Origin of the sequence: Microbacterium sp. J1-1 (assembly GCF_024498615.1) — a bacterium.
Classification (GTDB): Bacteria; Actinomycetota; Actinomycetes; order Actinomycetales; family Microbacteriaceae; genus Microbacterium; species Microbacterium aurugineum.
Genome location: NZ_CP089590.1, coordinates 2545479 through 2658117 on the forward strand (window position 1 = coordinate 2545479; position 112639 = coordinate 2658117).

108 protein-coding genes and 2 tRNA genes (1 of these 110 running past the window's edge) are annotated in these 112639 nt (G+C 68.2%); 51 read left to right on the plus strand and 59 right to left on the minus strand.

The features are described from left to right. Window positions 1-21: 21 nt before the first annotated feature. The 6 genes from mmsB to rsmA form a co-directional block, all read right to left on the minus strand. On the minus strand, window positions 22-1392 hold the full coding sequence (gene mmsB / locus LRQ07_RS12230; RefSeq protein ID WP_047519171.1) for a multiple monosaccharide ABC transporter permease: 1371 nt from the start codon (window positions 1390-1392) through the stop codon (window positions 22-24). Further along, on the minus strand, window positions 1389-2909 hold the full coding sequence (gene mmsA, locus LRQ07_RS12235; protein ID WP_269406200.1) for a multiple monosaccharide ABC transporter ATP-binding protein: 1521 nt from the start codon (window positions 2907-2909) through the stop codon (window positions 1389-1391). Before mmsA ends, mmsB begins: the two co-directional genes overlap by 4 nt. A gap of 262 nt (window positions 2910-3171) precedes the next feature. After that, window positions 3172-4185, minus strand: coding sequence for a LacI family DNA-binding transcriptional regulator (locus tag LRQ07_RS12240; protein ID WP_256534767.1), 1014 nt, complete (start codon window positions 4183-4185; stop codon window positions 3172-3174). 118 nt (window positions 4186-4303) lie between these two features. Beyond that, on the minus strand, window positions 4304-5236 hold the full coding sequence (locus LRQ07_RS12245; protein WP_256534768.1) for a 4-(cytidine 5'-diphospho)-2-C-methyl-D-erythritol kinase: 933 nt from the start codon (window positions 5234-5236) through the stop codon (window positions 4304-4306). Between the two features lie 7 nt (window positions 5237-5243). Then, window positions 5244-6311, minus strand: coding sequence for an L-glyceraldehyde 3-phosphate reductase (gene mgrA / locus LRQ07_RS12250; RefSeq protein WP_131491565.1), 1068 nt, complete (start codon window positions 6309-6311; stop codon window positions 5244-5246). After that, the gene (rsmA, locus tag LRQ07_RS12255; RefSeq protein ID WP_131491564.1) at window positions 6308-7201 is read right to left on the minus strand and encodes a 16S rRNA (adenine(1518)-N(6)/adenine(1519)-N(6))-dimethyltransferase RsmA; all 894 of its coding nucleotides are present in this window, start codon (window positions 7199-7201) and stop codon (window positions 6308-6310) included. Before rsmA ends, mgrA begins: the two co-directional genes overlap by 4 nt. Before the next feature lie 73 nt (window positions 7202-7274). Here rsmA and LRQ07_RS12260 point away from each other — a divergent pair, with 73 nt between their 5' ends. Next, a complete protein-coding gene (locus LRQ07_RS12260) occupies window positions 7275-8534 on the plus strand; it encodes an MFS transporter (protein ID WP_256534769.1) in 1260 nt (419 codons plus the stop codon). Between the two features lie 136 nt (window positions 8535-8670). On the opposite strand, the gene LRQ07_RS12265 is transcribed toward LRQ07_RS12260, so the two are convergent. The 4 genes from LRQ07_RS12265 to rsmI all read right to left on the minus strand — a co-directional run bounded on the left by LRQ07_RS12265 (window position 8671) and on the right by rsmI (window position 13644). After that, complete coding sequence (locus tag LRQ07_RS12265) at window positions 8671-9546, minus strand: TatD family hydrolase (RefSeq protein ID WP_232763716.1); 876 nt, start codon at window positions 9544-9546, stop codon at window positions 8671-8673. Between the two features lie 14 nt (window positions 9547-9560). Beyond that, a complete protein-coding gene (gene metG / locus LRQ07_RS12270; protein WP_047519155.1) occupies window positions 9561-11138 on the minus strand; it encodes a methionine--tRNA ligase in 1578 nt (525 codons plus the stop codon). A gap of 64 nt (window positions 11139-11202) precedes the next feature. After that, on the minus strand, window positions 11203-12744 hold the full coding sequence (locus LRQ07_RS12275; protein WP_256534770.1) for a molybdopterin-dependent oxidoreductase: 1542 nt from the start codon (window positions 12742-12744) through the stop codon (window positions 11203-11205). Between the two features lie 69 nt (window positions 12745-12813). After that, window positions 12814-13644 carry a 16S rRNA (cytidine(1402)-2'-O)-methyltransferase gene (rsmI, locus tag LRQ07_RS12280; protein WP_256534771.1) on the minus strand — a complete coding sequence of 277 codons (831 nt, stop codon included), beginning with the start codon at window positions 13642-13644 and terminating at the stop codon, window positions 12814-12816. Between the two features lie 62 nt (window positions 13645-13706). Here rsmI and LRQ07_RS12285 point away from each other — a divergent pair, with 62 nt between their 5' ends. Next, window positions 13707-15260 (plus strand): dolichyl-phosphate-mannose--protein mannosyltransferase, encoded by a 1554-nt coding sequence (locus LRQ07_RS12285; RefSeq protein WP_256534772.1) that lies wholly within the window; start codon window positions 13707-13709, stop codon window positions 15258-15260. A 47-nt stretch (window positions 15261-15307) separates the two neighbouring features. Beyond that, window positions 15308-15526: a hypothetical protein gene (locus tag LRQ07_RS12290; RefSeq protein WP_131491560.1), complete on the plus strand. Its 219-nt coding sequence runs from the start codon at window positions 15308-15310 to the stop codon at window positions 15524-15526. A 3-nt stretch (window positions 15527-15529) separates the two neighbouring features. Here LRQ07_RS12290 and LRQ07_RS12295 read toward each other — a convergent pair whose 3' ends face one another. From LRQ07_RS12295 to LRQ07_RS12310, 4 genes are all read right to left on the minus strand, one after another. Continuing rightward, a complete protein-coding gene (locus tag LRQ07_RS12295; RefSeq protein ID WP_256534773.1) occupies window positions 15530-17332 on the minus strand; it encodes a thioredoxin domain-containing protein in 1803 nt (600 codons plus the stop codon). 33 nt (window positions 17333-17365) lie between these two features. Next, window positions 17366-17935, minus strand: coding sequence for an FMN reductase (gene msuE, locus LRQ07_RS12300; RefSeq protein WP_232763722.1), 570 nt, complete (start codon window positions 17933-17935; stop codon window positions 17366-17368). Window positions 17936-18021: 86 nt separating this feature from the next. Next, window positions 18022-18858, minus strand: coding sequence for an aldo/keto reductase (locus LRQ07_RS12305; protein WP_256534774.1), 837 nt, complete (start codon window positions 18856-18858; stop codon window positions 18022-18024). A 53-nt stretch (window positions 18859-18911) separates the two neighbouring features. Then, a complete protein-coding gene (locus LRQ07_RS12310; protein WP_232763723.1) occupies window positions 18912-19505 on the minus strand; it encodes a TetR/AcrR family transcriptional regulator in 594 nt (197 codons plus the stop codon). Window positions 19506-19627: 122 nt separating this feature from the next. On the opposite strand from LRQ07_RS12310, the gene LRQ07_RS12315 reads away from it, so the two are divergent. Then, window positions 19628-20413 carry an SDR family NAD(P)-dependent oxidoreductase gene (locus tag LRQ07_RS12315; protein ID WP_256534775.1) on the plus strand — a complete coding sequence of 262 codons (786 nt, stop codon included), beginning with the start codon at window positions 19628-19630 and terminating at the stop codon, window positions 20411-20413. A gap of 69 nt (window positions 20414-20482) precedes the next feature. Here the strand turns inward: LRQ07_RS12315 and LRQ07_RS12320 are convergent, their stop codons facing one another. Next, on the minus strand, window positions 20483-21646 hold the full coding sequence (locus tag LRQ07_RS12320; protein ID WP_256534776.1) for a heparan-alpha-glucosaminide N-acetyltransferase domain-containing protein: 1164 nt from the start codon (window positions 21644-21646) through the stop codon (window positions 20483-20485). A 43-nt stretch (window positions 21647-21689) separates the two neighbouring features. On the opposite strand from LRQ07_RS12320, the gene hrpA reads away from it, so the two are divergent. The 4 genes from hrpA (at window position 21690) to LRQ07_RS12340 (ending at window position 28805) form a co-directional block, all read left to right on the plus strand. Next, complete coding sequence (gene hrpA, locus LRQ07_RS12325) at window positions 21690-25607, plus strand: ATP-dependent RNA helicase HrpA (protein ID WP_256534777.1); 3918 nt, start codon at window positions 21690-21692, stop codon at window positions 25605-25607. 210 nt (window positions 25608-25817) lie between these two features. Next, window positions 25818-26762 carry a quinone oxidoreductase family protein gene (locus LRQ07_RS12330; protein ID WP_256534778.1) on the plus strand — a complete coding sequence of 315 codons (945 nt, stop codon included), beginning with the start codon at window positions 25818-25820 and terminating at the stop codon, window positions 26760-26762. A gap of 76 nt (window positions 26763-26838) precedes the next feature. Next, window positions 26839-27825, plus strand: coding sequence for a Gfo/Idh/MocA family protein (locus LRQ07_RS12335; RefSeq protein WP_256534779.1), 987 nt, complete (start codon window positions 26839-26841; stop codon window positions 27823-27825). 2 nt (window positions 27826-27827) lie between these two features. Beyond that, on the plus strand, window positions 27828-28805 hold the full coding sequence (locus tag LRQ07_RS12340) for an NYN domain-containing protein (RefSeq protein WP_131491551.1): 978 nt from the start codon (window positions 27828-27830) through the stop codon (window positions 28803-28805). Between the two features lie 25 nt (window positions 28806-28830). Here the strand turns inward: LRQ07_RS12340 and LRQ07_RS12345 are convergent, their stop codons facing one another. The 7 genes from LRQ07_RS12345 to LRQ07_RS12375 all read right to left on the minus strand — a co-directional run bounded on the left by LRQ07_RS12345 (window position 28831) and on the right by LRQ07_RS12375 (window position 36780). After that, window positions 28831-29838 (minus strand): sugar phosphate isomerase/epimerase family protein, encoded by a 1008-nt coding sequence (locus LRQ07_RS12345; RefSeq protein ID WP_256534780.1) that lies wholly within the window; start codon window positions 29836-29838, stop codon window positions 28831-28833. Window positions 29839-29881: 43 nt separating this feature from the next. Then, window positions 29882-30733 carry a sugar phosphate isomerase/epimerase family protein gene (locus tag LRQ07_RS12350; RefSeq protein WP_256534781.1) on the minus strand — a complete coding sequence of 284 codons (852 nt, stop codon included), beginning with the start codon at window positions 30731-30733 and terminating at the stop codon, window positions 29882-29884. 81 nt (window positions 30734-30814) lie between these two features. Continuing rightward, window positions 30815-32023, minus strand: coding sequence for a substrate-binding domain-containing protein (locus LRQ07_RS12355; protein ID WP_256534782.1), 1209 nt, complete (start codon window positions 32021-32023; stop codon window positions 30815-30817). 2 nt (window positions 32024-32025) lie between these two features. After that, the gene (locus tag LRQ07_RS12360; protein ID WP_256534783.1) at window positions 32026-33063 is read right to left on the minus strand and encodes an ABC transporter permease; all 1038 of its coding nucleotides are present in this window, start codon (window positions 33061-33063) and stop codon (window positions 32026-32028) included. Then, a complete protein-coding gene (locus LRQ07_RS12365; protein WP_256534784.1) occupies window positions 33060-34154 on the minus strand; it encodes an ABC transporter permease in 1095 nt (364 codons plus the stop codon). Before LRQ07_RS12365 ends, LRQ07_RS12360 begins: the two co-directional genes overlap by 4 nt. After that, window positions 34151-35674, minus strand: coding sequence for a sugar ABC transporter ATP-binding protein (locus LRQ07_RS12370; protein WP_256534785.1), 1524 nt, complete (start codon window positions 35672-35674; stop codon window positions 34151-34153). The genes LRQ07_RS12365 and LRQ07_RS12370 overlap by 4 nt, the downstream gene beginning before the upstream one ends. Continuing rightward, window positions 35671-36780, minus strand: a complete 1110-nt coding sequence (locus LRQ07_RS12375; RefSeq protein WP_131491544.1) for a Gfo/Idh/MocA family protein — start codon at window positions 36778-36780, stop codon at window positions 35671-35673. Before LRQ07_RS12375 ends, LRQ07_RS12370 begins: the two co-directional genes overlap by 4 nt. Before the next feature lie 114 nt (window positions 36781-36894). On the opposite strand from LRQ07_RS12375, the gene LRQ07_RS12380 reads away from it, so the two are divergent. Continuing rightward, window positions 36895-38091: an ROK family transcriptional regulator gene (locus tag LRQ07_RS12380; RefSeq protein WP_256534786.1), complete on the plus strand. Its 1197-nt coding sequence runs from the start codon at window positions 36895-36897 to the stop codon at window positions 38089-38091. Between the two features lie 31 nt (window positions 38092-38122). Here LRQ07_RS12380 and LRQ07_RS12385 read toward each other — a convergent pair whose 3' ends face one another. Together LRQ07_RS12385 and LRQ07_RS12390 are read right to left on the minus strand one after the other, a co-directional pair. Next, entirely contained in the window at window positions 38123-39253 is a 1131-nt protein-coding gene (locus LRQ07_RS12385; RefSeq protein ID WP_256534787.1) for a Gfo/Idh/MocA family protein, read from the minus strand. After that, window positions 39253-40059: a sugar phosphate isomerase/epimerase family protein gene (locus tag LRQ07_RS12390; protein WP_232763735.1), complete on the minus strand. Its 807-nt coding sequence runs from the start codon at window positions 40057-40059 to the stop codon at window positions 39253-39255. The genes LRQ07_RS12385 and LRQ07_RS12390 overlap by 1 nt, the downstream gene beginning before the upstream one ends. Window positions 40060-40165: 106 nt before the next feature. Here LRQ07_RS12390 and LRQ07_RS12395 point away from each other — a divergent pair, with 106 nt between their 5' ends. The 5 genes from LRQ07_RS12395 to LRQ07_RS12415 all read left to right on the plus strand — a co-directional run bounded on the left by LRQ07_RS12395 (window position 40166) and on the right by LRQ07_RS12415 (window position 44104). Continuing rightward, window positions 40166-40783 carry a TetR/AcrR family transcriptional regulator gene (locus LRQ07_RS12395; protein WP_232763736.1) on the plus strand — a complete coding sequence of 206 codons (618 nt, stop codon included), beginning with the start codon at window positions 40166-40168 and terminating at the stop codon, window positions 40781-40783. Window positions 40784-40957: 174 nt separating this feature from the next. Further along, entirely contained in the window at window positions 40958-41239 is a 282-nt protein-coding gene (locus LRQ07_RS12400) for a DUF4166 domain-containing protein (RefSeq protein WP_256534788.1), read from the plus strand. 67 nt (window positions 41240-41306) lie between these two features. Then, window positions 41307-42824 carry an IS1634 family transposase gene (locus tag LRQ07_RS12405; protein WP_076689818.1) on the plus strand — a complete coding sequence of 506 codons (1518 nt, stop codon included), beginning with the start codon at window positions 41307-41309 and terminating at the stop codon, window positions 42822-42824. Between the two features lie 33 nt (window positions 42825-42857). After that, entirely contained in the window at window positions 42858-43124 is a 267-nt protein-coding gene (locus tag LRQ07_RS12410; RefSeq protein ID WP_256536439.1) for a DUF4166 domain-containing protein, read from the plus strand. Then, window positions 43121-44104 carry an epimerase gene (locus LRQ07_RS12415; RefSeq protein WP_256534789.1) on the plus strand — a complete coding sequence of 328 codons (984 nt, stop codon included), beginning with the start codon at window positions 43121-43123 and terminating at the stop codon, window positions 44102-44104. Before LRQ07_RS12410 ends, LRQ07_RS12415 begins: the two co-directional genes overlap by 4 nt. Here LRQ07_RS12415 and LRQ07_RS12420 read toward each other — a convergent pair. From LRQ07_RS12420 to LRQ07_RS12430, 3 genes are all read right to left on the minus strand, one after another. Continuing rightward, the gene (locus LRQ07_RS12420; protein ID WP_134351840.1) at window positions 44101-44490 is read right to left on the minus strand and encodes a PLDc N-terminal domain-containing protein; all 390 of its coding nucleotides are present in this window, start codon (window positions 44488-44490) and stop codon (window positions 44101-44103) included. The two genes, LRQ07_RS12415 and LRQ07_RS12420, sit on opposite strands and share 4 nt — an antisense overlap. A gap of 70 nt (window positions 44491-44560) precedes the next feature. After that, window positions 44561-45490, minus strand: coding sequence for an aldo/keto reductase (locus LRQ07_RS12425; protein WP_256534791.1), 930 nt, complete (start codon window positions 45488-45490; stop codon window positions 44561-44563). A gap of 29 nt (window positions 45491-45519) precedes the next feature. Next, on the minus strand, window positions 45520-45750 hold the full coding sequence (locus LRQ07_RS12430) for a helix-turn-helix domain-containing protein (protein ID WP_256534792.1): 231 nt from the start codon (window positions 45748-45750) through the stop codon (window positions 45520-45522). Window positions 45751-45844: 94 nt separating this feature from the next. Between LRQ07_RS12430 and LRQ07_RS12435 the strand changes: the two genes are divergently transcribed. From LRQ07_RS12435 to LRQ07_RS12445, 3 genes are read left to right on the plus strand one after another with little or no spacing between them, the layout of a single operon-like run. Beyond that, window positions 45845-46219 (plus strand): helix-turn-helix domain-containing protein, encoded by a 375-nt coding sequence (locus LRQ07_RS12435; protein ID WP_231554939.1) that lies wholly within the window; start codon window positions 45845-45847, stop codon window positions 46217-46219. A 45-nt stretch (window positions 46220-46264) separates the two neighbouring features. Further along, a complete protein-coding gene (locus tag LRQ07_RS12440) occupies window positions 46265-46660 on the plus strand; it encodes an ImmA/IrrE family metallo-endopeptidase (RefSeq protein ID WP_256534794.1) in 396 nt (131 codons plus the stop codon). A gap of 20 nt (window positions 46661-46680) precedes the next feature. After that, on the plus strand, window positions 46681-47283 hold the full coding sequence (locus LRQ07_RS12445; protein ID WP_232763742.1) for a GNAT family N-acetyltransferase: 603 nt from the start codon (window positions 46681-46683) through the stop codon (window positions 47281-47283). Window positions 47284-47287: 4 nt separating this feature from the next. On the opposite strand, the gene LRQ07_RS12450 is transcribed toward LRQ07_RS12445, so the two are convergent. Continuing rightward, window positions 47288-47491 carry a hypothetical protein gene (locus LRQ07_RS12450; RefSeq protein WP_047519089.1) on the minus strand — a complete coding sequence of 68 codons (204 nt, stop codon included), beginning with the start codon at window positions 47489-47491 and terminating at the stop codon, window positions 47288-47290. A 90-nt stretch (window positions 47492-47581) separates the two neighbouring features. Between LRQ07_RS12450 and LRQ07_RS12455 the strand changes: the two genes are divergently transcribed. Then, the gene (locus LRQ07_RS12455) at window positions 47582-48193 is read left to right on the plus strand and encodes a flavodoxin family protein (protein WP_256534795.1); all 612 of its coding nucleotides are present in this window, start codon (window positions 47582-47584) and stop codon (window positions 48191-48193) included. Here LRQ07_RS12455 and LRQ07_RS12460 read toward each other — a convergent pair. Beyond that, window positions 48165-48701, minus strand: a complete 537-nt coding sequence (locus LRQ07_RS12460; protein WP_256534796.1) for a GNAT family N-acetyltransferase — start codon at window positions 48699-48701, stop codon at window positions 48165-48167. The two genes, LRQ07_RS12455 and LRQ07_RS12460, sit on opposite strands and share 29 nt — an antisense overlap. A gap of 115 nt (window positions 48702-48816) precedes the next feature. Between LRQ07_RS12460 and LRQ07_RS12465 the strand changes: the two genes are divergently transcribed. Both LRQ07_RS12465 and LRQ07_RS12470 read left to right on the plus strand, forming a co-directional pair. Continuing rightward, window positions 48817-49437, plus strand: coding sequence for an RNA polymerase sigma factor (locus LRQ07_RS12465; RefSeq protein WP_165875393.1), 621 nt, complete (start codon window positions 48817-48819; stop codon window positions 49435-49437). Further along, entirely contained in the window at window positions 49424-50542 is a 1119-nt protein-coding gene (locus tag LRQ07_RS12470; RefSeq protein WP_256534797.1) for a hypothetical protein, read from the plus strand. The genes LRQ07_RS12465 and LRQ07_RS12470 overlap by 14 nt, the downstream gene beginning before the upstream one ends. An 85-nt stretch (window positions 50543-50627) precedes the next feature. On the opposite strand, the gene LRQ07_RS12475 is transcribed toward LRQ07_RS12470, so the two are convergent. The 7 genes from LRQ07_RS12475 to LRQ07_RS12505 form a co-directional block, all read right to left on the minus strand. Then, on the minus strand, window positions 50628-51482 hold the full coding sequence (locus LRQ07_RS12475; RefSeq protein ID WP_232763747.1) for a formylglycine-generating enzyme family protein: 855 nt from the start codon (window positions 51480-51482) through the stop codon (window positions 50628-50630). A gap of 80 nt (window positions 51483-51562) precedes the next feature. Then, the gene (locus tag LRQ07_RS12480; protein ID WP_256534798.1) at window positions 51563-53356 is read right to left on the minus strand and encodes a sulfatase; all 1794 of its coding nucleotides are present in this window, start codon (window positions 53354-53356) and stop codon (window positions 51563-51565) included. A gap of 57 nt (window positions 53357-53413) precedes the next feature. Further along, window positions 53414-54160: an MgtC/SapB family protein gene (locus LRQ07_RS12485; RefSeq protein ID WP_232763749.1), complete on the minus strand. Its 747-nt coding sequence runs from the start codon at window positions 54158-54160 to the stop codon at window positions 53414-53416. Window positions 54161-54173: 13 nt separating this feature from the next. Further along, window positions 54174-55028 (minus strand): dipeptide/oligopeptide/nickel ABC transporter ATP-binding protein, encoded by an 855-nt coding sequence (locus LRQ07_RS12490; protein ID WP_256534799.1) that lies wholly within the window; start codon window positions 55026-55028, stop codon window positions 54174-54176. Then, on the minus strand, window positions 55025-56839 hold the full coding sequence (locus tag LRQ07_RS12495) for a dipeptide/oligopeptide/nickel ABC transporter permease/ATP-binding protein (RefSeq protein WP_232763751.1): 1815 nt from the start codon (window positions 56837-56839) through the stop codon (window positions 55025-55027). Before LRQ07_RS12495 ends, LRQ07_RS12490 begins: the two co-directional genes overlap by 4 nt. Further along, window positions 56836-57777: an ABC transporter permease gene (locus tag LRQ07_RS12500; protein ID WP_134351862.1), complete on the minus strand. Its 942-nt coding sequence runs from the start codon at window positions 57775-57777 to the stop codon at window positions 56836-56838. The genes LRQ07_RS12495 and LRQ07_RS12500 overlap by 4 nt, the downstream gene beginning before the upstream one ends. Before the next feature lie 50 nt (window positions 57778-57827). Next, complete coding sequence (locus tag LRQ07_RS12505; protein WP_256534801.1) at window positions 57828-59366, minus strand: ABC transporter substrate-binding protein; 1539 nt, start codon at window positions 59364-59366, stop codon at window positions 57828-57830. A 184-nt stretch (window positions 59367-59550) separates the two neighbouring features. Here LRQ07_RS12505 and LRQ07_RS12510 point away from each other — a divergent pair, with 184 nt between their 5' ends. Then, on the plus strand, window positions 59551-60258 hold the full coding sequence (locus tag LRQ07_RS12510; protein ID WP_256534802.1) for a TetR/AcrR family transcriptional regulator: 708 nt from the start codon (window positions 59551-59553) through the stop codon (window positions 60256-60258). A 92-nt stretch (window positions 60259-60350) separates the two neighbouring features. Here LRQ07_RS12510 and nrdF read toward each other — a convergent pair whose 3' ends face one another. From nrdF to nrdH, 4 genes are read right to left on the minus strand one after another with little or no spacing between them, the layout of a single operon-like run. Further along, entirely contained in the window at window positions 60351-61328 is a 978-nt protein-coding gene (nrdF, locus tag LRQ07_RS12515) for a class 1b ribonucleoside-diphosphate reductase subunit beta (protein WP_017828866.1), read from the minus strand. Between the two features lie 55 nt (window positions 61329-61383). Further along, on the minus strand, window positions 61384-63528 hold the full coding sequence (nrdE, locus tag LRQ07_RS12520) for a class 1b ribonucleoside-diphosphate reductase subunit alpha (RefSeq protein ID WP_047519077.1): 2145 nt from the start codon (window positions 63526-63528) through the stop codon (window positions 61384-61386). Then, window positions 63525-63959 (minus strand): class Ib ribonucleoside-diphosphate reductase assembly flavoprotein NrdI, encoded by a 435-nt coding sequence (nrdI, locus tag LRQ07_RS12525; protein WP_131491526.1) that lies wholly within the window; start codon window positions 63957-63959, stop codon window positions 63525-63527. The genes nrdE and nrdI overlap by 4 nt, the downstream gene beginning before the upstream one ends. 6 nt (window positions 63960-63965) lie before the next feature. After that, entirely contained in the window at window positions 63966-64199 is a 234-nt protein-coding gene (gene nrdH / locus LRQ07_RS12530) for a glutaredoxin-like protein NrdH (RefSeq protein ID WP_047519073.1), read from the minus strand. Window positions 64200-64633: 434 nt separating this feature from the next. Between nrdH and LRQ07_RS12535 the strand changes: the two genes are divergently transcribed. From LRQ07_RS12535 to LRQ07_RS12560, 6 genes are all read left to right on the plus strand, one after another. Continuing rightward, window positions 64634-65797 (plus strand): MFS transporter, encoded by a 1164-nt coding sequence (locus LRQ07_RS12535; protein ID WP_052193221.1) that lies wholly within the window; start codon window positions 64634-64636, stop codon window positions 65795-65797. Continuing rightward, a complete protein-coding gene (locus LRQ07_RS12540) occupies window positions 65794-66714 on the plus strand; it encodes a sugar kinase (RefSeq protein ID WP_256534804.1) in 921 nt (306 codons plus the stop codon). The genes LRQ07_RS12535 and LRQ07_RS12540 overlap by 4 nt, the downstream gene beginning before the upstream one ends. 30 nt (window positions 66715-66744) lie before the next feature. Beyond that, entirely contained in the window at window positions 66745-67503 is a 759-nt protein-coding gene (locus tag LRQ07_RS12545) for an alpha/beta fold hydrolase (protein ID WP_256534806.1), read from the plus strand. Beyond that, complete coding sequence (locus LRQ07_RS12550; RefSeq protein WP_256534808.1) at window positions 67500-68660, plus strand: acyl-CoA dehydrogenase family protein; 1161 nt, start codon at window positions 67500-67502, stop codon at window positions 68658-68660. The genes LRQ07_RS12545 and LRQ07_RS12550 overlap by 4 nt, the downstream gene beginning before the upstream one ends. Before the next feature lie 85 nt (window positions 68661-68745). Then, entirely contained in the window at window positions 68746-69213 is a 468-nt protein-coding gene (locus LRQ07_RS12555) for an Lrp/AsnC family transcriptional regulator (RefSeq protein WP_047519065.1), read from the plus strand. After that, window positions 69210-70604 (plus strand): aspartate aminotransferase family protein, encoded by a 1395-nt coding sequence (locus LRQ07_RS12560; RefSeq protein WP_047519063.1) that lies wholly within the window; start codon window positions 69210-69212, stop codon window positions 70602-70604. Before LRQ07_RS12555 ends, LRQ07_RS12560 begins: the two co-directional genes overlap by 4 nt. Window positions 70605-70820: 216 nt before the next feature. On the opposite strand, the gene LRQ07_RS12565 is transcribed toward LRQ07_RS12560, so the two are convergent. Continuing rightward, window positions 70821-72362, minus strand: a complete 1542-nt coding sequence (locus LRQ07_RS12565) for a PucR family transcriptional regulator (RefSeq protein WP_256534809.1) — start codon at window positions 72360-72362, stop codon at window positions 70821-70823. Window positions 72363-72462: 100 nt separating this feature from the next. Between LRQ07_RS12565 and LRQ07_RS12570 the strand changes: the two genes are divergently transcribed. Both LRQ07_RS12570 and LRQ07_RS12575 read left to right on the plus strand, forming a co-directional pair. Further along, window positions 72463-73947, plus strand: a complete 1485-nt coding sequence (locus LRQ07_RS12570; RefSeq protein WP_256534810.1) for a CoA-acylating methylmalonate-semialdehyde dehydrogenase — start codon at window positions 72463-72465, stop codon at window positions 73945-73947. A 14-nt stretch (window positions 73948-73961) separates the two neighbouring features. Further along, window positions 73962-75350 (plus strand): aspartate aminotransferase family protein, encoded by a 1389-nt coding sequence (locus tag LRQ07_RS12575; RefSeq protein WP_256534811.1) that lies wholly within the window; start codon window positions 73962-73964, stop codon window positions 75348-75350. Window positions 75351-75389: 39 nt separating this feature from the next. Here LRQ07_RS12575 and LRQ07_RS12580 read toward each other — a convergent pair whose 3' ends face one another. Next, complete coding sequence (locus tag LRQ07_RS12580) at window positions 75390-76643, minus strand: MFS transporter (RefSeq protein WP_256534812.1); 1254 nt, start codon at window positions 76641-76643, stop codon at window positions 75390-75392. 303 nt (window positions 76644-76946) lie between these two features. On the opposite strand from LRQ07_RS12580, the gene LRQ07_RS12585 reads away from it, so the two are divergent. After that, window positions 76947-78263, plus strand: a complete 1317-nt coding sequence (locus LRQ07_RS12585) for an alpha/beta hydrolase (RefSeq protein ID WP_232763762.1) — start codon at window positions 76947-76949, stop codon at window positions 78261-78263. A gap of 112 nt (window positions 78264-78375) precedes the next feature. Here the strand turns inward: LRQ07_RS12585 and LRQ07_RS12590 are convergent. The 4 genes from LRQ07_RS12590 to galU form a co-directional block, all read right to left on the minus strand. After that, window positions 78376-78448, minus strand: a tRNA-Ala gene (locus LRQ07_RS12590). A gap of 51 nt (window positions 78449-78499) precedes the next feature. Next, window positions 78500-79348, minus strand: a complete 849-nt coding sequence (locus LRQ07_RS12595) for a hypothetical protein (protein ID WP_232763763.1) — start codon at window positions 79346-79348, stop codon at window positions 78500-78502. A gap of 93 nt (window positions 79349-79441) precedes the next feature. Next, window positions 79442-80053 (minus strand): GNAT family N-acetyltransferase, encoded by a 612-nt coding sequence (locus tag LRQ07_RS12600; protein WP_081997095.1) that lies wholly within the window; start codon window positions 80051-80053, stop codon window positions 79442-79444. A gap of 42 nt (window positions 80054-80095) precedes the next feature. Next, a complete protein-coding gene (galU, locus tag LRQ07_RS12605) occupies window positions 80096-80983 on the minus strand; it encodes a UTP--glucose-1-phosphate uridylyltransferase GalU (protein ID WP_256534813.1) in 888 nt (295 codons plus the stop codon). A 41-nt stretch (window positions 80984-81024) separates the two neighbouring features. Between galU and LRQ07_RS12610 the strand changes: the two genes are divergently transcribed. Genes LRQ07_RS12610 through mscL form a run of 3 tightly spaced genes read left to right on the plus strand, consistent with a single transcriptional unit; the run spans window position 81025 to window position 82356 of the window. After that, a complete protein-coding gene (locus LRQ07_RS12610) occupies window positions 81025-81621 on the plus strand; it encodes a 5-formyltetrahydrofolate cyclo-ligase (protein ID WP_256534814.1) in 597 nt (198 codons plus the stop codon). Window positions 81622-81636: 15 nt separating this feature from the next. Next, a complete protein-coding gene (locus LRQ07_RS12615) occupies window positions 81637-81909 on the plus strand; it encodes an FmdB family zinc ribbon protein (protein ID WP_256534815.1) in 273 nt (90 codons plus the stop codon). A gap of 24 nt (window positions 81910-81933) precedes the next feature. Next, window positions 81934-82356 carry a large conductance mechanosensitive channel protein MscL gene (gene mscL, locus LRQ07_RS12620; RefSeq protein ID WP_256534816.1) on the plus strand — a complete coding sequence of 141 codons (423 nt, stop codon included), beginning with the start codon at window positions 81934-81936 and terminating at the stop codon, window positions 82354-82356. A gap of 89 nt (window positions 82357-82445) precedes the next feature. On the opposite strand, the gene LRQ07_RS12625 is transcribed toward mscL, so the two are convergent. Both LRQ07_RS12625 and LRQ07_RS12630 read right to left on the minus strand, forming a co-directional pair. Continuing rightward, complete coding sequence (locus LRQ07_RS12625; RefSeq protein WP_047524264.1) at window positions 82446-82652, minus strand: hypothetical protein; 207 nt, start codon at window positions 82650-82652, stop codon at window positions 82446-82448. Then, complete coding sequence (locus LRQ07_RS12630) at window positions 82645-86364, minus strand: AAA family ATPase (protein ID WP_413775522.1); 3720 nt, start codon at window positions 86362-86364, stop codon at window positions 82645-82647. The genes LRQ07_RS12625 and LRQ07_RS12630 overlap by 8 nt, the downstream gene beginning before the upstream one ends. 178 nt (window positions 86365-86542) lie before the next feature. Here LRQ07_RS12630 and LRQ07_RS12635 point away from each other — a divergent pair, with 178 nt between their 5' ends. The 3 genes from LRQ07_RS12635 to LRQ07_RS12645 all read left to right on the plus strand — a co-directional run bounded on the left by LRQ07_RS12635 (window position 86543) and on the right by LRQ07_RS12645 (window position 88468). After that, window positions 86543-87055: a methylated-DNA--[protein]-cysteine S-methyltransferase gene (locus LRQ07_RS12635; RefSeq protein ID WP_256534817.1), complete on the plus strand. Its 513-nt coding sequence runs from the start codon at window positions 86543-86545 to the stop codon at window positions 87053-87055. 135 nt (window positions 87056-87190) lie between these two features. Beyond that, window positions 87191-88048, plus strand: coding sequence for a LuxR C-terminal-related transcriptional regulator (locus LRQ07_RS12640; RefSeq protein ID WP_256534818.1), 858 nt, complete (start codon window positions 87191-87193; stop codon window positions 88046-88048). Between the two features lie 75 nt (window positions 88049-88123). Beyond that, window positions 88124-88468 (plus strand): histone-like nucleoid-structuring protein Lsr2, encoded by a 345-nt coding sequence (locus tag LRQ07_RS12645; RefSeq protein ID WP_047522476.1) that lies wholly within the window; start codon window positions 88124-88126, stop codon window positions 88466-88468. Between the two features lie 30 nt (window positions 88469-88498). Here LRQ07_RS12645 and LRQ07_RS12650 read toward each other — a convergent pair whose 3' ends face one another. After that, entirely contained in the window at window positions 88499-89149 is a 651-nt protein-coding gene (locus LRQ07_RS12650; protein WP_232763767.1) for a MarR family winged helix-turn-helix transcriptional regulator, read from the minus strand. A 90-nt stretch (window positions 89150-89239) separates the two neighbouring features. On the opposite strand from LRQ07_RS12650, the gene idi reads away from it, so the two are divergent. Genes idi through LRQ07_RS12690 form a run of 8 tightly spaced genes read left to right on the plus strand, consistent with a single transcriptional unit; the run spans window position 89240 to window position 97138 of the window. Beyond that, a complete protein-coding gene (gene idi / locus LRQ07_RS12655) occupies window positions 89240-89761 on the plus strand; it encodes an isopentenyl-diphosphate Delta-isomerase (RefSeq protein ID WP_256534819.1) in 522 nt (173 codons plus the stop codon). 3 nt (window positions 89762-89764) lie between these two features. Beyond that, a complete protein-coding gene (locus LRQ07_RS12660) occupies window positions 89765-90847 on the plus strand; it encodes a polyprenyl synthetase family protein (RefSeq protein ID WP_256534820.1) in 1083 nt (360 codons plus the stop codon). Then, on the plus strand, window positions 90844-91752 hold the full coding sequence (locus LRQ07_RS12665; protein ID WP_047522490.1) for a phytoene/squalene synthase family protein: 909 nt from the start codon (window positions 90844-90846) through the stop codon (window positions 91750-91752). Before LRQ07_RS12660 ends, LRQ07_RS12665 begins: the two co-directional genes overlap by 4 nt. Further along, window positions 91749-93338 (plus strand): phytoene desaturase family protein, encoded by a 1590-nt coding sequence (crtI, locus tag LRQ07_RS12670; RefSeq protein ID WP_256534821.1) that lies wholly within the window; start codon window positions 91749-91751, stop codon window positions 93336-93338. The genes LRQ07_RS12665 and crtI overlap by 4 nt, the downstream gene beginning before the upstream one ends. Further along, the gene (locus LRQ07_RS12675; protein WP_047522494.1) at window positions 93338-93685 is read left to right on the plus strand and encodes a lycopene cyclase domain-containing protein; all 348 of its coding nucleotides are present in this window, start codon (window positions 93338-93340) and stop codon (window positions 93683-93685) included. Before crtI ends, LRQ07_RS12675 begins: the two co-directional genes overlap by 1 nt. Next, the gene (locus tag LRQ07_RS12680; protein ID WP_153244563.1) at window positions 93682-94023 is read left to right on the plus strand and encodes a lycopene cyclase domain-containing protein; all 342 of its coding nucleotides are present in this window, start codon (window positions 93682-93684) and stop codon (window positions 94021-94023) included. The genes LRQ07_RS12675 and LRQ07_RS12680 overlap by 4 nt, the downstream gene beginning before the upstream one ends. Then, window positions 94020-94913 carry a prenyltransferase gene (locus LRQ07_RS12685; RefSeq protein WP_256534822.1) on the plus strand — a complete coding sequence of 298 codons (894 nt, stop codon included), beginning with the start codon at window positions 94020-94022 and terminating at the stop codon, window positions 94911-94913. Before LRQ07_RS12680 ends, LRQ07_RS12685 begins: the two co-directional genes overlap by 4 nt. Window positions 94914-94951: 38 nt before the next feature. Then, window positions 94952-97138 carry an MMPL family transporter gene (locus tag LRQ07_RS12690; RefSeq protein WP_256534823.1) on the plus strand — a complete coding sequence of 729 codons (2187 nt, stop codon included), beginning with the start codon at window positions 94952-94954 and terminating at the stop codon, window positions 97136-97138. Window positions 97139-97178: 40 nt separating this feature from the next. Here LRQ07_RS12690 and LRQ07_RS12695 read toward each other — a convergent pair. The 4 genes from LRQ07_RS12695 to LRQ07_RS12710 all read right to left on the minus strand — a co-directional run bounded on the left by LRQ07_RS12695 (window position 97179) and on the right by LRQ07_RS12710 (window position 99895). Continuing rightward, window positions 97179-97251: transfer RNA gene (locus tag LRQ07_RS12695), tRNA-Arg, on the minus strand. A 47-nt stretch (window positions 97252-97298) separates the two neighbouring features. Next, window positions 97299-97796, minus strand: coding sequence for an HNH endonuclease (locus LRQ07_RS12700; protein WP_047522501.1), 498 nt, complete (start codon window positions 97794-97796; stop codon window positions 97299-97301). Window positions 97797-98105: 309 nt separating this feature from the next. Further along, the gene (locus tag LRQ07_RS12705) at window positions 98106-98843 is read right to left on the minus strand and encodes a M23 family metallopeptidase (protein ID WP_052193458.1); all 738 of its coding nucleotides are present in this window, start codon (window positions 98841-98843) and stop codon (window positions 98106-98108) included. Window positions 98844-99193: 350 nt separating this feature from the next. Further along, window positions 99194-99895, minus strand: a complete 702-nt coding sequence (locus tag LRQ07_RS12710; RefSeq protein WP_047522511.1) for a metal-dependent transcriptional regulator — start codon at window positions 99893-99895, stop codon at window positions 99194-99196. Window positions 99896-99996: 101 nt separating this feature from the next. Between LRQ07_RS12710 and serC the strand changes: the two genes are divergently transcribed. Next, entirely contained in the window at window positions 99997-101109 is a 1113-nt protein-coding gene (gene serC / locus LRQ07_RS12715) for a phosphoserine transaminase (protein WP_256534824.1), read from the plus strand. Window positions 101110-101119: 10 nt separating this feature from the next. Here serC and LRQ07_RS12720 read toward each other — a convergent pair whose 3' ends face one another. Together LRQ07_RS12720 and LRQ07_RS12725 are read right to left on the minus strand one after the other, a co-directional pair. Continuing rightward, window positions 101120-101761 carry a DUF3027 domain-containing protein gene (locus tag LRQ07_RS12720; RefSeq protein WP_256534825.1) on the minus strand — a complete coding sequence of 214 codons (642 nt, stop codon included), beginning with the start codon at window positions 101759-101761 and terminating at the stop codon, window positions 101120-101122. Further along, window positions 101745-102125, minus strand: a complete 381-nt coding sequence (locus tag LRQ07_RS12725; protein ID WP_047522525.1) for a cold-shock protein — start codon at window positions 102123-102125, stop codon at window positions 101745-101747. The genes LRQ07_RS12720 and LRQ07_RS12725 overlap by 17 nt, the downstream gene beginning before the upstream one ends. Window positions 102126-102243: 118 nt before the next feature. Here LRQ07_RS12725 and LRQ07_RS12730 point away from each other — a divergent pair, with 118 nt between their 5' ends. Genes LRQ07_RS12730 through LRQ07_RS12740 form a run of 3 tightly spaced genes read left to right on the plus strand, consistent with a single transcriptional unit; the run spans window position 102244 to window position 105919 of the window. Beyond that, window positions 102244-102519 (plus strand): hypothetical protein, encoded by a 276-nt coding sequence (locus tag LRQ07_RS12730; protein ID WP_047522527.1) that lies wholly within the window; start codon window positions 102244-102246, stop codon window positions 102517-102519. Window positions 102520-102529: 10 nt separating this feature from the next. After that, on the plus strand, window positions 102530-104242 hold the full coding sequence (locus LRQ07_RS12735; protein WP_256534826.1) for a helicase-associated domain-containing protein: 1713 nt from the start codon (window positions 102530-102532) through the stop codon (window positions 104240-104242). A gap of 36 nt (window positions 104243-104278) precedes the next feature. Beyond that, window positions 104279-105919 carry a DNA repair helicase XPB gene (locus LRQ07_RS12740; protein WP_047522531.1) on the plus strand — a complete coding sequence of 547 codons (1641 nt, stop codon included), beginning with the start codon at window positions 104279-104281 and terminating at the stop codon, window positions 105917-105919. Between the two features lie 35 nt (window positions 105920-105954). Here LRQ07_RS12740 and LRQ07_RS12745 read toward each other — a convergent pair whose 3' ends face one another. Then, the gene (locus LRQ07_RS12745) at window positions 105955-106962 is read right to left on the minus strand and encodes a CPBP family intramembrane glutamic endopeptidase (protein WP_256534827.1); all 1008 of its coding nucleotides are present in this window, start codon (window positions 106960-106962) and stop codon (window positions 105955-105957) included. A 162-nt stretch (window positions 106963-107124) separates the two neighbouring features. Between LRQ07_RS12745 and LRQ07_RS12750 the strand changes: the two genes are divergently transcribed. The 3 genes from LRQ07_RS12750 to LRQ07_RS12760 all read left to right on the plus strand — a co-directional run bounded on the left by LRQ07_RS12750 (window position 107125) and on the right by LRQ07_RS12760 (window position 110042). After that, complete coding sequence (locus tag LRQ07_RS12750; RefSeq protein ID WP_047522533.1) at window positions 107125-107817, plus strand: response regulator transcription factor; 693 nt, start codon at window positions 107125-107127, stop codon at window positions 107815-107817. Between the two features lie 62 nt (window positions 107818-107879). Beyond that, complete coding sequence (locus LRQ07_RS12755; protein WP_256534828.1) at window positions 107880-109586, plus strand: sensor histidine kinase; 1707 nt, start codon at window positions 107880-107882, stop codon at window positions 109584-109586. Window positions 109587-109754: 168 nt separating this feature from the next. Then, window positions 109755-110042: a WXG100 family type VII secretion target gene (locus LRQ07_RS12760; protein WP_131491493.1), complete on the plus strand. Its 288-nt coding sequence runs from the start codon at window positions 109755-109757 to the stop codon at window positions 110040-110042. A gap of 66 nt (window positions 110043-110108) precedes the next feature. Here LRQ07_RS12760 and groL read toward each other — a convergent pair whose 3' ends face one another. The 3 genes from groL to LRQ07_RS12775 all read right to left on the minus strand — a co-directional run. Further along, window positions 110109-111728 carry a chaperonin GroEL gene (groL, locus tag LRQ07_RS12765; RefSeq protein ID WP_047521477.1) on the minus strand — a complete coding sequence of 540 codons (1620 nt, stop codon included), beginning with the start codon at window positions 111726-111728 and terminating at the stop codon, window positions 110109-110111. A 124-nt stretch (window positions 111729-111852) separates the two neighbouring features. After that, window positions 111853-112431: a LytR C-terminal domain-containing protein gene (locus LRQ07_RS12770; RefSeq protein ID WP_256534829.1), complete on the minus strand. Its 579-nt coding sequence runs from the start codon at window positions 112429-112431 to the stop codon at window positions 111853-111855. A 79-nt stretch (window positions 112432-112510) separates the two neighbouring features. Beyond that, window positions 112511-112639 carry the 3' end of a DUF3263 domain-containing protein gene (locus LRQ07_RS12775; RefSeq protein ID WP_047521479.1) on the minus strand. 129 nt of this gene lie beyond the right edge of the window, so the window shows 129 of its 258 coding nt (coding positions 130-258); the start codon falls outside the window, past its right edge; its stop codon occupies window positions 112511-112513.

Genomic DNA, 112639 nt, shown 5'->3' on the forward strand with positions numbered 1-112639 from the left:
CGCCGCGCGAAGCGACCTCTCCTAACCGCGCGTCTCGTCGACGGCGGGGGCTTCGTACTTCTGGCTGGTGGGATAGTTCGTCTTGGTCGGATCGAACGTGTCGGTGGCCGGATCCTGCTTGCGTCCGAATCGACGCGTCAGGAAGCCGATGATCGACGGGCGACCCTGCTGCTTGTTCCACACGTCGACACCGACGGCGAACAGGAGCACCAGACCCTTGATCATCGACACCACGTCGGCGCCGGCGCCGAGCAGGGCGAGGCCGTTGTTCAGGAACGCCATGACGAGACCACCGATGATCGACCCGATCACGGTTCCGATACCGCCCGAGACAGCCGCGCCACCGATGAAGACCGAGGCGATCGCATCCAGCTCCCAGCCGTTGCCGTCCTGCGGACCGGAGGCCGTCGCCCTGGCGACATAGATCATGCCGGCCAGCGACGCGAGCACCGACATGTTCATCATCACGAAGAAGTCGACCCAGCGGTCCTTCACACCCGACAGGCGCGCGGCCTGCCGGTTGCCACCGACCGCGTAGATGTGACGACCGAAGACCGTGTTGTTCGTGATGAACGAGTAGAGGATCACCAGGGCGAGCAGGATGATGCCCGAGATCGGGAAGCTGGTGCCCTCACGCCCGGTGGCGAACAGCCAGCCCGCGATCAGGATCACGGCCGAGATGAGCACGACCTTGGTGACACTCACCCACAGCGGCGCCGTCTCGGCCCCCATCTTGTGCTGCACGCGCCGGGTGCGGATCTCCCAGAACACGATCCATGCGACGCCCAGCAGCGCGAGCAGCATGGTGAACACGTTGAACGGCACGGGGATGAACGGCAGCTCGGGGAGGTAGCCGGCACCGATGACCTTGAAGCCCTGCGGCACGGGAACGGACTGCGAGTCACCGACCCACTGGTTCGCACCGCGGAAGAACAGCATGCCCGCCAGCGTCACGATGAACGCCGGCACCCCGACATAGGCGACCCAGAACCCCTGCCAGGCGCCGACCAGCACGCCGACCCCGAGGCCGAGGAGCACACCGAGCGGCCAGGGGAGGTTCCAGTCGGCCATGGCCTTCGCGACCACGATGCCGGTGAACGCGGCCACCGACCCCACCGAGAGGTCGATGTGGCCCATGATGATGACCATCACCATGCCGATCGCGAGGATCAGGATGTACGAGTACTGGTTGACGACGTTGATCAGGTTGCCCGAGGACAGCGTGAGACCCGTGCCTTTGACGATCCAGGTCAGCACCTGGAAGACGACGAGGATGACGACGAGGCTGCCGAGGATGCCGAACTGGCGGAGGGTCGACTGACCGCCTCCGAACATCTTCGTGATGTCCTTGAAGTGGAAGCCGCGCTTCGTTGCGGTGGTGTCGGTGGTCATGCGGTTGCTTTCTGGGTCGCGGAGGTCATGCTGCGCATGAGGTCCTCAGGTGTCGCCTGATCGGCCGGGATGCAGTCGGTGACCCGACCTTCGAAGACGGTGTAGATGCGGTCGGAGATGCCCAGGAGCTCAGGAAGCTCGCTCGAGATGACGATGACGCCCTTGCCCTGCGCCGCGAGCTCGTTGATGATCGCGTAGATCTCGTACTTCGCACCGACGTCGATACCGCGGGTGGGCTCGTCGAGGATCAGCAGGTCGGGGTCGGTGAACATCCACTTCGCCAGGACGACCTTCTGCTGATTGCCGCCGGAGAGTTTGCCGACGCCCTCTTCGACCGACGGGGTCTTGATGCGAAGGGCCTTGCGATAGTCCTCGGCCACGGCGAACTCGGCGCGCGCATCGACGACGCCGCGCTTGGCGATCTTCGAGAGCTTCGCGGCGACCACCGACCTCTTGATCGTGTCGAGCAGGTTGAGCCCGAGTACCTTGCGGTCCTCGCTCACGTAGGCGAGGCCGTGCTTGATCGCCGACGCCACGTCGGGCAGCACGACTTCCTGGCCGTCCTTGATCAGTGTGCCCGAGAGGAACGTGCCGTAGGAGCGGCCGAACAGGCTCATCGCGAACTCGGTGCGCCCCGCGCCCATGAGTCCCGCGATGCCGACGACCTCGCCGCGCCGGACGGTGATGTTCGACCCCTTCACGACCATGCGCTCCGGGACGGTCGGGTGCTGCACCCACCAGTCCTTGACCTCGAAGAACACCTCGCCGATCTCGGGCGTGCGATCCGGGTAGCGGCTCTCCAACGACCGACCGACCATGCCGCGGATGATCCGGTCCTCGTTGATCTCGCCGCGGGAGATGTCGAGCGTCTCGACCGTGCGACCGTCGCGGATGATCGTGATCTCGTCGGCGATCTGCTCGATCTCGTTGAGCTTGTGGCTGATCATGATCGACGCGATTCCCTTGGCCTTGAGCCCGAGGATCAGGTCGAGCAGGTGCTGCGAGTCGTTCTCGTTCAGAGCGGCGGTCGGCTCGTCGAGGATCAGCAGCTTGACGTCCTTGTTGAGCGCCTTCGCGATCTCGATCAGCTGCTGCTTGCCGACACCGAGCGTCTTGATCTGCGCATCCGGATCCTCATTCAGGCCCACGCGCGCGAGCAGCTCGATCGTGCGCTCTTTCTGAGCCTGCCAGTCGATCCGTCCGCCGCGCTGGATCTCGTTGCCGAGGAAGATGTTCTCGGTGACGGACAGCTCGGGGATCAGCGCGAGTTCCTGGTGGATGATCGCTATGCCGGCCTGCTCGCTGGCGACGATGTCCTTGAACCTCTGCTCCTGGCCGTAGAGCAGGATCTCCCCCTCGTAGGTCCCGTAGGGGTACACCCCGGAGAGGACCTTCATCAGAGTCGACTTCCCCGCGCCGTTCTCGCCGCAGATGGCGTGGATCTCGCCGGCGCGGACGGTGATCGAGACGTCGGCGAGCGCCTTGACGCCCGGGAACTCCTTAGTGATGCTGCGCATCTCCAGGATGGGGCCTGACACGGTAGGCAACGTTGCTGTGGTGCTCACGGATCTTCCTTGCGACGTGCGGTCACCTTCGATGTGACCGTTCACATTGAAATACATCGTCCACTCACGACGAAGCGCTGTCAAGTCCGCTCCGGTATTTCGGATACCGACCGTGACCCCACCGCGATCCGCGCGATCCCGCGCCTCCAGGCGAGGCCAGGGATCGAAAGGATTCGATGATCTCGAACGTCGCGCGGAGCGTGGTACGAAACCGTCAGCGAGCGGCGGCGGACTCGCGCGCGCGCAGGACCGTCTGCAAGGGGCCGAAAGCCGGCGCTTCCTCGCCGCGGATCTGCGCGAGGAGGATCCGCACGGCGCGCCGGCCCAGCTCCGGGAAGTCCTGATGAACCGTGCTCAGCGTGGGAGCCACATGCGCGGCGACCGGGATGTCGTCGAACCCGATCACGCTCACGTCGTGCGGCACACGGAGTCCGGCGCCGCGGAAGCCGTGCATGAGCCCGATCGCCATCAGGTCGTTGGCAGCGAACACCGCCGTGAAGTCCCGCCGTCGCGAGAGCTCCTTGCCTGCGAAGTACCCGAAGTCGGCGGTCCAGTCCCCGCGGATCGGCGGGAACGTCGGCAGATCCGCCTCACGCAGCCCGTCGAGGTAGCCGCGCATGCGCGACTCCGCCTCGATCCAGTCCTGCGGGCCCGCGAGGTGCAGGATGTCGCTGTGGCCGAGGGAGATCAGATGCTCCGTGGCCGCCCGGGCCCCCGCCACCTGATCCGCCGACAGGCTCACCCCGTCGGAACCCGACGCGGTCTGCAGCGTGACGAAAGGCATGTCGACCGACATGCCGCGGAGGACATGGAACACGCGCACCTGCGGGGCGAGCACCACGATGCCGTCCACCTGCTCGCGCGCAAGCTGGCGCACCGCATTGCCGATCGCCTCCGGCGTCGTCGCCGGGAGGTTGAGGGTCGAGACCGCGTAGCCTTCCTCGCGTGCCGCATCCTCGATGCCCGCGATCGAGGAGGTCGGCCCGAACTCCCCGATCGTCGCAGACAGGATCCCGAGCACGTTCGACTTGCTGGTCACCAACGCGCGGGCGGCGAGGTTCGGCCGATAGTCGAGCACGGAGATCGCGTCGAGGACCTTGGCCTTCGTCTCGGGGCGGATGCTCGGGTGGTCGTTCAGGACTCGGGATACCGTCTGATGAGACACCCCGGCGAGGCGGGCGACATCGCGGATGCTCGGCTGCCGCGCACGCTCGGCTGCACTGGACATCAGGTGCCTCCTCGCGTGTGCACGGTCACATCGTCACTTCATTATGTCTGCCGGGGCGCGCGGGTGCATCTTTCGAGCACGGTCGCTGCGCAGGACGGTCGTCCGCGGGCACCGCCGGTCAGCCGATGATGCGGGCGCCCGGAACCGGGCCGTGCACGTGCAGGGGATCAAATCCGGACGCCCGCAGAGCGGACTGCACGTCTTGGGCCGTCTCCGGATCGGGGCACAGGAGCGCCACGGTCGGCCCCGAGCCGGACACGATGCCTTGCAATGCTCCGGCGGCGACCCCCTGCGCGATCGTGTCGGCGAGATCGGGACGCTCGGAGAGGGCTGCGGGCTGCAGATCGTTCTCGAGACACGCGGCGAGCTGCCCCGGGTCGCCCGACCGGAGCGCCTGCAGGACCGGGATCGGCACGTCGAGCGACAGCGGCGGATCATCGGCGAGCGCGCCCTCCTCCTCGCGCAGCTGGTCGAGGCGCCCATAGACAACGGGCGTCGACAAGCCCTCCTCACTGGGCACCAGGATCCAGTCGAAGCGTCCGCGGGCGAGTGCCGGGTTCAACTGGTCGCCGCGCCCGGTTCCGACCGCGGTGCCGCCGTGCAGGGCGAACGGCACATCCGCGCCGAGACGGGCGGCGAGGTCGTGCAACCGTGCCTGTGACAACCCCGTTCCCCACAGCGCATCGCAGGCGACCAGGGCGGCAGCGGCATCCGCCGAGCCTCCGCCCATGCCGCCGGCGACCGGCACGCTCTTGCGGATCTCGAGGGCGACGCCGCCTCGATGATCCACGGCGACGGCGAGGAGCTTGGCCGCGCGCATCGCCAAGTTGCGGTCGTCCAGCGGAACCGAGTCGACATCCTCCACCCCGGAGACGGCGACCGAGAACTCGTCAGCGGGCCGCGCGATGACGTCTTCGTAGAGGGACACCGCCTGGAAGACCGTCGCCAGCGCGTGATACCCGTCGTCGTGCCGACCGCCGACCCCGAGGAAGACATTGATCTTGCCCGGTGCGCGTACGTGCACGGAGTCGGTGGACGCGGCGAGGCTCATGAGCGGATCACAGTTCCGAGGACTTCGCCCACAGATTCACGTCGATCGCGCCGGCCAGCTCGTCGATGCGGGCGAGCTCCTCCGTCTGGAAGGCGGGTCCGTTCACCGCCGCGATGTTCTCGTCGAGCTGTTCGGGACGCGAGGCGCCGATCAGGGCGGAAGCCACGACGGGGTTGCGCAGCGTCCACTGCAGCGCGAGCTGGGCGAGGGACTGACCACGCCCCTGCGCGACCTCGTTCAGCGCTCGCAGCGTCTGCACGGCCTCGTCGGTGAGGCGCCCGTCCGGCAGCGAACCGCGCTTCTGCGCACGCTCCGCCGTGCCGTCCCCCAGGTACTTGTCGGTCAACAGCCCCTGTGCCAGCGGCGTGAAGGCGATCGCACCCAGGCCCGACTGCTCGAGGGTGTCGGTCAGGCCGTCTTCCACCCAGCGGTTGAGGATCGAATACGCGGGCTGGTGGATGACCAGCGGCGTGCCGAGGTCCTTCGCGACCGCGACGGCCTCAGCCGTGCGCTCGGCGCTGTAGGACGAAATGCCCACATAGAGCGCCTTGCCCTGACGCACGAGGGTGTCGAGCGCCCCGATCGTCTCGGCGATCGGGGTGACCGGGTCGACCCGGTGCGAGTAGAAGATGTCGACGTAGTCGAGACCCATGCGGGTCAGCGACTGCTCGGCGCTGGCGAGGATGTACTTGCGGCTCGCGAAGTCGCCGTACGGGCCGGGCCACATGTCCCAGCCGGCCTTCGACGAGATGATCAGCTCGTCGCGGTACGGACGGAAGTCCTCCGCGAAGATGCGACCGAAGTTCTTCTCGGCCGAGCCGTAGGGCGGGCCGTAGTTGTTCGCCAGATCGAAGTGCGTGATGCCGCGGTCGAACGCGTGGCGCAGCAGTGCGCGTTGGTTGTCGAGCGGGATGTTGTCGCCGAAGTTCCACCACAGCCCGAGCGAGATCGGGGGCAGATACAGGCCGGACGTGCCGACCTGGCGGTAGGCGAACTGCTGATAGCGGCTCTCGTCCGCGGCATACGGACGGTGCAGCTCGGGGACATCGGGGCGGAAGCGGGGGGAGTCGGTCACGGTGCCAGATTACTGGGTGAGGCGACGTCGTCGTCGAGCACATCGGACGCCGCCGCCTGCTGCGCGATCCGGTGGTAGTCCTCGACGGTGAGATCTTCGCCCCGCGCCGTCGGTGCGACACCGGCGGCGATCAACACTTCGGACGCCGCTGCGGAGCTGCCGAAGATCCCCGACAGAGCCTGGCGGAGCATCTTGCGGCGCTGGTTGAACGCCGCATCGACGATCCGGAACGTGCGGCGACGCTCCTCCTCGGTCCCCCGCTCCCCTTCGGAACGGTCGAAGCCGACGAGCAGGCTGTCGACGTTCGGCACCGGCCAGAACACCTGGCGGGAGACGGTGCCGGAGAGCTTCCACTCGCCGTACCAGGCGGCCTTGACGCTGGGCGACCCGTAGATCTTGGAGCCCGGCTCGGCGGCGAGCCTCTCGGCGACCTCGGCCTGGACCATCACCACGCCGCGTTGCAGGTAGGGGAAGCTCTCGAGGAAGTGCAGCAGCACCGGCACCGACACGTTGTACGGGAGGTTCGCGACCAGCACGGTCGGCTCCCCGGGCAGTTCGGTGATGCGCAGGGCGTCGGCGTCGACGACCGTGAGCCGCTCGGCCTCCACGCCGTGCGCGGCGGCGGTCTCGGCGAGTCGCGCGGCGAGTCGGTGATCGATCTCGACCGCGGTGACCGAAGCCCCGGTCTCCAGGATCGCCAGCGTGAGCGAGCCGAGTCCGGGGCCGACCTCGACCACGCGCTCGCTCGGCTGCACGCGGGCCGCCTGCACGATCTTGCGGACGGTGTTGGCGTCCGTGACGAAGTTCTGGCCGAGTTTCTTCGTCGGAGTGACGTCGAGCTCAGCGGCGAGGCGGCGGATCTCGGTGGCGCCGAGCAGGGTGACGGTCATCCTCCCATTGTCCCCCACTCGCGCGCTGTCACCCCACGCGGCGGATGTCCCCCGCCGTCAGTAGTCTTCTCTGGTGCCATCACTCGGAGAGATCGTCGCCCCACGTCGCATGGGCCGGGATTTCCGCTGGCTGCTCGCATCGTCGTGGACCAGCAACGTCGGTGACGGAGTGGCCCTCGCCGCCGCGCCCCTGCTCATCGCATCGATGACGTCATCGCCCATGCTGGTGGCGACGGGGGCGATCCTGCAGTTCCTCCCGTGGCTGCTCTTCGGCCTGCACGCCGGGGCGATCGCCGACCGCTTCGACCGCCGCCGCCTGGTCATGCTCGCGAACGCCGCACGCGCGGTGGTCCTCGTCGCGCTGTGCGGGTTCCTCGTCACGGGCGCCGCGAACATCTGGATCGTGCTCGCCGTCGCCTTCCTGTACGGCACCGCCGAGGTGTTCGTCGACACGACGGGGAGCACCCTCCTGCCGATGCTCGTGAAGCCCGCCGACCTCGGCATCGGCAATGCCCGCCTGCAGGCCGGCTATCTGGTCGCGAATCAGTTCGCCGGTCCCCCGCTGGGCGCGTTCCTGTTCGCCGCGGGCATGGCCTGGCCGTTCCTGCTCGAAGCGGTGTGCGTGGCACTCGCGGTCGTCCTCATCTCCCGCATGGCGAGAACGCCCGTGCCACCCCGAGCCGCCGGGGCCCACTCGCCCGTGCACACCGACATCGCCGAGGGGCTGCGGTGGCTGTGGCGCAATCCCCCGGTGCGGATGCTCGTGCTGATCATCCTCGTCTTCAACATCACGTGGGCAGCCCCCTGGGGTGTGCTCGTGCTCTACGCGACGGAACACCTGCAGATGGGCGCCGTCGGGTACGGGGCACTCACGACCGCATCGGCGGCGGGCGGGATCCTCGCGACCCTCAGCTTCGGGTGGCTCGAACGGCACGTGTCCTTCGCCACCCTGATGCGCATCGTGCTCTCGCTCGAAGTGCTCATGCATCTGTCGTTCGCGCTGACCACCACCGGCTGGGTCGCGCTGGTCATCATGTTCTTCTTCGGCGCGTACGCGTTCGTGTGGGCGACGATCTCGACCACCGTCCGGCAGCGGCTGGTCCCCGCTGAGCTTCAGGGCCGCGTGGCCTCCGTGAACATGGTCGGAGTCTTCGGCGGCATGATCGTCGGGCAGGCGCTCGGCGGCGTGATCGCCCAGGTCTGGGGCCTGACCGCCCCGTGGTGGTTCGCGTTCGGCGGCGCGGCACTCACACTGCTGCTGGTGTGGAAGCCGATCTCACACATCGTGAGCGCGAAGCCGGTTGCCGATCCCGATCCGATCGACGCCGCCTGATCCTTCCGCCCATCGCCGACCGGGCACCCGCTGCGCACTTGTCGGGAGGATGGGCGCTTGTCGGGAGGAATCGCCCTTTTGCTCCGACATATGAGCAAACTCCCGACACGTGTACTGCTGCATCGGTGGAACAGGTTCAGACGAACGAACCGTAGATCCTGAGCGTGTTCTCGGCGAGCTGGGCGCACAACTCATCCACCTCCACACCGAGCTCGGCCGCCATGAAACGCACCGTGATCGGGACGAGATAGGGCGCGTTCGGCCGGCCCCGCAGTGGCACGGGGGTGAGGAACGGCGCATCCGTCTCGACCAGGAGGCGATCGAGGGGCGTGACCTTCAGCGCGTCGCGCAGGTTCTGGGCGTTCTTGAACGTGACGTTGCCCGCGAACGACAGGTGGTAGCCGGCGTCCGCGCAGATGCGTGCCATCGCGTCATCTCCCGAGAAGCAGTGGAAGACCGTCCGCTCTGGAGCACCGACACGGGCGAGGGTCTCCAGCACCGCGTCGTGCGCATCCCGATCGTGGATCTGCATGGCGATGCCGTGCTTCTTCGCGAGATCGATGTGCGCCTCGAACGACTCGAACTGCGGAGCCCGTCGCTCCGGTTCGGTGCGGAAGAAATCGAGCCCGGTCTCGCCGATCGCGCGGGTGCGTGGATGCGCGGCGAGTTCGTCGATCACCGCGATCGCCTCGTCGAGACGCCCCTCCTCCGCATACGTCGGTGCGTCGTTCGGATGGATCGCGACCGCAGCCAGGACTCGCGGATCGGCGGCCGCGGCCTCGACGGCCCACCGCGAGGACTCGATGTCGCCGGAGGCCTGCACGACACCGGCGATGCCCACCGCCGCCGCCCGATCGAGCTGCTCGGTCAGCGACAGCGGCTCGTCGCCGTCCACGATCTCCAGGTGCGCATGGTTGTCGTACACCGGAACCGTCAGCGGCTCGGGGGCGGCCGGGTACTTCAGATCCTTGCGTCCGTCGCCCGGGCGCTCGCGCACATAGGTGTCCGCCATCTCGTCCGACCGGCTCAGGCCGTGGACTCCACCCGCGGGAACAGCGGTGCGAGGCCGTTGACGCTGGTCCCGGGGCGCAGCACGCCCCAGGCTCCGGCCTCGCGGATCGGCTGGTCCTGCAGACGGCCCAGGGTCTCCGCAGCGCCGAGCGCGATCCAGAGCTTCTCGGTCGACTGCGGCATCACGGGCGACAGCAGCACGGCGAGCGCACGCAGCCCCTCCGCGCAGGTGTAGAGCACCGTGCCCAGACGCGCGCGCTGGTCCTCGTCGCGGGCCAGCGCCCACGGCTCGTTCTCGGTGATGTAGCCGTTGAGGGCGTCGACGATCGTCCAGATCGCGGCGATGGCCTCGTCGATGCGGAACTGCGTGACCGCCGCATCCGCGTTCGCCGCCGCCTCCGCGACGATCTTCTGGATGGCGAGGTCCTTCTCGGTGTACTCGGCCGCCGGCGGCACGATGCCCTCGAAGTACTTCTCGATCATCGCCGTCGTGCGCGAAGCCAGGTTGCCGAAGCCGTTGGCGAGCTCAGCCTGGTAGCGCGCGGACAGGTCTTCCCACGAGAAGGACCCGTCCTGTCCGAAGGCGATCGCGGAGAGGAAGTAGAAGCGGTAGGCGTCGGACCCGAAGACATCGGTGATCTCGGTCGGCGCGATGCCGGTCAGCTTGGACTTCGACATCTTCTCGCCGCCGACCAGCAACCAGCCGTGCGCGAAGACGCCCTGCGGCACCTCGAGACCGGCCGCCATCAGCAGAGCGGGCCAGATGACGGCGTGGAAGCGCAGGATGTCCTTGCCGACCACGTGGTAGGCGGGCCAGCGACGCTCGAAGGTCTCTTCATCGGAGCCGTAGCCGACGGCCGTGGCGTAGTTCAGGAGCGCATCGACCCACACGTAGATGACGTGCGACTCGTCCCACGGGAGCGGGATGCCCCAGTCGAAGGTCGACCGCGAGATCGACAGGTCTTTGAGGCCCTGGCTCACGAACGACACCACCTCGTTGCGCGCCGAGTCGGGGCGCACGAAGTCGGGTCGCGTCTTGTAGAGCTCGAGCAGCCGGTCCTGGAACTCGCTGAGCTTGAAGAAGTAGTTCTTCTCCTGCAGCAGCTCCAGCGGCTTCGAGTGGATGGCGCACACCTTCAGGCCCTCGAAGGGCCCGGTGCCGTCGACGATCTCCGACTCGGGCTTGAACTCCTCGCAGCCCACGCAGTAGAGCGCCTCGTACTCGCCCGCATAGATGTAGCCGCGGTCGTACAGGCGCTGGAAGAACGTCTGCACGTTCGTCTCGTGGCGCTCCTGGGTGGTGCGGATGAAGTCGTCGTTGGCGACGTCGAGCGTCGTCAGCAGCGGGAACCAGCTCTCGCTGACGAGCTTGTCGACCCACTCCTGCGGCGTGACGTTGTTCGCCGCGGCCGCCCGCAGCATCTTCTGGCCGTGCTCGTCGGTGCCCGTGAGCATCCAGGTGTCGTCGCCCGCCTGGCGGTGCCACCGTGCGAGCGTGTCGACGGCCACCGTCGTGTACCCGTGGCCGATGTGGGGCACGTCGGACGGGTAGTAGATGGGTGTGGTGATGTAGAACGATTCGCCTGCGGGCATGGAGCAATTCTAGGTGGGATGCGGGGCGTGGTTACGCCGTGTGGGCGGCGGTCGCATCCCGCGCTCAGGCCACCGAGACGTCGATGCGATGCCAACCCTGTGCGCCGTCGGGGGCGGGAGCCGCAGGATCGGATGTCTGCGTCTCGTCGTCGACGTTGAGCGCCCGGCACTCGATGGTGTGCGTGCCGCTCTCCGCGACCCAGCCGAGGCTCCACTGCACCCACGTGTCGGTGGAGATCGCGGTCGCGAGCTCGGCCGCCCGCCACGGCCCGTCGTCGATACGCACCTCCACTCCCGCGATGCCGACGTGCTGCTGCCAGGCCATCCCCGCGATGACCGCATCCCCCGCGGTGACCTGCTGCCCGCGGCGAGGGACGTCGATGCGCGACTGCAGCTTGATGGGTCCGCGCTCGGACCATCCGCGTGTCGTCCAATAGGCGGTGGCGCGGTCGAACCGCGTCACCTCCAGTTGCGTGACCCACTTCGTGGCGGACACGTAGCCATACAGCCCCGGCACCACCATCCGTACCGGGAAGCCGTGTTCGATCGGCAGGGGCTCGCCGTTCATCCCGATCGCGAGCAGCGCATCGCGGTCGTCGGTGAGGGCCTCGATCGGTGTGGACGCCGTGAACCCGTCGGCCGAGGTCGAGAGCACCATGTCGGCATCGGCATCGACCCCCGCGCGCGCGAGCAGATCCCGCACCGGGAGCCCGAGCCAGCGCGCGTTGCCGATCAGGGATCCGCCGACCTCGTTCGACACGCACGCGAGCGTGACGTCGGACTCCTGCATCGGCAGCGCGAGCAACTCGTCCCAGGTGATCTCCATCTCGCGCTCGACCATCCCGTGGATGCGCAGCGACCAATCGGCCGGGTCCACCCGCGGCACGATGAGCGCGGTGTCGATGCGGTAGAAGTCCGCGTTCGGAGTGACGACAGGGGCGAGGCCGGGGATCCCCAGCTCGGCACCGGCAGGAAACGCCGCTGCTGCGCGTGCCGCCGAGGGCAGCCGCAGCGCGTCGCGGACCGCTTCGATCGATCGGCTCGCGCCGCGCGCGACGTTGCCGACGATGAGCGCGACGGCACCCGCTGCGGCGACACCCGCGGTCCACAGCAGGAATCGTCTCCGGTCCTCGTCGTCGGGTCCGAGCCCTGCGACCGGACGCAGTCGGGCGATCAGGAGGCGCAGGACGACCACTGCGACGAGACCGGCGACCAGCCCGGGCAGCCAGGCGAACGGCCCCGCGCCGGGGCGAACCATCGCCGCGACGACGGCGAGAGCACCGAGCGCCCCCAGGACCACGGCGCCGACACCGGACCGTCGTCGCTCCAGGATTCCCGCGACAGCGGCGACGACCACGAGCACCACGGCGATGCCCACGATCAGGGCCGCCTTGTCACCGGTGCCGAACAGCGCGATGGCGGTGTCCTTCGCCCAGCTCGGAGCGAGGTCGATGAGCCCGCTCCCGATCACGGCGAACGGGCTCGCGCTCGGCTCCACCACCGCGGCGACGAGTTCCGCCAGGCCGACGGCGAGGAACGATGCACTCAACCCCGCTGCGGCGGCGCGGAACGTGTCCTCCCTCGTCGCACGCGTCGGCTTCGTCATGACCTGAGAGTAACGCGGCGGACGTTCCCGGATTCCCCGCAATTCTTACGAACCGCAGTCGTGGCGATCTCAGGCACCGGCCTCGGAGCGGGCGGCGAGGGCGGCCTGGTAGAGGTCGCGGGAGGAGAGACCGGTCAGCGCGGCGACCTCGGAGGACGCGTCCTTCAAGCGGACGCCTTCCGCGACCAGCCTCTGCACCTGCGCCAGAGCATCTGCCGGGGAGGCGTCCCGGCGCGCGGCTCCTTCGACGACGACGACGATCTCGCCTTTCACGCCGTTCTCGGCCCACTCCTGGAGCTCGGCCGCGGTGCCACGGCGGACCTCCTCGTACAACTTCGTGAGCTCACGGCACACCGCGATCCTCCGCTCGTCACCGAACGCAGCGCCCATGTCGGCGAGAGCGCTCGCGAGCCGGGCCGGAGACTCGAAGAAGACCATGGTGCGCGGCTCGGCGGCCAGGGCGCGGAGGGTCGATCCCCGCTCCCCCGGCTTGCGCGGGAGGAACCCCTCGAACGTGAAGCGGTCGGTCGGAAGTCCCGAGATCGCGAGCGCCATCAGCACGGCGCTCGGACCGGGGATCGCGGTGACGGTGACCCCCTGCGCCACGGCCTCGGCCACCAGCCCGTAGCCGGGGTCGCTGACGGTCGGCATTCCTGCGTCGCTCATCACCACGATGTCGGTCTCCGCCGCGAGCGCAGCCAGTTCGGCGGCCTTCTGCTTCTCGTTGTGGTCGTGCAGTGCGATCAGACGAGGACGATTGTCGATCTGCAGTGCCTTGAGCAGACGCTGCGTGGTGCGGGTGTCTTCCGCGACGACGACCTCCGCGTTCTCCAGCACCTCCACGAGGCGTCGCGACGCGTCGCCCAGGTTTCCGATCGGGGTGGCGGCGAGGATGATCACCCGCCCAGCTTAGGCGCGCCGGATGCAGCTCCCCCGGAAGGGGCGTTGTCTAGGCTGGAGCGGTGACCGCGCCCGACCCGCTCCTGCCCGCCCCCGAGGCGCGGCTGACGCACTACGGACGGTTGCGCGACCGGCTGCTGCAGGACCCGGACTGGGGCCGCGCGATCCGGTGGCTCGCGCCGCTGGTGATCACCGCGGTGGCGGCGGTGCTGCGCCTGGTCGGCGTGTCCCACCCGCATGAGCTCGCCTTCGATGAGACCTACTACGTCAAGGACGCCTGGTCCCTGTGGACGCTCGGCTACGAGGGCACCTGGGGTGGCGAGGCGAACGAGGCGTTCGCGACCGGGCAGAACCTCCCGCTCTCGGATGCGGGCTCGTTCATCGTGCATCCCCCGCTCGGCAAGTGGCTCATCGCGCTGGGCATGGCGATCGGCGGGCCCGAGAACAGCGGCGGATGGCGTCTGGCCACCGCGATCCTCGGAGCGGGCTCGGTCCTCCTCGTTTATCTGATCGCGCGGCGTCTGAGCGGATCGGTGGTCGTGGCATCCGTCGCCGGAACGCTCCTGGCGATCGACGGCCTGAGCATCGTGATGAGCCGGATCGCGCTGCTCGACGGCATCCTGACGTTCTTCGTCCTGCTCGGCGTCCTGTTCGTCCTCATCGATCGGCAGCGCACGATCCCGCAGCTCGAGCGACGCGATCCCGAGACGCCCGACCCGTTCTGGGGGCCGGTGCTGTGGCGCCGGCCGTGGCTGATCGCCGCCGGTGCCGCCCTGGGTGCGGCTTCTGCCGTGAAGTGGTCAGGCTTGTACGTCCTCGCCGGTTTCGGCCTCTACGTCGTGGTGACCGACGCGTTGGCGAGACGTCGTGCCGGCGTGGTGCTGTGGCCGACCGCCGCCGCGTTCCGGCAGGGGCCGGTCTCGTTCGTCCTGTTCGTCTTCCCCGCGCTGGCCGTGTACCTGGTCAGCTGGACGGGGTGGCTCCTGACCTCGAGGGGCTACGACCGGCAGAGCGATCCGAACCCGCTGCTCGCGCTGTGGAGGTACCACGAATCGATGCTCGGCTTCCACGTCGGCCTGAGCCGCGGACACCCCTACGCGAGTCCCGCCTGGGAGTGGCCGTTCCTGCTGCGCCCGACGGCGGTCTGGGTGGATTCCGATCCCACCGGTTGCGGCACGGACCACTGCATCGGCGTGATCTCCGCCGTCCCGAATCCGCTCATCTGGTACGGCGGGGTGGCGGCAGCGGTGTACCTGCTCTACCGGCTGGTGCGGAGCTGGATCACCCGACAGCCGATCGCGCCCGCGCTGACCGTCCCCCTGGTCGGCCTGGCGGTGACCTACCTCCCGTGGCTGATGTTCCCCGAGCGCACGATCTTCCAGTTCTACACGGTGGTGATGATGCCGTTCCTCGTGCTCGCGCTCGCCATGACGCTGCGGATCATCGCCGGACGACGCGAAGACCCCTTGTACCGTCGGCAGTCCGGCGAGCGCACGGTGCTGATCTTCCTCGCGTTCGTCGTTCTCGTGTCGGTGTTCTTCCTGCCGCTGTGGACCGGTATGAGCGTGCCGTACCAGTTCTGGCTGCTGCACAACTGGCTGCCCGGCTGGGTGTGAGCACCGCGCTGTCGATCCACCGAATCACCGGGCGCTAGGCTCGCCGCATGGGCAGCCCCTCCGGATTCGAGTTCGCGGTGCGCGGTGACGACGTCGTCATCCGCCATCGCGGCGTCACCGCGACCGTACTGCGCGGCGCACGGGCCCAGGAGTTCCTCGCGCAGGCCGCGAGCGGCGACGCGCAGCTGCTGATGGCGCGCGTGACCGGGAACTACCGCCGCGGCAACGAGCGCACCGCCCGCCGGCATCCGCGCAACCAGAACTGACCGTCACCGCCCGATCGACACCTCGGCCGGGTCGCTCACGGGCAACCGGCACACGAACGCGCGGCAGTCATAGGCGCGTTCCTCCACCGCGTCCTTGCCCTCGAACAGGCTGAATCCGGCATCCGTGAACGCCCGCGCCTGATCGGGCGCGACCACGGCGACGACTTCGGCATCCGCACCCCTGCCGGCGAGGCCGAGCGCACTGTCGCGCGCTCCGGTGACCACGACGAGTTGGCGCGGCGGGATCGCGAGGCCCGCAGCCACCCGCAGCAGGGTGCCGTGGGCGAAGGGCTGCTCCAGCGCCCGCGCGGCCAGCAAGCTCACCGTCGACACGGCAGCGGCGCGATACCGGTCCCCCGCTCCCAGCCACCAGGCGGTCAGTGCGGCGCCGGCCACGGCCGCGGCATCCGAGGGCAGGTCGCCGTCGGTCTGGTCGGGCGAGGTCGCGATCCCTTGGGCCGACAGCAACGGATCCTCCCCCGCTGTGCCCTCCAGTGCGTCGTCGAGGATCCCGCGGGCCGCCACCGCCCAGGTCGCCTCGCCGGTGGCCAGGGCCAGAGAGAACAGACCGTCGGCGAGAAGGCCACGATCCGCCGCGGTCGCAACCGCGGCAGAGGCCCGCCCCTCGAAGGACGCGCGGACGAGAGCGCCGTCGGCATCGCGGTTGACCCGCAGCACCTCGTCGGCGGCGGACGCGGCTGCATCGATCCAGCTCCGCTCTCCGAAGGTCGCCCCGGCCCGGGCGAGCGCACCGATCGCGAGGCCGTTCCACCCGGTGATCACCTTGCCGTCGACAGCGGGCCGCGCAAGGCCCGCACGTTCGGGCAGCGCACGCCGGTAGTATCCGCCCTCGCTGCGAGCGCCCTCGACCCACGACTCCGAATCCTGGGCGGCACCGAACCCGCCGCCGTCTCGCTGCAGGACCCCGGTCAGGAATGACGCGATCCCGCGGACGACGTCCTCCTCCCCCGCGTCGCGCGCGACGTCGAGCAGCTGCGCGTTGTCGGTCAGCATCCGCTCGTAGTGCGGCACCGTCCAGTCGCGCTGGGTGGCGTAGCGGAAGAACCCGCCGTCGGCATCGCGCAGGTCCGATCGGGTCATCGCGGCGAGCGCGCGCTCCGCTGACGCCCCCGCCTCCGGAGCACCCTCCCGCACGAGCGGATGCTGCAGGAATCGCAAGGTGGTGGCGACGGGGAACTTCGGGGCGCCGCCGAAGCCGCCGAACTGCTGATCCTCCCGCTGGGCGATCGACTCCGCAGCCGTCGCGATCGCGACCACGTCCGGGAGTTCGGAGGGCGTGGCCTCCGCCGCACGGGTGAGCGCATCGGTCACGGCATCCGCCGACTCCTCGGCCTGCACCCGCCGCAGCGCCCAGGCCTCCCCGACCGCGGTGAGGACGTCACGGAACGCCGGCATCGGCGGCTGAGCCTCCGGCGGCCAGTAGGTGCCGGCGAAGAAGGTGCGCCCGCGCGGGGTGGCGAAGACCGTGAGCGGCCAACCGAGGTTCTGGGTGAACGCCGAAGCCGCGGCCATGTAGGCACCGTCGACCTGCGGATGCTCCTCGCGATCGACCTTGACCGCGACGAAGCCCTCGTTGATCCGCGCGGCGGTCGCCGGGTCGGCGAACGATTCGCGTGCCATCACGTGACACCAGTGACAGGTCGAGTAGCCGATCGAGATCAACAGCGGCACATCGCGTCGCCTCGCCTCCGCGAGCGCTTCCTCGCCCCACGGATACCAGTCGACGGGGTTGTCGGCATGCGCACGGAGGTACGGGCTGAGGGTGTCGGCGAGCCGGTTGGTCATGCCTTCACGCTACGCCGCGCGACGGTGACGCGCTCAGCCGACCAGCAGCTCCACCGGACGGGAGGCCGCGTAGCCGACCAGAGGCAGGGCACGATCCGCGGCCAGCGCGATGCGGGCGCGCAGCACGTCGGAAGCGATCTCGTAGCCGTCGAAGTCCGTATTGCTCGCGTACACCCCGAGCGGAAGGGTGAGCGCCTGGAAGAACGCGAACAACGGCCGCAGCTGGTGCTCGATGATCAGGGCGTGCTTCTCCCCGCCGCCGGTCGCGGCGAGCAGCACGGGCTTTCCCACGAGGTCGTATTGACCGACGAAGTCGAACAGGTGCTTGAAGAGCCCGGTGAACGAGGCTCGGTAGACGGGGCTGCCCACGATGAGCAGGTCGGCGGATTCGATCGCCTGCAACTGCGCTTCGATCTCCGGCGCCAGCTGGTCACGGTGCAGCGCACCCGCCAGCCCGGGGCCGATCTGCGTCAGCTCGATGAGCTGCGCCTCGACGTCGGCGCGCTCGGCGACGGCGGCCGTGATCGCGCGGACCAGGGCGGTGGTCTTGCTGGGCTCGTGCAGGGATCCCGACACGGCGACGACGCGGAACGGAGCTGTCATGCCTCGACGGTACTCACGACGACGCCCCCTGTCGCGCACGGCGACACGGGGCGTCATCTGGGCCCGAGAGCCCCGGTATCACGGGGTCAGTTGACCTCGTCCGGGTGCGACCCCACGCGGCCTGAGCCGTCGAGCGGGTCGAGGGCGTCGATCGCCGCGACCTCGGCGTCGGTCAGTTCGAAGCCGAACACGTCGAGGTTCTCGCGCAGGCGCTCGGCGCGCACCGACTTCGGGAACACGATGATGCCCTTCTGCAGGTGCCAGCGCAGCACGGCCTGTGCCGGGGTGACACCGTGCGCCGCGGCGGCATCCGCGACCGCGGGCGTCCCGAACAGGTCGTACTTGCCCTGCCCGAGCGGACCCCATGCCTCGATGCGCACGCCGTTGGCGTCGGCCCAGGCGACCACGTCGCGCTGCTGGTAGGCCGGGTGCAGCTCGATCTGGTTCACTGCGGGAACCACGCCCGTCTCCTTCACCGTGCGCTCCAGGTGGGGCACGAGGAAGTTCGAGACGCCGATGCTGCGGGTGAGGCCCGCGTCGCGCAGCTCGACCAGCTTCGCGAACGCGTGCACGTAGTCGTCCTTGGCCGGCGTGGGCCAGTGCACGAGGAACAGATCGACCTTCTCCAGACCGAGCTTCTCGAGACTCTCGCCGATGGCCGCGCGCGGCTCCTCGTCGTGGTGGCGGTCGTTCCAGAGCTTGGTCGTGATGAACAGGTCGTCGCGTGCGATGCCCGAGGAAGCGATGGCGGCGCCCACGCCCTCTTCATTGCCGTAGATCGCCGCGGTGTCGATGTGGCGGTAGCCGATTTCGAGCGCCTCGCTCACCGCACGCTCGGTGTCTGCCGGCGGCACCTTGAAGACGCCGTAGCCTAGTTGCGGGATGGAGTTGCCGTCGTTCAGTTCGAGTGCAGGAATGCTCATCGCCCCAGCCTAGGACCGGTGTGGGACAGTGCGGCCCGGATGAACAAAGGAAGTCAGTCGAGCCCGTGGAGCGACGCGGACATCGCCCGGAACGCCGCGACGGCGCGCGCCGCAGGACGAGGTCCTTCCGGGTCGGCCGCCCACTGCTCCAGCCCCACGCGCACGGCGTCCGTCGCCACCGCGGCCGCCAGCCTCGCGTCCCACTCGGCGACGCCGCGCTCCTGCAGGATCACGCGGAGCCGCCGCTCGGAGTCGTCGTTCACGCGCAGCCACACGTCGCGCAGCGCCGCGTCGTCCTCGAGCCCGCGCAGCACACTGAGCATCGTCTCGAGTTCGAGCCCCTGCCCTTCGCCCTCGATGAGCTGCGACTCGATGACGGCGGGAACCTGTTCCCGCAGCGCCCGTGCGTCGACCTGCGCGAGGGCCTCCTGCCATCGCTGCGCGCCGATCGTGAGGATCGGCGTGATCGCATCTTCCTTGCGGGCGAAGTACCGGTAGAAGGTGCGGACCGAGACGCCGGCGCGAGCGGCGATCTGCTCGGCGGTGACTCCGGCGACGCTCTGCTCGGCGAACAGCCCTGCGGCGGCCGATGCGATGTCGCGTTCGGTCGCGGCCTTGCGACGTTCGGTGAGGGTCGAGGTCTCCACAGTCACAGCGTACGGGAATGCCTCGAACCCTTGACAGGTTGAGACTCTTTGGCACATCGTGCCATCTAGGCATAGTCTGCCCAGAGATCGTCGACAACACGACACCACCAGAAGGGAAGATCATGAACCGCTACGAAGGACGTCGGGCGCTCGTCACCGGCGGAGGATCGGGCATCGGGCAGGCCACGGTGCTGCGCATGCTCCGCGAGGGCGGCAGCGTCGTCGCCGCCGACGTCAGCCCCGCCGGCCTCGAGGACACGGTGGCCAAGGCCGGCCCGCTCGCCGACCACCTCACGACCGTCACGATGAACATCGCCGACGAGGCGTCCGCCGTCGCGGGCGTCGCCGAGGCCGTCACCGCCCTGGGCGGGCTGGACGTCCTGGTGAACGCCGCCGGCATCCTGCGTTCCTCGCACACGCACGAGACGACCCTCGACCAGTTCGAGGAGGTCATCCGTATCAATCTGGTCGGCACTTTCCTGGTGATCCGCGAGGCCATCCCCGCGCTGATCGAGGGGAACGCGTCCGCCGTGGTCAACTTCAGCTCGACCTCGGCCGGTTTCGCGCACCCGTACATGGCCGCCTACGCGGCCAGCAAGGGCGGGGTGCAGTCGCTGACCCACGCCCTCGCTGCCGAGTACGCGAAGAACGGCATCCGCTTCACCGCGGTGCAGCCCGGCTCGATCTCGTCGGGCATGACCGACGGCTCGGGCCGGAGCAACCAGAGCAACGGCCCCGGCCTGCCCGCGGACGCCGACATGAGCCTGTTCATGAAGCTCTCCCCCGCCATCGGCCAGGGCTTCGCCGGACCGGAGTCGGTCGCCGGAGTCGTCGCGATGCTCGCGAGCGAGGACGGCGCCTTCATCACCGGCACCGAAGTGCGCATCGACGGCGGCACCCACTTCTGAGAGACCGCGGGCGGGGCGCGCCGGGCCCGATGACGGCTCGCCCCGCCGGCACTCGGACCGCTGCGGGGCTCAGCGCCGCGGGACCGCCGCCATCGCCGCGGCGCCGCGGCCGACCAGCCGCTCCAGCGGACCCCGCCCGAGGAACATCGACCAGACGGTCGTCGCCAGGAGCAGTCCGACCGCCGTCGCCGCCCAGAACGCGTTGCTCGAGAAGAACGTTCCGGGCCCCCCGATCACGACGATCGACAGGACGTGCGCGCTGTATGCCGTCAGTGGCATGGAGCCGAGCGCGCCCAGCGGGAGTGCCACCCAGCGCAGTGGGCGGCTCAGCAGCAGGCACAGTGCGATGACCGCGAGCGCGAAGCCTCCGGAGCCGAGGATCTCGGCCGTGCCGCCGCTGTGCGGCCCGGCCGCGAACACCGCCGTGAGCACGGCGCCGAGCGGATCCGTCTCGGCGAGCGCCTGCGGATAGTCCCCCCATCCGGTCGGCGCTCCGAGAAGGCTGTCGGAGCCGGTGATGCTGCCGCTGCTGGATCCGACGATGCCGGCGCCCTGTCCGATCGCCCCGAGCCCGTCCCCGACCACGGCCAGACCGACCCCGACGCCGAGCGCGATCACGGCGGTGTGCACCCGCTCCACCCGGAGGCGTCCGAGCGCCATGCCTCCCAGCACCAACGCCAGCCAGACCGTGATCGGATAGGTGCCGTACAGCACGAAGCCGATGCCCGACCCGAAGGGGTGCAGCATCACCGCGTTCAGGAACGCGAGCAGCGCGGGCCCGAGGAGCGCGAGCACGACCGCTCCGGTCAGCAACTGCCAGGGCCGCCAGCGCAGGAACGGGATCACCGCGACGTACAGGAGCCCATAAAGGGTGAGGATGATCGCGATCGGGGTGTTCAGCATCTCCAGCGCCAGGCCGATCACGAAGATCACCGCACCCCGGCCGATGAGATTCAGTCGGATGCCGGGGATCCGCTCGCGCTCAGGCAGCGTGCTGCGCCCGGTCATCAGCGCGATCGAGACTCCGGCGAGCACCGCGAACAGGATCGACGAACGCCCGTTCACCAGAGAGGTCCACGTCGACGGTTCGAACCAGTCGAACGAATCGGTCTCGCCGATGTGCGCTCCGACCATGCCGAGGATGGCCAGGGCCCGGGCGACATCGAGGCCGAGGATGCGCGGAGGTCGCCCGAACTCGCGGAACCACCGGACGGGAGGCAGTGCGTTGATCACCCGTTGATCGTAGGGGGCCGAACCCGTCATACGATGGAGGGCTATGTCCTCCCCTGTGATCTCCTACCCGCCGGAGCTGCCCGTCAGCGCAGCCAGGGCCGAGATCGCCGACGCCATCCGCGACCACCAGGTCGTGATCGTCGCGGGTGCCACCGGATCCGGCAAGACGACCCAGCTACCGAAGATCGCCCTCGAACTCGGGCGGGAGCGCATCGCCCACACGCAGCCACGCCGCCTCGCGGCCCGCACCATCGCAGAGCGTGTCGCCGAAGAGCTCCAGGTCGAGCTCGGCACCCTGGTCGGCTACAAGGTGCGTTTCACCGACAAGGTCTCCGATGCCACCCGCATCGCACTGATGACCGACGGCATCCTCCTCAACGAGATCCACCGCGACCGACTGCTCACGCGCTACGACACGATCATCATCGACGAGGCGCACGAGCGCTCCCTCAACGTCGATTTCCTCCTCGGCTACCTCTCACGCATCCTCCCCGAGCGCCCCGACCTCAAGGTGGTCATCACCTCGGCGACGATCGATCCGGAGAGCTTCGCGAAGCACTTCGCGGTGGCCGACGGCACCCCGGCTCCGATCATCGAGGTGTCCGGGCGCACCTATCCCGTGGAGATCCGCTACCGCGGACCGTCGGAGGACCCCGACGACGACGATCAGGCCGGCGACCCGGAGGACGAGGTGTCGGCGATCGTCTCGGCGCTGCGCGAGCTCGACCGGGAGGCGCCGGGCGACGTGCTCGTGTTCCTGCCCGGCGAAGCCGAGATCCGCGACGCGGCCGACGCCGTTCGCGGCGCCTACGCGAACGACCGCGCCCCCACGGAGGTGCTTCCGCTGTTCGGACGCCTCTCCGCCGCAGATCAGCACCGGGTGTTCGAGCGCAGTCGGGTGCCTGGCGTGCGCCGCCGGGTGATCCTCGCGACCAACGTCGCCGAGACGAGTCTCACCGTTCCCGGCATCAAGTACGTGATCGATACCGGCACCGCCCGGATCTCGCGCTACAGCAACCGATCCAAGGTGCAGCGCCTGCCGATCGAGGCGATCTCGCAGGCCTCGGCGAACCAGCGCTCGGGCCGCGCGGGCCGCACCAGTGACGGCATCGCGATCCGCCTCTACTCGGAGGAGGACTTCGACCGGAGGCCGGAATTCACCGAGCCCGAGATCCTGCGGACGTCACTCGCATCGGTCATCCTGCAGATGCTCTCGCTCGGCTTCGGCGACATCAGCGCCTTCCCGTTCCTGACCCCGCCCGACTCCCGCGGTGTGAAGGCGGCATTCGACCTGCTCACCGAGCTCGGCGCAGTCGAGCCCTCCCGCCGTGACGGCTCCCCGCACCTCACGCGCACGGGGCGTGAGATCTCGCGCATGCCGATCGACCCGCGGTTCGCGCGGATGCTGATCGAGGCGGGACGCACGGGATCGGGCGGCTCGGTCACTCGCGACGTGCTCGCGATCGTCTCAGGAATGACGATCCAGGACGTGCGCGAGCGGCCGGAGGAGCGCCGCGAGGAGGCCGACCGTCAGCACGCACGCTTCGTCGACCCGACGAGCGACTTCCTGACCTTGCTGAACTTGTGGAATCACCTGCGCGAGCAGCAGCGCGAGCTCGGCTCGAGTGCGTTCCGCCGACTCTGCCGCTCCGAGCACCTCAACTACGTGCGGGTGCGGGAGTGGTTCGACGTGCACCGTCAACTCCGCACCCTCGTGAAGACCCCCGACCGCCCGCGCGACGAGACCGGGACGAGCGACCCCGACGCCATCCATCGCGCCCTGCTGTCCGGCCTGCTCTCGCAGATCGGCATCCTGGACGAACGCACGGCACCCGCCGGCAAGTCGCGCTCCCCCGCGAAGGAGCCGAAAGGCCGCCGCATCGCGGAGTATCGGGGCGCCCGCGGCATCCGCTTCTCGGTCTTTCCCGGGTCAGGGCTGCGCAAGAAGAGTCCTCGCGCGGTGATCGCCGCCGAGATCGTCGAGACCTCGCGCACGTTCGCCCGCACGGTCGCCGCGATCGACCCGGCCTGGGCCGAACCCCTGGCGGGCGACCTCGCCAAGCGGCAGGTCACCGAGCCCCACTGGTCGAAGGATGCCGGGGCCGCGGTCGCCTTCGAGAAGGTGACGCTGTTCGGGCTCGAGATCATCCCGCGACGGCGCGTGCAGTTCGCGCGCATCGACCGGGCGGCGTCGCGCGAACTCTTCGTACGGCATGCGCTCGTCGAGGGCGAGTGGGATCCGACGCGCATCGACAAGCGGGTGAGTGCGTTCTGGCGCAGCAACGCCGAACTGCGCAAACGCCTCGAGAAGCTCGAGGAGCGTGAGCGCCGTCGCGACATCCTCGCCGGCGACGAGGCCGTGTTCCGGTTCTACGACGAACGCATCCCCGCCGAGGTGTTCGATGTGCGCTCCTTCGAGAGCTGGTGGCGCGATGCCATGGCTACCACGCCGAAGCTGCTCGTGATGCGCGAGAGCGACCTGATAGACGACGAGGAACGCGCGGATCAGCGCGAGTTCCCGACGCGGTGGACGCAGGGCGACCAGGTGCTCGGTCTCGCGTACCGGTTCGAGCCGGGCGCCGACGACGATGGCGTCAGCGTGGTCGTTCCGTTGCCGCTGCTCGCACAGATCGAGGACCGCGGCTTCGACTGGCAGGTTCCGGGGCTGCGCGCCGAACTCGTGACGGGGCTGCTGCGCGCGCTCCCCAAGACGATCCGGCGCCATGTCGTCCCCGCCGCCGACTGGGCCGAGAAGTTCGGCGCCGAGCTCATCGAGGAAGGCCCGGAGTCGCACGGCGGACTCCCTCCGCGCACGCTCAAGGAAGCGCTCGCCCGACGGATCCAGCCGCTCGCGAACCAGCTTGTGTCCGCGACCGACTTCGACGACGAGCGGGTCCCTCCGCACCTGCGCATGAACTTCCGCGCCGTGGACGAGCGCGGGAGGATCGTCGGCTCCGGCCGCGATCTGCGGGCGCTGCAGACGCGACTCTCCGACCGTGCGCGCAGCAGCGTCGCCCGTTCGATCGCCGCCCCTCCCCGATCCGGGAGCTCCGGTGGAGGTCGCGGACCCGAACGCGTCGCCGCGGCTCCGGTTGAGCAGACCGGACTCACGGGGTGGACCTTCGGAGACCTGCCCGAGGTGCTCGACACCCGGGTCGCCGGCGGTGTCGTGCGCGCCTATCCCGCCATCGTGGACCAGGGCAAGAGCGTGTCGGTGCGGGTCGAGTCGACCCCGGAGGCCGCTGCCGCCTCCACCCGCGACGGCGTGCTGCGCCTGGTACTGCTCGGTGTGCCCTCACCCTCCTCGTATGTGCAGGAGCACCTCACGAGTCAGGAGAAGCTGGCACTCGCCGCCTCGCCGTACCCGTCCGCCGCCGGCCTCATCGAGGACTGCCGGGCGGCCGTCGCCCGCAAGGCGATCGAGCGTGTCGTGCCGGACGGGATCGTGCGCAACGAGGCGGACTTCGCGATGGTGCGCGACGCGGTCTCGGCCACGCTCGTCGATGATCTCTTCGCGTGCGTCTCGCTGGTCGCGCGCATCCTCACCCGATCCCGCGACGTCGAACGCGGCATCAAGTCCCAGAATTCGCTCGCGCTGCTCGGACCGCTCAACGACATCCGCACCCAGCTGAGCGGCCTTCTGCATGCCGGTTTCGTCTCCGCCGCCGGCGTCGACCGTCTCGCACAGTTCCCCCGCTACCTGGAGGGGATGCTCGACCGCCTGAAGACCCTCGCCAGCGAGCCGGGGAAGGACCGCGCCCGCATGACCGAGTACGAGCGCATGGCGAACGCGTTCGAGGACGCCGGCGGCACGATCCCCCTCCGCCGCGACGCGACGCCTTCGCTCGTCGAGGTGCGCTGGCTGCTGGAGGAGTACCGCGTGAGTGTGTTCGCGCAGCGCCTGGGTACCGCGCAGCCGGTGTCGCCGCAGCGCATCATGAAGGCGCTCTCGGGTCGCTGACCCGCGAGCACGGGCGCCTGGCGCGGCCCGGCGCGGGTGTATCGCCCCGTCCTGCGCACGCGATGTGAAGGAGATCTCCTGTTCCGAAGGACCGATTCAGGCAGAGGCTCCGTCGAACCACGTGATCTCCTTCATCTCACGTGGTTCGAAGACCGGGAGGCCGGGAGGCCGGGAGGCGCTCTCCGTGAAGGTCGCGGGTAGCCTGAACTCATGGCTCGCGCGATCGTGTACACCGAAATCGGCTCCCCGGACGTCCTGCACCTGATCGAGATCCCCGACCCGGTCGCTGCCCGCGGTGAGGTCGTCGTGCGGATCGAGGCGGCGGGTGTGAATCCGATCGACGCGAAGCTCCGCGGCGGCAAGCGGCCCTCTGCGCCGATCACCGAGCCACGTCCGGTCGGCTTCGACGGCGCCGGGGTGATCGAGGTGCTCGGCGAAGGCGTCGACGATCTCCGGGTCGGCGACCGGGTGGCGATCCGAGACGGGCACGGCACGTACGCCTCCGCGCTCGCCGTCCCCGCGGAGAACCTCGCCCCTCTTCCGGACGCGGTCACGATGGCCGAGGGCGCCGCGATCGGCATTCCGGCAGGCACCGCCTACCAGGCCCTCCGCTCGCTCGACGTCGGCGCCGGCGACGTGCTTCTCGTGCACGGAGGCTCCGGTGCGGTCGGGCAGGCCGCCGTGCAGTTCGCCGTCGCCTGGGGCGCGACCGTGATCGCGACCGGAAGCCCCGCCCGCCACGACCAGCTGCGCGACCTCGGCGCCCTCCCCGTGGCCTACGGCGACGGGCTGATCGACCGGATCCGCGACACCGCCCCCGCCGCCGTCACGGTGGTGCTCGACTGTGCCGGCACCGACGAGGCGATCGAGACGTCCCTCGCGTTGGTGTCCGACCGCGACCGTATCGCGACGATCGTTCGAGGACCGGATGCCGCGTCGTTCGGCATCCGCGCCTTCTCCGGCGGCTCACCGGTGCCGCTTACCGACCAGGAGCTCGCATGGCGCGCCGAAGCGCTGCCTCAGACGATCGCGCTCCTGGAGACCGGGGACTTCACGGTCGAGCTCGGGCCGCAGTTGCCGCTTGCCGAGGCGGTGCGGGCCCATGAGCTCCTGGAGTCCGGCGCCGCCTCCGGAAAGATCATCCTGGTGCCGTAGGCGGGCCTCTGTCGATCGGGGCGCATGCCCGTGAAGAATGCGGCGTCGCGTCCGCGGCACCCCGTACGCTGAGACCATGACAGGTCTTCGGTGGGGAATCCTCGCGACCGGCGGTATCGCCGGCGCATTCGCGTCCGATCTGCGAACCGCGGGGCTCGACCTCGTGGCCGTCGGATCCCGCTCGCAGGAGTCGGCTGACGCCTTCGCCTCGCGCTTCGACATCCTCCACGCCCACCCCTCGTACGACGCTCTCGTCGCCGACCCCGACGTCGACATCGTCTACGTCTCGACGCCGCACCCGATGCACCACGAGAACGCCCGGCTCGCACTCGAGGCCGGCAAGCACGTGCTGGTCGAGAAGGCGTTCACCCTGAACCGCGCCGAGGCCGAGGATCTGCAGGCGCTCGCGGCCGAGCGGGGACTGCTCGTCATGGAGGCCATGTGGACGCGCTATCTGCCGCACATGGTGCGCATCCGCGAGCTCATCGCCGAGGGCGCCCTGGGCGACATCCGCGCGGTCAGCGCGGATCACACACAGCTGTTGCCCACCGACCCGGCGCACCGGCTCAACGCCCTCGAGCTCGGCGGCGGTGCCCTGCTCGATCTCGGCATCTATCCGATCTCCTTCATCTGGGACATCCTCGGCGCTCCGACCAGCATCCGCGCCGTGGGCAGGCTCATCGACACGGGCGCCGATTCCGAGGTCGCGACCGTGATGACGCATGAGGGCGGCGCGGTCTCCACCAGCCTCTCGTCGTCCCGGGCGGCAGGCCCCAACGTGGCGAGCATCCTCGGCACCGCAGCCCGCATCGACATCGACACGGTCTGGTACAGCCCGACCACGTTCCGCGTGATCCTCCCGGACGGCACCGTGCAGGAAGAGTACGTCTCCTCGGTCACGGGCCGCGGCATGCAGTATCAGGCTCATGCCGCCGAGCGCCTGGTGCGCGACGGGATCCTCGAAGGCGACATCCTGCCGATCGCCGAGAGCGTCGCGATCATGGGCGCGCTCGACGAGATCCGTGCGCAGATCGGCGTCCGCTACCCCCCTGAGGAGGCCTGATCATGGCCGAGACCACCGATGCCCGCGTCGCCGTCTATCTCGACTTCGACAACATCGTCATCTCCTGGTACGACCGCGTGCACGGGCGCAACGCCTATGGCAAGGACCGGCAGCGCATCACCGAGAACCCGAACGATCCGGAGGTCGTCGACCGTCTCGGCCGCGCGATGATCGAGGTCGGGGCGATCATCGACTACGCCGCGTCTTTCGGCACCCTGGTGTTGACGCGCGCATACGCCGACTGGTCGTCGCCGGTGAACGCCGAATACCGCTCTCAGCTCGTGGCACGCGCGGTCGACCTCGTGCAGCTCTTCCCTGCCGCCGCCTACGCCAAGAACGGCGCCGACATCCGGCTCGCCGTCGATGCGGTCGAAGACATGTTCCGGCTGCCCGACCTCACGCACGTCGTGATCGTGGCGGGTGACAGCGACTACGTGCCGCTCGCGCAGCGCTGCAAGCGGCTCGGTCGCTACGTGATCGGGGTCGGGGTGTCGGGCTCGACCGCGAAGTCGCTCGCGGCGGCCTGCGACGAGTTCGAGTCCTACGACTCGCTGCCCGGAGTCGTGCGCCCCGTCAAGACCACTCCCCCGCCTGTCGCGGCGAAGGCAGAAGCCGTGGTCGAGGCCACCGCCGATGCCGCCGACACCGCCGAGGCGAGCACCGATACGGCCAAGGCCAAGACCCCGCGCCGGGCCAAGTCCAAGGCGGCCGCCCCTGCTCCGACGAAGATCGATGAGCAGGGCGAGGCGACGCAACTGCTCGAGCGCGCCCTCCGCCTCGGTCACGACAAGGCGGACGCCGACGAATGGCTGCACAGCTCCGCAGTGAAGACGCATATGCGCCGCATGGACCCGTCGTTCAGCGAGAAGGCGCTCGGCTACCGGTCCTTCTCCGACTTCCTGAAGTCGCGAGACGACATCGCCGAGCTGGAGGAGACCGGACACGAGCGTCTGGTCCGCCTCCGCGAGCCCGCCGTCTGACAGCGCGCGGGCTCCGTCGGGTTCGTCACTGGTTGCGAAACGCCGCGTCGAAAGACGCCGCAGGAGGCGGCCACAGCAGGGAGCGCACGAAGCCGAGCGCTTCGGCCGCTCCGTGCAGACGATCCATTCCGGCGTCCTCCCACTCGATCGAGATCGGACCTCCGTAACCGATGGCGTCGAGGGCGCGGAAGGCGTCCTCCCAGGGCACATCCCCATGCCCGGTGGAGACGAAGTCCCATCCCCGTCGCGGGTCTCCCCACGGGAGATGCGAGCCGAGCACCCCGGCCCGACCGTTGTGCGGTCTCATCCGGGTGTCCTTGCAGTCCACATGGTAGATGCGGTCCGCGAAGTCGACGATGAACCCGACCGGATCGACGTTCTGCCACATCATGTGCGACGGATCCCAGTTGAATCCGAACGCCTCACGGTGATCGATCGCCTCGAGAGCACGCACACTCGACCAGTAGTCGTAGGCGATCTCCCCGGGGTGCACCTCGTGCGCGAACCGCACGCCCTCACCGTCGAAGACGTCGAGGATCGGATTCCACCGTTGCGCGAAATCCTCGAATCCACTCTCGATCACGGATGCCGGCACCGGCGGGAACATCGCCACGTAGGGCCAGATCGATGAGCCGGTGAACCCGACCACCGTATCGACGCCGAGCTTGCGTGCGACGCGGGCCGCGCGCTTCATGTCCTCGGCAGCGCGTTGCCGCACCCCCTCCGCATCGCCGTCGCCCCACACGTGATCGCGCAGGATCGCCTGGTGACGGAAGTCGATCGGCGCATCGCACACCGCCTGTCCGGCGAGATGATTCGAGATCGCGAAGACCTCGAGTCCGTGGCGATCGAGGATCTCCTTGCGCGAGGCCAGGTAGGCGTCGTCCTCGTCGGCTCGGCGCAGATCGAGGTGGTCCCCGGAGGCGGCGACCTCGAGACCGTCGTAGCCCCATCCCGCCGCGAGACGCGCGACCTCCTCGAAGGGCAGATCAGCCCATTGGCCGGTGAACAGGGTGACCGGGTGGCTCGTCATGGATACTCCTTCGTATCGTTGCGGGCGTGTCGCGTTTCGGTGGTCAGGCTCCGAAGGCTCGGAGGGCGGCGATACTGCGGGAAGCGAGTTCGTCCTGGCTCGGGGCGAGTGGGCGCCAGACGGAGGCGGCGACCGCGATCGTGGCGTTCTCGCCGGTGAAGCTCTCCAGTCCGAGCGGACCTCGATAGTCGGCGTCGTCGAGCGCCTGAAGAATGCCCGGCCAGTCGGCGTGGTCGTCACCGACGGCGCCGCGGTCGGTGCCGCAGACCTGCACGTGCGCGATCGCCGACCCCGCAGCGCGGATCGCATCGGCCGGCTGCTTCTCCTCGATGTGGAGATGGTAGGTGTCGAGCGCGAGACCGACACCGGCGCCGAGGAGCGGGCTGAGCGCGTCGAGGCTCTGCTCGACCGTGTTGAGCACACTCGTCTCGTAGCGGTTCAGAGGTTCGACGGCCAGCGTCACTCCCCTGTCGGATGCCTCGTCAGCGACCACCGCGAGGTTCTCGCGCACCTCGGCGACCACCGCGCGGCGCTCATCGGCGTCCATCCGCCAGGCGACTCCGGTCGGCGCGTAGAACGGTCCGGCCACCACGTCGGCGCCGACCGTCGTCGCCGCCGCGATACACGCACGAAGATAGTCCTGAGTGGCCCCGACATCGCCGACGCGGGCGACCAGCGAGCGACCGGGCCCCATTGCGCCGACCACGATCGCACCGAGTCCCCACGCGTCGAGCACATCGCGAGTCCGCTCAGGGTCCCAATCGCCGACGTTCTCGAGCGGCAGCTCCAGAGCGTCATAGCCGAGGTTCGCGGCTTTGCGGGCGAGTGGTCCGAGAGTCGCATCCGTCAGCGGAGACGTCCACACCCAGGTGTTGACGGCGATCGTGCGGGGCATCGTTGTCCTCTTGCTCATGACCGTGCTCTCCCACCCTCCCATTCCGCGGGTGCGGAGCGGAAGGGCGGGAGAGCACATCGGTTACGGGATCTGCCGTTCCTGCCAGACGGTGGGGTAGCCGGGAAGGTTCTCCCCGCCGAACTTGGCGTAGTGGCCGTCGGGCATGCCCTCGTTGGCTTCGAGGTAGTCGTCGAGCTCGGGCGCCGTGATCGGCTTCTGCGGGAGCACCCACTCCTTCGGGACCTCTTCACCGGCGAAGATCTTCTGCGCGGCGAGGAGCGGGGTACGCCACTGGAAGTTCGAGTACACCGGGGCCAAGCCCGTGAGACCCGTGTCCTTCCACTTGCGCAGGAAGCTCATCTCGTCCTCACCCGTCATGACGGGGTAGTCCGCACCGGCATCTTCGAACGCCTCGATGGCCGCGACCGCTCCGTCACCGGCGTCCATCCAGATGCCGTCGACGTCTCCCTTGGCCAGCTCGTCACTGATGATGCTCTTGATCTCAGCCGGGTCCGCGCCCGTGAAGTGGTCCACGGCGTCGATCCCCGCCTCGTCGAACAGCTTCTTCGCTCCAGCCCAGCGGTGCTCGAGCACATCCACGCCCGGGAGGATGCGCAGTGCCACGACCTTGTCGCCCTCTTCGAGGTTGTCGATCAGGAACTCGGCGGTGTCGATACCCCAGGCGAAACCGCCGATCGGGTGGATGAAGGTGACAGGGCAGTCGGTGTTGACGCCGCGGTCGAAGACCACGACGGGCTTGCCCGTCTCACACGCCCGCTCCACGGCCGGGGTCATGGCCGCCGTGCTGTTGGGCGAGATCAGGAACACGTCGCAGTTGCCCTCGGAGATGAAGTAGTCGATGTCGGCGATCTGCGTGTCATCGGAGTCCTGCGCGTCGCGCGTCTCCATCTCGCTGATCGCTCCGTCGGCCTGCAGCGCCTTCAGCTGTTCGTTCATCGTGATCCAGCCGGTCTGGCGCCACGGGTTCGAGATCGACGCGTTGGCGAAGCAGGCCTTCTTGGCCCCCTCGGCGGCGAACTCGGAGGTGTCGACCATCTCTGCGTTGATGTACTGCAGATAGGGTTCGTCGGCGGGACCCTGCGGATCGACGCCGCGCTCCTCGTCCTGCTTGTCGAAGAGCTCCTGATCGAACCACTCCGTCGTCTCCGCTGCCGCATCAGGGTTCTCCGAGTCGGCCGGCGCCACGGACGGGTCGGTCGTGCACCCGGCGAGCGCGATGAGGCCGAAGAGAGCCACCCCTGCGGTGGCGATCTTCATTGATCGTCGCATTGCTAATCTCCTCTGGTTTCTGTGTGGATGGTGCTGGTGGAAAGGGGTTCTGCGGGAGGGACATCGGAAGACTGCGGACTTCGTCGCCGGCGGGCACGGAACGCGACGGCGGAGTAGGCGACGGCGGCGATGATGATGACGCCCTGGACTGCGTCACGGAGCGTGGACGGGACCCCTGCGATGTTGAGCAGCATGAACAGGGCCTCGAGGGCGAAAGCTCCGGCGACCGCACCGACGATCCAGCCGCGACCGCCGCCGAGGACCACTCCGCCGAGCACGACCGCCGTGATCGCCGTGAATTCGTAGCCGCGACCGACCGACGGGTGCACACCTGCGTAGCCGACGAGGAGTACCGCCGACAGCGATGCCGACAGCGACGAGATGATGAAGGCACGCGTCGTCGCCCAGGCCCGACGCGCTCCGGCGTAGTCGACCGCGACCGAGTTGTCGCCGACGGCGATGAGCGTCTTTCCCAGCGGACGCTTCGTGATCCAGATGCCCAGCGCCAACCAGACGATCAGCAGCAGCACCGCCCACGGGATGAAATCGAGGAACGGCACGTCGCGGATCCCGCCACGACCGATCTCCCGGAAGCTGTCGGCAGGATTGCCCGTGGCCGCGCCTCCCGTCCACCACATGACCCCGCCGAGGAGGGCGAGCATCATTCCGAGGGTGACGATGAACGAAGGCACCTTGAGCCGGGTGGTGATCAGTCCGTTGACGAGCCCGACGGCCACAGCGAACACGATCATGAGCAGCAGCACCGGAATCGTGCGGGCGTCGTCCTGCCCGACCAGATTCCCGGCGATGATGACCTGTGCCGTAATGAGCGATCCCTGCGACAGATCGAACTCGCCGGCGATGATCACGAAGTACTGGCCGATCGCGACGATGGCGATCGGTGCGACCCGCTGAAGGAACCGCATGAACTGTCCCGGTTCGGCGAAGCTCGGGTTGAGAATCGTGACCGCCACGAGCAGGATCGCCAACAGCAGGAACACCGCCCCACGGGGGCTGACGAGTGTGCGCAGCGTGTTCATGCGCGCCCTCCTTGCGACGCGGAGCCGGCATCGGGAGTGGTCTCGACGAGCTGCGATGCGGCCGCGGCCATCTCCGCGTCCGCAGCCTTCGCGGCGTCATCACCGCCGGTCCGTGTACCACCGGCGCCGAATCGCGGGCGCCGTCGGATGATCGAACGACGGCTGTACACGGCGACGGCGGCCACGATCACGATGCCGCGGACGACATCCTTGAAGAACGGATTGACCTGCATCACGCTCATCACGTTGTCGACGACGGCCAGGATCGCGACGCCGCCGATCGTGCCCCAGACCGAGCCGCGCCCGCCGAGCAGGAGCGTGCCGCCGAGGACGACCGCCGCGATCGAGAGGAGCGCGTAGCCACCCTGCTGGCCCACCGTGGGGCTGCCGACGCCGAGCCGGCTGGCGAGGAGCAGACCCGCGAGTCCCGCGAAGACCGAGCACAGGACGTGGGCCCAGATGAGCGGCATCCGCGTGCGGACTCCCGAAAGTCGGGCGATCTCGGGGTCGCCGCCGACGGCGAAGAGGTGGGCGCCGGTGCGGGTGCGATTGAGCAGGATCCACACCACCACGGCCAACGCGATCATGATGAGCGTCGAAACCGGGATCGGGCCGAGTCCGGTGGCGCCGATGAGCTGGAAGGCCCACGGGACGTCGCCTGCCGAGCCCTCGAAGTTCGTGTTCAGGATGCCCTGCAGGATGAGACCGACGCCGAGAGTGGCGATGAAGCCGTTCACCTTGAGGACGGTGACGATGAGACCGTTCGCGAGCCCGATGCCGGCGCACACGAGGAGCGTGACGACCACGGCGAGAGGGATGTTCCCCGGGTTGCCGTTCATCGTCGTGGCCGCCAGCAGGCTCGACAGGCTGATCACGTAGGTGATGGAGAGATCGAGCGATGCACCGATCACGACCAGCGTCTGCCCGATGGCCACGAGCCCGAGGACGCTCATCCCGGTCAGGATGTCCCGGATGTTGCCGGGACTGAAGAAGTTTCGCCCCACCGTCGCGACGAGGATCGCCCCGACGATGAGCACGAGCAGGAGAATGGCGAGGACGATGACGGTCGAGTCGACCCGCAGACGCTTCATCGCGTACCCCCGTCCCCTGCGTTGTCGGAATCACTCGCACCCGTCGCCGCCCCGAGGATCTCGTGCTCCGCAGAGCCCGCAGGGAGTTCGGCGACGAGCTCGCCGTCGTGCATCACGAGGATCCGATCGCTCATCCCGATGACCTCCGGCAGTTCGCTCGACACCATCAGCACGGCCTTCCCCTGCGCTGCGAGTTCGCGCATGAGCTGGTACACGGCGTATTTCGCCCCCACATCGATGCCGCGGGTCGGTTCGTCGAAGAGGACGATCTGCGGTTGGGTGAGCAGCCACTTCGCCAGCACGACCTTCTGCTGGTTGCCGCCCGAGAGGAAGCGCACTTCCTGATCGACGCCCCGAGAGCTGACTTCGAGCGAGGTGAGGACGCCGGGCACCTCGCGACGGGACGCCGTCGTCCGGCCCGCGAAGACGCTGCGCACGACCAGAAGGGCGTTGTCGAGGACCGATTGGCCGAGCGCGAGCCCCTGCGCCTTGCGATCCTCGGACACGAGGGCGAGTCCGGCGCGGACCGCAGCCCGCGCACCGGTGATGCGTGCCGGTTTCCCGTCGATCCGCATCGAGCCCCGGGTGAACGCCTGGATGCCGAAGATCCCTTCCACGAGTTCGGTGCGACCGGACCCCTGGAGACCGGCGATGCCGACGATCTCCCCGGCACGCAGCGTGAGCGACACCCCGTCGACGTAGGCGTTGCCGCACCCGTCCAACTCCAGCCGTGGCCGGCTCACGACCGTTCCCTCGAGCGCATCGGGGAAGTACGACTGGATCGACCGCCCAACCATGCGCCGGACGAGTTCATCGGTCGTGAGCGCCGCGGTGTCGTCGGTCGAGACGAGAGCACCGTCCTTGAGGATCGTGATGCGGTCGCAGAGATCGAAGATCTCCTTGAGCCGGTGCGACACATAGATCACGGCGACCCCACGGGAGGTGAGCCGGCGGATGATCGCGTACAACAGCTCGACTTCGCGGTCGCTCAGCGCGGCGGTCGGTTCATCCATCGAGATGACCCGGGCGTCGAAGGAGAGCGCCTTGACGATCTCGACGATCTGCTGTTCGGCGACGGTGAGGGAACCGACACGCGCGGACGGCTCGATGAACGAGACGCCCAGGTCGGTCAGCAGGGCTTCGGTCCGCGTGTGCATCTCCCGCTGGTCGACGAAGCCGCCGCGGCGGGGCTCGCGCCCGAGATAGACGTTCTGCGCGACGGTGCGCTCGGGCAAGAGGGTGAATTCCTGGAAGACCGTCACGATGCCGGCATCCATCGCCTGTCGGGGGTGCGCGTGGTACACCTCTTCTCCGCGATACGAGATCGTCCCCTCATCGGCCGGCTGCACACCCGCGATGATCTTCATGAGGGTCGACTTCCCCGCACCGTTCTCGCCGACGAGACCGTGCACCTCTCCTGGCCGCACATCGAAGTCGATACCGCTGAGCACTTCGACGCCGTAGAACGACTTGCGGATACCCTCCACCCGCAGCACGGGGTCGGTCGTGGTCGCGATCATGCCGTCACCTCCACCCATCGTCCGCCCTGCGCCGCCGAGTCGAGCACCGCTTCCGTCAGCACCGCCGACCGGAATCCGTCAGCGAATGTGGGGAGTCCATCGGGCTGTGCACCGGCGATGGCCGCATAGACGTCGGCGACGAAACCGTTGAAGGCGTCCTGATAGCCCATCGCATGGCCGGCGGGGACCCGCTGGAGTCGCGCCGAGTCGGCGACGGATGACGCGGGGTCGCGCAACAGCGACCGGGATTCCTCACGCATGCCGATCCAGAGCTCCTCGGGTCGTTCCTGCTCGAAGCGGAGGGTCTGCTGCGAGCCGTGGAGTTCGAGGGTGAGGGCGTTCTTGCGGCCCGCCGCCATCTGCGAGATGAGGAGCGTGCCCAGGGCACCGGACTCGGTCTCGACGAGAAGGGCGACGATGTCCTCGGTGTCGACCGTCTGCCCCGATCGCTCGGAGAACACGCGTCGGGTGCGGGCGCTCAGCGTGCGGATCCGCTCGCCAGCCACGAACTCGACGAGATCACACAGGTGCGAGCCGATGTCTGCGAAGGCTCGGGACGCACCCCCGGACTCGGAGCGCACCCGCCAGTCGTCGTCGCTCGGCAGGAGCATCCAGTCTTGAAGATACGAGCAGTCGAGGGTGAGCAGGTCACCGGCGTCACCGCGGGCGATCCGCGCTCTCGCCTCGCGCACCATCGGGTGGTAGCGGTAGATGAAGGGCACAGCGGCCACTCGACCCCGAGCCTGAGCGGTCTCGGCGAGAATCCTGGCGTCCTGCGCGGTCGTGGCGAGCGGCTTCTCGCACACGACGTGCTTCCCGGCGTGGAGTGCTCGGAGCGCGAGGTCGGCATGTGTGGCGTTCGGGGTGCAGATGTGGACGACGTCGATGTCTGTGGCCTCGAGCACGCCGGCCGCATCGCTCTCCGCCCTCTCCGCGCCGAGGGCGTTCGCCGCATCGCGCCCTCCTGCCGCGGATCGGGTGGCGACCGCGCGCAGTTCTCCTCCGGCGTCGCGGGCCGCGGTGCGATGCACGCGGGCCATGAACCCTCCGCCGAGGATCCCGGTTCGGATCGTCCCGAGACCGGTGTCAGTGACATCCGTTGTCATGTCGCCGATTCTGACATAGAGCTTCCAACTTTTGCTACCCCATCGTCAAAAGTCGCAGAATCCAAATCAGAAGCCGATCGCCGAAAGGCCGAAGTGCTGTGGTTTACTGACGCCATGGTTGACGTTCTGAGGCCGGCTCCGGCGATCTCCTCCGGTGCGGGCGAGATCTTCCAGATCCTTCGCGACGGCCATGCCAGAACCAAAGCCGAACTCGCCGCGCTCACCGGACTCGCCCGCTCCACGGTCGCCCTGCGCGTGGATGCGCTCCTCGCTGCCGGGCTCCTGCGTCCCGCCGGCGAGGCGGCATCGACCGGAGGACGCCCGCCCGCCCGAGTCGCCTTCAACCCCCGTGCCGGTCTCGTCCTGGCCGTGGACCTCGGCGCGACGCACGCCACGGTGGCCGTGGCAGATCTGGCCGGGGTCATCCTCGACTCCCGCACGCGCACGATCGACATCGGCGACGGGCCCGAGAGGTTGCTCGACACCATTCTCACCGATGGCGGCGAACTCCTCAGTGCCACGAGCGACGAGGGACTCCCCCTGGTCGGCGTCGGCATCGGGGTGCCCGGACCGGTGGAGCACTCCACCGGTCGACCGACCAATCCGCCGATCATGCCGGGATGGGACCGATTCGACGTTCCGGCCTACGTGCAGCGGACTTTCGACGTGCCGGTGCTGGTCGACAACGATGTGAACATCCTCGCTCTCGGCGAGCAGGCGACGAGCTGGCCACAGGTCGACGATCTGATCTTCGTGAAGGTGTCCACCGGTATCGGTGCCGGCATCATCGCGGGTGGTCAGCTGCAGCGCGGCGCGCAGGGTTCCGCGGGCGACATGGGGCACGTCCAGGTCCCGAGCGGTGCCGGATCGACCCGCGAGCCGGATGACGACCGCGACCTCGAGGCCCTCGCCAGCGGGTCCGCCCTGGCGATCGCCCTCCGTGCGGAAGGACTCGATGCCCACAGCCCCGCGGATGTCGTCGCCCTCGTGCGATCGGGGAACACCTCAGCGATCGAAGCGACGCGTCAGGCCGGCCGTCATGTGGGCGAGGTTCTCGCCACCGTCGTCAACCTCCTGAACCCGTCGATCATCGTGCTGGGTGGCAGCATCGCACGCGCCGGAGAGCATCTCCTCGCCGGCGTCCGAGAGATCGTCTATCGTCGATCGATCCCCCTCGCGACCCAGCATCTGGCGATCGTGCAATCGCAGGCGGGTGATCGCGCGGCTGTGTTGGGCGCCGCGATCATGGTCGCTCGGGAAGTCCTCTCGCCGGCGAGCGTCGACCGCTACGTGGCGGCGAAGGCGCGGTGACTCGCACCGTCGCCGCCACGGGCGGTGCCCGTCAGAGCGTGGCTTCGAACGGATCGAAGTCCGCGGCGAGCGCACCGACCTGACCGGCGGAGCTCTCCACGGAAACGAAGCTGCGCGATGCCGCGGCCTCCTCGATCGACAGGAGCGTGTCCAGCACGTGGTAGCCGAACTCCCCCGTGGCGACGTGCGGGCGACCGGCGGCGATTGAACGCGCCATGTCGAGCAGCCCGAGGCCGCGCCCGGAGAGCACGCCTTCCTGCGCGACGTCGATGACCTCTTGCTGGACCGGCTCCGGGGGGACGAACAGGCGGGTGAGCGGTCGGGTGATCGTGATCGCGCCACCGAACGTATTGGGATCGGGGATCACGATCGTGCCCTCGGTGCCGGTGATCTCGACGATTCCCTGTCGCAGCATCGGCGAATCGGTGCTGTACAGGCTCTGCGCCTGACCGCCCTGCTCGAAGTCCATCAGGACGCTGAGCGTCGAGGGGATCTCGACCGGGAACTCCTGCCCGGCGAGCTCGCCGACCTGAACGCGCCGCGTCGGCGATCCCTGCAGCCCGAGAGCCGCGACCGCAGCCACCGAGCCGAAGACATGCACGAGCGTCGAGACGTAGTACGGCCCCATGTCGAGCAGGGGTCCGCCGCCCTTGGCATAGAGGAACGCCGGATTCGGGTGGAAGATCTCCGGCCCCTGCCACTGGAACGTGGTCTGACCGAACAACGGCCGCCCGATGTCACCGCGCGCGATCGCCCGTTTCGCCGTCTGCACCCCCGGGCCGAGCACGGTGTCCGGAGCCACGCCGACGCGAAGGTCCGCGGCCTGCGCCCTCTCGAGCAGCCGACGGGACTCCTCCCGGCTGACCCCGATCGGCTTCTCGGTCCAGACGTGCTTGCCCGCGGCGATGATCGCCTCGGAGACCTCGACGTGCGACGCGGGGATCGTGAGATTGACCACGATGTCGATGTCGGGGTCGTCGAGCACCACGTCGACCCCACCGAAGCGCGGGACGCCGTACTTCACGGCCTGCGCCTTCGCCCGCTCCTCGAGGAGATCCGCGACCGCGAGGACGCGGACGTCCGGGAACGTGGTGAGGTTCGACAGGTACTGATCGCTGATGTTGCCGGCACCGATGATGCCGACACCCACGGGGCTCGCCATCAGCCGGCGACCTTCTCATCGAGGTAGACCCGGCTGCGCTCGATCGCGTCGAAGAGTTCCCCCTCGTAGTGGTCGAACTCGACGATGGCGAGTTCGAGCGCCGGGGCCGCAGCGATGGCCTCGACCAGCGGCACGGCGCCGTCCCCCGCGGCCACCTGGTCGGCGGGAGGGTACGCACCGGCGAGCGCCGGGTCGAGGGTGCCGTCCTTCGCATGCACCGCGATCACCCGGTCCCCCAGACGCTCGAGCAGCGCGACCGGGTCGACGCCACCGCGCGCGACCCAGTAGAGGTCGACTTCGAGGACCACGCGCTCATCGAGGAGTCCAGCGAGGACCTCGAGCCCGGTGACGCCGTCGAAGACCGCCTCCAGCTCGTGAGCGTGGTTGTGGTACCCGACGCGGACGCCGACACCTGCACCGATCTCGGCGGCCGCGTTCAGCAGCCGGGCGGTCTCCTCGATCTGCTCGACCGACTCCCAGCGCGCGGGCTCGGTGTAGGGATCGATGACCGTGCCCATGCCGAGCACCTTCGCAGCCTCGAAGACCTCGGCGGGAGTCGGGACCGGCACTGTGGTGCCGCTGCCATCCGGATTCACGAACGACTCCGAGGCGAGGAACGCGTGCCCCGACGGCGCGGTCAGGCCCGCGGCCGAGAGCGCCGCGGCGAGGGGCTCGGCACGCCGGACGAAGTCGTACGGCTCGACGGCGGTGAAGCCGCGAGCTGCGACGGCCGCGAGCGAACCGTCGAGGTCGGCCTCCAGCTCGTCCTTGATCGTGAACAGCTGGAGGGAGGTCTGGATCGTCATCGTCGTGCTCCTTCGGTCTTCGGCGACGGAGGGGTCGCAACCCCCTGGCAGGCACGCTATCACCAAATACCTCCACTCGGAAGTTTTGGTTCGCTAGACTCCTCTCATGGCCGCCGATACGCCCGAGCGCTCTGCGCCTCCCCGCCCGCGCGGCGCCTACGCCAAGGGGATCGCTCGACGACAGGAGATTCTCGATCGCGCCATCGAGGTCTTCGCCGAACGCGGCGCCGACCGCACGAGTCTGCGCGCCATAGCCCGTGAAGTCGGGGTCACGCACGCCGCCCTCACGCACTATTTCGGGTCGCTGGAGGAGCTCCTCGTCGCAGTCTACGAAGAGAGCAACGCGCCGGGTCGGCAGGCCGGCTCCCCACCGGAAGACGCGACACCGGTCGAGATGATGATCGAGTCGGCGCGCACCAACCGCGCCATCCCGGGACTCGTGCAGCTGTACTCGACGCTCGTCGCCTCGGCGCTCGAAGAAGGGCACCCCGCTGCTCGCACGTTCGCCACGGGCCGTTTCACGCGGCTCCGTGCACGGCTCGCCGAGACCGTCCGACAGCAGCAGGCGGAAGGGCGGATTCGCGCGGATGTCGACGCGGACGCTGTCGCCGCACTCGTCGTCGCCGCCTCCGACGGCCTGCAGACGCAGTGGTTGCTGGACGAGTCCGCCCCACAGCATGAAGCGCTCGCGCTCCTCGACCGCCTGCTGCGTCCGACAGACTGAACGCCCGGAGCCGTCGGACGGGACCCGCCGACCATCGAGTTAGGCTCGAGGGGTGACGCTCGTGCCGCAGTCCCCGTACGCCCGGGCCCTCGGTGAACGGATCGACGAGCTGCACCCCGCCTGCGCTCCTACTTCGCCGCGATCCCCGACGGCGCGGTCGGCATCGGCGAGGGCGTGTTCCAGCGGGTCGGCACTCCCCGTCGCTGGCTCTGGCCTCTGCTGCGCCCCCTCGAACACCGCGGCGTGGTCGCCTCCGGGTGGGAGCACGACGTGCCTTTCCACATCGAGAACCGCACGGTCGCCTCACGCGCCATCGGGGAACGTACCTTCCGTTTCGCCCGAGGAACGTGGGTGATGCGCGATGCCGTGGCCCTCACGCAGCGCGGGCGCGTGGTCGACGAACTCGGACCTGGATCGTGTCACCGTCGGGTGATTTCGCGGGTTGAGGACTGTTGAGGCTTGATTTTCCGGGGGTGTTGGTGCCTCGTGCGGGGCACTAACGGCGTCGATCTAGACTCGCTCGGTGGGGTGGTTCGTGCGGAAGGTGCGCACCGCGTCGGGTGCGACGGCGGTGCAGATCGCGTCGAAGACCCGTGGTGTGCGGACGATCGTGGAGCACCTCGGCTCCGCGCACGACGATGAGCAGCTCGCGGTGCTGGTCGCGATCGCGCGGGAGCGGATCGCGGAGCTGGCCGGGCATGTCCCGTTCGATCTGGACGGGCTGGGCGCGACGCCGCCGGCCACGACCGCGCCGACGGTGACCGGGTCGAGGTCCAGGTTGTTGTGGGATGTCCTCGAGGACGCCTACGCCCGTCTCGGGTTCGACGCGGTCGGCAACGACACATTCAAGAAGCTGGTCCTGGCCCGCGTCGTCGAGCCGACCAGCAAGGCGGACACGCTGCGGGTGTGGGACGAGCTCGGTGTCCCGGGTGCGCCGTCGCTGTCGACCGTGTGGCGGACCCTCGCCCGCAGCGTTGAGCAGGACTGGCGGTCGAAGATCGCCGCCGCAGCCTACGCGCATGCGACCCGATCTGGCCCGCTCACCGTCGTGCTCTACGACGTCACCACCCTCTACTTCGAGGCGGAGCGTGAAGACAAGCTCCGCAAGGTCGGGATGAGCAAAGAGCGCCGCGTCGACCCGCAGATCCTCGTCGGCCTCCTCGTGGACCAGGGCGGGTTCCCCCTCGAAGTCCACGAGTTCGCGGGCAACAGGGGCGAGACCCTCACCCTGCTGCCCGTCCTCGACCAGTTCCGCGAACGTCACTCCGCGACCGAGGTCGTGGTCGTCGCGGACGCCGGCATGCTGTCCGCAGCGAACCTGAACCGGCTGGAGGACGCCGGGTTCGGGTTCATCGTCGGCTCCCGCACCTCCTCCGCGCCATACGATCTCGCCGAGCACTACGCGACCGTCGGGAACATCGTCACCGATGGGGAGACGGTCGAGACCACCCGAACCATGGGTGCGGGTGTGAACGCGCGGGAGCGGCGAGTGGTGTGGCAGTACTCCCACAAGCGGAAGATCCGCGACAACATCACGTTGAACAAGCAGATCGAACGCGCCGAGCAGATCGCTGCCGGCACCCGCCCGGCGAAGAAGGACCGGTTCGTCACCCTCGGCACCAAGCCCGGCGTGAACTGGGCAAGAGTCGAGAAGGCCCGCGAATACATCGGCCTCAAGGGGTACGTCACCAACCTCAGCACCGCGACGGCTTCCGCTGCAGAGATCGTGGCGGCCTACCATGACCTGTTCCAGGTCGAGGCGACGTTCCGGATGGCGAAGACCGACCTGCGGGCGAGACCGATGTTCGCGTCGACCGCGGACTCGATCCACGCGCACCTCACCGTCGTGTTCTGCGCTCTCGCGATCAGCCGGCACCTCTACAAGACCACCGGCGTGACGGTCCGCCGTATCGTCCGCGCGCTGCGCCCGCTGCGTGACGTCACGATCACCATCGACGGACACGAACTCACCGCGACCACCCCGCCAACGGGGGAAGCCGCCGACATCATCGCCGCACTCCGGCCGGGCGTGGGGCACTAATCTGACACGATCCAGGTCGGAGAACCCGGCCTCATCGCCGCGTGCTTCGACGTCGAGACGAAGGACGGCGCGCTCCGGCTCACCAGCACGGCGGTCGGGGTGCGTCTCGGACGGCTCCGGCTTCGCATCCCGCGCCTGATCTCGCCGACCATCCGCCTGACCGAGCGCTTCGACGACGCCCTCGACCGCCAGCGTGTGAGCCTCACCGTCCACGTTCCCCTGATCGGCCGCGTGTACGAGTACCGGGGCCACTTCCGCTATCGCGTCGAGCCGGCCACCACGAAGGAGCAGACCGCATGAGCACAGACGACGTCAGCACGGGACGGGTCGTCATCGGCGGGTCCACGGGGTTCATGGGGACCTATCTGGCTCCGCGCCTCCGCGCCGCAGGTCGCGAGGTGGTGACGATCTCGCGCTCGGGCGCCGACATCCGGTGGGGTGACCAGGTCGAGATCGATCGCGCGGTCGACGGCGCGACCCTGGTGATCGGCCTCGCCGGCAAGAGCGTCAACTGCCGCTACACGCCCGAGAACCGGGCCGAGATCTTCCGCTCACGACTCGACACCACGGCCTCCTTGAGCACCGCGATCGCGCGGGCCACGACGCCTCCCCCGCTGTGGGTGAACTCCTCGACCGCCACGATCTACCGGCACGCCGAGGACCGCCCGATGACCGAGTCCACGGGCGAGATCGGCACCGGCTTCTCCGTCGAGGTCGCGAAGGCGTGGGAACAGGCGCTGTTCGCCGAAGAGCTCCCGGCCACACGTCGGGTCGCTCTGCGCAGCACGATCGTCCTCGGTCACGGCGGCGTGCTCGAACCGTTGAAGACCCTCACACGCCTCGGCCTCGGCGGTCCGCAGTACGACGGGCGCTGGCCGGTGAGCGCCGCTCGCCGCGCGGCAGGAACGGGACATTTCCCCGGGGCACGCAGAGGTCGTCAGCGCTTCAGCTGGGTGCACATCGAAGACGTCGCCCGCATCATCGACTTCCTCGAGCGGACGCCGGCACTGGAGGGACCGGTCAACGCGGCCGCTCCGCATCCCGTCGACAACGTCGAGTTCATGGCGACCGTGCGCCGCGTGCTGGGCGCTCGGATCGGTCCGCCGATGCCCCGCTGGATGCTGGAGCTCGGCGCCATCGGCATCCGGACCGAGACCGAGCTGGTCCTGAAGAGCCGATGGGTGCTCCCCGAGAAGCTCACCGCCGCCGGGTTCGAGTTCCGTCACCCGCAGCTGGAGGAAGCGATCCGCGAATCGTTCGACCGCCCGCACGCCGCCTAGGAGGTCGAGCCGACGGATCCTGACGGGGCTTCGCCGTCGCGTCGGCGCTTCTCGATCTCTTGCCGAAGACGCCATTCCTCGATCTCACGGTCGAGATCGGCGATCTGCTCCTCCGTGGTCCGCCGATCCACCGGCGGGGCCGGTCGCACATCGGTCTGCGGCGAGGACCTTTCCGCTCGCCGCATCCGCGGGATCGGGATGCCCGAATCGCCGTACTCGCGGCCGATCGCGAACCACAGTGCGCTTCCGATGAGCGGCAGCAGGATGACGATGATGATCCACACCATCTTCGGCAGGTGCTTCACCTGCGAGTTGTCGCGGGTGATGATGTCGATCAGCGCACCGATCATCAGGGCGATGACGAGGAGCGAGAACAGGAACGGCATGAACTCAGGGTAGACGACGCCGGACCGTCTCGCCTCGCCGGCTACCGCCCGGATCCCCTGCCTCGAACGGCTACGGCAGCAGGTGCCCGGCCGCGCGGAACAGTTCGTACCACTCGGGCCGCGTGAGCACGACGTCGGCACCCGCCGCCGCATCCTGCACCCGCTGCGGCGTCGTCGTCCCGAGCACGACCTGCATGCCGGCCGGATGCCGGGCGATCCACGCGGTCGCGATCGCGATCGGTGTCACGCCGTGCGCTGCCGCGAGACGATCGATCACGGCGTTCAGCTGGGGGTACTCGGGGTTGCCGAGGAAGACACCGTGCGAGAATCCGTCTTGGAACGGCGACCACGCCTGGATCGTGATGCCGTTGATCCGGCAGTACTCCACGAGACCTCCGCCGTCGCGGACGACGCTCTGCTCGTGGCCGGCCATGTTCGCCGCCACCGGTTGCGCGAGCAGGGGCGCATGGGTGAGCGACAGCTGCAACTGGTTCGCGACCAGCGGCTGCCGGACTGCCGTGCGGAGAAGGTCGATCTGCCGCGGCGTGTGGTTCGAGACGCCGAACGCCTTCACCTTGCCCGCGGCTTCGAGGTCGTCGAACGCGCGAGCGACCTCGTCGGGTTCGACCAGGATGTCGGGGCGGTGGAGCAGCAGCACATCGAGACGATCGGTGCGCAGCGCCGCCAGAGACCCCTCGACCTGACCCACGATGTGCTCGTAGGAGAAGTCGAACATGCCCTGCGCCGGCACGATGCCGCACTTGGTCTGCAGCACGATCTCGTCGCGCTCGGATGCGCTGAGCTGCAACGCGTCTGCGAAGCGCGCCTCGCAGTGGTGCATGCTCCCGCCGTAGATGTCCGCGTGATCGAAGAAGTCGATGCCCGCGTCTCGCGCCGCCGCGTACAGCGTCCGGACGTGCGCATCGTCTTTGTCGTGGATGCGCATCATGCCGGCGATGACGGCGGGAGCGGTGGTGGATCCGAAAGGCACGGTCTTCATGCGGACCACGCTACTCCGCACGACCGACTTCACCCATCGTCGGCGGCCGACGCCGGCAGAAGCGCCGTCACCGTCACCTCCAGCACCTCGGCGATGGCCGCCAGATCGACCACGGTGAAGTCCACCTTCGCGTCGAGGAGATTCGCCAACCTGCTCGTGCCGATCCCCGAGCGGTGTGCGAGGTCTGCGAAGGCCACGCCGGCGTGCAGACGTGCTCCTTCCACTTCGTATGCCAACAAATGACGCAGATCTGTCCCCATACGCCTACGCTACCGCTCCGCACGGACACTCACCGCCGCCGAGTGAACCAGAATGGCAGCATTCTGGCTTCGGAGCGCTGCTATCGTGAGCCGGGTGAAGACAGCTGCTGAGGAGTTCAACGAAGCCGTGGGCCGCCAGATGCGCGCGGAGATCGCCGCCTCCCGGAGCAGCATCGCCGCGATGGCTCGCGGGATCGGGATCGCACGCAGCGCCCTCGACAACTACGTCACCGGCAAGCGCGCGATCCCCGTTCCGGTGGTCTACTCCGTCTGCGCCACGCTCGGTGTCGATCCGCACGTGCTGCTCGCCCGTGCGGAGGAGCGACTCCGCGCGGACGGCGAACCCACCGCCCGCATCACGCCGCTCCGCCGCACACCCGATGTCACCGGTCCACGCGAAGATAGCCGCGAAGTCGCCTTCGAATCCCGCGTCCGCCACGACGCCGACTCGGACGACCTCTACGACTGATCCGGCCATCAGGGGCCGGCACGGACCGGGACGAGGAGGAGCATCATGCAGCACCTCGTCCGCCTCGCCGAGCAGCGGCGCTTGCGCATCGTCGAACGCCCTGGCCGCACCCGGGGTGGCTTCGACCCCGAGACACGCACGATCCGCCTCGCGCCGGGGATGAGCGGCCGAACGATGCGCAGCGTCCTCGCGCACGAACTCGGCCACGCCTACCTGGGGCACCTTCCCACTTCGGCTCCCGTGCTCCGCGCACAGCAGGAACGTCGCGCCGATGAGTGGGCGGCGCGCCAGCTCATCACCTCGCGCGCCTACGCCGAGGCCGAAGCCGTCCGCGGCCCGCACCTCGCCAGCCTCGCGTTCGAGCTGGGCGTCACGGTCGAGCTGGTCGCCGCGTTCCAGCGCTTGCTGAGCGAGGGCGCCGTCCCGCTCGCGGTCTCCTGACGCGCTGGTTGAATATCCTCATGGCTTTCCTCGTCGCTCCCGCCCCTGTCATCCTCACCGGAGAACTCGTCGAGCTTCGTCCGCTCGCACGCTCGCACGTCGACGGCCTCATCGACGCGGTGCAGGAAGGCGACCTGTGGAAGACGGCGTGGTACACCTCGGTTCCCGCGCCGGATGGGGTCGCCGCCGAGGTCGAACGGCGGATGGGACTCATCGACAAGGGCGAGATGGTGCCCTTCACCGCCTTCGACGCCGCGGGCCGCATCCTCGGGCTCACCTCGTACTACGACATCGTCGCGGATGTCCCGCGGCTGCACATCGGCTACACCTGGAACCGGCCATCCGCGCACGGGACCGGCACGAACGCGGAGTCGAAGCTGCTGTTGCTCCGTCACGCGTTCGAGTCACTCGGGGCGTTCCGTGTCGGGCTCACCACACAGTGGGTGAACTTCCAGTCCCGCGCGGCCATCGAACGACTCGGGGCCAAACAGGACGGCGTGATGCGCGCGATGAGCCGCTATCGCAACGGTGCGTTGCGGGACAGCGTGGAGTACTCGATCATCGAGCCGGAATGGCCCGCCGTCAGGGCGAACCTCGAGGCGAGACTCGCCAAGCGGCGGTGAGGGGTCACTCGGTGGGGTTGCCCGACCAGTTCTTCGACCGGCGGGTAGCCGAACCGCCCTCGCGGAGCATGAACGCCATGGCCAGAGTCACCAGCAGGAGGCCGCCGCAGAACGCGAGCGCCTGGAACGCCGGCAGCCCGAACGAGATGCCCATCAGCAGGATTCCTCCGATGAAGAGGATCATGAAGAAGAGGAAGCTGAGGATCACGGGATCTCCTGTCGTCGGTGCCGTTTACCAGGATAGCCCGGACACGGGAAGCCCCTGTGCACCCGCCGTCGATTCTGGTCTGCTCGGAGCATGAAGACACCACTCTCCGCGCTCGCCGTCTCCTGCACGCTGAAGCCGTCGCCCGCCACCTCCAGTTCCGACCTCCTCGCGACCCAGGTGCTCGACGCCCTCGCCGCGCACGGCGTCACCGGTGACCTCGTCCGCGCGGTCGACCTCACCCTGAGTCCCGGCGTGGAGAAGGACATGGGCGGCGACGACGAGTGGCCGAGCATCCGACGGCGTGTGCTGGACGCCGACATCCTCGTCTTCGTCACCCCCACCTGGATGGGACAGCACTCGAGCATCGCACAGCGCGTGCTCGAGCGGCTCGACGCCGAGCTCGGCGAGACCGATGCCCGCGGCAGGCCGACCCTGTTCGACAAGGTCGCCGTGGCCGGCATCGTGGGGAACGAGGACGGGGCTCACCACATCGCGGCGATCCTGTTCCAGTCCCTGAACGACGTGGGTTACACGATTCCCGCCCAGGGCTCGGTCTACTGGAACGGCGAGGCCATGCACACGACCGACTACAAAGACCTGGAGGAGACTCCGGAAAAGGTCGCGTCGGCGATCAGCACGGCCGCGCGAAACGCCGCCCACCTCGCGAGGGCGCTCAAGGCCCAGGAGTATCCGGCGGGCTGACCTCTGACGTGCTGGTGAGTGGCAGGGCCCACTCGTTCACGGTCAGCTCCGCGCCGCGGAACCGCTCGGTGACGGTCCCCGCCAAGGTGAAGCCGTTGCGTCGGCAGACCCCGTTCGACGCGGCATTCCCGACCTCGGGGAAGGCAGTCAGGAAGCGCCGGCCCGCTCGATGCGCACGAGCGTCGTCGACGACGAGCGCCAAGGCGTTCGACGCCACCCCGCGTCCTTGCGCTTCGGGCAGGACGAACCATCCACTCTCCAGTGCCGGCTCCTTCCGCCACTCCACGTGCCAGTGTCCGATCGATCCGAGCGCCGAGCCCCGGGCATCCTCGATCACGAACATCCGCGCCTCACCGGACTCGACCAGACGCAGATAGCGGGCGTGACGCTCCGTGATCTGGTCTTCGGTCTCCGGGCCGCCCAGATGATCGGTCATCGCCGGGGTGTTCGCGGCGTGCAGCAGATCGAGGTCGTCTTCCGACCAGAGCCGTAGTCGCAGGGGATCCATCCCCGGATGATCGCAGGCGCCTCCGACATCAGCGCCTCGTCCGCGCGCTAGCGTGAGTCGCATAGGCGAGGGGCCACCGATGGAACCGAATCGCGCCGAGTGACGGATATCCAGTGTGACCAACGACAACGACATCATCCGCGAATCGATCCGGGCTGCGGAGAGGTTCTCCGAGATATTCGAACGACATATCGAGGCGGTCTCGGCCTATGTGGCCCGCCGCGTCGGCCCAGCCGCCAGCGACGACATCGTGAGCGAGACCTTCCTCATCGCGTTCCGCAAGCGCAGGCACTTCGATCTGGATCGCACGTCCGCGCTCCCCTGGTTGATGGGCATCGCGACGAAAGTGCTCAGCCAACACCGCCGAGCCCAGGCTCAGCACTGGCGTGTGCTACAGGCGGCCTTCGCCCACAGCGACCCGATCGCTCCGGACGATCACGACCGGTCATCCGCTCAACTCGACGCGGCGGAGGCGATCGAACGCCTCTATCCACGGATTGCCGCGCTATCGACTCGTGACCGCGAAGTCCTTTTCCTGCATGCTTGGGGCGACCTCACCTACGAGCAGATCGCGACCGCGTTGCGCATCCCCGTCGGCACGGTCCGATCGCGATTGAGCCGTATCCGGGCGAAGCTCGCGGCACCCCCACCGTCGCCGGAGGCTGACCACGCGCCTCGTCCCGCGACCACACACATCCGACTCGCTGAGAAAGAGATCATCCATGGACATCCTTGACACGGTGCGCGAGATGAAGCCCACCTACGCCACCTCGTCGCAGGCTCCGCGACGTGCGCTCCACCGGGAGATCGGTCGTACCCGACGTCGCCCCGTCGGACGCGTCGTGGCGGTATCGGTCGGTGGCACTGCGGTGGCCGCCGTTGCCGTCACGGCCTCCCTCTTGATCCCACCAGGGGTCGTCGGCGAGCCGCAAGCCGCCTCCGCTTCGACGTACCTGAACGAGACCGCAGCCTCGATCCGTGACGCCGTCGTCCAGCCGATGCAGGTGACCATCACCACGCATCACCTGGGGATGATCGGCGGCCCGAACGAGAAGTTCCTGCCCTTCGGGAGTTTCCGAACGGGAGCGACCGCCGCTGTCGTCACGGAGGCGAGCGACACGTACGTGAGCAACACGGACCACACGTACTCGCAGACGTCGCACACGGAGCTCCACGCCGCGGCGCAGTACGGCGACGAGTCGGCGGTCGAACGAGCGTGGACTTCCTACTACGGCTCGGAGTATCCGATCGGTGCGGCGCCCGCGACTTCCACCGAAGTCCTCGAATACGAAGCAGCGCTCGAATTCCTCCCCGTTTCCCCGTCTGATTTCCCCGCCGATCCCGCAGCCTTCCTCGCCGCATGGGAGGAAGGACTGGAAGCGAAGTTGGTCGCAGAGAAGGCAGAAGCGGCCAAGATGCCCCAGGACGGCGAGCCCGAGACCAACGGCCTGTACGAGAGCATCGAGGCCGAGTACGCGGTGCCTGCCGCCGAGCACATGCTCAACGCGCTCGGACACTCCGTCGTCATCCTGACCGCGTCAGCGGAGTACCGGGCGACCTTCCTCGAAGCCCTCGCTCTCGCCGGGGGGATCACGGTCGAGGAGGGCTCCTCAGCGAACAAGGTGCTCGGCTACGAGACCGACGACGCCCGGTTCCGCCTGACCGTCAATCCCGACGGCGGAGCGATCGTCAAGATCGAGAAGTTCCTCCTTCGCGCTCTCCCGGAGCTCTGGAACAGGCACACGAAGGACGACCCGCTCGTCGACGTCGGGTCTGCTCCGTTCCTGCCGGCGAACGTGCCGGACTTCTCCGCTTCCTTCACGTCGCTGCCGCTGGGCTGATCACGCGAAAGCCCCCGGCCCGCCGCTCGAAGTGAGCTGCGGGCGGGGGCTTCGTAGTCGACGACCCGGCTTCCTCGCACCGCTCCTACACCGCGACGGTACGGAAGCCGAGGTTGCCAGACGTCGATTCCGGGGCGCTCGCGCTGCGCGCGGACACGCGATAGCGGTTGCAATACGACTCGTGGCAGAGGTGCGAGCCGCCACGCATGACGCGGAACTCGCCCGTCGCAGGGCCGATCGGATCTCGTGAGGACGACCGCGCGTAGTAGTCGGCGGCGAACCAGTCCTGACACCACTCCCAGACGTTGCCCGCGACATCGTGCAGCCCATACCCGTTCGCGGCGAATGAGCCGACCGGCGAGGTCCCGACGAAGCCGTCATCCCCCTCGTCTCTGAGAGGGAATCGGCCCTGCCAGATGTTGCAGCGGTGCTCGCCCGCGGGTGTGAGCTCATCTCCCCAGGCATAACGTGCCCCGGATAGGCCGCCTCGCGCCGCGTACTCCCACTCAGCCTCGGTGGGCAGACGCCGTCCGGCCCACAGGCAGTAGGACACGGCGTCGGAGAACGCGACGTGCGTGACCGGGTGGTCACCTCGGGCGTCCCCCGATCTCGGGCCGGCCGGATGCCGCCAACTCGCGCCGGCGACCTCCGACCACCACGGGGCAGCAGAGGATCGACCGAGGATCGCCTCCCCCGCAGCCACGAAAGCGTGGAACACTGCGGAACCCCCGAGACGCTCCGCGAGCGTGACGTAGCCGGTGGCCTCGACGAAGCGCGCGAACCGATCGACGGTGACGGGTGCGGCATCGATGCGGAAACTACTCACCTGCACCTCGTGCACGGGACGTTCGCCGTCGCCGGGGTATCCCTCGTCGAGCGCATCGCCCATCGCGAATGCCCCTGCCGGAACCTCGCGCTCGTCGACCGGGCCGGGGCGCAAGGCCGATAGCCGCAGCGGCCGGGCGGGGACAGACTCCTGCCCGGAACGCTGCGGCGCACAGCATCCCTGCTCGTGATGCACTATGCCCCCGCGACAGCGATCGGCGACGACAGTGCACCGAGCCGAGCATCCAGCGCGATGAGTGATTCGGCATCGACCTCCACCTTCATCGCCGCCACCTCGAGCAGAGTCATCGCCCCGGCCATGTGTGCCATGTACGGGTTGTCGAGGAAGGGGAGCACGTCGAGGACCGTCGCCTTCACCGCGTCGTCCGCGAACAGCTCGCCGATCGTCGCCGTCGCGACCACGGAGTGCTCGCCCAGGACCGCGACCGTCGGCGCGGCCGCCAGCCCGCGCTGCACCTGCTCCCACTGGGCTTCGACGAGCAGATGCTCGGCCGTCACCTCGCCATGTGCCGGTAGCCCGAGACGTTCGAACTGCTCCGGCGGTGCGTCGCTCGCGCGCATCTGCTCCACGAGCATCGTCGCCATCCGCAGTTCCAGCGCTTCGTCGCGCAGCGGGTGATCCTGCTGCGGATCCTCCTGCAGATCGAACAGCAACGTGCCGTACGACCACGGGCTGCCGAAGGCGAATCCGGGGACTTTGAGCACCGGAGCGCCCTTCGTGAAAGAGAACCCGGGATGCAGTTCCGCCTGCGCGAGCTCCGACGGAGCGAAGCGTCCTCCCATGTGCGTCGGCATGAGCGTGTAGTCGAACAGCGGAGAGTTGGACTCGTCCGCGCAGGCACGCATGTACACGTACCGCCCGTCCGTGACGTTGACGTGTCCGCCCGCGTTCCCGAAGAGCCCGGCACGGCGGACCGGCTCGTCGGAGCGCACCGTCTGCGCGAGAGCGCGTCCCTGCATGTCGGGGGTTGCCGGAATGCCGAAGAACTCCAGCAGCGTCGGACCGAGATCGATCGTCTGCACCAGCGCCGCACGCCGCTCCCCCGCAACCCCCGAGCGCGGATCCCACACGAAGAGCGGGATGTGGATGTTCTCATCGAACCACGGCTGCACGTTCTTCCCCCACCAGTTGTGCTCGCCGAGGAGCAGGCCGTGGTCGGTGCAGACGATGAGCATCGTGTCGTCCCACATATCGTTCTCGTCCATGAAGTCGAGCACGCGTCCGAGCGAGTTGTCGCACATCGTCACCAGTGCCATGTACTCGTTGCGCAGCTGCTCGACCTCGGCGTCGTCCTCGATCACCCGACGATAGGCGGGCCAGTCGAAGTTCGGGCCCTCGTAGCCGGAGTCGTACAGCCGCCGGTACTGCTCGTAGCTGAAGAAGGGTTCGTGGGGGTCGAACGCCTCGATCTGGAGGTACCAGTCGTCGGCGTCGACGTTCGTGCGCAGGAATTCCATGCCGGCGTCGAACGTGAGCGTCTGCGGGTGATCCGCCTCATCCTGCAGATGCGTGCGATTGACCCAGTCCTGTCGCCAGACCTTGTCGCTGCGGTTGACCACGTTGTCGGGGATGTCAGGGTCGGCGACCTGCCCCTTCCAAGCATCGCCTTCCTGTCCGCGGAAGAACTCGAACGTGGAGAAGCGCCCGTGATACGTCGCACCGCCGTCGCCCCAGTAGTGCCGGTTATCGGTGACCAGGTGCGTATAGACCCCCGCGCCACGGAGCATCTCGGGCACGGAGTCATCGAACGGCTCGAGCGGCCCCCAGGAGCGGTGCAGGAAGTTGTAGCGTCCGGTGTGCATTTCGCGGCGGGCGGGTACACACGGCATCGAGCCGGCGTAGCAGTTGTCGAAGGTCGCCGTGCGCTCCGTGAGTCGGGAGAAGTTCGGCGCGACGACCTGATCGGCACCGTAGGGAGGCAGCAGCTTCCGGTTGAGGGTGTCGTACATGACCATGATGGCTTTCATCGTGGCTTCTCCTTGCGTGCATCGTCGCCCGAGAGGCTCGGGCGAGCGGTCGTCGTGTCAGTCATCGGCGTCGTCCTCCGCCCACCAGCGCACCGACATGACCTTGGGGTCGAGGCTGATGCGCTGAACGGCACGTTCGAGCACCCCCGCATCCGCGTTCGAGCTGGCGAGCAGGTCGGCATGGACGACCACGCGCGAGTTCTTGCCGCTCGAGGAGCGGAGTGAGCGGAGGGTGAGCTCCGGGCGGCTGACCGCCTGCAGGACGAGGGCTCGCACCCGTTGCTCGCTCTTGTCGTTCGTCTTCGCCTCGAGCATGTACTCGATCGGCTGCAGCGGACCGTCATCGTCCTCGGCGCTCTCCCCGTCGGGCGAGCGGCGACGGCTGTTGACGAGTCTGCTCACGGGGCGCATGACCGTGTTCGCGCCGATGATGAAGGCGGCGCCCACGATCGCGAGGATGTAGAGACCTGCCCCAGCGAGGGATCCGATCGCCGCGGCGCACCAGAGCGTCGCCGCCGTGTTCAGCCCGCGGATGTTCAACCCCTCGCGAAGGATCACCCCCGCGCCGAGGAACCCGATGCCGGAGACCACCTGGGCGGCGACCCTGGTCGGATCGGCCGTGACTCCGTCGAACCCATAGGCACCGAGCACCACGAACAGCGCCGAACCGCCCGAGACGAGCGCATTCGTGCGGATACCCGCCATCCGCGATCGCCACTGCCGCTCCAGGCCGATCGCCGCGCCGAGCAGGATCGCCGCGGCGATACGCAGCGCCAGATCGAGCGTCTCCATCGTCAGTTGCATGAGCGCGCCTCGGTCATACGGCCTCGATCATGGCCTGTGCCTCGGACTCGAGGATGCGACGCCGCTCAGCGCGACGCTCCTGCTGCTCCGCCGGATGCGGCACCGGTGCCGCCATCAGCAGACGACGGGTGTACGCGTGCTCGGGGTCGGCTGTGACGGTCTCTCCTCGTCCGAACTCCACGATGTCCCCCCGGTACATCACAGCGACGCGGTGGCTGACGTGTCGCACGACGGCCAGGTCGTGCGACACGAACAGCAGGGCGACGCCGGTGCGTTCCTGGATCTCGACGAAGAGGTCGAGCACCCGAGCCTGGGTCGAGAGGTCGAGTGCGGAGACGGGCTCATCGCACACGATCAGCTTGGGCTGCAGTGCCAGAGCACGCGCGATCGCGACACGCTGACGTTGACCGCCGGAGAATTCACGGGGCAGTCGATTGCCGGCATCCTCGGGAAGCCCCACCTGCGTGAGAAGCTCGGTGACGCGTTCTCTCGCGATCTCCCGACCAATGCCTTGCGCCCGCAGCGGCTCGGCGAGGATGTCCTCGATGCGCAGAGCCGGATTCAGCGATCCGTAGGGATCCTGGAACACGACCTGGATGTCGCGGGCCAGCTGTCGGCGCTGGGAGCGGTCCGCGCTGGTGATGTCCGCTCCCTCGAAGCGGATGGCACCTCCGGTGATCGGCGCGAGACCGAGGATCGCTCGGCCGAGTGTCGTCTTGCCCGACCCCGATTCGCCGACGAGACCGACGGTCTCACCGGGACGGACGTCGATCGAGACGCCATGCAGGATCTCGACGGGTTCCCGGCGCCATCCCTTGCGCGGGTAGGCGACACGGAGATCGGAGACTTCCAACAGCGGATCGGTCACAGTGCGACCTCCTTCGGGGTGGGCTCGGAAGCTCCGTCAGCGCCCTCGTAGTCCGGCCGTGCCGGGCCGCCGTCGAGGATCGAACCGAGGAGCATCTTGGTGTACGCGTGCTGAGGATCGTCGAAGATCCGCGCGACGGGCCCTGCCTCGACGACACGTCCGGTCTGCATCACGACGACGCGGTCGCAGAGGTCGGCCACGACGCCGAAGTTGTGCGTGACGAGCATCATGGCCATACCGCGCTCCGATTGGAGGTCGCGCAGGATGTCGAGGATCTCGGCCTGCACCGTGACGTCCAGCGCGGTCGTCGGTTCGTCGGCGATGATCAGATCCGGTTCCCCGGCGATCGCTCCGGCGATGAGCACACGCTGCGCCATGCCGCCGGAGATCTCGTGCGGATAGGCATCGAACACGCGCTTCGGGTCCGAGATGCCCACCCTCGCCAGCAGCGCCAGCGCTCGTTCCTTCGCCTTCGCCTTGCTGAGCTTCGAGACGATCACGAGGGGCTCCATGAGCTGAGCGCCGATCCGATACGCGGGGTCGAGATTGCTCATCGGCTCCTGCGGGATGTAGGCGATGCGCGTGCCCCGGAGACGGGCCGCACCGGCGCGCGGGTCGAGTTCGGTCCCTTCGAAGAGGATGCGTCCACCGGTCACCCGTCCGCCGGTCGGCAGCAAGCCCAGGATCGAGAAGGCCGTCTGCGACTTGCCCGATCCCGACTCCCCCACCACGCCGACGACCTCGCCGGGGCGGACGGAGAAGGAGACCGACTCGACGACGGATTTCACCTCCCCCTCACGCGACGGGTATCCCACCGACAGGTCCTCGACCTGCAAGAGGGCGCCTGCGTCCGCGGAGTCGTCGGTGAGCACGGGCTCGTCGACCGTCTTCACCGCGGTCGTCGAGACGGTCGCGGCGGGCGTCGCCGCGGTCAGGGCCGCATCCGTGCCCTCGAGCGCATCGCGCACCGCGTTGCCGAGGAGCACACAGGCTGCGACGAACAGACCGATCGCGAGGCCGGGCCAGATCAGCATGGTCGGCGACTTGTACATGGCAGCGAAGGCATCCTGCAGCATGCCGCCCCACGTCGGAGTGTTCGGGTCGCCGAGGCCGATGAATTCCAGGCCGGCCTGGATCACGACGGCGATGCCCGCCACGAACGCAGCCTGGATGATGATCGGCGCCCGCACCGCGAAGAGCACGTGCCGTCCGATGATCGCGGCGTCGGAGAGCCCCGAGACGCGGGCGGCATCCACGTAGAGCTCGTTCTTGACGCCCATGACAAGGTTGCGAACCAGACGGTAGAACTGCGGCGCGACCATCACCCCGAGGACGGCCATGGTCACGAGGGTGTTCGGTCCGATCACGGCGAACAGCGCGACGAGGACGATCTTGCTCGGCAGGACCAGCACGAGGTCGGAGACCCATCCCGCCGCGAGATCGAACGTCTTGCCGAAGTATCCCGAGATCAGACCGACGCTCACACCGAGCAGCACGGCGATGATCACCGTGACCGCGGCCCCCGCGAGCGTGAGCTGACCGGCGACGAGGAGACGACTGAACACGTCCCGCCCCGAGGCGTCGGCGCCGAGCAGGTGACCGTCGGTGCCGGGCGGTACGTTCGCGGCCGTGATGTCGACGTAGGCGGGGTCGAAGGGGGCGATCAGGGGCGCGGCCACGCTGATCAGCACGATGAGGACGATCGTGACGAGGGAGGCGGCACCGAGCGGGTTGCGCAGAACCGCACGCATCACGCTGGGCCTGTCGCGACGGCGTGCGGTCACGATTGCCTGGGTTGTGGGAATGGTCATTGCACACGCACCTTCGGGCTCGCCCAGCCGTTGACCAGGTCGATGAGGAGATTGACGACGATCACGACGACGGCCATCGTCATGACCACGGCCATCACGATGGGGATGTCGCCGCGCAGGGTGGCGTTGAGCGCCAGCATGCCGAGGCCGGGGATAGCGAAGACCTTTTCGATCACGACGGAACCGCCGACCATTGCGATGAACTGGAGACTGAGCACCGTCATCGCCGGACCGAGTGAGTTGCGCAGGATGTGGTTGGTGATCACTCGGCGCTCCGGGAGGCCCCGCGAGCGGAGGGTGCGGACGAAGTCCTGCCGAGACACGTCGAGCACCGATCCGCGGATCTGCTGTGCGGCTCCGGCGATTCCTCCGATCGTGATCGCGATCACGGGGAGGGTGATGGAGAGCAGCCATCCGCTGACGCTCTCCTTCGGTTGCACGTAGCCGGTGGCGGGGAACAGCGGGATGCTGATCGCGAGGGTGAGCACGAGGACGAGCGCGACCCAGAAGTTGGGAAGGGCGACGCCTACGACGGACACGACCTGGACCACCTTGTCGACCCAGCCACGGCGGATGGCGGCGACGACGCCGAGGACGACGCTGATGACGGCGACCGCGATGAGCGAGACGACCACGATCGACAGCGTCACGCCGAGACGCGAGACGACGGCGTCTGTGACCGATTCGGCGGTGAACCACGAGCGCCCGAAGTCGCCCCTGATCATGTGCGTGAACCACTCGCCGTACTGCACCAGCAGCGGCTGATCGATGCCGAGCTCCGCGGCCTTGGCGTCGACCTGATCCTGCGTGGCCTCGGGGCCGAGAATGCTCCGGGCGATGTCGGCGCCGCCCGCGTACATCAACGCGAAAGCGACGAAAGAGATCGCGACGACGAGCACGATGCCCGCCAGGAGGCGTCTCATGAGGAATGTCAGCACGTTCGACTCCTTCAGGGTGCGGGGCCGGCCGGAGCCGGCCCCGCACCGGCTCATCCTGCGGGCGCGTAGCTCGACAGGTAGGGGACGTTGCTTCCGAGTTGCATCTGCGTGGTCGTTCCCGCGTCGGTCAGCTGGATCACCGAAGTGAAGAGCCAGATGCCGAACCAGGCGTTCTCCGTGATGTACTCGTTCACGGCCTGGTAGGCGGCGGTCTGCTCCTCCCCGGTCGTGGCCTGAACCTCGGACAGGAGAGCATCCAACTCCGGTGTCGTCGTGTGCAGCGGGTTCCACGCTCCGTCCGGCGAGATCATCTTGAAGATGTCGCGCCAGGGGTGCCCCGAGCTGGATCCGAAGGAGGCGATGGCGTACGTGCCGCCGAGGAGGTCGCTCACGAGGTTCTCGGAGGCCACCTTGTCCCAGGTCACGGTGATGCCGACGTCAGCGAGCTGCTGCGTGATGTAGGGCTGCGTCAGGTCTCCCTTGACCTCGGGCATCGTGATGTCGAACCCATCGGGGTAGCCGGCTTCCGCCAGCAGCTCCTTCGCCTTCTCCGGGTCATACGGATAGGCGCCGTCGAGGTCGCCGACGTAGGCCGGGCTGTCCGGGTTGAAGATCTGCTGGGACTGCGCGCCGTTGCCGCCGTAGATGTTCTTCACGATCGCTTCGCCATCGATCGCGTAGTTGAGCGCCTGGCGCACCCGGACGTCACCGAGGGCGGGCACCTGCGCTCCGTCGCGGTCGAAGATGATGAGGCCGAGCCACGTGACCTGTGCTTCGTTGATCGTGAGCCCCGCCGACTCCGCTTCCTTGAGCACACTGGCGTCGACGTCGGTGGTGTTGACCTGTCCGGACTTGATGGCGTTGAGCCGCGCGGTGATGTCCTCCATCGGCTTGACGACGATCTTGTCGTAGGGGTAAGCGTCCGGGTTCCAGTAGTCGGGATTGCGCACGTAGCTGTACTGGCTGCCGCGGATGGTTCCGTCGGCATCGAGCAGGTAGGGGCCGGAGCCGACCGGAGTCGTCGCGAACGACTCGGTACCGAAAGCCTCCGGTGAAGCCATCGCACCCGCCACCAACGAGAGGTAGTAGGTGAAGGCGGGATCCGGCGCACTGAGGTGGATCTCGACGGTCAGGTCGTCGACGACGACGACCTCATCCACGAGCCCGACCATGTAGACGGCCACACCCGTCCCGGACTGGAGGTGCTCGATGTTGGCCTTCACGACATCGGCGGTGAAGGGTGTGCCGTCGCTGAAGGTGATGCCGTCACGCAGCTGAAGGGTGAGAACCGTATTGTCCTCGTTGTAGGTGAACTCCTCCGCCATGTTCGGCTCGATCTCCCCGGTGGGGGTGTAGCGAAGGAGGGTGTCGTAGACCGGCTGCCAGTACTGCACCTGAAATCCGGTGTCGAGTTGGCCGGTGTCGAACGACGCGACATCCTGGCGGGCCGCGACCGTCAGGGTCTGCCCGCCTCCGCCGGATTCGGATCCGCCTTCCGAACCACCGCCTCCACCGCATCCGGCGAGCACGAGTGCCGCGCTCACCGCGACGGCGACACCGCCCGCGAGTTTCTTCCATGACGATCGCATAGGACCTCCTTGTCGACATGCTGCTGTGTATGGGACGGGTTGTGCGTCCGTCTTGGCGATAAAATTACCGTGCACTTGGTCGGTTTATCAATACCCAATCTCATTAAGTTTTCGACGGACCCCCGTCCCTGCCCGCTCCCCGCGCGCCGCTCGCTAGTCTGAGGGCACCGCGAAAGGACGTTTCATGACAGCCGCTTCGGAACCGAGGGCACCCCGCAAACGCCGGAACCCCAAGGGGGAAGCCCGACGGGAGAACATCCTCGACATCGCGAGTGAGATCTTCTCCGAGGGCGGCTACCACTCCGCATCGATCGCGGACATCGCGGCGAGAGCGGGTATCTCACAAGCCGGGTTGCTGCATCACTTCCCGTCGAAGCCCGAGCTCCTCCTGGCGGTGCTCAATGCACGGGATGCCGACGCTATCCGCCGCTTGCGAGAGGGCGGGCTCACCGGTGTCGCCTATCTCAACAGCTACCTGCACACCCTGAAGGAACACGAGTCCGACCTCGCCCTGGTGCAGCTCAACGCGATGATCTCCGCGGAAGCGCTCGCCGAGACCCACCCCGCGCACGACTACTTCGTCGAGCAGCATCGGCTGAGGCTCGACGAGTTCACCCGCAGCATCGCCGAGACGTTCGACTTCGACGCGATGCCCACGGGAGTCACCGCCGAGACGGTCGCCCGCTGGGCGATAGCCCTCGCAGAGGGAATGCGACTTCAAGTCCTCTACGAGGAGGAAGGGCGCGCGAACCGCTCCGACACCCTGACGCTCTTCTTCGAGACCCTGCGTCCGTATCTGAAGGACCCCCGGCCGATCTCAGCCGATCAGGTCATCGAGGTGGATGGCAGCCGCCGAATGACCGTTGTCCACGTCGAGGACGACGCGGGCTGATCACGCGAAAGCCCCCGGCCCGCCGCTCGAGGGGAGCTGCGGGCCGGGGGCTTCGTGGTGGTCGACGAGGGATGACGCCGCACAACAGGGTCCTAGAAGTCCCAGTCGTCGTCTTCCGTGGCCTCGGCCTTGCCGATGACGTACGACGAGCCCGACCCCGAGAAGAAGTCGTGGTTCTCGTCGGCGTTCGGCGAGAGCGCCGACAGGATCGCCGGGTTCACGTTCGTGACGCTGGAGGGGAACATCGCCTCGTAGCCCAGGTTCATGAGGGCCTTGTTGGCGTTGTAGTGCAGGAACTTCTTCACGTCCTCGGTCAGACCGACGCCGTCGTAGAGGTCCTGCGTGTACTGCACCTCGTTGTCGTAGAGCTCGTACATCAGGGAGAACGTGTAGTCCTTGAGCTCGTCACGACGCTCCTGGGTCTCGTTCTCGAGCCCCTTCTGGAACTTGTAGCCGATGTAGTACCCGTGCACGGCCTCGTCACGGATGATGAGGCGGATCAGGTCGGCCGTGTTCGTCAGCTTCGCCTTCGACGACCAGTAGATCGGCAGGTAGAAGCCCGAATAGAAGAGGAACGACTCCAGCAGGGTGGAGGCCACCTTGCGCTTGAGCGGGTCATCGCCCTGGTAGTAGTCCATGATGATCTGAGCCTTCTTCTGAAGGTTCGGATTCTCGGTCGACCACCGGAACGCCTCGTCGATCTCCTTCGTCGACGCGAGCGTCGAGAAGATCGAGGAGTAGCTCTTCGCGTGCACCGACTCCATGAACGCGATGTTCGTGTACACGGCCTCTTCGTGCGGCGTGATCGCGTCGGGGATCAGCGACACCGCACCCACGGTGCCCTGGATCGTGTCGAGCAGCGTCAGACCGGTGAACACCCGCATGGTGAGCAGCTGCTCGTCGGGGGTGAGCGTGTTCCACGACTGCACGTCGTTCGACAGCGGCACCTTCTCCGGCAGCCAGAAGTTGTTCACCAGACGGTTCCAGACCTCGAGGTCCTTGTCGTCCTGGATGCGGTTCCAGTTGATCGCCTGCACGCTGGAGACCAGCTTGAGTCTTTCAGGGGTCATGTTCTTCGTCGTTTCTCGGGTTTCAGCCGCGTTCTCGGGTCGACAGGTTCTCAGGTCAGAGCATGCACGAGACACACTCGGCCATGTCGGTGCCCTCGAGCGCCAGCTGACGCAGACGGATGTAGTAGATCGTCTTGATGCCCTTGCGCCACGCGTAGATCTGCGCCTTGTTGATGTCGCGCGTGGTGGCGGTGTCCTTGAAGAACAGCGTCAGCGACAGCCCCTGATCGACGTGCTGGGTGGCCGCCGCGTACGTGTCGATGACCTTCTCGTAGCCGATCTCGTATGCATCCTGGTAGTACTCCAGGTTGTCGTTCGTCATGAACGCCGCCGGGTAGTACACGCGACCGAGCTTGCCTTCCTTGCGGATCTCGATCTTCGACGCGATCGGGTGGATCGACGACGTGGAGTTGTTGATGTACGAGATCGAGCCCGTGGGCGGTACCGCCTGCAGGTTCTGGTTGTAGATGCCGTGCTTTTGGATCGACGCCTTCAGCTCGACCCAGTCCTCCTGCGTCGGGATGTGCTTGCCGGCGAAGAGCTCCTTGACCTTCTCGGTCGCGGGCACCCACGCCTGATCGATGTACTTGTCGAAGAACTCCCCCGACGCGTACTTCGAGTCCTCGAACCCGTCGAACGTCGTACCGCGCTCGATCGCGAGGTTGTTCGAGGCACGCAGCGCGTGGAACAGCACCGTGTAGAAGTAGATGTTCGTGAAGTCGATGCCCTCTTCCGAGCCGTAGTGCACGTGCTCGCGAGCGAGGTAGCCGTGCAGGTTCATCTGGCCGAGGCCGATCGCGTGCGAACGGTCGTTGCCGTCCTCGATCGAGCGCACCGAGCCGATGTGGCTCTGGTCGCTGACCGCGGTGAGCGCGCGGATCGCCGTCTCGACGGTCTGGCCGAGGTCGTCGGCATCCATCGACAGCGCGATGTTCATCGAGCCGAGGTTGCAGGAGATGTCCTTGCCGATGTTGTCGTACGACAGGTCATCGTTGTACGTGGTCGGCGTGTTCACCTGCAGGATCTCGCTGCAGAGGTTCGACATGTTGATCCGACCCTTGATCGGGTTGGCCTTGTTCACCGTGTCCTCGAACATGACGTACGGGTAGCCGGACTCGAACTGGATCTCGGCGACGGTCTGGAAGAACTCGCGCGCGTTGATCTTGGTCTTCTTGATGCGCGGGTCGTCGACCATCTCGCGGTACTTCTCGGTGACCGAGATGTCGCCGAAGGGCACGCCGTAGACCTTCTCGACGTCGTACGGCGAGAACAGGTACATGTCTTCGTCGTTCTTCGCGAGTTCGAACGTGATGTCGGGGACGACGACACCCAGCGACAGGGTCTTGATGCGGATCTTCTCGTCGGCGTTCTCACGCTTCGTGTCGAGGAATCGCATGATGTCGGGGTGGTGCGCGTTGAGGTACACCGCTCCCGCACCCTGACGGGCACCGAGCTGGTTGGCGTAGCTGAAGCTGTCTTCGAGCAGCTTCATCACGGGGATGATTCCGGACGACTGGTTCTCGATCTGCTTGATCGGCGCACCCGACTCGCGGATGTTCGACAGCAGCAGTGCCACGCCGCCACCGCGCTTGGACAGCTGCAGCGCAGAGTTGATGCCGCGGGCGATGGACTCCATGTTGTCCTCGATGCGCAGCAGGAAGCAGCTGACGAGCTCACCGCGCTGCGCCTTGCCCGCGTTGAGGAACGTCGGGGTGGCCGGCTGGAAGCGACCGGAGATGATCTCCTCGACGAGGGCGACGGCGAGCTTCTCGTCGCCGTCCGCGAGGCCGAGGGCGGTCATCACGACGCGGTCCTCGAAGCGCTCGAGGTAGCGCTTGCCGTCGAAGGTCTTGAGCGTGTAGCTCGTGTAGTACTTGAACGCACCCAGGAACGTCTCGAAGCGGAACTTCTTGCCGTAGGCGAGGTCGTTGAGCTTCTGGATGAACTCCATCGAGTACTTCTCGATGACGGCACCCTCGTAGTACTCCTTCTCCACGAGGTAGTCCAGGCGCTCCTTGAGCGAGTGGAAGAACACCGTGTTCTGGTTCACGTGCTGCAGGAAGTACTCCCGCGCGGCCCGCTTGTCGGCGTCGAACTGGATCTTCCCGTTCGCGTCGTACAGGTTGAGCATCGCGTTGAGGGCGTGATAGTCGAGTCCCTCGTAGGAGGGGTTCGCCTTGAATGCCACTGTCTCGGTCACTGAAGCTGCCACCGTCGTTCCAATCCGTCGCTCACGCGATCCACATCGTCCTGTGTGCCGAAGATCTCGAGCCGATACAAGTGAGGCACGTGGCACTTGCGGCTGATGATGTCACCGGCGAGGCAGAAGGCATCGCCGAAGTTGGTGTTGCCCGCGGAGATCACACCGCGGAGGTGACGCCGGTTGCGCTCGTCGTTGAGAAACCGGATCACCTGCTTGGGAACGGCGCCCTTCTCGACGCCTCGTCCCGCGCCCCCGCCATAGGTGGGGGTGACCAGCACGAAGGGCTCGTCGATGACGAGGTCTTCTTCGTTCCGGTGGAGGGGGATTCGTCGGGCGGGGAGCCCGAGCTTCTCGACGAACCGCGCGGTGTTACCCGACACGCTCGAGAAGTAGATCAGGAGCGGCGCTGCGGTCGCGACGGCGCTCATGGGAGGTCACGCCAGACGAGAGGCGAGCTCGTCGATCTTGTCGGGACGGAAGCCCGACCAGTGGCCCTCGTCGGTGACGACGACAGGCGCCTGCAGGTAGCCGAGTGCCTTGACCTGCTCGAGGGCCGTCGGGTCCTCGGAGAGGTCGAGAACCTCGTACTCGATGCCCTTGGCATCCAGGGCACGGTAGGTCGCGTTGCACTGAACGCAGGAAGGCTTGGTGTAGACCGTGATCGACATCTTTTCGTAACCCCTCAAATCTCTGGCCTGCTTCTCATCAGGCTGTTTCCCGGTAGACCCCCTGCCGGGACTTCAATACTACATATGGGGACCGACATTGGGGGCGACCACAAGGGGTAGTAGTTACATCCGTGTAGTTATCCACCGTTCTCCACGGCCTCAACACAGGTTCTCCACCGTTTCCTCCACAGGCGAAGGCCCCGTCCTGAGGGGCGCGAACCGCGTGAAATCGCGGCTGGGAAGCCCCTGTGAACGATCCATCCACAGGGGGCACCGTACGCCGGTCCTCGGACATTCGGATTCCTGTGGAATTCGTCGTTCGGCGTGTCGCGGCGTGTCGCCGCACGAGCGCTTCCACGACCGCCTCCGAGGCCCGGTACCGTTGTCTCGTGGCGGGATATCGGGATCTTCTTCGCACGCCTGGTGTGGCGCGCATGATCGCGGCTCAGCTGACCGCGCGCTTCCCCAACGGCATGATGTCGCTGGCGATCCTGCTGCACGTCGAGCAGCAGACCGGGTCGTACGGATCGGCCGGACTCGTCCTCGCGGCGACCAGCGTCGGTCAGGCCGTCGCAGGTCCCGTCACGAGTCGGTGGATGGGCGCCTGGGGGATGCGGCGGGTGCTCACCCTGACGCTCGCCGTGTGCGTCGTCGCGGTGCTCGGCCTCGCGGTCCTTCCCCTCGATGTGCCCGGCTACATGGCCCTCGGGATGGTCGCCGGGCTGTCCACCCCACCGGTCCAGGCCGCGGTCCGCACGATCTACCCGAAGCTCGTCAACTCCTCCCACCTCACTCCGCTGTTCTCCCTCGACGCATCGCTGCAGGAGATCATCTGGGTGCTGGCGCCGGTCGTCATCACGCTCGTGTCCACCCAGGTCGGGACGACGGAGGGCCTTCTGCTCGTCGCGATCGTCCTCGTCGCCGGTGGAGCCTGGTTCATCCTCTCCCCCGAAGTCGGACGCGTGCGCATCCCGCGCAGCCGCCATGCACTGGGCAAGGTCGTCCTCAAGCCGCCGGTTCTGCTGGCGACGGTGATCGGCTTCCTGCTGATCGGCGCCTGTGCCGCCGTGGAGGTGGGCGTGGTGGCCACCTTCGAACACGGAAGCCTGGCGGCCGGACTCATCCTCGCCGTGTTCTCGGCCGGGAGCCTGGCAGGCGGCCTGGCGTTCGGGCACATCCCCATCGGCCCCTGGGCCATGGCGCGCCGTCTGCTGATCGTCACGATCGGACTCGGCCTGACGATGGTCATGCTCAACGTGTTCTGGCTCGGCGGCACCCTGATCCTCGCGGGCATCGGCATCGCCCCCGCCCTCGCCGTCCTCTTCGCCATCACCACCGCGAGTGTGAAGTTCAGCGAGACCGCGGAGGCGTTCGGCTGGGCCGGCACCGGCCAGCTGATCGGCGCGGCCGCCGGTTCCGCCGTCGCCGGCTTCCTCGTCGATGTCAGCGACTGGCGAGGCGCGTACCTCGCCGCCACGATCTTCGCGGCGGTCGGGCTGATCGTCTCCGTCGTCTTCGTCCGTTCCTTCCCTGATCTGCGTCATCGCGACGCGAGCCCGCATCCCGACACCGAACCCTTGGCGGTCACTCCTTCATGAACTCCCCTTCCACTCTGAGCTCCGCCCCCGAGATCGTCTGCGTCGGCGAGTCCATGGTGTTGATCACCCCGACCGACGCCGGTCTCGCCGATGCCGCACAGGCGACGCTCGGTCTCGCCGGCGCGGAGGCGAATGTGTCCGTCGGCGTCGCCGCCAGCGGACACCGCGCCGCCTGGGCCTCGCGACTCGGCGCGGACCCGATGGGCGACCGGATCACCTCGGAGCTCGAACGTCGTGGCGTGGAGCTGTGGATCGAACGCGACGAGGACTCCCCGACCGGAGTCATGTTCAAGGACCCCGGCGTCGAGACGTCGACCGTCTACTACTACCGCCGAGGATCGGCCGCCTCGCTCATGCAACCCGGCTTCCTGGCGCCGTCACGGCTTGAGGGTGTGCGCATCGTGCACACGACCGGGATCACCCCCGCCCTCTCCGCGTCCTGCCGGGAGATGACCGATCGGCTCTTCATCGATGCCCGCACCGCGGGCGCTCTCGTATCCTTCGACGTGAACGACCGCCGTCAGCTGTGGAGCAGGGAAGACGCGGCCGAGACCCTCGCCCGCCTGGCCGACGCCGCCGACATCGCTTTCGTCGGGCGCGACGAGGCGGAGCGCATCTGGGGGACGGTCTCACCTGCCGAGATCCGTGCGTTCCTGCCGAACTGCGGCCTGCTGGTCGTCAAGGACGGCGACGTGGGGGCAACCGCCTTCGAGGGCGAGTCCGAGCCGGTGTTCGTCCCCGCCCCGGTGGTCGAGGTCGTCGAGCCGGTCGGGGCCGGAGACGCCTTCGCCTCCGGCTTCCTGAGTGCGACCCTCGACGGCGACGACCTCGCCACGTGCCTCTCCGCGGGTCACGCCGCAGCCGAGCGCGTTCTGACGATCGCGGCCGACCTGCCACCTCTGGTTCCGCGCGGCTGACCGCGCCCCCTCCGGTCGTAGGCTGGTGCCATGCCCGCACCGCTCACCCTGCCTCGCATCGCCTGGGGCTCCCCCGCGGCCCCTCGGCGGGCCCTCCTGGTCCACGGTCTCGGTTCCTCCGGCGCTCTGATGTGGCGCCTCGGCGATGCTCTCGCCACGGCGGGCTGGCATGCGACGGCCGTCGACCTCCGCGGACACGGCGACGCCCCGCGGTCCCTCGATTACACCGTCGCCGCGTACGGTGCCGATCTCGCGGCGACACAGCCCGATGACGGCGGCCCCTGGGACGCGGTCATCGGTCATTCGCTCGGAGGCGCCGCCAGCACGGTCGCCGCGGCAGCCGCTCCGGAGTGGACGCGGCGCCTGGTCCTGATCGATCCCGCGATCCACGTCGACGGGCGCGATGCCGCCATCGTCAGGAAGAGCCAGGAGCGCGCGTTCGCGGACACACGACTCGAGGTCGTGCAGGAGGAGCATCCGCACTGGCATCCGCAGGATCACGAGCTCAAGATCGACGCGGTACGGCGCGCAAGCGCATGGGCGGTGGAGCAGACCAGCGCCCAGAATCAGCCGTGGGACGTGCGAGCCGACGCCGCGCGCCTCACGGTGCCGACCCATGTGATCGGCGCCGACCCCGCCGTCTACAGCATCTTCGCGGGTGCCCTCGCGAAGGAGGTCCTCGCGGCGAACCCGCTGATCACCCTGTCCGTCGTCGACGGTGCCGGACATTCCCTGCACCGCGACCGCCCGGACGAATCCATCCGGCAGCTTCTGGAGGCACTGGCATGAACGACTTCGATCCCACGACCTTCCTGCCCGACGACCTCCTCGACCGCATCCGCGAACGCGCTCCGATCCACGACCGGGAGAACACCTTCCCCCAACAGGACCTCGAGGAGCTGCGCGACGCGGGCTACCTGTCGATCCTGGTGCCGACGGAACGCGGCGGCGGGGGGCTCGGTCTCGCCGAGGCCGCGATCCTGCAGCAGCGCCTCGCGGGCGCCGCACCGGCGACGGCCCTCGCGATCAACATGCACCTGGTGTGGACAGGCGTCGCGAAGGTCTTCTCCGATCGCGGTGTCCCCGGCCTGGAGTTCGTGCAGGACGGCGCGGTCGCGGGCGAGGTCTTCGCCTTCGGCATCAGCGAGGGAGGCAACGACCTGGTCCTGTTCGGCAGCGACACCGACGCGGTGCCGGACGGCGACGGGGGCTATGCGTTCACCGGAACCAAGATCTTCACCTCCCTCGCTCCGGTGTGGACGCGACTCGGCCTGCACGGACTCGACACCACGAGCGCCGATGCCCCGCAGCTCGTGTTCGCCTTCATCGACCGGACGGATGCGGTGACGACGTCCGACGACTGGGACACGCTGGGCATGCGGGCCACGCAGAGCCGCACCACGCGACTGGACGGCGCCGTGGCGGAGGCCGATCACGTGGTACGCCGCATTCCGCCCGGGCCCAGCCCCGACCCCATCGTGTTCGGCATCTTCTCGGTGTTCGAGATCCTGCTGGCCTCGGTCTACACCGGCATCGCGCACCGTGCCCTCGAGCTCGCGGTCGCGACCGCGCAGAAGCGGCACTCCAAGAAGACCGGCGCGGCATACAGTCAAGATCCCGACATCCGCTGGCGCATCGCCGACATGTCGATCGCCTACGACGCGCTCCCTCCCCAGATCGCCGCACTCGCCCGTGACGTCGACGACCGCGTCGATCACGGGGCGCGCTGGTTCCCCCTGCTGTCCGGCGTCAAGCACCGCGCGATCACGATGGCGAAGCAGGTCGTGGACGAGGCGATGCTGGTCGCGGGCGGCGGCTCCTACTTCTCGGCGAACGAGCTGTCGCGGCTCTACCGAGACGTCCTGGCCGGCGCGTTCCACCCGTCAGACCCGGAATCCGCGCACTCCACTGCGGCGAGCGCGTTGCTGGGACCGATCGAAAGCTGAGCCCGGACAGCCGATTCCGCCGACATTCGCCCTCAATACGGCGGAATCGGTTGCCAGAGGCGCACTCGAGTGCGAAGATCGCACCATGGGTTCGGTGAAGAAGCATCCCCCTCTCGATGCGATCTCCAAGACGATCATCGAGTTGCTCCAAGAAGACGGCCGTCGCTCCTACTCCGACATCGGACGTGTCGTCGGGTTGAGCGAGGCGGCCGTACGTCAGCGGGTGCAGCGGCTCACCGAGTCCGGCGTGATGCAGATCGTCGCCGTGACCGACCCGATGCAGCTCGGCTTCCCGCGCCAGGCCCTGATCGGCATCCGCGTCTCCGGCGACACGCGCCACGTCGCCGAGGCCGTCGCGGCGATCGATGCGGTCGACTACGTGGTCATCACGGTCGGCTCCTTCGACGTGCTCGCCGAGGTCGTCTGCGAAGACGACGACGACCTGCTGGCACTGATCAACGACACCATCCGGCCGATCGACGGAGTCCTCTCCACCGAGACCTTCATCTACGCGAAGCTGCAGAAGCAGCTCTACAACTGGGGGACCAGATGAACACCGCCCGCACCACTCCCTCGGAGTCCGCACTGCAGACGATGGCGAAGGACCATCTGTGGATGCACTTCACCCGCCAGTCGACGATGGCCGAGTCCGGTGTGCCGATCATCGTGAAAGGCGAAGGCCACCGGATCTGGGATGCGAAGGGCAAGGAGTACTTCGACGGGCTCGCCGGCCTGTTCGTCGTGAACGCCGGGCACGGTCGACGTCGGCTGGCCGAGGCGGCTGCCGCACAGGCATCGGAACTGTCGTTCTTCCCGCTGTGGTCGTATGCCCACCCGGCGGCGATCGAGCTGGCCGACCGTCTCGCCGACGAGGCGCCCGGTGACCTCAACCGCGTCTTCTTCTCGACGGGTGGCGGCGAGGCGGTCGAGACCGCGTTCAAGCTGGCCAAGCACTACTGGAAGCTGCAGGGGAAGCCCACCAAGCACAAGGTCATCTCGCGCGCGGTCGCCTACCACGGCACTCCGCAGGGAGCGCTGGCGATCACCGGTATCCCGGCGATGAAGTCGATGTTCGAGCCGGTCACGCCCGGAGGCTTCCGCGTGCCCAACACGAACTTCTACCGCGCGGCCGAGATGGGAGGACCCGCCGACGACCTCGAAGCCTTCGGCCGGTGGGCGGCCGATCGCATCGAGGAGATGATCCTGTTCGAGGGGGCCGACACGGTCGCCGCGGTTTTCCTGGAGCCGGTGCAGAACTCCGGAGGGTGCTTCCCTCCCCCTCCCGGCTACTTCGCCCGGGTGCGCGAGATCTGCGACCGCCACGATGTCCTGCTCGTCTCGGACGAGGTCATCTGCGCGTTCGGTCGCCTCGGCCACACGTTCGCCTGCACGGGGCTCGGTTATGTGCCCGACATGATCACCTGCGCCAAGGGGATGACGAGCGGGTACTCCCCGATCGGCGCGACGATCATCAGCGACCGCATCTACGAGCCGTTCTCGCACGGCGACGTCTCTTTCCCCCACGGTTACACGTTCGGCGGGCACCCTGTCTCGGCTGCGGTCGCGCTCGAGAACCTCGCGATCTTCGACGAGGAGGGACTCAACGCCCACGTGCGCGAGAACTCGCCGCTCTTCCGCGCCGAGCTCGAGAAGCTGCTCGACCTGCCGCTGGTCGGCGACGTCCGTGGGGACGGCTACTTCTTCGGCATCGAACTCGTCAAGGACAAGGGCACGAAGGAGACCTTCGACGATGCCGAGTCCGAGCGTCTGCTGCGCGGCTTCCTCTCCCCCGCACTGTTCGAGGCCGGACTGTACTGCCGCGCCGACGACCGCGGCGACCCCGTCATCCAGCTCGCACCTCCGCTCACGGTGGGCCCCTCGGAGTTCCGTGAGATCGAGCAGATCCTCCGGGACGTGCTGACCCGCGCGCAGTCCGCACTGTAGGCCCCGTCCCGTCGTCGAGACCCCGTCCTGTCGTCGAGACCCCGTCCCGTCGTCGAGACCCCGTCCTGTCGTCGAGACCCCGTCCCGTCGTCGAGACCCCGTCCTGTCGTCGAGACCCCGTCCCGTTGTCGAGACCCCCGGTGGTTCACGCGACCTGGCGGGGGCCTCGACGCGGAGAGGGGGTCTCGGCATCAAAGTGAGAGAGGGACGGCACGTTCAACCGTGCGCAGCGCTCCGCCGCGCGGTGAGGGCGAGGTGCAGCGCCGCGAGGGTCTCCCCGTCGTCGAGGTCGGCACCCAGAAGCTCGGCGATCAGGGTGAGGCGCTGGTAGAAGACGGACCGGGACAGATGGCTCGCTGCCGCCGCTGCTGACCGGTTGCCGGGGTGTGCGACGAGCGCCGCCAGCACATCCACGAGGTCGCCGCGGCGCTCCCGGTCATGCTCGACGAGCGGCGCGAGCATCCGTTCGCTGTGCTCGTGAAGCCGATGATCGTCCCGCAACGAAGCGACGAGCCGTTCGAGGGGGCGATCCTCGACCCTGCGCACACGAGGACCGGCACCCGGATGATCCCCCACCGCAAGGTCTCGGGCGATGCGCAGGGAGGCGAGCAGTCCGAGGACGTCCTCCGCGGACGGACCGACGAACACCGTACGGTCGGGGCCCACGATGCGCGAGATCATGGCATCGGTGAAGGGCACGGATGCCGGCACCGAGAGCAGCGCGACATCGTGGGAGTCCACGCGGGCCGCGACCACCGCGCACCCCACCTGACGCGCCCGATAGGCGAGCTCGCTCGCCGACACCGCCCCGTGCGCGACGATGCCGTGGCAGTGATGCCCGTCGAAAACGAAGCCACCGGCGGCGAGACGGGCGGCGATGTCGGCGGGGCTCGCGAACCGCGCTCCGAGCAGGTCGTCGATGAGTCCGCTCTGCGCCAGGATCGACCACTCGGCGTCGCCCCCGTCGGCGAGGCACCCGAAGGCCAGCGCCGTCGCCCCCTGTTCGAGCACCGTGAGTCGCCCGGCCGGGTGCGCGGGACCCTGCAGCGCTGACAGGGTCCCCCAACGCACCCCTCGCGCCTGCACGGGCACCGACTCCCCGTCATCGGCGAGCCGCGCGAGCACCTCGACGACGGGCACGCGAAGAGGTTCGACGGCGATCACCTCGTGCGCGAGATTCTGCAGCACCACCGGAGACCCCAGTGCCCGCGCGGTCTCCGCGACCACCACGTCGGCCGGAGCGCCCTGGAGGCTGAGCGCCGTGAAGAGTTCGTGCAGGCGCTGACGCTCGGAGAGGGCGTCGGTCTGCGCGGAGATCAGCGCTCGATGCACGGCCTCGGTCACGGCCACGAACTTGACCTCGCTCGTCAGCACGATCAGCGCGAGTCCGGTCTCGGCGCACTCATCGGCCACCGCATCCGGCACTCGGGCATGCGAGACGCCGAGTTCCAGGACGATCCCCGCAATACCCGCGCGACGCAGTCCTCGGACGAACGCCCTCTGCTCCTCCGCCTCCTCCGGCCACCCTGCGCCCGTGCTCAGCAACAGTTCGCCGCCGTCGAGCAGCCGGGCGACACCGGCGCTGTCGGAGACGTGAGCCCAGCGCACTTCGGCGTCGAGTGCGGCCCCACCGACGAGGACTTCCGGCGCCCCGGCCTGCACCACCGGCTCCGCGAGGACCTCTCCGACCGTGAGCAGGGCGGTGGCACGGATCGGACGATCTGTCTGATCCGACGCGAAGTCCTGACGGTCTGACATCGCTATTGCCCCCCAGACTCTGTGAACATTGAGAAACACCAGCGTAGCGAACCTCGGTCAGAGTGTTCGAGATCACTTCTTCACCACTCGGAGGAACACCGTGGACATCGTCCGTCACGTCATCAACGGAGTGGAGACCGCCGAGGCGGCTCGCACCGGCCAGGTCTTCGATCCCGCCACCGGCGAGGTCTCCAAGCACGTCGCCCTCGCCTCGTCCGCCGAGGTCGAATCCGCCATCTCCGCCGCAGCGGCCGCCCTGCCCGCATGGCGCGAGACGAGCCTGATCAAGCGCGCCGACGTCTTCTTCCGTCTGCGGCAGCTCCTCAAGGAGCGCACCCCCGAACTCGCCGCGATCGTCACGTCCGAGCACGGCAAGGTGCTCTCGGATGCCGCGGGCGAGGTGTCGCGCGGTATCGAGAACGTCGAGTTCGCCGCCGGCCTCGTGCACCTCCTCAAGGGCGAGCGCAGTGAGCAGGTGGCCCGCGGCGTCGACGTCCACTCCGTCAAGCAGCCCGTCGGTGTGGTGGCGGCGATCACGCCCTTCAACTTCCCCGTGATGGTGCCGCTGTGGATGATCGCCTCTGCGATCGCCTGCGGCAACACGGTCGTCCTCAAGCCCAGCGAGAAGGATCCCTCCGCCGCCGTGTGGATCGCGAAGCTGTTCGCCGAGGCCGGGCTTCCCGACGGCGTGCTCAACGTCGTCAACGGCGACAAGGAGGCGGTCGACGCACTCCTGGATTCGCCTCGGGTGAACGCCGTCAGCTTCGTGGGGTCGACCCCGATCGCCCGCTCGATCTACCAGCGCGCCTCGGCCGCAGGGAAGCGGGTGCAGGCGCTCGGCGGCGCGAAGAACCACATGGTGGTGATGCCGGATGCCGATATCGACGCCGCCGCCGATGCCGCGGTCTCCGCCGCCTACGGTTCTGCCGGGGAACGCTGCATGGCCGTCTCCGTGCTCGTCGCCGTGGGTGACATCGCCGACGACCTGGTCTCTGCGATCGCCTCGCGCATCGACGGCCTGAAGATCGGCCCCGGTACCGATGCCGCGAGCGAGATGGGTCCCCTCATCACGCGCGAGCACCGCGACAAGGTCGCCTCCTACGTGACGGGAGCCGACGCCGAAGGCGCGACGGTCGTCGTGGACGGCACGCAGAAGTCCTTCGATTCCGAGGGGTTCTTCCTCGGCGTCAGCCTGATCGACCGGGTCGCGCCGGGCATGAAGGTCTACGACGATGAGATCTTCGGGCCGGTGCTGTCCGTGGTGCGCGTGGAGACCTACGCCGAAGCCGTCGAGCTCGTGAACGCGAACGCCTATGGCAACGGGACCGCGATCTTCACCCGCGACGGCGGCACCGCCCGCCAGTACGAGTTCGACATCGAGGTCGGCATGGTCGGCGTGAACGTCCCGATCCCGGTGCCGATCGGTGCCTACTCGTTCGGCGGATGGAAGGACTCGCTGTTCGGCGACTCGCACATCTACGGCCCCGAGTCGGTGCACTTCTACACCCGCTCCAAGGTCGTCACGACCCGCTGGCCGGACCACACCCCGTCGCAGATCGACCTCGGCTTCCCGAGCAACCACTGACTGGAGCGACCACGATGACGAACTTCACCGACCGCCACGGGGCCGCCCACCCGCTCCCCGCCCCCGAGACCGAGGCGCAGGTGCGCGCGGACGACCGCGGCCATGTGTTCCACTCCTGGAGCGCGCAGGCACTGATCGACCCGCTGCCCGTCGCCACGGGTCAGGGCTCGACGTTCTGGGACTACCAGGGGAACGCCTACCTCGACTTCTCGAGCCAGCTGGTGAACCTGAACCTCGGGCACCAGCACCCCAACCTGGTCGCCGCGATCCAGCAGCAGGCGGGGCGCCTCGCGACCATCCAGCCCTCGATGGCGAACGACGTGCGCGGTGAGCTGGCGCGTCTGATCGCGGAGGTCGCACCCGATGGCTTGGAGAAGGTCTTCTTCACCAACGGCGGCGCCGAGGCCAACGAATACGCGGTGCGCATGGCACGGCAGTTCACCGGCCGGCGCAAGGTGCTCTCGATGTATCGCAGCTACCACGGCTCCACGTCGACGGCCATCTCGCTCACGGGCGACCCGCGTCGCTGGGCCAATGACACGGTCGACTCCGGCGCGGTGCGCTTCTTCGGCCCCTATCTGTACCGTTCGCCGTTCCACGCCGAGTCGCCGGAGCAGGAGTCCGAGCGCGCGCTCGCGCACCTCGAGCAGACGATCCAGCTGGAGGGGCCGCAGACGATCGCGGCGATCATCATCGAGACCGTCGTGGGCACGAACGGCGTGCTCGTGCCACCGCCCGGCTACCTGCAGGGCGTGCGCGATCTGTGCGACCGCTACGGGATCGTCTACATCGCCGACGAGGTCATGGTCGGCTTCGGTCGACTCGGCGAGTGGTTCGGCATCGACGCGTTCGACGGACGCCCCGACCTCATCACCTTCGCAAAGGGTGTGAACTCCGGCTACGTGCCGCTGGGCGGGGTCGTGATCTCGGACCGGATCGCGAGCGCCTTCGACACGATGCCGTTCGCCGGCGGGCTGACCTACTCCGGGCACCCGCTCGCGTGCGCGGCCGGGGTCGCGACGTTCGAGGTGTTCCGCCGCGACGGCATCCTGGAGCGCGTGTGCGACCTGGGCGCGCGTGTGGTCGAGCCGACCCTGCGTCGATGGGAGCAGACGCACCCGAGCGTCGGAGAGGTCCGCGGGCGCGGGCTCTTCTGGGCGATCGAGCTCGTGCGCGATCAGGAGACCCGCGAGCCGCTGGTGCCGTTCAACGCGACCGGAGCGGATGCCGCCCCGATGGGTGCTTTCGCCGCGGCCGCCAAGAAGGCCGGCGTCTGGCCGTTCACGCACTTCAACCGGGTGCATGTCGCTCCCCCGCTGGTGATCGACGAAGAGGAGCTGGTGCGCGGTCTGGACGCGATCGACAGCGCGCTGACGGTCGCCGACGAGGTCGCCGCCGGCTGATCCGAGCTCGAGCCCCGCGCGCTCCCGCGGGGCTCGAGCTCAACCGCCCGACGGGTCCGAGTTCGTGGTCGCAGCACCCTGCAGCGAGTGCAGCTTCGCCAACGGCGAGAGGGCTACGTAGAGCAGCTGCGCAGCGAACAGTGCGGTGGCGAGAAGCAGGCATCCTGTCGTGCCCCAGAACACGCTCACCAGCGCGGCCAGTGCCGCGCCGACCGGTCGGGCACCGTAGGTCGCCACGACGAGAAGGGAGGAGACGCGCCCCAGCATGTCGACCGGCGTGATCGCCTGACGGATCGACGTCGTCGTGATCGCCCAGATCACCGGGCCGAATCCGAAGAGGAAATAGCTCAGCATGGCGAGCACGGACGTGGGCGCGACAAGTGTGACCGCCAGGGCGAGCGCGGCTCCGAAACCTCCGAGAGGACCGAGCAGCGCCGCGCCTCCGAGGCTGAGCCGCCTGGTGATCGCGGGCGAGACGGCTGCACCCACGGCCATGCCCACTCCGCTCGCGGCGAGCGCGTACCCCACGTGCATGGGCGTCATGAGAAGGATGTCGACGGCGTAGACGACGAAGATCGCCTGGATGATGAACCAGCCGATGTTGAAGACGAACGAGGTCAGGATGATGGTGCGCAGCACCGGGATCGACCATCCGAATCGGGCGGCCTCGCGCAGGTCACGCAGGATGGGTCGACGAGGTGCGCCGCTCTGCGGTGGGATGTCGAGGCGGAGAAGCAACAGTATGCCCAGCACGCACAGTGTGGTCGCCACGACGAAGGCACTCGATGCGCCGAGCCGCGACGCGAGCAGGCCGGCAGACGCAGGCCCGGCGATGAGCGCCGCGCTCCGGCCGAGCTCCACCCAGCGGTTCGCCTGGATGAGTTGATCCCGATCGACGAGCTGCGGTACGACAGCGGGCATCGCGACGCTGAACGCCACGGTTCCGACGGCACCGAGGAAGCCGATGAGCACGAGCTGTGGGAACGTGAGCACCTCGGTTACCAGGAGGACGATGGTCAGCGCCAAGGTCACGGCACGCAGCGACTCGGAGACGATCAGCACGGTTTTGCGGTTCAGCCTGTCCACCAGCAAGCCGACGGGGATTGCGAAGAGCAGGAACGGGAGCGTGTGAGCCACCTGCAGAACTGCTGTCTGAGCCGGGGAGGCTGAGAAGACCAGCACAGCGACCAGCGGCGCGGCGGCGAGGGACACCTGCTCGGCGAATTGGACGAGGACACCCGACCAGCCGACGCGGACGAAGGATCGGGGAAGCTTGCTCGTTACCGAAGACACATCCTCACGGTATTGAGCATCCGCGGCGGACTCCGGCGGGAATCGGACGCGGCATCCGGCGAGCAAATCTCGGCGGAGAGGGGACAGAACCACTCAGCTCCCGACGAGCGACTACTGAGTTCAAGGATTCTTCGCCACCGTGTCTCACGGAGCCACGTAAGTTAACCCAGTCGCCGAAATGCCGGACACATCCCGAATCACGGCATCACCCACGGATCTGCAGGACTCGAAGCCTGGTCCGACGCTGAGCGACACTGCGTGGTGCGCACACGTGCGCCACTGGTCACATTATAAGGAACTTCCATGAATTCTGCTACCCCCAAACGTCCCTCGATCGGCGCACGCATCAGCCGCAGGACAGCCTCCGTCGTTGTCTCGATCGTCGCCGTCGTCCTCGGAATCGCTCTCGGTGTGCTCGCTGCAGTCCTCGGCCTCAGCATCAGCCTGCCGCTCGGTCTGATCGCTGGGGCGGTCACCCTCTTCGCCAGCGTCTGGGTACTGACGGCCCTCGCACACAAGATCTGGCCGTCGAGCAAGTCGATCCGCCCGAGGCTGGCGCGCCGGAAGGCACCCTATGTGGTCGCCGGTGCCGCCCTCGCGATCGCGGGCGTCGCCGCAGGAGCCACGGTGCTCGCTCCGGTCGAAGGTGAGGAGAACCCGGTCGCAGCGATCGAACCCCGCTACTGGGATCTCGACACGGGCTCGCGCGTCGCCTATTGGAAGTTCGACGCCAAGACCGCATCCACCTCGGATGTGCCGATCATCTTCGTCCACGGCGGCCCTGGAGGCTCCAACCAGGCTCACGACTTCGAGTTCTTCCCTGAGCTCGCGGCGACCGGACACGACGTGTACCTCTACGACCAGCCCGGTGCCGGCTTCTCGCCGAACCTCGACCTCGACGACTACACGCTGGAGCGAATGGTCGAAGACCTCGACGCGATCCGCGAGGAGACCGGCTCAGAGAAGGCCATCGTCATCGGCCAGTCGGCCGGTGGGTTCGTGATCGAGGCGTACGCTGCCGAGCACCCCGAGCACGTCGAGAAGGCCATTCTGACCGCCCCCGGCGGGTACCTCACCTCCCCCGAGATCACGGCTGCCTCGGCCGAAGAGGAGAAGAAGCGCGAGGAACTCGGTCTGAACGTAGACGCGGGTGACATCGGCAACATGAACGAGAAGGTCACTCCCCGCATCCTGACGACCATCATGCTCCACTCGTTCGGCTTCTCCGCCGCCGCGGAGAACCTCACGTCGCAGGACGACGTCAAGCGCTGGTCTGCCGTGGCCCTGGGCGACAACACGGGTCTGAACTTCCACGCCAACCTCATGCTCGCCAAGGACTTCGGGATCCACGCCGAAGACACCCTGGAGAAGCTGAAGGAGCTCGACGTACCGACCATGATGCTCAAGCCGCAGTTCGACTACGTGCTCTGGAGCGTTCAGTACCCGTACGTGGAGGCGAACCGCGACATGCAGGTCGTCTACATCGAGGACGCGGAGCACACCGCCTGGGTGAAGCAGCCGAAGGCAGCCCGTGACGCGATCGCCACCTTCATCGAAGGAGGAACGCAGGACGTCTACACCGGTTCGGAGTCGCCCGCGATCACCCTCGGCAGCCGCTGAGACCTGGCGGGACGCACGTCCGGTGTGAGCATTAGGAGCTCCCTTCGCCCGTGCAGCAAAAGAGACGGCCGGTCAGTCATGATCTCTCATGTCTGATCGGCCGTCTTCTCGGTGGACCTAAGGGGATTCGAACCCCTGACCTCCTCGATGCGAACGAGGCGCGCTACCAACTGCGCCATAGGCCCGTGAACAACATCTACGCTATCACGGCGAACGGGATGCTCGCTTCCGTCCGATCATCCGGCGGCACGGCGAGAGAGGAGTTCGCGCACGTGCGCCTCGATCTCGGCGTCGTCGACGAAACCCATCTTCGCGTAGGGCGAGGATGCGGCGGGAAGCGGTGTGGGCGCGGCCGGCGCCATCTGCTCGGCACGCTCACGGAGCGCGGCCACCCGCGCGGCCTTGCGGCGTTCTTCCTGCGCCTCGATCTGATCCTGAGCGGCCTGCGCGCGCGACCCGGCGACGGAGACCAAGGGCTCCGGCAGCGGCCGTGGCGTCCAGGTCGCTCGGCCCTGGTCATGCAGTTCAGGAGCAGCGACGCGTTCGACCACCGGAGCGGACACGACGTGCGTGGCGCGTGCGGCCCGAGCGGCGACAGCTGCCATCCGCTGAAGTGCGATTCCGGCGGGAACGATCAGAGCGCCACCGAGCCACAGCAGCAGCGAGGAGCCGGCGACGACGAGCTGCCAGACACCGAAGCCGACGGCGGCGAGGCCGAGCAGGAGCGAGACGGTGGACACCATGCGCACGCGACGACGGGCGCGGGCACGACGGATCACCGGGTCGGCCCTGGTCGCGGCGAGCTGTTCCCGCAGCGACTCGAGCTCTGCGGCCTCACGTTCCGACTGCACGCGCTTGGCGAGCTTCTGCTGCGCCAATGCGGTGCGCGCATTCAGTTCGAAACGCACCTCTTGCGGCGTCTCGCTCGTCTCGGCGAGAACCCTCAGCGCCTGGTTCAGGCGGACGGCGTTGCGCTCCGCGGCGTTGTACTGAAAACGACCACGCCACGACGGGAGCAGATAGAGCATCCAGAGGAGCACGGCGACGAGGACGATCACCCCTCCACTCAGCACCGGCCCGTCCATGGTGATAACGCTACGGGCACAGGGGCGGCGTGGCCGTACAGAAGGGCGCGTGTCGCGGCGAGTCCTTCCGGATCCGCCCGGTTCGGGGTCTCGTCAGAACGAGATGCGGTCGGAGGGCGGCACGGTCGAGGCATCCGGCGGCACCTGACCGCTCAGCCACCGCGCCAGCACTCCCTGCGGCACATCCTCCTGCGTCAGCGCGAACGCGTAGTGATCGCGCCAGTCGCCATCGATGTGGATGTACCGGCGGCGCAGACCTTCGTAGCGGAATCCGAGCTTCTGCACGACGCGGATGCTCGCGGCGTTCTCGGGACGGATGCAGATCTCCATCCGGTGCAGCCCGTACTCCGTGAAGCATGCGTCCGTGGCGAGCGCGACGGCGGTCGGGGTGATGCCCCGCCCGGCGAACCGCTCGCTCACCCAGTAACCGATCGTCGCCGAGCACAGGGAGCCGCGGGCGACACCCCACACGTTGAGCTGTCCCGCCACCTCACCGTCGTACTCCATGACGAAGGGGTAGCCCGAACCGTCGCGGTACTGCTGCAGCAGCCTCCTGATGCTGAGTCGCATGTCGAAGGACACCGAGCCGTAGGGGACCGTCGCCTCCCACGGCTGCAACCAGGAACGGTTCGCGAGCAGTTCGTGCTGCAGCGGGCGGGCATCCTTCGCGCGGATGAGCCGCAGTTCGATGGGTCCGTGTCGCATCCCCGCCGCCAGTTCCATGCCGCACCGACCCCGCAGAGTCGCCTAGAGGCGTTCCGCGAACTCCTTGAGCCACGGGCGCAGTTCGGGGCCGAGGTCATCCCGGTCCGCTGCGAGCTGGACGATCGCCTTGATGTAGTCGACGCGGTCGCCCGTGTCGTAGCGGCGTCCGCCGAAGATGACGCCGACGACGCCGGGACCCTGCTGATCGGTCGCGAGCTCCTGCAGCGCATCCGTGAGCTGGATCTCGCCGCCCTTACCCGGCTCGGTGCGCTCGAGGATCTCGAAGACCGATGCCGGCAGGACGTAGCGGCCGATGATGGCGAGGTTCGAGGGAGCATCCTCCTGCGCGGGCTTCTCGACGAGCCCGGTGACGCGAACGGCGTCCGACCCCTCGATGTCCTCGACAGCGGCCGCGCCGTACATGTGGATGTTCGCGGGGTCGACCTCCATGAGCGCGATCACCGCGGCACCGGTGCGTTCGTGCTCGGCGATCATGTCCGTCAGCAGGGGGTCGCGCTCGTCGATGAGATCGTCTCCGAGGAGCACCGCGAAGGAGCTGTCCCCCACGTGGGTCCGTGCCCGCAGGACGGCGTGCCCGAGGCCCTTCGGCTCTCCCTGACGCACGAAGTGGATGTCGGCGAGGTCGCTCGACTTCATCACCCGCTCCAGCCGCCCCGTGTCGCCCTTCTCCATGAGCTTCACCTCGAGCTCGGGAACCGAGTCGAAGTGGTTGGAGATCGCGTTCTTGTTGCGGCCGATGATGACGAGGATGTCATCGATCCCGGCGTCCGCCGCCTCTTCGACCACGTACTGGATGGCCGGCTTGTCGACGACCGGAAGCATCTCCTTCGGCATCGCCTTCGTCGCAGGCAGGAATCGTGTCCCCAGTCCTGCTGCGGGAATGACGGCCTTGATCTTCTGTGCACCCATCCCCACAGCCTAGCGGTGAGCATCGCCGTAGACTCGAAGCCATGTCGAACGACGTCGAACACGCCAAACGCGCGCTCCGCGCCGATCTGCGCGAGCGGCGTCAGCTCCTCTCGGACGCGCAGCGCGAAGCCGCCGCCACCGCCATCGGTGAACGACTCGACGCGCTCATCGACGATCTCGGCGCCCGCTCGATCTCGTGCTTCCTCTCCACCACCACAGAACCGGGCACTCGTGAATTCGTGACGCGGGCGGTGCGCCGCGGAATCCGCGTCCTCCTTCCCGTCACCCGCGCCGACGGACTTCTCGACTGGGCCGTCGCCACGGAGGACGATGAGATCACCGAGGGGCTCTACGGACTTCCGGAGCCGACCGGAGAGGTCCTCGGCCCGATCGCCGTCAACGACGTGGAGCTGATGATCGTCCCCGCCTCCGCCGTCGACCGCAGCGGGATGCGGATGGGCTGGGGGCGCGGATACTTCGACAAGACGATCGGCTCGATGGAGAGATGCCCTCCGGTCTATGCGGTCGTCTATGATTCCGAGGTACTCGACGAACTTCCGAGCGAGGTGCACGACCAGCCGGTGAACGGCGTCGTCACCCCCTCGCAGACGCTCACCCTGTCGCCTCCGCGACGCTGACCCGCAAGGACGCCCATGCCCACCTACGCCTATGCCTGCACCTCGTGCGGACACCAGTTCGATGCCGTGCAGAGCTTCGCCGACGATGCGCTCTCGGTGTGCCCGGAGTGCGGCGGCACCCTGCGCAAGCAGTACGGCTCGATCGGGGTGACGTTCAACGGCTCCGGCTTCTATCGCACGGACTCGCGCGCCAAATCCGGTGGTTCGAAAGACACTTCGGCATCATCGAAGTCGGAATCGACGACGAGCGCCAAGCCGGCCGCTGCGTCGACACCGGCCTCTTCCTGAGGCCCAGACCTGTTCGGAGATCCCATGTTCAAAGGCTTCAAGGACTTCCTGCTCCGCGGCAACGTCATCGACCTCGCCGTCGCCGTCGTCATCGGCACGGCGTTCACCGCGATCGTCACCGCGGTCGTCAACAGCATCATCAACCCACTGATCTCCCTCTTCCTCAAGGCCGACGCCGCGGGAGATTTCGGGATCCCCGTGACGAACATCTACGGCGAAGAGGTCCTGTTCCCGATCGGCGACCTGATCTCGGCGATCATCACCTTCCTGGCCGTCGCCGCGGTGGTCTACTTCGTCTTCGTCCTGCCGATGAACACCTTCAAGGCCCGGGTCGAAGCACGCAAGGGCACGCCGGCGGAAGAGCCTGAGGAAGAGCCCGCCGCAGCGAGCGAGGCCGAGCTGCTCGTCGAGATCCGCGACCTGCTCAAGGCACAGCGCGGGGTCTGACCGCTCCCCCGTCACCAGAGACGCACGGCTTCTCCTCGGAGGGCCGTGCGTTTCTCGTCCGCCGACCGCACCATCGGCAGCCCGGTCCCTCAGTAGTGCGGGGGCACGTCCTGGATGAGTTGGTCGTCGTTCGGACCCTTCGGTCCCTTCGACCGCGCCGGTGGCGGCGTCGACTCACCGGGTGCGGACTCCGGTGCCGGATCACTGCCGGGAACCGGCGTCAGGCGAGCACGACGGGAGCCGGGGACCCGCACCACGCTCTGGCGCGGAGTCCGGTCGTCGTTCTCGTCAGTCATTCTGGGTGTCGATGATGTCGATCGGCTGCGTGTCGTTCTCCGCACGCGGGGCGGAGTCGGAGATGCCGAGCACGGCGGCGATGCGCGTCGCCACCGTCACCGGATCGCTGTACAGATCGAAGGCGTGCACGCGCACGTAGTGCCAGCCGAGACGACGCAGCACGTGCGGCCGCAGACGCAGGGTCTCCCGCAACGATTCGCCCCGGGATTCCGGATCGGATTCGATGACGACGGCCTTGCCCGCGTGCTGCGCGACGAGCGGCAGCAGCCCGCGGTAGTCGACGTCGACAGAGGCACCGAGCCGCCGGAGCTCCCGGGCCAGAGCGAGGGTGAGGGGGTCTGCGAGGTCCTCGAGCCGCGCATCCCGACTGCGCGTGGCGAGCCCCCCGAGGATCGACATCAATGTGGCCGCGCCGTGCTCGAGACGCCCATCGTCGAACGACGAGGGCCGGATCGAGGAGACCAGGACCATCGAACGGCGGGCACGGGTCATCCCGACGGTCAGGAGCCGCTCGCCATCAGGGGTGGAGAGGTCGCCGAAGTCGCTCAGGACACGACCGTGCTTGGTGAGTCCGAAGCCGAGCGAGAAGATGACGCGGTCCCGGCTCTCGGCGACCGATTCCTCGAGGGTCAGCACCGCGAAGGGCTCGACCGTGTCCCGTCCGACGAAATCGGCCACATCCGATCGGCCCGCGAAAGCGGAGGTGACGGCCGCGCGGACCCGCTCCGCGTGGCGTGCGCTGGCCGTGACGACCATGAGCGACTCCGACGGGCGGTGCACGGCATGCTCCACGACGAGTGTGACCACTCGGGCGACCTCGGCATCCGGGCTCTCGACCGCGCCCGAGATCGGATCGGGAGTGCCGGTGCCGCCCTCGACGTAGTCGACCGTGAGACTGCCGCGACCGAGGTACGAGCCGGCCCAGGGCAGCGACACGATCTCGCCGCCGTAGAACGCGTCGTTGATGAGTTCCGCGAGGTCTTCGCCACCGGCTCGGTAGCTCCGGGTCAGCGTCATCACAGGCAGCAGCTCGGACAGCCGCTCGAACGCCGAGACGTCGTCGAACGGGACCTCGGGCTCCCACGAATCCTCCGGATCGACCGCGATGTGGAAGGGCGTCGGACGCTGTGTGACCGGGTCCCCGAAAGCCACGATCTGACGAGCACGACGGATCGTCGGCGCTGCCTCGGCGAGGTTGATCGCCGCCGCGTCGACGAGGAGGACGGTGTCGAACTCCACGGACTCCGGGATCTCCGGCACCTGATACGGCGAGGAGATCCAGACGGGAGCAAGCACGTCGACGAGCGTGGGCGCGGCACTGACGATCTGCGCGGTGGTCGCCGACTGCTGCGTCAGCGCGCGGCGGAGGTGCTGCGATTGCTGAGGCTCGTCGACGATCGCGATCCGCCACTGGTTCGCGAGCTGCCAGGCGAGAAGAGGACCCGCCATCGCGGCATGCGCTTCATCCACCAACCGGAAGTCCCGCTCGAGACGGTCGACCACGGCGGTGTTCGCGCCGAGGAGGGCACGGTTGTCCTGCAATGCTCGCTCGAGGAGTGACTGCCACCAGGCGAACTCGAGCTCCTCCCCCACCTGCGACTCGGAGACGTGTCGCACCGAGAGTTCCGTGAGCAGCGGCTCGAGCCCGAGGAGCGCCAGACGGTCACGCAGCTGTGCGCGCTCCACGAGGTTCTCGAAGACGTCGGACTTGGCAGCGAGCCCGGCCAGGGTCCGCACGAGTCGTGCCACGGGCAGCGAGGCCAGAGGCTCGCGGCGCCCGAGCGCGGCATCGAGCTCGGCGAGCTCGGCCTCCGCCCGCTGCCAGGCGGCGTAGACGTCGGCGAGACCGAGCGGGATCTCCGGAGCGGCACCGGCTTCGACATAGCGCTGCCACTGCGTGCGCTGGGCCTGGATCCGCAGTAGGGCCTCGTGCATCTCGGTGACGTGGACGCCCGGACGCACATATTCCTTGGCGAGACGACGCAGCCGCCGCCTGTTCGCCCCGGAGAGCCCGGGCGCATCGCGACGCGAGCCGTGCGCCTGGATGAGCTCGCCGAGCGGACGCTCGAACACGGTGGGACTGAAGCGGTCCAGGGAGTCGCGGATGCCCTGCAGCAGCCGCAGGTACTCGCCGAGTTCGTCAATGGTCGAGAACGGACGCATGTGCGTCTGCGCGATGAGTTCGTAGCCGCGTTCCAGGAGGGCGGGAACGCTGCTGGAGTGCAGCCTCCCGGCCAGTTCATGGGCGGCGCGTGCGGCCTCGGTGCTGGCGAAGGTGACGCCGTACCAGGGAGAGTCGTTCGGACCGAAGCGGAACTCGCCGAGACGTGCCGCCTGGGCGAGCGCTTCGGCGGCTTCGCTGCGGTCTGACGCCAGACGACGCAGTGCGTCTGATCCGAGCCGCGCGGTCGTGGAGGGAGGGACCGGCAGGGAGGCGAGCCGGGTGAGTTGGCGGGTCGCGTCGAGCACCGACGCGTCCATGCCGGCGATCGGCGCGGTGAGCGCCTCTCGATAGTCGCGAAGCACCGTGCGCAGGCGCACCAGCGCATCGTCGACCTCGCTGACCTTCGGAGCCGTGGCCTTCTCGTTGCGACCGATGGCCCTCACGAGGTCGCGGCGGACGCTGGCGGGCGAGATCGCAAGACTGTCCAGACCGATGCCCGCGAGCCGATGCCGCACACCGTCCAGCGTCGACCGACGGGCGGAGACCACGAGCACCCGCTTACCGCCCCGCACCAGTTCGCCGAGCGCGTTGATCACGGTCTGCGTTCCGCCCGTGCCGGGAAGTGTCGCGACGGTCAGGGAGTGCCCCGCGGCGATGCGTGCGAGCACGGCTTCCTGCTCGGCGTCGGCATCGAGGAGCAGGTTGTCGGACGCGGGAGCACGATCGTCGGGGCCGGTGTGGTGCGGCGTGGCCCGCGGTGCCGTGACACGCTCGCGGTCGCCGACGTGGCCGCCCAGCGCGTTGAGGACCACGTGGTCGAGGCTTCCCCCATCACGCGACATCGCACCGGACACGTCCGCGAACGTCGAGACGACGAGCCGCGGCTCGACCGAGAACGTGTCAATGGAGCGCGTCATCGCTCGCAGGCTGTCGATCACGGGCTGCGGCTTGAAGATGCCGCCGTCATAAGCGAGGGCGGCGAGCGCCGCGGCGTCGATCGAGAGGCCGAAGTGTTCGCGTGCGATCCGGACGAGCGCGGGGTTCACCTCGAAGGCGCCCTGCAGCTTCAGCTCGAAGTCCGAGTGATGGCGACGGATCGCCAGCGGGCGAAGCAGCACGGGTGCGGCGAAGCCTGCCCCTCCGATGCGCCACCCCGCGACGCCGACGGCGAGGTGCACGGCCTCGATCCCTCGGACCGTGCGGAGTTCGGTGTTCTTCGCGGTGATGCGCTCCGCCGCGAGTCGCGCGGTGCGCAGGCCCACCTCATCGCGGAACAGATTCGACAGGAGGGTCGACTTGCCGGTGATGAACTGCGGCAGGCTGCCCGGATGCGCTTTGGAGATGTCGATGCCGGACTCGACGGTGTCGCGGAAGCTGACCAGCGGCGACGGCCCCCCCAGATCAGCGGCCTCGGCCCTCAACCGGGTCCGTTCGGCCTCGGCGGCATGCGCGATGTCGACACCGGTCGCGGTCTCACGCAGGTCACCGATCGACACAGCGGCTTCCGCCGCTGCGTCCTCCGCAGACCTGTCTTCACGTCGCCACACATTGACACCCTAGGCGCGACACGCGGAGAGCGAGAGTATCCCAGGCGGGTTTCCGCCGAATTTCCGCCGGAGACGGGTGACCCGCACTCCTCCTGCCCCGCGCTCCACCGTTTCGTCTTATCCACCTGAGCCGGGCGGAGGATGGTCCGCGACCGCTGTCGCCGGTCAGGATGGTGCCATGACCTTCCGCTACGACTTCGCTCCGACTCCGTTCGGCGACGCCCTCGCGGTGTTCTCCGACGAGGGCATCGTACGATTCGACCTCTCCGAGTCCGAAGACCCGCACGTCCCCTGGCTCCTCGAAGGGGTCGCCCGCCAACTGCACGCCGTCCCGGAACCCGACCCCGGCGCCGCCGACGAGCTCGCGCACCTGCTCGCCGAGTACTTCGACGGCTCACCGGTCGCCTTCCAGGAGCACCTCCGGCTCGATTGGCGCCTGACCGACGGTTTCGCGCGCACCGCGCTGCAGACCATCAGTGGCATCGCCTGGGGAGAGACGATGAGCTACGGCGACGTCGCCGTGATGGCAGGACACCCCGGCGCCGCTCGCGCCGTCGGCACCGCGTGTCGGCTCACACCGTTCTCGATCATCGTTCCCGTGCACCGGGTGGTGCGCTCGGATGGAAGCCCTGGGCATTACGGCGCACACCCCGAACGCAAGCGGTTCCTGCTCGACCTCGAAGCCGGCTGACCCCGCGTGGCGCGAGACGTGGACCCGGCGAGTAGGCCGCCGGGTCCACGTCTGACGCCAGGGGAGAAGAAAGCCGGGTGATAAAGTCGACGCTACGAAACGGGGCACGCAGTCGTCACCCGGAAGCAGGTAATCGTGAGCGCTCCCGCCACCCTCGAATCCGAGACCGAACTCGTCGCCAATGCCGTGCGCGAGCTCGCCAGACGAACTCGTTTCCCCGTCGCTTTCGGCGGTCTCATCGAAGAGGGCGTCGTGAGCGTCACCAGTATCGTCGGCGCACGCACCCGCTCGCTGGACGGACTGCGCGTCCGCCCGGAGCGCGGACTGGGCGGACGAGCGATGATGGAGTTGCGCCCGCGGATGACGAGCGACTACGGCTCGTCCCAGCAGATCACCCATGACTACGACGTGTTCGTCCTCGGTGAAGGCCTGCGCACGCTCCTCGCCCTGCCGATCATCGTGCAGGGCCGCCCCCGCGGCGTCCTCTACGCCGGCGGGTGGGATGAGGAACAGGTCGGCGGCGTGACCACCGCACCTGCCATGCAGGTGGCGCAGTCGGTCGCCGACGAGCTGCGCATCCGTGACGAGGTCCAGCGGCGGATCCAGTCGAACACCGGCGGGGGTGATGCCGTAGCCCCGCCACAGCGTGAGGAACTCCGGGAGAGCTTCGCCGAATTGCGCAGCATCGCGGCTTCCCTCGATGACGCCGAACTCCGTGCGCGCATCGCGCGGGTCGAGCAGCGTCTCGTCACCCTCGCAGGCGACGATCCGGCCGTCTCGACCAGTCCGATCCCCACCGTTCGCCTCTCTCCACGGGAGACCGACGTGCTCGCCTGCGCCGCGATGGGTGCGACCAACGCGGAGATCGCGACGCAACTGGGTCTGCGCGAGGGCACCATCAAGGCGTATCTCGGCACGGCGATGTCCAAACTCGACGCCTCCACGCGACATGCCGCCGTCACGCGCGCACGGCGTGCAGGTCTCCTCCCGTGAACATATTCACCGCATGAATGTCAATTCGCTATTGTCCGGTTGCTCGGTTTCGCCGGATGACATATATTCGCATTCATGGCGAGAAGAATTGTGCATCAGCTGGTAGACGACATCGACGGCAGTGTCCTCGAAGTAGGTGAAGGCGAGACCGTCCACTTCTCGTTGAATGGCACCTCCTACGAGATCGATCTGAATTCGTCCCATGCCGAGGAGTTGCGCGCGGCTCTCGAGCCGTACATCTCCGCCGGACGCCGCGCCGGTTCTTCCGCCGCGACCCGCACGTCGCCTTCGCGCAAGCGCCCTGCCCGCAATCCGGAGGTCGCGGCGATCCGCGCATGGGCCAAGGAGAACGGCCACGCCCTCTCCGAGCGCGGACGAATTCCCGCGCCTATCGTCGACGCGTACAACGCCGCACACTGATCTCGTACCGAGTCATCCCTTCGGGGAAGACTATTCGGCCGTCTCCTTCACCCACGGCTCGTCCCGCAAAGTGATCTCCTCGGTCATGTCCGCGAGGAATCGGATGACGACTTCCCTTTCCGCAGGGCTGAGGCGCGCCGCGGAATAGAAGCGCTTGGCCTGCTGACGGCCGACCGTCTCCATCGCAGCCAATCGCGTCTCCGGCGTGATGGCGATATGAAGTGCCCGTCGGTCGGTGGGGTGCGGCGCCCGCGTGATGTGCCCGCCCTTCTCCAACCGGTCGAGGAGCTTCGTCGTCGCCGCCGTGGAGACACCGAGGTGGTGCGCGATGCCCCCGGGGGTTGCGACCAGCTGCCGGTTCGCGCACACGATCAAGTAGTGCAGCGCACGCATGTCGGTCTCATTGAGCCGCATGTAGCGCCGGGACGCCTGTGAGAGCTTCTGCTCCGCCTCTCGCAGATTCGCGAGCGACTCCATGAGCCGGGCGATCTGTCGCAGCTCCTCGGGTGGCACACCCTGCCGGTCCACGAGCGTGCTGCGCGGATCACTGGCGTCGACGTCGTAGATCGCCGAATGCGTCAGTCCATCGGGAGTCTTCTCGTGCCCACTCTCGCTGGGGTCACCGTTCGACAACACTTCCTCCGCGCTCTCCTGCGGGGTGGTGCCGGGCTCCGTGTCCATGCGATCATGTTACACACCAACAGTTTCATGCTAAGTTGACTACTTACCAAGTTAGCGAAACACCGGACGCCTCGGAATCAAGGAGATGCCATGGATGACGTGACCCTCCTTGCCGAAGACGGGACCGCCGTGGGCACGCTGCCGAAGCGCGACGTCCACACCCGCGACACCCCGCTGCATCTGGCGTTCTCCTGCTACGTCCTCGACACGCACGGTCGCCTCTTGCTCACTCGTCGCGCACTGGCGAAGAAGACCTGGCCGGGTGTGTGGACGAACAGCTTCTGCGGTCACCCCCGCCCCGAGGAGGACATGCTCGATGCCGTCCGGCGGCACGGTGTCCACGAGCTCGGGATCGATCTCACCGACCTGCGCCTCGTCCTCCCCGACTACCGCTACCGAGCCGTGGACGCGAGCGGGATCGTCGAGAACGAGATCTGTCCCGTGCACGTCGCCGTCATCGACGGCCGGCCCTCGGCGAACCCCGACGAGGTGTCCGAGTGGATCTGGGTCGACGTGGCCGCTCTCGTCGAGGGCATCACGCACACCCCGTTCGCCTTCAGCCCCTGGCTCGTCGAGCAGCTTCCGATTCTTCGACGACTCGGCGAGGTCTGACCGATGAGCGGCACGGTGACGGAAGAGGACCTCGGGACGCGCATCGAAGAAGCTCTGCGCCACCGCTTCTCGGAGCGCAGCGCGGCTGCCGAGAAATACGGAGCGGAGTTCGTCGGACTCTGGCGCGCCGCCGCGCAGCACGCTCTCGGCGGAAAGCTCGTCCGTCCTCGCCTCCTCATCGACCTTCTGCAATCACTCTCCCCCTCCCCCTTGTCGGAGCGGGAGACCGCGTGCGCGATCGATGTGGCCGCACACGTCGAGCTCCTCCACTTCGCCTTCCTCCTGCACGACGACGTCATCGACGGCGACCTGACCCGGCGGCGCGGTCCGAACCTGATCGGCGCTCTGGTCGCGGCCCACGCCGATACTCACGTCGAGCCCGCACTGCACTGGGCGCGCTCGAGTGCGATCCTCCTCGGGGACATGCTTCTCTCCTCGGCCGTGCTGGGGTTCGCGCGAGCCGATGTCTCCGCCGACGCCCGTGGGCGCCTGCTCTCACTGCTCGAGCAGACGATCTTCGAGACCGTGGCCGGAGAACATGCCGACGTCGCACTGAGCGACGGCGTGATCGCGCCCGATCTGCGAACCATCCTCGCGACGAGCACTTACAAGACGGCGACTTACTCCTTCGTGCTCCCCCTGCGCGCCGCCGCCGTGCTCGCGGGCTCATCCCCCGCCGCCGAGGAACAGCTCAGCGAGATCGGTCGGCATCTCGGCCTCGCCTACCAGTTGCAGGATGATCTGCTCTCCGTGTTCGGCGACCCCGGACAACACGGCAAGGACGCCTACTCCGACCTGCGCGAGGGCAAGGAGACGGCGATCATCGCCTACGCCCGCATGACGGCGCACTGGGAGAGCATCGAGGTGCACTTCGGCAGATCCGAACTCACCGTCTCGGAGGGGTCCGAAGCCCGAGATCAATTGCGCGCGTGCGGTGCCGAGAGCTTCGTCCTCGGACTCATCGACGAGCATCTGGATGCGGTGTCCACCGCGCTTGCCGCCGCGGAGTCCGACGGTACGCTCCCCGCCGCGGCTGCCCAGACGATCCGCGCTCACGCGTCCCGCGTCGAAGGGCGCCGCCGATGACCGCGGAACCGGCTGATCGCACGGACGACACCGCGCTGCGGCGCTTCAACCGCACGGCGGAGATCGCCACGACCGATGTGATCCGCACGTACTCGACCTCGTTCGGCCTCGCCACCCGGCTTCTCGGCAGACGTCATCGTCAGCACGTCCGCAACATCTACGCCATGGTGCGCATCGCCGATGAGATCGTCGACGGGGTGGCCGCCGAGGCCGGACTCGACAGCACTGCGCAGACGGCGGCGCTCGCCTCCTACATCGAAGAGACGCACCGCTCGATGCGGACGGGCTACAGCAGTGACCTCATCCTGCACGCCTTCGCGCGGACGGCACGGGAGTGCGGTATCGGTGAGGACCTGACCGGGCCCTTCTTCGCCTCGATGAGCGCCGACCTCGCCGACGACGCCGACTTCACGGCCTACGATGCCGACGCCCACGCCGACTACGTCTACGGTTCCGCCGAGGTGGTCGGACTCATGTGCCTCCAGGTCTTCCTTCGGGGGGCGGATCGGACGGACGAAGAGCTCCGCACGCTCCGCCGCGGTGCGCGCCAGCTGGGCGCCGCGTTCCAGAACGTCAACTTCCTCCGCGATCTCGCCGACGACACGGACCGGCTCCACCGCGGGTATCTCGGGGGGTCCGCGCGGCTGACGGATGCGGACCGCGATGCCTGGGTGGCGACGGTGTTCCGGCAGCTGGCGGATGCCGAAGCCGCCATCCCCCTCCTCCCGAAGGATGCCCGCGCCGCGGTGCGGAGCGCACTCGCCCTGTTCGCCGCGCTCACCCGACGCGTGGCGAAGACGCCCGTGGAGGTGCTGTACCGCCGACGCGTTCGTGTGCCGGATCCGATCAAGGCCGTGCTCGCGGGTCGCGCCGTGATCGTGACGACGTGGGAGCGGGACCGATGAGCCGCGTGGTGGTGATCGGTGCGGGCGTCGCCGGCCTCGCGACGGCCGGCCTCCTGGCGAAGGACGGGCACGAGGTCGTCGTCCTCGAGAAGAATGACCGCGTCGGCGGGCGCGCAGGATCCATCGAGCGGGACGGGTTCCGCTTCGACTCAGGGCCCTCGTGGTACCTGATGCCGGAGGTGTTCGATCACTTCTTCGCGATGATGGGGACCTCGACGTCGGAGCAGCTCGACCTCACTGCGCTCGACCCGGGATATCGGGTGTTCCGTTCGCCTCGGTCCTCGGGGTCGGTGAGCGTCCCCGCGGGACGTGACGCGGTCACCGAGCTCTTCGACGAGCTGGAGCCGGGCTCCGGTCCCGCCCTCGACGCGTATCTGGACTCCGCGCGCGACGCAGCGGCGATGGCGGAGAAGTACTTCCTGTACAACCCGTTCACCCGCATGCGCACTCTCGCCGCCCCGGAGGTCCTGCGGGCGCTCCCCCGGCTGTTCACGCTCCTCGGCACCCGACTGCAGTCGTTCGCGGAGCAGCGATTCCTTCATCCGGTCGTGCGACAGATCCTCGGCTACCCCGCCGTCTTCCTCGGCACCGACCCGCGCACCGCTCCTGCGATGTACCACCTCATGAGCGCACTCGACCTCGATCAGGGCGTGCGCTACCCCCAAGGCGGCTTCTGGCGCGTCGTCGAACGGATCGACGCGCTGGCTCGCGCTGCGGGGGCGCGGATCGTGACCGGAGCTGATGTCACCGGCATCCACACGCAGGACGGCCCCGACGGCGTGCACACGACCGGCGTCGGCTGGACGGACGACGCGGGCGTCGCACACGTGGAGCACGCCGACATCGTGGTCTCGGCCGCGGACCTGCACCACACCGAGACCGTGCTGCTGCCGCCTTCCCTGCAGACCTACCCCGAGTCCTGGTGGTCACGGCGTACCAGCGGGCCCGGCGGGGTGCTCGTGATGCTGGGAGTGCGGGGCTCGTTGCCTGAGCTTCCGCATCATTCCCTGTTCTTCACCGATGACTGGGACGCCAACTTCGACGCGATCTTCGGAGCGACCCCGACCGTTCCCGATCCGGCGTCGACCTACGTGTGCCGACCGAGCGCGTCGGATCCCGATGTCGCTCCGGAGGGCCATGAGAACCTGTTCGTCCTGATCCCGGTCCCGGCAGACGTCGAACTCGGACACGGCGGACCCGACGGGACGGGATCACCCGCGGTCGAGAGCGCGGCGGATGCCGCGATCGATCAGATCGCCACCTGGGCCGGGATCCCGGATCTGCGCGAACGCATCGTGGTGCGCGAGACGATCGGCCCCGCGGACTTCCAGGACGACTACCACTCCTGGCGCGGAGGGATGCTGGGGCCGGCGCACATCCTGTCCCAGAGTGCGATGTTCCGCGCGCAGAACGCCTCCCGGCGTGTGCAGGGCCTGTTCTACGCCGGGGCCACCACCGCGCCGGGTGTCGGCGTCCCGATGTGCCTCATCAGTGCGGAGATCGTCCTCAAGCGCATCCGCGGTGATCACTCCCCCGGCCCGCTCCCCGTTCCCGTGCCCACCGCTGTCGGGACGGAGGCCTCCTGATGGGCATGGTGTACCTGGCGGCCCTTCTCCTGTCGCTGGGCTGCATGCTCCTGCTGGATTGGCGGTTCCGCCTCTTCTTCTGGCGCGATGCCGTGTCGGCGACGGTCGTGACGGTCGTCGGGCTCGTCTTCTTCCTCCTGTGGGATGTGGCGGGCATCGCCAACGGGATCTTCTTCCGCGGTGACGGCGCAATCGCGACCGGGATCGTGCTCGCGCCGGAACTGCCGATCGAAGAACCCGTGTTCCTGCTGTTCCTCGTGGTGTGCACGATGGTGATCTACACCGGGGCCGAACGCCTGATCACGCGCTGGCGTGAAAACCGTCGTGCAGGGGCGGGTGCGTCATGAGCTACATCCAACTCGCCGCCTGCTTCCTGCTCGTCGCCGTCGTGGTCGGTGTCATCCTGCCGCTTCTCCGCCGACGCCGGGGACCGCTCCCGGCCGCTGTGCTGCTCACCGTGCTGGTGCTCTTCGTCCTCACCGCCGTGTTCGACACCGTGATGATCGCGAGCGGATTGTTCCACTACGCGCAAGGTCCGCTGCTCGGCATCCACATCGGGCTGGCCCCCGTCGAGGACTTCGCCTACCCGCTGGCCGGTGCCCTGCTCCTTCCCGCCGTGTGGGCCGAACTGCGCGCGCGACGGCGGGCACGCGAGGACCGCAACACCGACGAGGAGCACGGATGAGCGCCGGAGCCACACCATCCCGCACGCTCGGACGGGATCTCGCGCAGATCCTGCTGTCGTCGCGACCCATCAGCTGGATCAACACCGCGTTCCCTTTCGCAGCCGCCTACCTGCTCACCACCCGTGAGCTCGATGTGACCTTGCTGGTCGGCACGCTGTACTTCCTCATCCCGTACAACCTGGCGATGTACGGCATCAACGACGTCTTCGACTACGCGTCCGACCTCGCGAACCCGCGTAAGGGCGGGATCGAGGGCGCGCTCCTGGCACCGCGCATCCATCGCGCCACCCTCTGGGCAGCGGCAGGGACGAACATCCCGTTCCTCGCCTACCTCGTGATCGTCGGCAACCCGGCGTCCTGGTTCTGGCTGGCCGTGAGCGTGTTCGCGGTGATCGCCTACTCCGCACCGGTGCTGCGCTTCAAGGAGCGGCCGTTCCTCGATTCGATGACGTCGAGCACGCACTTCGTCAGCCCGGCGATCGTCGGGCTCGCGCTGGCCGGCGCATCCGTCACGGCCGCCACCACGCTCACCCTCGTCGCGTTCTTCCTGTGGGGCATGGCAGCGCATGCCTTCGGTGCCGTGCAGGATGTCGGACCGGACCGCGAAGCCGGGATCTCCTCGATCGCGACCGTGATCGGGGCGAGGGCGACCGTACGACTGTCCCTGTCGCTGTGGGTGCTCGCCGGAGCCGCGATGCTCCTGACTCCCTGGCCGGGACCGCTCGCCGCGGTGCTCGCACTGCCCTATGTGATGAACGCGGCACCGTGGTGGAACGTCGACGACGCCGGCTCGGCAGCCACGAACCGGGCCTGGCGGCGCTTCATCGCGCTGAACTATTTCGCCGGTTTCCTCGCGACGATGATCCTCATCCTCGCGTGGGTGTCCTGACCCTCCCCGACAACAGAAACCCTTCCGAGAGGAACACGATGTCCCGCCCCGACTCCGCGCCGACTCCACCGATCAGGGAGCGCTCACGACGCCACTCCTGGGTACGCGTGTTCCTTCCGGTGGCGCTGATCCTCGTCTGGTTGGTGGGTGCCTCGCTCGGCGGTCCCCTGTTCGGCAAGGTCGACGAGGTGTCGTCCAACGACCAGACGACCTATCTGCCGGAGTCGGCGCAGGCCACCGAGGTCCAGCAACTGCTCGGCGAGTTCAACGACAGCGATTCGATCCCGGCCATCGCAGTGTTCACCTCGGAAGACGCGCTCACCTCTTCCGCGCTGGACGCCATCTCCGACGCCGTCGCGGACGCACCGAACGTGGAGGGCGTCGGCGACGACGTCTCTCCAGCGCTCCCCTCCGAGGACGGGAAAGCCGTCCAGGCCTTCATCCCGATCGAGAGCGACGCGGAACTCGCCGATGCGACGGCGGCTCTCGGCGACGAGCTGCGCGGCGCCGTCCCCGACGGCATCACGGTGTACATCACCGGCCCAGCCGGCTTCAGCGCCGATCTGGTCGCGGGCTTCGCCGGCATCGACGGCCTGCTGCTCGGTGTCGCGCTCCTCGCCGTCCTGATCATCCTGGTGCTCGTCTACCGATCGTTCCTGTTGCCCCTCGTCGTGCTGTCCACGAGCCTGTTCGCGCTCTGCGTGGCACTCCTGGTCGTGTGGTGGCTCGCGAAGTTCGAGGTGCTGCTGCTCAGTGGCCAGACCCAGGGCATCCTCTTCATCCTCGTGATCGGCGCCGCCACCGACTACGCCCTGCTCCTCGTGGCACGCTTCCGGGAGGAGCTGCGGGTCTCCCAGGACAAGGGCGTGGCGCTGCTCGCCGCCTGGAAGGGGTCGGTCGAGCCGATCGCCGCCTCGGGTGGGACCGTGATCGCCGGGCTCCTCTGCCTGCTGCTGAGCGACCTGAAATCGAACAGCACCCTCGGCCCCGTGGCCGCGATCGGCATCGTGTTCGCGATGCTCTCCGCGCTGACGCTGCTGCCCTCGCTCCTGCTGCTCTTCGGCCGTGCGGTGTTCTGGCCACGACGCCCGCACTTCGAGCCCGAGGTCGTCGCCGCCGAGCACGGCATGAGGACGACGGGCCTGTGGGCTCGGCTGGCCGGCGTGATCAAGCGCCGCCCTCGGGTGATCTGGATCGTGACCACACTCGTCCTCCTGGCCGGAGCCGCCGGAGTGACCCAGCTCGATGCCAACGGTGTTCCGCAGTCCGAGCTGGTACTCGGCGCCTCGGAGGCCCGTGACGGACAGGTCGCGCTCGGTGAACACTTCCCCGGCGGATCCGGCAGCCCCGTGTACGTGGTCGTCGACGAGGACCGCCTGCAGGATGTCGCCGACGTGCTCCTCGCCAACGACGGCGTCGATGCGGTCTCGGTCACCGCGGCGGATTCCCCCAGCGGCAGCGCGCCCGTGACGGCCGACGGCATCACAGCCGTCGGTCCTCCCGGGACGCCGGTCCCCGAGCCGACGACCGTCGACGGCGAGGTGCTCCTCCAGGGAACGCTCACGGACGCGGCGGACTCCGAAGCCGCCGCGGCCACGGTGCGCGAGCTGCGGACCGAGCTCGACGGCACGAACGCCCTCGTCGGCGGAGTCACCGCCACGTCCATCGACACGAACGACGCGTCGATCCACGACCGCAACCTGATCATCCCGGTGATCCTCGTCGTGATCATGGTGATCCTGATGCTGTTGCTGCGCTCGGTCCTCGCCCCTGTCCTGCTGATCCTCACCACAGTGCTGTCGTTCGGCACGGCGATGGGAGTCTCGGCGCTCGTGTTCAACGGGATCTTCGACTTCTCCGGTGCCGACCCCGCCGTCCCGCTCTTCGGCTTCGTGTTCCTGGTCGCGCTGGGGATCGACTACAACATCTTCCTGATGACCCGTGTGCGCGAGGAGTCGAAGGCGCACGGCACGCGCGAAGGGATCCTGCGCGGACTCTCGATCACGGGGGGCGTGATCACGTCGGCGGGTCTGGTCCTGGCCGCGACGTTCGCCGCGCTCTCCGTGATCCCGATCCTGTTCCTCGTCCAGCTGTCGTTCATCGTCGCCTTCGGAGTGCTGCTCGACACGTTCGTCGTCCGCTCTCTGCTCGTGCCGGCCCTGACCTACGACATCGGCAAAGCGATCTGGTGGCCTTCGAAGCTCTGGCGGCGCGGAGAGGACTGAGACGCACCGCCCCACAGCGGGAAGCGACGACCTCGTTGGGTGCCCTCGACAGGATTCGAACCTGCGACCTGCCCTTTAGGAGAGGGCTGCTCTATCCCCTGAGCTACGAGGGCGCGCGTCAAGTCTACGTGACTCGAGAGCGCGCCCTCGGCGCCCCTGGCTAGGCGGCGAGAGCCAGGTACGGCTCCCATCGCGGGTCGCTGCGTTCGGTTCCCCGCACCGTCCAGGCCGTGCCGTGCGGGGGACGCGGCGTGAATCGCAGCTGCCAGCGCATCTCCTGCGGGGTGCGGTCGCTCTTGACGTTGTTGCAGCGCAGGCAGCAGGCGACGAGGTTCTCCCAGGAGTCCGCGCCTCCACGCGAACGCGGCAGCACGTGGTCGATCGTGGAGGCGGCTTTCCCGCAGTAGCCGCACCGGTGATTGTCGCGACGGAGCACGCCACGCCGCGTGACCGGCACTCGTCTGCTCGTCGGCACCCGGACGTACCGGGCGAGGATGATGACCGCGGGACGATCGTAGACACCGTGGGTGCCCCAGACGGGGTCGTCTTCCACGCGTTCGATAACGGTCGCCTTGTCGTTCATGACGAGCACGAGGGCTCGTTTGAACGACACGATCGCGAGCGGCTCGTATCCGGCATTCAGGACCAGTGTGCGCATTCGTCATCCTCTCGATCCGCCGGGACGGCTTCCCGGCACTCTCGACTCACACGAGGTCGCGCAGGTGGCAGAGCGATCGCAGGGACGAAAAAAGGCGCCGTCTAAAGACAGCGCCTTTCGCGCACGGCAACGCCGTGGCATCCCTGCGGGCTATGCAGAAGGACGTGACGACCGAGGGCATCCATGGTTCGGATGGTCGGTATTCGCTCCATCTGCCTCTCCCCGCTGTTCGACAACGGGATCAGGCTAACCCATCTCCCTGGATGCAGGGCGAAACAGCGGGTGAATGAGGGAGAACGTGTCGGAGAATCAGCCGGCGTTGACCGACAGCCACGACATGGGCTCGACGAGTCCGCCGTTGATCCAGACCTCGAAGTGGAGGTGGTTCGCGGTCGATCGTCCGGTGCTGCCCACGTAGCCGATCAGCTGCCCCGCGGCGACCGTCTGGCCGACCTGCACCTGACGCGAGCCGTAGATCATGTGCCCGTAGGTGGTCTGCACGCGCTGACCACCGACGACACTGTCGAGCATGATGCACACGCCGTAGCCGCCGATGCTCTCCGCCGAGGCGCGGACCACACCCGCCGCGGCCGCATAGATCGGGGTGCCAGCGGGAGCGAGCATGTCGGCACCGTTGTGGCCGCCGCCGATCGTGCGACTGACGTTCCAGGAGCCCATCGGGAGCGGGTACCGGACCTCGCCGGACCCGGGCGAAGTGAGGGCGTAACCCGCGGAGTTGAACTGAGCGGACGCAGTGGTCGCGGCGGCGGCACGAGCGGCTGCGGCCTCCTCCGCCTTCTTCTTCGCGATCTCCTCCGGAGTCGTGGCGCTGAAGGTTCCACGGCTCAACGGTGCGGCAGTGGCCTGCGAGGCGACGACGAGGGACTGCGCGTCGACCGCGGCGAGCTGCTGCAGGGTCGTCGTCGCGGCGGCTTCGGTCGGCTTCGGCGAGGCGAAGGCCGGAAGCGCGATCCCGGCGACCAGTGCACCGACGGCCCCGAAGATGGCGATGGAACGAAGTGGCTTCAGAGCCTTGCGAGCACCCACGCGCGCGCCGGTCCGGCGGGCTGGTACTCGGTCTTCAGATGTCTTCTTCGCGGTCGGTTCGATGTCTGCGGCCAAAACGTGGTCCTCCTGGGCCCTCGCGCTTTCGGGTAGCGCTGGCTCGTCGGCACTCTGCTCTCGTGGCATGAATGTAGCTCGGGGTACTTCGTGCGTTCCTGCCGTGAAGACGACGAGCCTGGAAGGCGAATCTTCGCGGTGCGTCTCCAGCGGGCTTCTTCGCTGGCGACTCGACCGAGGTTACCGGAAGATAACGATCGTGTCACCCCAGGAACCTGACAATCATCGCAGAGGCCCGGCCGGGGTCCTTCTCCACGCCGGGATCCCGCGGAGGATCAGGCCGGTTCGCCCACCAGGAAGATGTGCGAAGCCAGCTCGACAGGAAGCTCGAGTCCATCGGTCTGGCCGTCCATCTGGATGAGGACGTATCCCTCGCTGAAACGGAAGTCACCGTGCGCGCCGGGCACCACGCCGGCGTCGCGGAGCTGCTCCAGCAGTTCGGGGTCGACCTGCGCGGGCTCGGCGAGACGGCGGACCGTGCCCTCGACGGGCTCCCCCGCCGCGTTCAGACGCTGCACGAGACCGATGACGCCTTCGTCGAAGGTACGAGCGGGGATGTCGCCGAGCTGGTCGAGGCCCGGGATCGGGTTGCCGTAGGGCGACTCGGTCGGGTGGCCGAGGAGCTCGACCAAGCGGCGCTCCACCTGCTCGCTCATGACGTGCTCCCACCGGCAGGCCTCTTCGTGGACGAACGCCCAGTCGAGCCCGATGACGTCCGAGAGCAGGCGCTCGGCGAGACGGTGCTTGCGCATCACGTCGACGGCCTTGCGACGCCCCGCGTCGGTGAGCTCGAGCGTGCGATCTTCGGAGACGATGACGAGACCGTCGCGCTCCATGCGCCCGACCGTCTGCGAAACCGTGGGACCCGAGTGGCCCAGGCGCTCGGAGATGCGCGCGCGCAGCGGCACGATGTTCTCCTCCTCGAGTTCGAGGATGGTGCGGAGATACATCTCCGTGGTGTCGATCAGATCGGTCATGTGCAGGCCCTCCGAGGTTCTTAGGCAAGCCTACATTCCCGGACGGACATCGGATCCGTGCACGGTGCGGGAGCCCACCGCTCGCCCCCTAGAATCAAGCCATGGCGATCGAGATTCCCCGTGACCTCCTGCCCACTGACGGCCGCTTCGGCTGCGGCCCCTCGAAGGTGCGCCCCGCGCAACTCGAGGCCCTGGCCGCCTCGGGAGCCTCGATCCTGGGGACATCGCATCGCCAGGCCCCGGTGAAGAACCTCGTCGGAAGCGTGCGCGAACAGCTCGCTGCACTACTGCGCGTTCCCGAGGGATACGAGATCATCGTCGGCAACGGCGGATCCACCGCGTTCTGGGATGCCGCTGCGTTCGGACTCATCGAGCGCCGCAGCCAGAACCTCGTGTTCGGTGAGTTCGGCGGCAAGTTCGCCGCCGCTGCGGGGGCTCCGTGGCTCGAGGCTCCCGATGTCCGCAAGGCCGAGCCGGGATCGCTGACCGTCGCCGAGCCCGTGCCGGGTGTCGACGTCTACGCCTGGCCCCACAACGAGACCTCGACCGGAGTCGCGGCACCCATCGCCCGCGTCGACGCCGAGGGGGCGCTCACCGTCATCGACGCGACGAGCGCTGCCGGCGGAATCGACTTCGATGCCGCCCAGGCCGACGTGTACTACTTCGCACCGCAGAAGAACCTCGGTTCGGACGGCGGCCTCTGGTTCGCCGCCGTCTCCCCCGCCGCGATCGAACGCATCGAACGCATCGCCGCGACCGACCGGTACATCCCCGAGTTCCTCAGCCTGAAGAACGCGGTCGACAACTCGCGCCTCAACCAGACGCTCAACACCCCGGCCCTCACGACGCTGCACCTGCTCGACAGCCAGTTGCGGTGGATCCTCGACAACGGAGGACTCGCCTGGGCCGCGGCCCGCACGGCGGAGTCCTCTTCGGTGCTCTACGACTGGGCGGAAGCGTCGTCGGTCGCCACTCCGTTCGTCGCCGATGCCGCGCACCGGTCACCCGTGGTCGCGACGATCGACTTCGACGACAGCATCGACGCCGCCGCCATCGCGAAGACGCTCCGCGCCAACGGGATCGTCGACACGGAGCCCTACCGCAAGCTCGGTCGCAACCAGTTGCGCGTGGCGACGTTCGTCTCCATCGAGCCGGACGACGTGCGCCAGCTCACCCGTTCCATCGAGTACGTGCTGGAGAACCTGGGCGCCTGAGCGCCCGGGCTCACTCCTCTTCGTCGACCTCGCCGGCGTCCTCATCGAGGGCGCCGGCTTCGTCGTCCTCGGTTTCGTCGTCCTCGTCTTCGTCCGCGGCGTCGTCGTCCTCGGTCGCGTCCGCGTCGGCTTCGGCGACGGAATCGTCGAGCTCATCGATGTCGACGCCGTCGACGTCACCCGCATGCAGGATGTCCGAGACGTGGTCGCCCTCATCGAGGTCATCCTCGTCTTCGTCGAGGTCCTCGTCGAGATCGTCGTCCGCGTCGTCGTCCAGCTCGTCGTCGGGCGATTCTCCGTCACCGTCCGCCGCGGCCGCTTCGGCGAGCTCGGCCTGGTGTGCGCGATACTCCGCCAGCCGCTCGGCCCAGGGCACCCACTCCGGCGCGAGGAGAGCACCTTCACCGGGGAGCAGTTCGACCTCGAGGACCGTCGGGTCCTCGTCGTCCACTCGGGCGATCGTCACCGTCCAGTACCACCCGGGGTAGCCGGCGAGACGGTTCTCGAATCGCAGCGAGACGGAGCCGTCGTCCTCGGGGAGGTAGCCGGCAGCCGGTCCGATGGAGGACGCAGGGGTGATCTCGCGCAAAGCTGCCAGCGCGAGATCGTGGGCGCCGATGAGACGGGCGTCGGCGTCAGGCTTCGAGGTCATCGGCGACCTTGCGCAGGACGGCCGCGATCTTGCGGCCGTGTCCGGAGGAGGGGTAGCGTCCGCGGCGCAGGTCTCCGCCGATGCCGTCGAGGAGCTTCACGAGGTCTTCGACGATGATCGCCATGTCGTCGGCGGGCTTGCGCTTGGCCTTCGACAGGCTGGGCGGCGCCTCGAGCACCCGCACCGAGAGGGCCTGGAGGCCGCGCTTGCCGTCTGCCACGCCGAACTCCACGCGCGCACCCGCCTTCACCGCGGCACCCGCAGGCATCGCAGAGGCGTGCAGGAAGACGTCCTGGCCGTCATCGCTGGCGATGAAGCCGAAACCCTTGTCTTCGTCGTAGAACCTGACCTTGCCGGTGGGCATGGGAGAACCTCGCTGAGATCGATATGCAGAACCATTGACGCGCTGGTGCGCGTACTCCCAGCCTACCGGTCGCGGGCTTCGCCGATCCGATGGTGTCGGTGAGAGTAGGCTGAGGCGGATGAGCACGCAGAATTCCGAACCGGAGGTTCCCGTCCGCCGGCTGGATCGTTTCCTGGCGTTCACCGCGCTCGGTATCGCCGCGGCTTCCGTGGTGTGCTTCTTCGCCATCATCATCGGGACCGCTGTCGGCATGGACCAGAGCGCCTTCGGCGAGGGAGCGTGGCCGTTCATCGCGGCGATCCCCTATTGGGGCCTCCCCGTCGCCTTCCTGATGATCCTCACGCTCCTCATCATGAGCTTCGTCCGAAAGGGACGCGCTTCCACGCGTTCGTGAGGAATCGGCCATGAGCACTCACGCACGACCGCTGGCGGACTGGCTGGCAGCGGCGAGCGATGACGACCTCCGACGGCTCTTCACCGCGCGTCGGGTGCGACCGGACGCGGCCTGGCAGGACTTCTTCGACGCGGCTGAGGCGCTGCTCGACCCGGCGTCGCTGGCGAAAGTCCTCCCCGCGCTGACCGCGGCCGAGGCGAGGGCCCTCACCGACACGACATCGGGCGCTTCTGCCGGTGCCCTGCAGGAACGTCTGACAGCGCTCGCTCTGCTGCGCCCCGACGGCACACCGTATCCACCCGTGACCGCCGCGATCGCGGGACGACCTTCTCCCGAGCCCGTGACGGATCGACCGGTTCCGCCCCGCTCCTCCGACGCCGCCTCGGCGCACGCGGCCGAACGCGCCTTCACGACGGTGGCCGTGCTCGCAGACCTCCTCCTCATCGCGCGGGAGCGTCCCTTCGCGCTGCTCACCGGCGGCGGTGTGAACGCAGGCGAGAAGCGTCAGCTCACCGAAGCAGGTGTACCGGGGGAACTGGTCGACACCCTGGCATCCATCGCCCTCCAGGCAGGTCTCGCCGTCTCCGCCGACCGCCGTCTTCGATCGAGCCGGTCCGCAGAGGAATGGCTGCGTTCCTCGGCCGTCGAGCGCTGGAGCGTGCTGGCACGCTCTTTTCGCGATGCCCTTCCGCGCGGAATCCGGTCCGCGGACGGCGGATGGATCCCGCCGGAGTCGTGGCTCGACGCTCACCCCTGGGACCAGGGCTGGCCGGAGCGCTCTGAGGCACTGCACGACGCGGCCCGCCTGCTCGGCCTGATCGCCGAAGACGGCACCGAACCCGAGTGGGCCGCGGCACTGCGCAGCGGCGACGCCGCGGAGACGGACGCACTCGCGAGACTCCTTCCCGCCGAGGTCGACCGGATCTTCCTGCAGAACGACCTCACGGCCATCGCCCCCGGCCCGCTGGAACCCGCACTCGACGTGCGGCTGCGCACGATCGCCGCCCGGGAGTCCGCGGCGCAGGCTTCGTCCTACCGTTTCACTGCGGAGTCCGTCGCACACGCCTTCGCGACCGGAGAGACGGAGCAGTCGATCCTCGACTTCCTCGGCACCCTCTCGCTCACGGGCATCCCGCAGCCGCTCAGTTACCTGATCGCGCAGACGGCGCAACGACACGGTCTGGTCCGCGTCTCCACGGACGAGGAGACCGGCCGCACGCGGATCGAGAGCACAGACGGACACCTCATCGACACGATGGCCGTCGACCAGTCCCTGCGGCCGCTCGCTCTCACCGCACACGTCGGGTCGCTCACCACCCGGGTCGGCCGAGACACCGTGTACTGGGCGCTCACGGATGCGCGGTACCCGGCGACCCTGGTCGGGCCTGACGGTGCCCTCCTCATCCGCGAGCGCCACCCGGCCCCCGCGTCCGATGCCGCACACACCGACGCGTCGGACCTGAGCCCTCTCATCGCCCGGTTGCGGTCGCACCAAGGACCGGACGCCGACGCCGCCTGGCTCGATCGCGAGCTCGAGGCCGCGGTACGGACGAAGTCCGTGCTGCAGGTGACCGTCGGCATGCCGGACGGCTCGACGCGAGAGCTTCTCCTGGAGGCGACGGGGATGGGCGGCGGACGGCTGCGCGGGCGCGATCGCGCCGCCGACGTGGAGCGCACCCTTCCCGTATCGAGCATCCGCGCTGCGACGATCGTCGCGCCGTAGGCCCCGTGCCTCGCGCGACCGGTAAACTGGTCAGCTATGTCTGATGGCCCCCTGATCGTCCAGAGCGATCGCACCGTGCTGCTCGAAGTGGCCCATGCCGACGCCGAGAGCGCCCGCCACGAACTCGCGATCTTCGCCGAGCTGGAACGCGCTCCCGAACACATCCACACGTATCGCATCACCCGGCTGGGTCTGTGGAACGCCCGTGCCGCCGGGCACACCGCGGACGACATGCTCGAGACGCTGGACCGCTGGTCGCGATTCCCGGTGCCGCCCTCCGTCTCCGTCGATCTGCGTGAGACGGTGAATCGCTACGGCCGGCTGGTCATCGAGCGTGATGACGAAGGCACCCTGATCCTGCGTTCGTCGGATCCTGCCGTCCTCGCGCAGGTGGCGAACAACAAGCGCATCCAGCCTCTGCTGATCGGTCATCCGAGCCCTGAGACGTACGTCGTCGATGCCTGGGCACGCGGACAGATCAAGCAGGAGCTGCTGAAGATCGGCTGGCCCGCCGAGGACCTCGCCGGCTATACCCCCGGCACTCCGCACGAGATCGACCTCGCCGAAGACGGCTGGGAGATCCGTCCGTACCAGCAGGATGCCGTCGATGCTTTCTCGAAGGACGGTTCGGGCGTCGTGGTGCTCCCCTGCGGTGCGGGGAAGACGATCGTCGGCGCCGGGGCGATGGCCGCGACGAAGACCACCACGCTGATCCTCGTCACCAACACGGTGTCGGCCCGGCAGTGGCGCGACGAGCTGCTCAAGCGCACGAGCCTGACCCCTGAGGAGATCGGCGAGTACTCCGGCCAGGCCAAAGAGGTCAAGCCCGTCACCATTGCGACGTATCAGATCCTCACCGCGAAGCGGAAGGGCCAGTACGCGCACCTGGCATTGCTGGATGCCCTCGACTGGGGCCTCATCGTGTATGACGAGGTCCACTTGCTCCCGGCCCCCGTGTTCAAGCTCACCGCCGACCTGCAGGCCCGCCGCCGCATCGGCCTGACCGCGACCCTGGTCCGCGAGGACGGGCGCGAGGGAGACGTCTTCAGCCTGATCGGGCCCAAGCGCTTCGACGCGCCGTGGAAGCAGATCGAGGCGCAGGGGTTCATCTCCCCCGCCGCCTGCTACGAAGTGCGCGTCGACCTCCCGCCGAGCGACCGGCTCGAGTACGCCGCGGCGACCGACGACGAACGCTATCGGCTCGCCGCTTCCGCGCCGGCCAAGGTGACGGCGGTGCGCGAGCTCATCGCCAAGCATGAGGGCGAGCGCATCCTCGTGATCGGCCAGTACCTCGATCAGCTCGAGTCGCTGTCGGCGGCCTTGGATGCTCCGCAGATCACCGGGGCGACGCCGGTCGACGAGCGCGAGGAGCTGTACCGGGCCTTCCGCGAGGGCGAGATCTCGCTCCTGGTGGTGTCGAAGGTCGCGAACTTCTCGATCGACCTGCCGGAGGCGTCCGTCGCCATCCAGGTGTCCGGCTCGTTCGGATCGCGCCAGGAAGAGGCCCAGCGACTCGGACGCCTGCTGCGCCCGAAGCAGTCCGGACACACCGCGAGCTTCTACACCCTCGTCGCCCGCGACACCATCGATCAGGACTACGCCCAGAACCGGCAGCGCTTCCTCGCCGAGCAGGGTTACAGCTACACGATCATGGACTCCGACGCCCTCGCCGCCTGATCTCGTCCGTTCGACCTCCCCGGAGGTCGAGCCGCTCAGCCGTGCAGGACGCGCGGCAGATGATGGGTCCCCTCGTGCCGGGCCGGTGCGGGCACGGGCGCCGTCGCCGTGCGCGTGACACCGAGGCGTCGCGCCCAGCGGTCGGCGAGCACCGCGTACACGACCATCGCGATCATCGAGCCGACGAGGTCCGCCGCCGTCCCCGACGTGGCGTTCGCATCGACGAGGGCGACGGATCCGAGCAGGAAGATGAGCACGTTGTTGACGATGTGCAGTGAGATCGCCGCCTCGAGACCGCCGGTCCGCCAGGTCAGCCAGGCGGCGACGATCGCGAACGCCCCCACGCTCGCAGCGCCCCAGACGTCGTAGCCGTGGCCGAGGACGAACAAGGGGACGGGCAGCAGGATGGCGAAGGCCGGATGCCGGAGCCAGCTGCCGACCAGTTGCATGAGGTAGCCGCGGAAGACGTACTCCTCTGCGGCTGCCTGGAAGGGGATCAGCAGCAGCACGAGGAGGACCATGATCCACAGTCCGGGGTGCGAGAAGTCAGCGACCACGGCCTCTCCGGCGAGCGCCGACCACCCCAGCACGACGGCGAAGTACACGGCGAACACCGCGAGCGCCAGCAGGAGGCTCTTCCAGAGCCACCCCATCCGCAGTCGTGCCGTGACCGAGGACAGCAGCCCGACGCCACGGCCCTCCACGACCCGGGATGCCAGCAGCAGGGCGGGGATCATCAGGATCAAGGGGAGCACCAGCGCGATCAGCAGCCAGGGACGGTCGAGGTCGAAGTACCGCACGGAGGTGAGGAGCACCATCATCTCGTCGCCCCACCCCGGGATCACCACCGCTGCGACGACCATGGGCACCGTCAGGACGAGGAGGAGGACGACGTAGAACGCGAGGGCGACGAGCCCGGTCAGGAGCGGCCGCCACCAGCGATATCGCGGTCGCAGGTGCGCCAGGCGGTGGTACGGGATCTGCGCGGCAGGCGAGAGTGTGGGCGGGGCGGGGGCGGCGGACGCGTCCTCGTTCGAGCTCATGTCTCAATCCTGGCCTGTTCACCTGTGCCTCTCCTCCCACCCCGGAATGATCTCGTTTCCCGCGGGTCACGAGCGCGTCGGCGGCCTGCCGGGAGAGCGCGACTCCACGCCGTTCCGCACAATAGTCAGCATCCGCATGGCCGGAGTCACCATAATGGGGACATGACTGCTCCGCGCATCCTGGTCGTCGACGACGAACCCAACATCCGCGACCTGCTCTCCACGGGTCTCAGCTTCGCCGGATTCCAGGTGAAGACGGTCGCCAACGGCGCCGCCACGATCTCGGCCGTCCTCGAAGAGGAACCGGACCTGATCATCCTGGACGTCATGCTCCCCGACATGAACGGGTTCAGCGTGACCAAGCGCCTCCGCGGCGCCGGGTTCACCGCCCCGATCCTCTTCCTGACGGCGAAAGACGGCACCGACGACAAGATCGAGGGTCTCAACGCCGGCGGTGACGACTACGTCACCAAGCCGTTCAGCCTCGACGAGATCGTGGCCAGAGCGCAGGCGATCCTCCGCCGCACCATGCAGGCCGATGAGGAGTCGATCATCCGTGCCGGCGAGTTGTCGATGGACCAGGACACCCATGACGTCCACGTGGGCAAGGAGCCGATCGAGCTCAGCCCGACCGAGTTCAAGCTGTTGCGCTACCTGATGCTCAACCCGAACCGTGTGCTGTCGAAGGCGCAGATCCTCGACCACGTGTGGGAGTACGACTTCAACGGTGACGCGGGCATCGTCGAGAGCTACATCTCGTACCTTCGCCGCAAGATCGATCCCCACACCGAGGAGTCGCTGATCCAGACGAAGCGCGGCTTCGGATACATGTTGAAGGTCGGCAAGTCGGCCTGACCCCCGGGCCACCACCACTCGACGCCGCACAGCGGCGTGTTCGCCGCACCGAGGAGGACCGCATGGCGCACAAGCCCGATGCGGTCACCAGCTGGTGGCGGCGCATCAGTCTCCGGGCGAAGGTGACCGGAGTCACGGTGGCCGTTCTGGCGCTCGGGCTGCTGGTGGCAGGCATCGGAACGGTGCCGATCTTGCGCAACGCCCTCGTCGCGAACATCGATGCGCAGCTTCCCGCGCTGGTCTCCAGTGATCTCGTGGAACGGTACTTCGAGACCGCGACGGTGGACGGAACCACCACCTACACACCGCGCGAAGAGCAGCCGCGGGACTTCTCCTTCGCCATCTACGATGCGACCGGTGTGCTGCGGGCCACCGCGCGCGGCACCTCCGGCCCGTCGCCCCTCTTCCCCTCCGAGTATTCGCTCGCCAAGGCGACCGCCGATTCCGAACGCACCCCGATCGAGCTCGCAGGACCCGATGGCGAGGTCTTCCACGCCGCGGTCGCCGTGGTGGGCTCGGAGGGAAGCGGGGGCGCGCTCCGCATCCAGCTGGTCGCCCTGCCGCTCGCACCAGCGGATCGCATCGTCAGCCAGTACTTCGGCATCTACATCACGATCGCCCTGATCACGATCCTCGTCGCCGCGCTGCTCATTCGCGGCCTCGTCACCCTGACCTTCCGCAGACTCGGCCAGGTCGAGGCGACCGCCATGTCGATCGCCGCCGGCGACTTCCGGCAGCGCCTCACCGATCTCGAGCCGACGACGGAGGTCGGCCGTCTGAACGCGGCGATCAACACGATGCTCGATCGTGTCGACCGCTCGCTCGCGCAGCGCGACCGGACCGTGCAGCACATGCGACGTTTCATCGGCGACGCCAGCCATGAGTTGCGCACACCCCTCGTGAGCGTTCGCGGGTATGCGGAGCTCTATCGGATGGGCGCGATCAAGGGCGAGGAGGACACCGCCAGAGCCATGGAGCGCATCGAGAAGGAAGCGATCCGGATGGGCGTCCTCGTGGAGGACCTCCTCGCACTGGCGCGCCTGGACGAGGAGCGGGAACCGGAGATCGTCCCGCTCGATCTGCGTCCGATCGCACGTGACGCTGCACTCGACCTGCGCGCCGCCGCTCCTGGCCGGACGGTCACCGTGATCGACCGGACCGTCGGCGCCCCGGCCACGACTCCTTTGCGCATCGCTCCCTCCCCGCAACCGCAGGATGCCGCGTCCCCGGCTCCCCGCGGACTCCCCCGGACAGCTCTCTCCCGTCTGCGTCGCCGTCCCCGTGCTCCCGAGCCGGCCCCTGCCATCGACTTCACCGAGATCCCGGACATCCCCGTGCGGACGCCTCCGATCGTGCTCGGGGAGGAGAACAAGGTTCGCCAGGTCGTCACCAACCTGCTGGGCAATGCCCGCCGCTTCTCCCCCGAGGACGGGCCGATCGAACTCATCGTCGACTCCGACCGCGTCCGCGGCACCGGGAGCATCGCGGTCGTGGATCATGGCGAAGGCATCCCGCCGCAGATCCGCGAGCAGATCTTTGAGCGATTCTGGCGCGCCGACACCTCACGGGCGAGGGAAACCGGGGGATCGGGCCTCGGCCTCGCGATCGTCGCGTCGATCATGAAGGCGCTGCACGGGGGCGTCGAGGTGTCGGAGACCCCGGGCGGCGGCGCGACCTTCACGGTCACCCTCCCCCTCGCACCGGCCCGCGCGACCCCCGCGCACCTGCTCGAGGACACGCAGCCGTTGGAACGGCTCGACCTCCCCTGACCCGCAGCCGCCACGGACGGGGGGGGGGGGACGATCCGTGACGCCGAGAGTTCTGCACGGCTCACGGGATCGATCGGGTTCCCCCAGATGCCGAGAACTCCCGCGACGGACACGTTTCTCGGAGCCGCCTCGCACCTAGCGTCAGAGCTTCAACGAGAAGGAGTTCCCATGTCTGTCTTCACCGTCGACACCGAAGCCGTCCACGCTGCCCACGGCGCCGTCAGAGCCACCATCGAGCGCCTGCAGAGTGAATCGGCGACGCTCATGGCGCAGCTCCGTCAACTGCAGACGTCCTGGGTCGGAAGCGCCTCCAACGCATTCCAGGGCTGTGCAGAGCAGTGGCAGGGAGCCCAGCTGCATGTGGAGCAGGTCCTCGACTCGATCGGCACCTCGCTCGGATCGGCCGCCTCCCAGTACGCCGATGCCGACCAGTATTCGGCGAGCCTGTTCCGCTGAGACTGGTTCCCGAGAATGCAGAACGCCCCCGGCCTAAGCCGGGGGCGTTCTGTCAGGAAGGATGGATCAGAAGTCCATGCCACCCGACGGGTCAGCCATCGGAGCAGCTGCCTTCTCGGGCTTGTCGGCCACGACGACCTCGGTCGTGAGGAACAGAGCCGCGATCGATGCCGCGTTCTGCAGCGCCGAGCGGGTGACCTTGGCCGGGTCGATGATGCCGGCGCCGAACATGTCGACGTACTCGCCCGTCGCCGCGTTCAGGCCCTGGCCCGCGGGGAGCTCGGCGACCTTGTTGGCGACGACACCGGCCTCGAGACCGGCGTTCAGCGCGATCTGCTTCAGCGGAGCCTGGATGGCGACGCGGACGATGTTCGCGCCGGTCGACTCGTCGCCCGTGAGCGAGAGGGCGTCGAGCGCCTTCGTGCCGGACTGGATCAGCGCGACGCCACCACCGGGGACGATGCCCTCCTCGACGGCCGCCTTCGCGTTGCGGACGGCGTCTTCGATGCGGTGCTTGCGCTCCTTGAGCTCGACCTCGGTCGCTGCACCCGCCTTGATGACGGCGACGCCACCGGCGAGCTTGGCCAGGCGCTCCTGGAGCTTCTCGCGGTCGTAGTCGCTGTCGGTGTTCTCGATCTCGCGACGGATCTGCGTGACGCGACCCTCGATCTGGTCAGCCTCGCCGGCACCCTCGACGATCGTGGTCTCGTCCTTGGTGACGATGACCTTGCGCGCACGGCCCAGCAGGTCGAGCGTGGCGTTCTCCAGCTTGAGGCCGACCTCTTCGGTGATGACCTGACCACCGGTGAGGATCGCGATGTCCTGCAGCTGCGCCTTGCGACGGTCGCCGAAGCCGGGAGCCTTGACGGCGACCGACTTGAAGATGCCCTTGAGCTTGTTCAGGACGAGCGTCGCGAGAGCCTCGCCCTCGACGTCCTCGGCGATGATGACGAGCTCCTTGCCGTCCTGGATCACCTTGTCGACGATGGGCAGGAGGTCCTTGATGTTGGAGACCTTCTGGTTCGCGATGAGGATGTACGGGTCCTCGAAGACAGCCTCCTGGCGCTCCGGGTCCGTGACGAAGTACGGGTTCAGGTAGCCCTTGTCGAAGCGCATACCCTCGGTGAGCTCGAGCTCGGTGCCGAACGTCTGCGACTCCTCGACGGTGACGACGCCTTCCTTGCCGACCTTGTCGATCGCCTCGGCGATGAGCTCGCCGATCGCGGGGTCCGCAGCGGAGATGGAAGCCGTGGCCGCGATCTGCTCCTTCGAGTCGATCTCCTTGGCGGTCGAGAGCAGCTCCTCGGTGATCGCTGCGACGGCCTTCTCGATGCCGCGCTTGAGCGAGATGGGGTCGGCGCCGGCCGCGACGTTGCGCAGACCTTCACGGACCAGAGCCTGAGCGAGGACCGTGGCGGTGGTGGTGCCGTCACCCGCGACGTCGTCGGTCTTCTTGGCGACCTCCTTGACGAGCTCCGCGCCGATCTTCTCGTACGGGTCGTCCAGCTCGATCTCCTTGGCGATGGAGACACCGTCGTTCGTGATCGTGGGGGCGCCCCACTTCTTCTCGAGGACGACGTTGCGACCGCGCGGGCCGAGGGTCACCTTGACCGCGTCGGCGAGGATGTTCAGGCCGCGCTCGAGGCCGCGGCGGGCCTCCTCATCGAAAGCAATGATCTTTGCCATGAGTTTTTTCGTCCCTCCTGGACGTAGACGTTGGGTTTAGCACTCAGAGTGAGAGAGTGCTAACGCCATTCTGGCACTCGACACCTTCGAGTGCAAGCCGCCGGACGCGGGTCCCCTCCAGAGGTCAGGAGGCGGGCTCGTCGGCGGGCGTCTCCGGCGCGGAGGGCGACCGATCGAGACCGATCACCACGGTGAACTGCTTCTCCCCGTCTTCGGTCTGACCGGAGTAGTAGTCGCTCTGCTGGACCCGTGCGCCACCGAGGAGATTGGCCAATCCGATCGCGGCCTCCTCATCCTCTTCGTTGACGTAGAAGACGGTCGTCTCGGCGAAATCCTGGCTGGAGCTGTCGCCGGCGAAGACGTCGTCGGCCGCCCAGCCGTTGTTGATCAGGGTGTCGCGCATCTGCGTGTCGAGCCCCTCGTCCGGCGTCCCGTTCAGGACCATCACGGAGATGGTCGGGTCGACGATCCCCGTGTCGACCGGCGACGGCACCACGGACGGCGCGGCCTCGGGGAACAGCGAGACCCGGCCCATCACGACGAGCGAGCCGAAGATGCCGGCGATGATCAGGATGAGCGCGGCGACGAAAGACCACAGCAGCACGACCCAGCCGTTCATGCCGGGAGCTTCGGCGCGGTGCGCTCCCACGCGTCCGGAGGAACGGGGAACGTCATCGAAACGATCGCGGGAGGGCTTTGACACCCCTCGATGCTAGCGGCAGGTTCCTGTCAATCGGTTCTGCGGCGGGGCGACGACGTCCCCGCGATTCGGGCAGGACCGCTCAGCCGACGAAACCGGGGGTGCGTGCGCGACGCCGTGCCGCTCGCGAATCGCGGAGTCGACGGAGCCTGCGCACCAGCATCGGGTCGTATTCCAGCGCGACCTCCGAATCGATCAGACGTCCGAGGAG

Bases quoted from the DNA above. Each gene is read 5' to 3' on its own strand.
- LRQ07_RS12760 (WP_131491493.1), top strand. From the start codon at position 109,755: ATGTCTGTCTTCACCGTCGACACCGAAGCCGTCCACGCTGCCCACGGC.
- groL (WP_047521477.1), bottom strand. From the start codon at position 111,728: ATGGCAAAGATCATTGCTTTCGATGAGGAGGCCCGCCGCGGCCTCGAG.
- LRQ07_RS12390 (WP_232763735.1), bottom strand. From the start codon at position 40,059: ATGACGATCCAGACCTCCCTCCAGCTGTTCACGATCAAGGACGAGCTG.
- LRQ07_RS12505 (WP_256534801.1), bottom strand. From the start codon at position 59,366: ATGCGATCGTCATGGAAGAAACTCGCGGGCGGTGTCGCCGTCGCGGTG.
- LRQ07_RS12295 (WP_256534773.1), bottom strand. From the start codon at position 17,332: ATGACCAACCGGCTCGCCGACACCCTCAGCCCGTACCTCCGTGCGCAT.
- LRQ07_RS12380 (WP_256534786.1), top strand. From the start codon at position 36,895: ATGGTTGACGTTCTGAGGCCGGCTCCGGCGATCTCCTCCGGTGCGGGC.
- LRQ07_RS12275 (WP_256534770.1), bottom strand. From the start codon at position 12,744: ATGACGAAGCCGACGCGTGCGACGAGGGAGGACACGTTCCGCGCCGCC.
- LRQ07_RS12710 (WP_047522511.1), bottom strand. From the start codon at position 99,895: ATGACCGATCTGATCGACACCACGGAGATGTATCTCCGCACCATCCTC.
- LRQ07_RS12690 (WP_256534823.1), top strand. From the start codon at position 94,952: ATGTCCCGCCCCGACTCCGCGCCGACTCCACCGATCAGGGAGCGCTCA.
- LRQ07_RS12385 (WP_256534787.1), bottom strand. From the start codon at position 39,253: ATGGCGAGCCCCGTGGGTGTCGGCATCATCGGTGCCGGCAACATCAGC.
- LRQ07_RS12360 (WP_256534783.1), bottom strand. From the start codon at position 33,063: ATGAACACGCTGCGCACACTCGTCAGCCCCCGTGGGGCGGTGTTCCTG.
- LRQ07_RS12425 (WP_256534791.1), bottom strand. From the start codon at position 45,490: ATGAAGACCGTGCCTTTCGGATCCACCACCGCTCCCGCCGTCATCGCC.
- LRQ07_RS12560 (WP_047519063.1), top strand. From the start codon at position 69,210: ATGAACACCGCCCGCACCACTCCCTCGGAGTCCGCACTGCAGACGATG.
- LRQ07_RS12330 (WP_256534778.1), top strand. From the start codon at position 25,818: ATGGCTCGCGCGATCGTGTACACCGAAATCGGCTCCCCGGACGTCCTG.
- LRQ07_RS12755 (WP_256534828.1), top strand. From the start codon at position 107,880: ATGGCGCACAAGCCCGATGCGGTCACCAGCTGGTGGCGGCGCATCAGT.
- LRQ07_RS12365 (WP_256534784.1), bottom strand. From the start codon at position 34,154: ATGAAGCGTCTGCGGGTCGACTCGACCGTCATCGTCCTCGCCATTCTC.
- LRQ07_RS12375 (WP_131491544.1), bottom strand. From the start codon at position 36,780: ATGACAACGGATGTCACTGACACCGGTCTCGGGACGATCCGAACCGGG.
- nrdF (WP_017828866.1), bottom strand. From the start codon at position 61,328: ATGACCCCTGAAAGACTCAAGCTGGTCTCCAGCGTGCAGGCGATCAAC.
- serC (WP_256534824.1), top strand. From the start codon at position 99,997: ATGGCGATCGAGATTCCCCGTGACCTCCTGCCCACTGACGGCCGCTTC.
- LRQ07_RS12495 (WP_232763751.1), bottom strand. From the start codon at position 56,839: ATGACCATTCCCACAACCCAGGCAATCGTGACCGCACGCCGTCGCGAC.
- LRQ07_RS12610 (WP_256534814.1), top strand. From the start codon at position 81,025: ATGTCGAACGACGTCGAACACGCCAAACGCGCGCTCCGCGCCGATCTG.
- LRQ07_RS12460 (WP_256534796.1), bottom strand. From the start codon at position 48,701: ATGGATCCCCTGCGACTACGGCTCTGGTCGGAAGACGACCTCGATCTG.
- LRQ07_RS12340 (WP_131491551.1), top strand. From the start codon at position 27,828: ATGGCCGAGACCACCGATGCCCGCGTCGCCGTCTATCTCGACTTCGAC.
- LRQ07_RS12350 (WP_256534781.1), bottom strand. From the start codon at position 30,733: ATGCCCCGCACGATCGCCGTCAACACCTGGGTGTGGACGTCTCCGCTG.
- LRQ07_RS12355 (WP_256534782.1), bottom strand. From the start codon at position 32,023: ATGCGACGATCAATGAAGATCGCCACCGCAGGGGTGGCTCTCTTCGGC.
- LRQ07_RS12555 (WP_047519065.1), top strand. From the start codon at position 68,746: ATGGGTTCGGTGAAGAAGCATCCCCCTCTCGATGCGATCTCCAAGACG.
- LRQ07_RS12745 (WP_256534827.1), bottom strand. From the start codon at position 106,962: ATGAGCTCGAACGAGGACGCGTCCGCCGCCCCCGCCCCGCCCACACTC.
- LRQ07_RS12480 (WP_256534798.1), bottom strand. From the start codon at position 53,356: ATGAAAGCCATCATGGTCATGTACGACACCCTCAACCGGAAGCTGCTG.
- LRQ07_RS12735 (WP_256534826.1), top strand. From the start codon at position 102,530: ATGAGCACTCACGCACGACCGCTGGCGGACTGGCTGGCAGCGGCGAGC.
- LRQ07_RS12635 (WP_256534817.1), top strand. From the start codon at position 86,543: ATGACCTTCCGCTACGACTTCGCTCCGACTCCGTTCGGCGACGCCCTC.
- LRQ07_RS12395 (WP_232763736.1), top strand. From the start codon at position 40,166: ATGGCCGCCGATACGCCCGAGCGCTCTGCGCCTCCCCGCCCGCGCGGC.
- LRQ07_RS12485 (WP_232763749.1), bottom strand. From the start codon at position 54,160: ATGCAACTGACGATGGAGACGCTCGATCTGGCGCTGCGTATCGCCGCG.
- nrdH (WP_047519073.1), bottom strand. From the start codon at position 64,199: ATGTCGATCACGGTCTACACCAAGCCTTCCTGCGTTCAGTGCAACGCG.
- LRQ07_RS12430 (WP_256534792.1), bottom strand. From the start codon at position 45,750: ATGGGGACAGATCTGCGTCATTTGTTGGCATACGAAGTGGAAGGAGCA.
- LRQ07_RS12660 (WP_256534820.1), top strand. From the start codon at position 89,765: ATGAGCGGCACGGTGACGGAAGAGGACCTCGGGACGCGCATCGAAGAA.
- LRQ07_RS12245 (WP_256534768.1), bottom strand. From the start codon at position 5,236: ATGAGCCTCGCCGCGTCCACCGACTCCGTGCACGTACGCGCACCGGGC.
- LRQ07_RS12540 (WP_256534804.1), top strand. From the start codon at position 65,794: ATGAACTCCCCTTCCACTCTGAGCTCCGCCCCCGAGATCGTCTGCGTC.
- LRQ07_RS12510 (WP_256534802.1), top strand. From the start codon at position 59,551: ATGACAGCCGCTTCGGAACCGAGGGCACCCCGCAAACGCCGGAACCCC.
- LRQ07_RS12595 (WP_232763763.1), bottom strand. From the start codon at position 79,348: ATGGACGGGCCGGTGCTGAGTGGAGGGGTGATCGTCCTCGTCGCCGTG.
- LRQ07_RS12565 (WP_256534809.1), bottom strand. From the start codon at position 72,362: ATGTCAGACCGTCAGGACTTCGCGTCGGATCAGACAGATCGTCCGATC.
- LRQ07_RS12370 (WP_256534785.1), bottom strand. From the start codon at position 35,674: ATGATCGCGACCACGACCGACCCCGTGCTGCGGGTGGAGGGTATCCGC.
- LRQ07_RS12615 (WP_256534815.1), top strand. From the start codon at position 81,637: ATGCCCACCTACGCCTATGCCTGCACCTCGTGCGGACACCAGTTCGAT.
- LRQ07_RS12645 (WP_047522476.1), top strand. From the start codon at position 88,124: ATGGCGAGAAGAATTGTGCATCAGCTGGTAGACGACATCGACGGCAGT.
- LRQ07_RS12720 (WP_256534825.1), bottom strand. From the start codon at position 101,761: ATGACCTCGAAGCCTGACGCCGACGCCCGTCTCATCGGCGCCCACGAT.
- LRQ07_RS12740 (WP_047522531.1), top strand. From the start codon at position 104,279: ATGTCTGATGGCCCCCTGATCGTCCAGAGCGATCGCACCGTGCTGCTC.
- LRQ07_RS12700 (WP_047522501.1), bottom strand. From the start codon at position 97,796: ATGCGCACACTGGTCCTGAATGCCGGATACGAGCCGCTCGCGATCGTG.
- LRQ07_RS12665 (WP_047522490.1), top strand. From the start codon at position 90,844: ATGACCGCGGAACCGGCTGATCGCACGGACGACACCGCGCTGCGGCGC.
- LRQ07_RS12470 (WP_256534797.1), top strand. From the start codon at position 49,424: ATGGACATCCTTGACACGGTGCGCGAGATGAAGCCCACCTACGCCACC.
- LRQ07_RS12750 (WP_047522533.1), top strand. From the start codon at position 107,125: ATGACTGCTCCGCGCATCCTGGTCGTCGACGACGAACCCAACATCCGC.
- mmsB (WP_047519171.1), bottom strand. From the start codon at position 1,392: ATGACCACCGACACCACCGCAACGAAGCGCGGCTTCCACTTCAAGGAC.
- LRQ07_RS12730 (WP_047522527.1), top strand. From the start codon at position 102,244: ATGAGCACGCAGAATTCCGAACCGGAGGTTCCCGTCCGCCGGCTGGAT.
- LRQ07_RS12265 (WP_232763716.1), bottom strand. From the start codon at position 9,546: ATGGCGGACACCTATGTGCGCGAGCGCCCGGGCGACGGACGCAAGGAT.
- msuE (WP_232763722.1), bottom strand. From the start codon at position 17,935: ATGACAGCTCCGTTCCGCGTCGTCGCCGTGTCGGGATCCCTGCACGAG.
- LRQ07_RS12725 (WP_047522525.1), bottom strand. From the start codon at position 102,125: ATGCCCACCGGCAAGGTCAGGTTCTACGACGAAGACAAGGGTTTCGGC.
- galU (WP_256534813.1), bottom strand. From the start codon at position 80,983: ATGGGTGCACAGAAGATCAAGGCCGTCATTCCCGCAGCAGGACTGGGG.
- LRQ07_RS12600 (WP_081997095.1), bottom strand. From the start codon at position 80,053: ATGCGACACGGACCCATCGAACTGCGGCTCATCCGCGCGAAGGATGCC.
- LRQ07_RS12445 (WP_232763742.1), top strand. From the start codon at position 46,681: ATGGCTTTCCTCGTCGCTCCCGCCCCTGTCATCCTCACCGGAGAACTC.
- LRQ07_RS12305 (WP_256534774.1), bottom strand. From the start codon at position 18,858: ATGAGCATTCCTGCACTCGAACTGAACGACGGCAACTCCATCCCGCAA.
- mscL (WP_256534816.1), top strand. From the start codon at position 81,934: ATGTTCAAAGGCTTCAAGGACTTCCTGCTCCGCGGCAACGTCATCGAC.
- LRQ07_RS12420 (WP_134351840.1), bottom strand. From the start codon at position 44,490: ATGCCGTTCCTGTTCTCGCTCCTCGTCATCGCCCTGATGATCGGTGCG.
- LRQ07_RS12575 (WP_256534811.1), top strand. From the start codon at position 73,962: ATGACGAACTTCACCGACCGCCACGGGGCCGCCCACCCGCTCCCCGCC.
- LRQ07_RS12335 (WP_256534779.1), top strand. From the start codon at position 26,839: ATGACAGGTCTTCGGTGGGGAATCCTCGCGACCGGCGGTATCGCCGGC.
- LRQ07_RS12685 (WP_256534822.1), top strand. From the start codon at position 94,020: ATGAGCGCCGGAGCCACACCATCCCGCACGCTCGGACGGGATCTCGCG.
- LRQ07_RS12415 (WP_256534789.1), top strand. From the start codon at position 43,121: ATGAGCACAGACGACGTCAGCACGGGACGGGTCGTCATCGGCGGGTCC.
- idi (WP_256534819.1), top strand. From the start codon at position 89,240: ATGGATGACGTGACCCTCCTTGCCGAAGACGGGACCGCCGTGGGCACG.
- LRQ07_RS12240 (WP_256534767.1), bottom strand. From the start codon at position 4,185: ATGTCCAGTGCAGCCGAGCGTGCGCGGCAGCCGAGCATCCGCGATGTC.
- LRQ07_RS12680 (WP_153244563.1), top strand. From the start codon at position 93,682: ATGAGCTACATCCAACTCGCCGCCTGCTTCCTGCTCGTCGCCGTCGTG.
- nrdI (WP_131491526.1), bottom strand. From the start codon at position 63,959: ATGAGCGCCGTCGCGACCGCAGCGCCGCTCCTGATCTACTTCTCGAGC.
- rsmA (WP_131491564.1), bottom strand. From the start codon at position 7,201: ATGACCGTCACCCTGCTCGGCGCCACCGAGATCCGCCGCCTCGCCGCT.
- LRQ07_RS12650 (WP_232763767.1), bottom strand. From the start codon at position 89,149: ATGGACACGGAGCCCGGCACCACCCCGCAGGAGAGCGCGGAGGAAGTG.
- LRQ07_RS12675 (WP_047522494.1), top strand. From the start codon at position 93,338: ATGGGCATGGTGTACCTGGCGGCCCTTCTCCTGTCGCTGGGCTGCATG.
- LRQ07_RS12625 (WP_047524264.1), bottom strand. From the start codon at position 82,652: ATGACTGACGAGAACGACGACCGGACTCCGCGCCAGAGCGTGGTGCGG.
- LRQ07_RS12440 (WP_256534794.1), top strand. From the start codon at position 46,265: ATGCAGCACCTCGTCCGCCTCGCCGAGCAGCGGCGCTTGCGCATCGTC.
- mmsA (WP_269406200.1), bottom strand. From the start codon at position 2,909: ATGCGCAGCATCACTAAGGAGTTCCCGGGCGTCAAGGCGCTCGCCGAC.
- LRQ07_RS12455 (WP_256534795.1), top strand. From the start codon at position 47,582: ATGAAGACACCACTCTCCGCGCTCGCCGTCTCCTGCACGCTGAAGCCG.
- LRQ07_RS12290 (WP_131491560.1), top strand. From the start codon at position 15,308: ATGGGCAGCCCCTCCGGATTCGAGTTCGCGGTGCGCGGTGACGACGTC.
- crtI (WP_256534821.1), top strand. From the start codon at position 91,749: ATGAGCCGCGTGGTGGTGATCGGTGCGGGCGTCGCCGGCCTCGCGACG.
- LRQ07_RS12345 (WP_256534780.1), bottom strand. From the start codon at position 29,838: ATGACGAGCCACCCGGTCACCCTGTTCACCGGCCAATGGGCTGATCTG.
- LRQ07_RS12315 (WP_256534775.1), top strand. From the start codon at position 19,628: ATGAACCGCTACGAAGGACGTCGGGCGCTCGTCACCGGCGGAGGATCG.
- LRQ07_RS12545 (WP_256534806.1), top strand. From the start codon at position 66,745: ATGCCCGCACCGCTCACCCTGCCTCGCATCGCCTGGGGCTCCCCCGCG.
- metG (WP_047519155.1), bottom strand. From the start codon at position 11,138: ATGCCCGCAGGCGAATCGTTCTACATCACCACACCCATCTACTACCCG.
- hrpA (WP_256534777.1), top strand. From the start codon at position 21,690: ATGTCCTCCCCTGTGATCTCCTACCCGCCGGAGCTGCCCGTCAGCGCA.
- LRQ07_RS12535 (WP_052193221.1), top strand. From the start codon at position 64,634: ATGATCGCGGCTCAGCTGACCGCGCGCTTCCCCAACGGCATGATGTCG.
- LRQ07_RS12550 (WP_256534808.1), top strand. From the start codon at position 67,500: ATGAACGACTTCGATCCCACGACCTTCCTGCCCGACGACCTCCTCGAC.
- LRQ07_RS12585 (WP_232763762.1), top strand. From the start codon at position 76,947: ATGAATTCTGCTACCCCCAAACGTCCCTCGATCGGCGCACGCATCAGC.